This window comes from Butyrivibrio sp. X503, from assembly GCF_003625475.1.
GTDB lineage: Bacteria > Bacillota > Clostridia > Lachnospirales > Lachnospiraceae > Butyrivibrio.
On the sequence record NZ_RAIQ01000007.1, the window covers coordinates 1 to 115,343 of the forward strand.

Genomic DNA, 115,343 nt, shown 5'->3' on the forward strand with positions numbered 1-115,343 from the left:
AGTTGATCCGGTCAAAACTAAGCTTGGCTTTTGTTCTGTCCGTTAATTTACTAAATCTTTGTTCTGAATTATTCTCTGAATGAGCCGGTCTTGCGAAATACTTCGTATTTCCCAAGCTTTTGCATTCGCAAAATGAAATCTGAAATAATCAGTTCTACGCAAGCAAGCTTGCTCGTCCTGCTTATTTCATCTTTCGCCCTGCTCATTGCTTTTTGGAATTTTTCAGGGTTGCATTACTGTTTATTTGTCAAGGTACTGTGTTTTGCTGTCCTCAGCGACAGCTTATTTAGAATATCATAGGGTTATATCTGTGTCAATAACTTTTTTTATTATTTTATAAAAGTTTTCCGAATGTACTCAAACACGCTTAAACACACGGTTTTAAACGTATCTATCACTTCGATTTTTGTAACGAATTGAACCAGGTAAATAATTAAAAAAGCCTCTGCTGCGCCGAATACCGCTCCAAGAAGTCTGTTAAAACCGCTTAAAACGGGAACCTCCTTGACTTTCGAAAATGCATCTCCGATAGCTGTCATCAGTCTATAGATAAGGAATGCTACGACAAGATATCCTATCTTTGGTATGACTGTTCCGAAATTGGCATTAAGCACGTCTCCCGCAATTTTCGTTATGTAGTATATTGACACAAATGCCGCCAAAACAGAAACAAGGCCCGCTGCTTCCGCAAACAGGCCGTTTTTGGCGCCATATGACATTCTCCACAAGAAGAGGCAAACAACAACCGTTGTTAACACCACCTGTGCAATATCAAAGTTCATGGCTGTCTCCTTATTTAAGAATCAAAGTATCCGCACTTGTCTTGGTGACAAGAATAAACTTGTTCATCGTCGCCGTAGGAACAACTGTCCTTACGGGAGATTCAAATACTCCCTGATATTTGATATGTCCGTTCATATCCTTGAGAATGAATTCATCTTCATTATATATAACGATCTGTTTATTGGTGAAGATAATCTCTGAATAATCAATATCAAAATATGTAGTAAGCACAAGATTACCGGACGCATTATAAACCTGAAGTCTATACGCTCCGTCTTGCGTATTGTTGGCATAAACAAGACCAACATATGATTCATTGAAATATACGGAGCGAACTTCATCGTCTCCCGTAAAATTTTCAACCTGAATCACAGGCTTCTCCGAACCCGTATAGAACATCATTCTGTCATCCGATACAGCAAAAGCCTTATCCGTAGTCATGAATTGCACATATGGCACAACAACTCCGGGATAATCATAAGCACTTGCAAAGTTATCAATAGAATTCTGTCCGACCGATCCGAAATTAAAGAAGGATACACTCGTCGTAACCGAACCATCTTTAGGATAAAGATAAGACACACACACAAGCTCTCCGTTTGGAGAAATGCTTATGCTTATAGGATATCCGCTATCCTTCATCGTGGTCTTAAAATTGGCAAGAGGATTGCCTTGTGCATCGTAAAGATATATCCATGTTACATCCGTTCCGTCAAGAACAGCTGCAACGACGCCTTGAGAAGATACACAAAAATCTCTTATGGGAAGATTTGTATCCACCTCTCCCAATGCTCCGCTTACATTATTTACATAGATATTGTGTCCGTTATAATCGCCTATAGCTATGGCGTCACCGCAAGTTCTGGCTATCGGGCTCTGCATCTCATATGTTTGATTCCACAAAGCCTGTCCGCCGGAATCCAGGCAGCTCACACCATCCTTACTGTATTGAACGATATAGCCGTTAAGGCTGACTATCTTGGCATCACTGCCGTTGGTAATAGGTGCTCCTTTTGTATAAGTAGCCTCTGAATACTCCTTATCCCTCCAGCTCACATAGATTACAACCGTAAGAAGTGCAATGGTTGTCACTATGATTATCGTTCGGAAAAAGACAATAAGCTTGTGGCTTCTTATTCTTTCCTTATAGGAAGTTCCTCTTTCGGAAGTATCCCGAGCATCGCCTCTATTTATTTTTTCAGCATATGAGCTAAAATCGCGTACTTCCGCCAAATTTCGCCTCCGAAAACACCATGTTTTTTAATCAGACAAACTGATAAATTGTTGTTGTATCGTATTCTTTACCGGGTCCGAATACAGGATCGGGGAAACCGGCCTCGTTGATAGAATTGGGATAGAACTGAGTCTCAAGACACACTCCATCTCTGGCCTTGTATTCGATTCCGCCCTTAGCATCCTTAGCAGAAAGGAAATTACCCGCATAGAGCTGAACACCCGGAAGATCCGTAAAGCACTTCATTGCAATGCCTGTCTTGGGTGATGAAAGAGTTGCAAACTCTCTCATTGTTCCGTCTGCTTCATCGATAACGTAGTTATGATCGTATCCTCCAACTGCCTTAAGCTGTGCATTGTCAGCTGCTATGTCCTGTCCGATAGTCTTCTCCTGTGTGAAATCGAAAGGAGTTCCCTTAACAGATGCGATCTCACCTGTAGGAATAGCCGCCGAATCAATTACAGGAGTGTAATTTGAAGCATTAAGCAAAAGAGTATGATCAAGAATAGAACCTGATGCCTGTCCTCCGAGATTGAAATATGAATGATTAGTCATATTAACAAGAGTATCAGCATCACTTGTAGCATGATAATGAAGAGAAAGTGCATTATCATCGGAAAGTGTATATGTAATACTGAATACACGATTTCCGGAGAAGCCAAGATCTCCCTCGGCCGAATTAAGTGTAAACTTTACAAAGTTATCTCCCTCTTCCGCATCCCATACTCTCTTGTGGAATCCGTTGTCCATGTCTGTGTGAAGGTTGTTTGGTCCGTCATTAACGGGAAGAGTAAACTCTTTTCCATTAATAGTATATTTGGCATTTGCAATTCTGTTTGCAGTAGGTCCTACAGCTGCGCCAAGGAAACAACTATTGTCAAAATATCCTTTTACATCATCGAATCCAAGCACAACATCAACCTTGTTACCACTCTTATCTTTTACAAAAATATTTTTGATGATACATCCGTAGTTGATCACAACAACCTCAGCATCATTACTGTTTGTGATGTGATATGCGTAAATAGCCTCGTTTTTGGTAGTCTCCCCAACAAGTTCTTTTCTTACTGCCATATTATATTCCTCCATATGATAAAAAATAATGTCTCAAAGTTCTGTTCTGCCTTCCAATGCCCTAAGCAATGTAACCTCATCGATATACTCAAGGTCTCCTCCGACAGGAACTCCGCTTGCTATTCTGGTAACCTTAATTCCCGTTGGCTTTATCAGCTTACTGATATACATTGCAGTCGTTTCACCTTCCAGACTTGAATTGGTGGCAACAATAACCTCCTTAATATCCTCAGTCTGAAGTCTCTGCATGAGCTCAGTGAGCCTGATGTCTCCGGGTCCTATCCCCAACATCGGTGATATGGCTCCATGAAGAACATGATAAACCCCGTCATATTTGCCCGTCTTCTCATATGCTGCTAAATCCCTAGCATTTTCTACAACCATGATCGTGCTGTGGTCTCTTGAGGTGTTGCTGCAGATAGGACAAACATCGTCATCCGTAAGAGTGCAACACACCTTACAATAATGCACATTCTCCCTAGCACTCGTAATAGAATCTGCCAGTTTGGCAACTCTGTCTTTGGGCAGGTTGATTATGTAAAAAGCCAGCCGCTGTGCCGACTTCCCTCCAATTCCCGGAAGAGCCGCCAGCTCATCTATCAGCCGGTTAATATGTCCGCTGTAAAGATCCATTAGAAAGGAAATCCTCCGCCTAAGCCGCCTGTCATCTTTCCGATCATTGCTCCGCTCGCCTCGTCGGCCTGTTTCATTGCCTCATTAACTGCCGCAACGATCATATCCTGCAACATCTCAACATCATCGGGATCAACCGCATCAGGTGAAATAACAACGCCCTTAAGAGTTTTGTTTCCGAGAACGGTTGCTTCAACCGCTCCGCCGCCTGCCTTCGCAGTAAACTCCTTAGTCTCAAGCTCCTTCTGGCTCTCCTCCATCTGTCGCTGCATTCTCTGCGCCTGCTTCATAAGATTGTTCATGTTTCCCGGCATTCCGCCTCCGGGAAATCCTCCGCGTCTTCCCATTTTTTAACTCTCCTTTTCTTCATCTTCAGTAACAATATCAAAATTGATTGCCTGTAAATTTACATAATTCTCTTCAAAAGACTGCTGCTGTTCCAAGAATCTTGTTTCAAACTCAACATGCTTGCCGATCGCTTGATCAAATACGTCCTGCAGATCTTCCGAAGACTGGCCTGCGGCGTATTTATCAGCAAGCTGTTTGTTATCAAAAACAATTTGTAAACAATCATTGTTTCCAAGGCTCAGCCTCGCCCTCTGCATATATGTCTTCATAGGATTGTCCATCCTCGCGAGGATTCTGGGCCATTCCTTTACAAGCTTTTGTATATCTTCAGGCACCGCTCTGTCAAGGACCTTCTTGACCTTAGGCTGTACCTGCGGTGCAACAGATGCTCCTCCCGAAACAGATACAGCAACCTGTCCCGATCTTATTCCCTCCAAGATCTTACTGTTTTCCTCATCGTGCTGTTCCAAGACTCTCAGCCTGTCCTCAAGAGAATCTTCATTGTCATCCATCTGAGGCTTGCACATTTTGATAAGCGTGATTTCTATTAATATACGCTTCTGTGTCGCGTATCTAAGCTGCGACGATAATTCCGAAAAAATACGAATATATCTGATTATGGTGTCTGTCTTAGCGCCTTCCGCCTGCTGCTTGAGATCTTTAAGATTGTCCGAAGAGACATCAACGACATCTTCCATCTGATCCGAAGCCTGAACAAGCATAAGGTTTCTAAGGTACCAAACAAAGTCGTTTACAAACTGTGCCAGTTCTCTTCCCTGAATAACAACATCAGAAAGAACGGTAAGTGCCGAATTGGCGTCCTGTTCATACAATGCGGAAAAGAGTTTGCTAAACACCTCAGTGTCAACGGCTCCGAGCACATTCAAAACCTTATCATACGTGAGCTCTTGCCCGTAATTAAAAGCAACGCACTGATCTAGAAGACTCAATGAATCTCTCATTGATCCGTCAGCCGTCTTAGCAATATATCTGAGTGCCTTTTCTTCAACCTGTATACCTTCGGCGTCGACAACCTCACGAAGCCTTCCCTCTATGGTATCAATAGTTATCCTGTGGAAGTCGTATCTTTGGCATCTGGAAAGAATTGTTATCGGAATCTTCTGTACTTCCGTCGTTGCCAAAATAAACATTACATATTCCGGCGGCTCCTCCAGCGTCTTTAAAAGCGCATTAAAAGCACCGGCGGATAACATATGTACCTCGTCGATGATATAAACCTTACGTTTTCCTTTTGTAGGGGAATACGACACCTCATCGATGATCTCACGGATATTGTCTACACCGTTGTTGGATGCGGCATCTATCTCGATAACATTCATACTGTTGCCTGCTGCGATTGCCTTGCACATCTCGCACTCACCGCAAGGGCTACCGTCCACGGGATGCTCACAGTTGACTGCTCTTGCAAGAATCTTGGCAACAGAAGTCTTACCTGTCCCGCGGGTTCCGCAGAACAGGTAAGCATGTCCGACTCTGTCAGATTTTATTTGATTCTTTAAAGTGGTTATTATGTGGTCCTGACCCTTAACATCCTCAAAAACAGGTGGTCTGAACTTTCTATATAACGCTACATAACTCATCTGAAAAACTACTCCGCCACCAAAACCTTATTATATGTATGCATCAGTCCCCAAAGCATACACCAAGCATCTTGGCTTCTTTTATAATACTTGCATCGGGAGAAACATATTTAAGCTTACCCGCGATCTCGCTAAGCGGCACTTTTACAATTTCTCTGTTCTTATAGGCAACCATATAGCCATATTCCTTTTTAAGGACAAGGCGTCCTGCCTCTGCTCCGAGTCTTGATGCAAAGACTCTGTCGTACGGATCAGGTGCTCCGCCCCTCTGCATGTGGCCGGGAACGGTAACTCTTACCTCGTGACCTGTACGCTTCTGGATTGCTTCCGCAATCTCGTAGGAAACCGAAGGATATTTACGCTTCTCCACCTTTTCCTTGTATTCTTTCTTGGAAAGCTTAGCGTCTTTCTTGGAAATAGCACCTTCAGCAACAGCTATGATCGTAAATCTGCTGCCCCTCTTGTCTCTTCCTTCGATTGCTTCGCAAACTTTATCAATATCATAAGGAATCTCAGGAATAAGGATAACATCTGCGCCGCCTGCGATTCCCGCATTAAGCGTAAGCCATCCGACCTTATGTCCCATTACTTCAATAATAAATACTCGTCCGTGAGAATCCGCGGTAGTATGTATGTTGTCGATTACTCCCGTAGCGACATCAACCGCACTCTGGAAACCAAATGTCATATCCGTTCCCCAAAGATCGTTATCTATGGTCTTGGGAAGTGACACGATGTTAAGTCCCTCCTGTGAAAGCAGATTAGCCGTCTTCTGAGAACCGTTACCACCAAGAACAACCAGACAGTCAAGCTTAAGCTTGTAGTAATTCTGCTTCATTGCTTCAACCTTATCAAGGCCGTTCTCGTCAGGATCCTTGATCGTCTTAAAAGGAGTTCTCGAACTTCCGAGTATAGTTCCGCCCTTGGTAAGGATTCCGGAAAAATCACGAGATGTCAGCATGCGGAAATCACTGTAGATAAGTCCTCTGTAGCCATTCAAAAAGCCGTAGAATTCAACTTCTTCACCGCTATTCGCGATACATTTTACAACCCCGCGCATAGCTGCATTTAACGCCTGACAGTCACCACCACTTGTCAGCATACCAATTCTCATCATGTGAAAAGTCCTCCTTTGGATTCCTTTTTTGGTTAAACGCATACTACTTGTAATTATACAAAATATTGAGTTTAATGCCAAGTAATACGCATTGACGAGCACCATATAAAAAAGTATAATAAAAAACGCTTTGGAAAATCCAAAGCGCCTGGAGTTGTACCCAAGTGGTTGAAGGGTCCGGATTCGAAATCCGGTAGGTCGGTTTTGCCGGCGCAGGGGTTCAAATCCCCTCAACTCCGTTTCTATGAGAAGTACATATATAGTGTCAACAATTCTGCTTTATATGCCTGAAAGAGCATATCTGCACATGCCATTCCCATGGCAAATATCGCCATGATTATCATCAGAAAGATCGCACCCTTATCATAAACAACATTCTCCGAGCCCAAATTGGATATCAATAGTTCGATCCCAAGTCCTACAAGCAAAAGCGGCCACATGTGAAATATGAATTCATAGCTTATTCCGCCAACAAAAATATGACATACAAAAGCAATTCCGAATGCGATCAAGGATAATCCTGCGGTGATCGCCCCAACTCTGTGAGATCTAACGTTCTTATCCATTTATTCCTCCTTAGCAGCTTCTGCTATCATGTTTACAGATTCAGCGCCACCGGCATCTTCCGCTTCAAGTTCCTTTTTCTTTCCCCTTATCAAACGGATTCCCAACACGATCAGGATTATTGCAATGACAACCTCCGGAAGATCATTAACAAGAGAATACAGATCATCCCACAGTTCATCCGGAATAAGTCTGAAAGCGATCCTTGAAACATATGACCACATCATGGAAAGTCCGCATATGATCAGCACGAAAGGCATATACTTGCGCACCATTCCATCAGGAAGCTTTACTTTATCTCCAAGGTCAAACTCTTCCCATATATATCTATCCTTCATCACTGCAAGCTTCTCAGGACTTGTTGAAAACACGTTCCAAGCATGGAAAAAAGCAAAAAACCATACCAAAAAGATAAATGATATGAACACGCCCTGGAAAATATAAGGAAAAACCGTGTACAACGCAAAAAGAGCCGCAAAACATCCCATGATACTAAATCCGTTCTTCATAAGTCCCATGTACATCTCAACCGCACCTGGTATAAACGAAAACATAAAAGTAAAAAACTTATTCTTTTTCTTGATCTCCATTATTTTAATCCTCCCTTTTATTCGGATAATCCTTCAAACTTTGACTGTATTATTGATTGCATTTCTTTGAGCCTGTCTTTTTCAGAGTTTTCTGATAAGACCTCTTCCCTTGAACTTATAACTTCTCCGGAAAACAGCTCCTCTTTACTTATCGAAGCCTCCTGCGCGATCACTTCTTTCTTGGTAGGAACGCCTGCTCCTGTATCCTTGAAATAAGGCAAAAGAACCATCAAAATGATCGCAGCTGCTATAGATACCGAAACCTTCATACAATAAGCGTAATAGCTTATCTTTTTTGACTTTTTCTTATCGCATCTCTTATCAACATAAGAAAGCACCGCTTCATCAATGCTGTAAGGAGCGACCGTTTCGCCTTCCGTTTCTATCTCATTTATAAGCTTATTCAGTTCTTCATCTGAAAGATATTCATTGTAAGTACTCATGCAAGCAGGTCCTCCTTTCTTATGTTTTTCCTTAGCATCTCTCTTGCCCTGTAGATCTTTGTTTGTGTCGTCTTGAGCGGGATCCCCAGTTTCTCCGAGATCTCGGCCGCCTTCAAGCCTTTGATAAAGTACATATTTGCTATATGGGCGTACCCGTTTGGAAGATCATTACACTTTTCTTCCACCCGGCTTAAGACATCTCTTTTGGCAACCTCTGCTTCCGGGCCATCTCCTGATGTCGCAGCCACAAGCATAGCCGTGTCTTCCGTTGGCGCCGTTCGCCTCTCTGCAGCCTTTAGATAGTCAATACATTTATTACTTGCTATCCTGCACAGCCAGGCTTTTTCCGAGGCCCCATCAAACTCCGAAAGATGCTCATATGCCGAAATAAAAGCTTCCTGAGTGATATCTTCCGCGGCGAAATAATCACCGGTCATCTTTATGCACAAAGAGAAAACCAGATTCTTGTACTTCGCCATGAGCTCTATTAACTTTTCCTTGGAATCGATTTTCCCCACCTTCTTTTTTCTGTGACATGTCCTACATATAATATAACGAAGCAGCAATAAAAAAATCTTCACTTTTTTCAAAATTATTTTTGAGCCTTGCAATTCCACATGGTAACGTGATAAAGTATTAAATGTCGATATATCTATTTTAATCCACTATTTTAGAAGAATGAGAGAGGACTTATGAAAAAGAGAATACTTGCAACATTACTGCTTACAACCATGTTGGGACTTACAGCCTGCGGCTCCAAAGCTCCCGAAAGCGACGTAGACTACATTAAGGGAAAGGGAACATTGATCGTTGGCATTACAGATTTTGCTCCCATGGATTATAAGGATGATTCAGGCGAATGGATCGGTTTCGATGCTGATCTTGCCAAAAAGGTCGGCGATTCTTTGGGGGTTAACGTAGAATTCGTTGAGATTGACTGGGACAACAAGATCCTTGAGCTCAAAAACAAATCCGTTGACGTTATATGGAACGGAATGACTCTTACCGACGAAGTTAAGAATTCTATGGAATGCACCAATCCTTACCTCAACAATGCACAGGTTGTTGTCGTTTCTTCTGATATTGCCGATCAGTACAAGGATGCGGCTTCACTTTCCGGTTTGTCTTTCGCGGTAGAATCAGGATCTGCAGGAGAAGCTGCAGCTAAGGATAACGGATATAACTACACATCTCTTACATCTCAAGCCGACGCCGTTATGGAAGTAGATGCAGGAACATCTCAAGCTTGCATCATCGACCTTCTCATGGCAGGTGCTATGATTGGCGAAGGCACAAGCTATCCCAAGCTTACACACACAGTTGAACTGACCAAAGAGGAATACGGTATCGGTTGCCGTAAGGGTTCAGATCTTGCCGCATACATAAACGACAAGCTTTCCGAGTACTACAAGGACGGCACAACACAGTCCATCGCAACAACATACGGTGTTCAGGACGCCGTTATCGCCCCATAATATAAGACAGGAGTAGGTTTGAGCTGATGTTTTTTACCGTTACTTCATCCCTTCTGGTAGGATTTTTAGAGACCCTGAAACTATTCTTCCTTACACAGGTCTTTGCCCTGCCACTGGGACTTCTCATTTGCTTTGGCTCTATGAGCAAAGCAAAAATAATTAGATATCCTATTAGATTCATTATCTGGGTCGTACGCGGAACGCCGCTGATGCTCCAGCTTCTGATCATCTATTACGGCCCCGGGATCTTCCTCGGTGTAAATGTCTGGGGTTCAGAGACCTCGGGTAGGTTTATCGCTGCCCTCGTAGCCTTTGTGTTCAACTATGCCTGCTACTTCTCAGAGATTTACAGAGGCGGCATACAGTCGATTCCCGTGGGACAATATGAAGCCGGCAGGGTTCTGGGGATGACAGATAAACAGATCTTTTTCAAGGTCATATTGCTTCAGCTTGTAAAGAGGATCGTTCCGCCCATCTCCAACGAGATAATCACCCTGGTAAAAGACACTTCACTTGCCAGAGTTATCGCCGTCTACGAGATAATTTGGAACGGACAGGCCTTTATCAAGAGCAACGGAATCATCTGGCCCTTGTTCTATACAGGTGCATTCTACCTGATATTCAGCGGCCTTTTAACCGTACTGTTTGACCGAATAGAAAAGAAACTGAGCTATTTCAGATAATGAAAGACCGGTGCACATTATGCCAATTTTAGAAGTTAAGAATATAAAAAAGACATTTGAAAATACTGAAGTTTTAAAGGGAATAAGCTTTGATCTGGAAGAAGGACAGACCATGTCGATCATCGGTTCCTCGGGAAGCGGTAAGACCACACTTCTCCGCATCTTGAACTTTCTTGAGACTCCGGATGAAGGAACCATATCCGTCAGAGGACAGCAGATCTTTGACGGAGCAAGTCCTGTCACAAATCCCGAGCAACTCAGGAAGAACAGGCTCCACTTCGGACTTGTTTTCCAGCAGTTCAATCTTTTCCCTCAGTATACTGCCCTTGAGAACGTCACTCTTGCCCCGCTTATGGAGGCCGACGCTTCCCAAAAGGACAAGATCATAGAACACGGAAAAGAGCTTTTGGCACAGATGGGACTATCTGACAGAATGGATAATTACCCACACCAGCTCTCAGGCGGTCAGCAACAAAGAGTAGCGATTGCAAGAGCCTTGGCTCTGGAGCCTGATATTCTGTGCTTTGACGAGCCCACTTCAGCCCTTGACCCCGAGCTTACCGGAGAAGTCCTTAAGGTTATCAGGGAGCTCGCAAGCCGCCACACAACTATGATCATCGTAACTCACGAGATGAGCTTTGCTAGAGACGTAGCGGACATCGCACTCTTCATGGACAACGGCATCATCCTTGAACAGGGTCCTGCCAAAGAGCTTATAAGCAATCCCAAAGAAGAGCGGACCAAGCAGTTTCTTTCAAGCCTTAATTCTTGAGATGCCAATAAGACAATCACAGGTTTGTACAACATATAACGCCCCGGCTTATGCCGAGGCGTTTTCTTTATCATATCGGGTTCATCCTTTATAATCTATTGTCTGTCCTATGGTCTTCTCGTAAGGCGTCTGAACTGTGTCTGCCCTCAAGTTGAAATTGTAATCATCTATCTTCTTTACGAGCTCTTCCACCGAGCTTGCCATGAGGATAACATAATCTTCCTCATCTTCAGCGACACTCTCCGCAGCTTTTTCCTGAAGCTTTTCAGCCTGCTCTTTCTTGGCTTCCTTCTTGGCCTCAGCTTTCTCTTCAGCCTTCTTCTCAGCTCTTTTCTCTGCGAGCTTCTCAGTCATCTCCTGTGAGGACTTGCGCATTACCGCAAAGAAAGATGCTGTTCCGTTATCTTCAACCTGCATTCCGATGGTCTTTACATTGCTCTTGTTCTCCATGATGGACTTAAGCTCGGGCATCTTGCTCTGAGCATTGGCAATAAGACCTTCATATTTGGCGCGGTATTCTTCATCCGTCGCCATTCTCTCTATCTTTTCCTCATCGATAAGGACAACCATCCTGTTGGCGTTTCCGAAAGAGCTTGCGTTCTGCTTAGCATAGTCTTTCATATCCTTACTTACGAGAACAAAATCCATTCCGGAAAATTTCTTTTTAAGCTCTTCGTAGTACTTGGCGCCCTCTTCAGAGAGCTTTGCCTTACCGATGGTCTTTCCGTAATTTCCGGTAGACTTCTCAGTCTTTGCTGCCTGCGCAGCGTCATACGTTCCGGCTATTCCTGCCGATACTTCAGATATATTACTCATGGTTCCCTCCATTTCTCAAGATTACTCTTGCAAGTGCATTTCCCTTCGGCTTCCCGAAAAAACGCACATGGCTTCCCTGCCTTTTCGTTTCTAAATAATATATCGGCAATTATCAGAAAAAAATAAGAATTGAAGCACAATTTTTTGCACCTCAATTCTTATAATGTTTAATCTTATTATTTCCACATATCAAGTGAAAAATACATAAGCGCCGCCCAAGTATATACAGAATAAAAATGCCCTCTGCTGTCAACGCCGTCCTTAAGTATCTTCTTCGCTTCGTCTTTGGTTATAAGAGAGAACCCGTCAAAGCATTCCTGCCCTTCGGCTCCGTCCTGCGTAAGGAGCGACAGATCATGATCGTTAAGCACAACGCTCACAAGAGCATTGCTCTCATCCGTCATTCCCGGAGTACTGAAAAGAAGCGGATTTATAACCTTAAGCTCATCCTTATTCTCATCGACAACAATACCCGTCTCCTCGTGTATCTCCCTTATCGCGGTAGTAAGGATCGGTTCCTTCGCATTCGCGTCTTCAGGATCCAGAAGTCCGGCGGGCACACTCAAAAGAAATCTTCCCGTAGGATATCTGTATTCATATGACAAAAGAAGCTTCGGCTCTTCGCCTGTTTTATTGCAAATAACCACACAGCTGACCGCATCGGGAAGCATCGATTTAAACTCTTCCTCTGACTTGGTCGCAACAAGATTGTCCTGCGATCTTCTGGTAGCATCATAATAATGCTTTCCCTCTGTGTGCTTTAAATCAAATACTCGTAAGAACTTTTTGTCAGTGACTAGTTCTACGCATTCTTTTGTAATCTTGGGCCCCTGCATATTATCTCCGTTTATTACTTTACTGTAACCTTTGTGATATGAGGGTTAACTCCCTGATACCAGTAAAGGAATCCTTCAAGATCTACTGTCTGTCCGATCTCAAGACCTTCTACAGCCTTGTATACGTCTGAATCCTTGTCGCAAAGGTAAGACTCAACTGTGAAATTGTATGTCTTTCCGTCAATTGAAACATTGAAGTAAAGATCATCACCCTGCTCACCTGAGCCATCCCACTTGTAAAGATAAGCAACCTCGTTGCCGTTTGCATCAGTTGAAGCTTCAACCGTCATGCCCTTAAATGCAACGAACTTGTTCTGATTTTCAATAAGCTCATCTGTTCCGAGAAGTGCTGTAACATCCTCTGCAGGAGCAACATAGCTTCCTTCCTCGATCTCGAATGTTGCGTCTGAAATCTCGACTTCGCCTTCCCACTCTGACTTGTAACCTGTAACCTTGATCTTGGTTCCGGGAGTAAGCTTAGCGTAATCCTCCTCGGAGCAAGCCATCTCATAAAGGAAATAAGCGCCATCCTGATCCTGTGTATAAACAGTTGCCTTATCTTCCCACCATGACTGCTTGGCCTGAACATAAGTCTCAACAACAACTTCACTGTCAATTTCGGCTGCAGCATACTCTGCGTATGTCATAACGCCTTCTGACTTAACATCCTCAAAAGTTTCCGTTACTACAGATGCTGCTTCGCTTGCAGCCTCTACTGCCTCAGAAGCGGCTTCACCGGCGGTCTCTGCTGTCTGCTCTGCCTTCTTGGGCGTGCATCCGATCATTGAAACAGCCAGACCCATTGCCAAAACAAGTGCCAACGTTTTTTTCATAATATTCCTCCCTGTTCGTGCATGCGCTCATCTGTGTTGCGTCACGCCGTGTCTTTCAAACAATGAAATTATACTAGATTATATAAAAAATAAAAATACCTATTTATGCAAAACAATTTCCGATTATCTTAATTCTTTTTTCGGGACATTATTCTTTCACGAAGAGCATATCCGCCTATAAGAACCCACGCAAACACTATCGAAGCCAAAAGAACTATCGAAGCCGTCGGAAGCTTGCCAAGCTCCGCCTTGCCTCCTATGCTCTGCGCTCCCGCCCCCTGATCCAAGTGATACAAAGAACGCACATCTTTATAGAGCCCATCTATATAAGCATCATCCACCGTCTTTTTACGCCTTACCGACTTGACCACATTCTCTATAAGCTGCCCCGATGCATCTCTTACAGAAGCCGATCCGTTAAACACAGGAGTAACAAAAGTATTCTTTGTGTTTGCCATCAAAAGCTCCGCAGCTTCTATCTTTACCTTATAATGCTCATTGTTGTCGCTTCCTTTTTTTCCAAGGTACTCTTTGTAGGCTGCATCATTCTGCGCCTTGCTTGTAACCGGAACATAGCCTTCCGTCTTTGAATAAGCTATCTGCACATCATTGGTCAAAAGATATTGCGCAAAGATCCACGAGGCCAGAACAACCTGCGGGTCCTTTTTATTAAACACGCATATCGACGGTCCCTGTGAGATCATGCATGGATTCTCGGGATCATATTGAGGTATCGTCATTACTCTGGTGTCAAAATCAACCATCTTCTCTTTTGCTATATCAACCAAAGGCGCATCCGATCCCATCCAGGAAGCTCCCGCTGTTGAATCTATCGCAAAGATACATTGCCCCGCATTTAAGAAATTGGCAGGATAGCCCGAGATCTTAAAGGTAGAAAAAGAACCTGTTTTAACATGCTCCGCTATTACTTTCAAAATCTCTTTTGTATCATCATTAAAAAGAAGCACGTTTCCGTCAGCATCTGAATAATCCGCGCCCTTCTGCTTAAGACTCTGGATCATCATATTATCCGTTGACTTATAGATAAACGGGATCATGACCTGCTGTCCGTTTACCTTGAATGTTCCGTCGGCGTTCTTTTCCATTGCAGCCTCCGACACTTCCCACACAAAATCCCAGGTGAGCGTATCGGGAAGCTCATATCCAAGCTTCTTCACATAAGTCTCGTTGACGTAACACGCCTCAGTCGATCTCATGTAAGGAATTGCATAATGTCTGTCCCCTATCGCGCACTCCGAAAGGAATTCCGGAACAATATCTTCTTTCGCAGGAGAATCAAACTTAAGCTCAGATCCTCCAAGCCCGTATTTCTCATCATCAAAAAGATTGTCGAGAGACAAAACGGTATTGTTTCCCGTAAGATAAGTTGCAATGTGATCGGGATATGTTATACACACATTCGGCGTAGTTCCCGTAGAGATATTGGTAATAACATCGTTGTATATCTTGCCGTAATCGGTATAAAATCTGACATTTACTTTGATATTGGGATACAGCTTCTCAAAATCAGCTATCGCTTTAGTATAAATCCTGGTCTGAGTGACGTTAGTGTCGTTCTTGGCCCAGAAAGTAAGCTCAATCTTTTGAGATTCATCAAACTCACTCGGAATATCAAATTCTGCAGACTCTCTTGCGCCGTGGCAGCCCGTAAGAAGTGCAGCCATGCACAGCATCAATACAAGTTTTTTCAAATTCCTCATTGCCAATTCTCCATTTGTCAGCCTTTTGTTCCGCCTCTTGCGACACCTGCCATGATCTTATGTCTGAAGATCAAAAACAGCACAACGAGCGGAACCGAGATAACAACTACTGCCGCCATCATCGCAGGAACATTCTCTCTTCCGAAACCGTTCTCTCTGATCTCCTGAATACCGTTGGAAACCAGAAAATAGTTGGAATCATCTGTTATAAGTCTAGGCCACACGTACGAATTCCAACACTCAATAACCTTGAGGATCGTTATCGTAACGATCGTAGGTTTGGATATGGGAAGCATAACCTTCCACAAATATCTGAAATCAGAGGTTCCGTCAACCTTTGCTGCTTTATACAGTTCCTCCGGAATCTGTTCAAAATTTTCCTTCAAAAGATATATGTAAAAGACAGAAGTCACAGAAGGAAGAATAAGTCCCATAAAAGTATTTCTAAGGCCCAAATTTGTGATAGTCACAAAATTCGTGATAATAACAAGCTCATTGGGGATCATCATAAGAGAAAGAAACATCGAAAACACAATATCTTTTCCCTTAAAATCGAGCCTTGCAAACGCAAATGCAGAGAGGATGACCACGATCATCATTACAGCCGTCGTCACCACCGTAAATATAAGCGTGTTAAGAAAGTATCTCGCGAGCGGAACCGCGGTAAACGCCGTTATGTAATTGTCTATCGTAGGCGTCAGGGTAAAAAACTTGGGGACATACTCAGAATTGTATGATCCATAGCTTTTTACAGAGCTTAGTATCATCCAATAAAAAGGGAACAAAACGATTATTCCCCACAGAGAAAGAAACAGATATGTCCCTACTGTTCTTGCTCTGCTACGTATCCCAGCCCTTAATTCAATTTGCCTGTTTTCCTTTTCGTTCATGCGAACCTCTTATAAAAATCAGTTGTAATAAACTGTTTTCTTACTGATCATCAGATTTATGGTAGTGATCGTAAAAACTATAGTAAAAAGAATAAGCGCCGCAGCTGAAGCATATGACGGATAACCTCCGCTGTTTCCGTAGAGCATGTCATACACATAGCCGACTATAGTGTTCATTCCCGCCGCGTTCAGATCCGTTCCGAAAAGCGCAACCTCGTCGCTGTATGCCTTGAACGCTCCGATGAATCCGGTTATCACCAGGTAAAACACCATCGGCGATATCATTGGAAGCGTTATCTTATAAAACACTCTCCACTTAGGTGTGGCGTCAATCTGCGCCGCTTTATAGTACATGGGATTAACGGATGCAAGCGCCGATGTAAGGATCAGTATCTTGAACGGCATTACTATCCAGATAGTATAAAAGCACATAACAAACATCTTTGCCCAATACGGTCCGCCGATAAAGTCAACGGATGGCCCGCCAAAAACTTGTATAAGCAAAGATATAAGCCCATCCGAGTATGCTGTTTTTTTGAAAAGGATCATGAAAACCAGACCAACAGCCAATGTATTGGTGACATACGGAAGAAAATAAACCGTCTGGAAAAAATCTCTAAGAGGCTTGATGGAACTAAGCTCCATTGAGATCAAAAGAGCAATCCCCGTAGATAAGGGAACTGTGATTATTACAATAATAAATGTGTTCTTAAGTGCCTGAATAAAATACGGGTCATGAAGAACATAAGAATAGTTGTATAAGCCCGTACCAAAAAATCTTCCCGATGCAAAGTTAAATCCTTCCTCAAAGGAATAAACAAGTACATCGACAAGCGGATACACCATAAATATCAAAAGAAATAGCAATGCCGGAAGAAGACACAGCCATGCGGTCAGATTCTTTTTCATAGCTTAATCCTCTCCTGCGTATTCTTGTCAAACAAACGCACTTTATGCGGTTTTAAAGAAAACGAAACCGTTCCGTCCTCGTGGTCAACCGCCTCTTCGGATGGAATGATTGCTCTGATGTTTTCTCCCAGGAATTTATCGTGCATAGCAACAACACTGGTATCTCTGCCCATCACTTCTCTGTTTATAAACTTGCAGGTAAGAGCACCGTTTTTGTCCACAATAAAGCCTTCAGGTCTTATCGCAACATAAACCTCCCTATCGCTGACACCCGTAGCATCAAGAACGGCCTTATCATCTATATAGACCTTGCCGCCTTCTATTTTTCCTTCAAATACATTGATCTGCGGAGTTCCAAGGAACTTGGCGACAAACAGATTAACCGGTTCATCGTAAATTTCCTGCGGCTTACCCATCTGCTGAAGCACACCGTCCTTCATAACCACGATAGTATCGGAAATGCTCATGGCTTCCTCCTGATCATGGGTTACAAAGACTGTTGTTATGCCTGTCTCAACCTGAATTCTTTTAAGCTCTTCTCTAGTCTGAAGACGAAGTCTTGCATCCAGATTCGACAACGGTTCATCAAGTAAAAGAACTCTCGGCACCTTAACAAGCACTCTTGCTATAGCAACTCTCTGCTGCTGACCTCCCGACATCTCAGAAGGTCTTCTGTCAAGAAGCTCTGTTATCTGTACAAGAGCCGCCGCCTCCTGCACTCTTTTCTCCATCTCATCTTTGGAGAGCTTGTCTTTTCCTCTTAAATTCTCAAGCGGAAATCTTATATTCTCGCGCACCGTAAGATGCGGATAAAGCGCATAGTTCTGGAATACCAGTCCCACTCCCCTGTTTTCGGGAGGAAGATTTGTAACATCGATATCGTCAAAAAAAATCTGTCCCTCGGTAGGCTTCTCAAGACCGCAGATGAGATTGAGCGCAGTGCTCTTGCCGCAGCCCGAAGGTCCCAAAAGGCCTATAAGCTTGCCGCCCTCTATCTCGAAGTCAAAGTCGTTAACCGCGATAACATCCTCTTTTATCTTCTTATTCCTGTTGGGGAACCTTTTTGTTAAATGCTTTAAAACTATTTTCATGTCTTCTCTCTTTCGCGCATGCGCGGCATTTGTTTTACTTGTCATTTATTTTATTGAGCGATATACGTATTGCTTCGCACTTTGTGCTCTCGCAATACTACGTACATTCGAAATCCGTACTATCGTACTTCTTTCTCATGTACGTTCAGTCCTTTCATAAATCAAATGCCCTGCGCATGCGCGGCATTTGATTTACTTGTCATTTATTTATTGAGCGATATACGTATTGCTCCGCACTTCGTGCTCTCGCAATACTACGTACATTCGAAATCCGTACTATCGTACTTCTTTCTCATGTACGTTCAGTCCTTTCATAAATCAAATGCCCTGCGCATGCGCGGCATTTGATTTACTCAGTCCTTATATCGCTCACATCTGATGTCTTACAACTTTGTATTCGTCGTCGTCCTGGTAGTAGGGGCACTCCTTGGCACCGCCACTCATAAACCTTGCATAGTCGTCCTCATCCATATTGACCATGCAGGTATAGCATTCCCAATCTTCGTCATAAACATAATTGGCACATGAATCACAGATCATACAAAATCCTCTCTCATCGGATTAAAGATGTCCAAAAGCACTCCCTTTTCAAGGCAGACACAGCCATGCACGACATCATTTGTCTTAAGCATCGTATCTCCCGCTCTTACAACCTTTTTGACACCGTCAATCTCAAATTCAAACGCTCCGCTCACTATGTAAGTTATCTGCGTGTGCGGATGATGGTGAAGCGCGCCGATCGCACCCTTTTCAAAAGAGTTCTCGACACACATAAGGTCCTTACTGTAAGCAAGAACACGTCTCGTCACTCCGCCGCCCATGTCCTTGGCTTCAACATCCTTATAAAACACCCATCTGTCATCTATCATAATAAATCCTCCGGGCTCAAAAATTCATCGCCTCAACAAAAGTATCATCAAAATCATCCTTATTTGCAAGGATTAGTTCAGTCGCAGACTCTTTTATCTTGGTCAAAAGAGCTGTCTCCTCCGAAACTCTGTCGTCTCCCGAAAGAGAAGCCGCAAGATATTTAAGTGCTCCCTTTAGTGCCGTGTTGCCTGCACCTACGCAGTTTCCTTCAACCGTATCGGGGAACAGCTTAAGAGGTCTTATAGCATCATAATCTATGTTTGTTCCAAAGCCTCCCGAAATACAAACCCTGTCAGGTGTTTCTCCCGAAAGAAGCTGTCTTATACCTGAATTTACAGCCGCTTTTGCGAGCTGAACATTTCTTATATCTTCCTGCTTTAAGCTGACCTTCTTATCTTCTGTGATAGGAAAGCCCTCATCAAAAAATTCATCTGAAAGAAGCCCGTCCGAAGAGATCACTCCCACTCTTACAAGCTCTGAAACGGCTTCCATCACTCCTGTTCCGCACAGACCTATAGGAGCTTTACCGCCTATCGTCTCATAGCTTACTTTGTGACCTGCTTTATTTATCTTGATATGCGAAATCGCGCCGGGAATCGAGGGAACTCCGCAGGAAATTGTTCCGCCTTCAAATACGGGTCCGGCCGCCGTTGAGCATATCTTAAGCTTACTTCCGTCATAAAAAGCCATCTCGCCGTTGGTACCAAGGTCGAGGAGAAGGCTCTTTTCCCCCTCCTTAATTAAATCCATGAAGTAGACGCCCGATAGAATATCCGCGCCTACAAACGCGGTAAATCCCGGCATGATCACCGTCTTTATTCCATATATATCGCAGTACTCGATGTCGAGATCCGTAGTCTCGTACGGATACCTTCCAAGACTCTCAACACTTATATTTCTAAACAAGTGAAGCATCGTCGTATTTCCCGTTATAACAAGATACGACACCTTATTTTCAGCCTTGTTTCTAAGCTTATCCACCAGCTCTTTTACATCTAAAGTTACTATCTCGTTTAGCCTATTAAGCCCATCATTGTCCGAAGCATAAGCAATCCTCGATATCACATCGTCGCCGTATTGCCTCTGATGATTGACGCAAGACGTACTATCAATAACAGCACTTTCACCGCTGTCATTCACTCCAAGAAGCGCTGCCGCTATCGTGGTTGTTCCGATATCCACGGCAATCCCGTATTTATCAAATACTCTCTCCGAAGCATTATTATCAACGCTTTCCGCCACCATATCATCTTCGAAGGTGTATTCACCAATGCTTACTTCGCAGTCAGATTCAAGAACGCACCTGCACAGAAGCCTATAGCCATCCGAAAGCTCTTTTTCCCGGAGATACGCCAAGTCTGCCGCCGTAGGTCTCGGCGCTCCGCTTTCAAATTTAACCTTGCATTTTCCGCATCTTCCGGTTCCCCCGCATGGAAAAAGAAAAGATATTCCCTCCGCACCAAAAACATCCTTTAAGAGCTTGCCCTTAAAGGTCTGTGCATCATATATCCTGCCTTTACTTTTTATCCTGATCCTTATCTTTTTCACCGCATCTCCGATTAGTTAGAAACTTACTAAACATAATGATATCACAAAGGCTATATTTTTTTGCTCCGTTATGGTTTTTTAAATACAAATGTGCGAAAATAGATAATATCGGTGAAACACCGACCTAAACCTCGAAAAACAATGGTTATGAAAGGAGATAGTTATGGGGCTTATACATGCAGCAATGGCAGCAGGCGGAAGCGTGCTTGCAGATCAATGGAGGGAATATTTTTACTGTCCTGCACTTTCAAATGACGTACTTCTTGTAAAAGGCGAGAAGAAGGCAGGCAGAGGATCAAATAAGAAAGGCAGTGAGAATGTCATTTCAGACGGTTCTATCATCGCAGTGAACGAAGGTCAGTGTATGATACTTGTCGATCAGGGTCAGATCACTGAAATCTGCGCCGAGGCCGGAGAATTCGTATATGACACATCAAGCGAGCCTTCTATCTTCTATGGCGACCTTGGAGAAGCAGTCGTTAACAGCTTCAAGCAGTTCGGCAAAAGACTCGGCTTTGGCGGAGACGCTCCCAAGGACCAGAGAGTATATTTCATCAATACAAAAGAAATTCTAGGAAACAAATACGGTACTGTTAATCCCATACCTTTCCGCGTAGTAGATACAAACATCGGTCTTGATATGGACGTTAGCATCAAGTGCCACGGCGAATACAGCTACCGCGTGGTAGATCCCGTGCTGTTCTACAAGAACATCTGCGGAAATGTATCCGGAGAATTCAGAAAAGACCAGATAGACTCACAGCTGAAGAGCGAGCTGCTTACCGCTCTTCAGCCTGCATTTGCAAAAATCTCAGAGATGGGCATCCGTTACAGCGCTCTTCCCGGACACACAACAGAAATTGCCAATGCTTTAAATGAAGTTCTCTCAGACAAGTGGGACGACTTCTACGGAATCAAGATCTCAAGCTTTGGTGTAAGCTCTGTTGTAGCTGACGAAGAAGATGAAAAGACTATCAAAGAGCTTCAGAAAGCCGGCGCACTTCGCAATCCCAACATGGCAGCGGCAACACTTGCAAGCGCTCAGGCTCAGGCTATGCAGGATGCAGCCAAGAACACATCCGCAGGTCCCATGATGGCCTTTGCCGGAGTGAACATGGCTCAACAGGCCGGTGGAATGAACGCAAATCAGCTCTTTAACATGGGCGCCGCTCAGGCTGCTCCACAGCAGGCAACAGGAACATGGACATGCTCATGCGGTAATGTTAACACAGGTAACTTCTGCCCTAATTGCGGCAGTGCCAGACCTGCAAACTGATCATAGAGGATATTATGGCTTTACAAGAATATGAATGCCCCGCCTGTGGCGGGGCAATGGAATTTAATCCACATACCCAAAAGCTTAAATGCCCATTTTGTGATTCCGAATTTGATGTAAAAGACTATGTTGCTAACCACAACTCCTCTTCACAAGGGGAGGTTGCAGATGAATCCGCTCAAGACGCAGCAAGTAATCCTACTTCCGAAACAATGTATGTTTACTCCTGCGGTTCCTGCGGAGGTGAGATCCTTGCAACGGAATCTCTCGGTTCGACCAAATGTCCTTTCTGTAACAACAACATCGTTGTAAAAGAGAAGTTTACAGGCGAATTTAAACCCGATTACATCATACCGTTTCAAAAGACCAAGGATGACGCCATAGCTACATACACCAACTACGTAAAGACCAAAAAGCTGGTTCCCAAAGTCTTTCTTGAAAAGAATCACATTGATGAGATAAAGGGTGTATACGTACCCTTCTGGTTATTTAATGCTAAGGAAAGTTTTTCCGGAGAATACGAAGCTACCAAAGTAAGAACGTGGAGCGACGCAACCTACAACTATAGAGAGATCAAATACTACAACGTATCACGTGCAGGAACCGAATCTTTCGAAAGGGTTCCCGTAGACGGATCCAAAGAAATGCCCGACGATCTTATGGAATCACTCGAGCCTTTTGATCATTCCAAGATGGTTCCTTTTAACATGGGCTATCTGGCCGGATTTTTTGCCAACAAATACAACGTAGAAGCTAAAGAATGCCAGCCTCATGCACTAAACAGGATGGATGTGACCACAGCTGCCGATTTCAGAGGTACCATCTCAGGCTATTCTTCAATAAGAACAATACACGAGAACTGCGGAACGGTTGATTCTTCCTACAAATATGCACTCTACCCCGTGTACCTGTTAAGTACCACATGGAATAACAAGAGCTTTATCTTTGCCATGAACGGGCAGAACGGCAAATTTATAGGCAATCTGCCTTTCAGCCTCAAACAGGCACTTAAGTATTACATTCCAATCACACTTGGTGTCGCTGTTGCAGCTTTTATTTTTATGTACTTTGCATGCTGAATTTAACGGATAATTACCAATATGAAAAAAAACAGATTACTTAAATATATAACAATCGCATTTTCCGTGGTTTTTTTAAGTCTGATTCTTCAAGTACCTGCACAAGCCACTTCGACCGATCTCTGGGACAGCTATAACATTCCCTCGACAAGGCAGAAGCCCAGGCTGCTGGATAATGCAGATCTTTTATCTCCTTCCGAGGAAAAAGATATTTTGCAAAAGCTTGATTCCTTAAGCGAAACCCGAAAAAGCAACATATGTATTTTGACTACGCCTTCTCACACAGGTCCGATAGAAGCTTTTTCCGATGACTATTTTGATTACAACGGCTTTGGTGCGGACTATAATGACAGCGGCGTTCTTTTCATGCTCAGCATGGAAGACAGGGAGTGGGCGATAAGCACATCGGGTGATGCCATCTATGCCTTTACCGATTATGGGCAGGAAGAGATGATGGAGCAAATATTCCCTTCTCTTAAAAGCGGCTCATACTATGATGCTTTCTGCAAATACATAGAAGTCTCCGATCGTTACCTCGACCTTTATTCTAAAGGTACTCCGTACGATATCGGCTATAAGCCTCCAAAAACAATAGATGACTATATCAGATTTATCATCATCAGCTTGCTCATCGGACTCGGTGTCGCAGTCATCCCCGTGGGATTTATGGCCGCAGAATTAAAAACAGTGATAAGAAAGCCGTCCGCAAACGATTACAGATCGCATGACGGTCTTATTGTCAGCAGGCACAACGATGTATATATGAGAAGTCACGTGACACGTCATATGAGAAATACCGACAGTGGCGGCGGAAGCGGTTACAGGAGCAGTCATCACAGCGGCGGAAGTTCAATCCACCACTCAAGCTCCGGTCACTCGCACGGAGGAAGCCACGGACATTTCTAATTATCATTTCTTTATTATCTAAATACTGTCAAAGCATTCTCTTTTGAGCTATACTATTTATGTAGCATAGGAGGAGCGTCTTTGAAAATAAGAACAAGGATGCAGGCAGCTGTGTTATCGATACTTGCTATCGCTATAACGGCTGCCGCAGTTATCTTCTTAGGCGGAGATAAATACAACACCCCAAACAGACATCCCGTAGTTCAGCTTGAAGAAGGCTGGACTGTTCATCGTGGGGATTCCACCTATTCTGTCGACAAACTCTCAACCACAAGCTTTGACATGATGAACAAGTACGACACCATCACTTTGGAAAACACTCTTCCCCATCTGGATCTTAAGCCGGCGACCATACATTTTCGCTCTTTTCTTTCCACAGTTGATGTCTACGTGGATGGAAAAAAGATCTATTCTTACGGAAAAGACTACGCCGAAAAAGAAAAAATGATCCCCAAAGTTCAAAACTATGTTCCTCTTCCCGATAATTACGCCGGAAAAGAAATCAGAATAGTTTTCAAATCTTATGAGAATAACGCGTTCTCAGGCTTTACCCCCATTACTTTGGGTGACTGCGAAGATATATCGATGTTTCTTTTGCAAAAACACAGACTTCCTCTCGTTGTCGGTGTTTTCATGATCGTATTCGGTATCCTGACGCTGATCTTGGCTCCTTATATTATTTTCTACAGCTTCCATGATTACAGTATTATATTCAGTGCCTTTGTAACTCTTATCCTGGGCATCTACGTTTTGTGCTTTAACGATCTCTTTTCCCAGATCTCAGACAAGCTTGGTATCTTTTCATTTATCGAATATCTCGCCTTGTTTATGATCCCGGGGACAATACTTGCTTTTGTCCTTGCCGCCAATCAGCTTGATCAAAAGTACCTCGGCTATATTATCCTTATATTCAACGCCATGTTCGTTTTCGGCACGGCGCTCATGCACATTTTAAACATCTGTCACATCTGTGCATTCGTATCCTGGCTTCACATCCTCTCTATTATCGAGGGTGTCCTTGTAATATCTATACTCATAGTCAATACAGTCAAAAAATACATCTCAAACAAAGAAGATCTTCGCAAAAGATTTATGTCCACAAATGTTCTCCTGTTCGGACTTATAGTTACTCTTTTGTTCTCCATTATAGACATCGTAAAATACAATGTTTTCAAGTATTTAGGCTTGGAAGATATAAATACGGATATAGATTTTATGACCGTCGGTGCTCTTCTCTTTTCCATCTGCCTTCTTCTTAATTACTTCTATCACTGCATAGAATACATAAGCGAAGAGACGGTGAAAAAGCAGCTCGAGGGTCTTGCGTACACAGATGCTCTTACGGGACTCTTTAACAGGACCAAGTGCGAGCTGACGCTTGCAGGCCTCAAAGGAAAATATACGATAATCAGTTTTGACCTTGATTATCTCAAATACACCAACGACAACTACGGTCATGCTGCGGGAGATGAGCTGCTCAACGGCTTTGCGGATCTACTCAGACAGAGCTTTTTTGACGCCGCTATCATCGGAAGAATGGGCGGAGATGAATTCATCGTAATACTTCCATATGTTGATGACAACAGAACAGAAAACGGACTGGCTCTTCTCACTGACCTTATGATAGATAAAAACGAAAACGAGCCTGTTCTTCGTTATTCAGCATCGTGGGGTTATGCAAGCAGCGAATCTCTCAAACCCAAGCTTACAGGAAACGCGCAATCAGTATATCTTCTTGCCGATAAGCGCATGTATACCATGAAAAAAGTTCATCACAACGAATCTCTGGGTCGCCTGTACGACGATCTTATGAAGAATGCAGCTCTGAAAGGAGGTGTGTGATATGCTGACCAAAAAGCGCGTTATCGCAACACTTCTTTCAATCTTCATAATGATAATTATCTTTTCAATCTGTCACCATGCCTTCGCGATACATCCTGACTATCCGATAGAGCTCATGGATGAAGGCTGGGACGTTACCATTAACACAGAAAATTATAAGAACATAAAAATGTCTGAAGTATTCACCGTCATGGATTCAAAGCTTAAACACGGTGATGTTATCTTCATGTCCAAAACTCTTCCCGATCTTGGTGAAATACCATTTCCCGCCATTTCATTCAGGAGCAGATATACCACGCTCGAATGCTTTATCGACGGCGAACTGATATACAAATACGGTCTTACTATGTACCGCGAAGATAAATTCATCGGTAAGATGATCCACTTTATTACGCTTCCTAACGATTACGCCGGAAAGCGCATAACTCTTAAAATGCTCGCAGAAGAAAACGATGCATTTACCGTTCTGGAAGGTCCCTCACTTGGTTCAACACCGGAACTCAGGATGAACTTTATCAATTCGCATTTGTTTATAATTGCAGCCGGAATGGCGCTCTTTGTCTTTGGTATCGTGTTCCTTATGCTGAGTCTTTTGTTTGTAACGGCTATACACGACATTGCCGTCCAGCTCTACTCATCACTTATGTGTATCAACCTTGGAACATGGCTTCTTAGTTACTACAACGTCCTGTCACTTTTTGTTTATGCTCCGCTCGAAACACAGATCGAATATTTTACTTTGTATCTTATTGTCCCGTTCTGCTACATAATCCTTTACTACATACAAAAACCGGAAAAGAAAAAGCTGTTTTTCGCATTCTTTATAATCAGCAGCCTGATCCCGTTCTTCCAGTTCGTTTTGCACTTTAGTTTCAACATACACCTTAGGACAACTCTCCCCATGTATCATGTAGACTGTGTTGTGGGCTTTATTGTCGTGATCTACTATACGATCATCAGTATACGAAAGAAAAACATCTCCTCCGCGGGTATGATACAGATGGCAGGTCTCTTTATCTTTACGATTGCCGAATTCATACATCTGATCGTATATATCCTGGGTCCGCAAAGAGCTCAGATAACATCACTTTCAGCAAAAGTCACCATTGCCGGCGGTTGCCTTTTCTTCGTAATCTGCCAGATTGCTTATTATCTTTTGTACATTACCAAGACTTTCGCCCAAAGGCAGGAGTACGCTTCGCTGTCACGTCTTGCCTATGCGGACGGACTTACAAATCTATCCAACAGAGCCAAGTCGGATAAAGCTCTTTTGGATCTTAATAAAACAAAAACCGACTATTGTATTATCAGTATCGATCTAAACGGACTTAAGCCCATTAACGACAAATACGGTCACCTCTCGGGTGATAAGTACATAAAAGACTTTGCAAAGGTTCTTACAAATACTTTTGAAGAGCTTGGTCTTTGTGCCAGAATAGGCGGAGATGAATTCCTCGTCATCATTGAGGATGCCTCGGATCTTGATATTGAAGCTCTGATCGGAAGGATGAACAGTGCTCTCAATGTTATGAACGCTCTTTATCCCGAATATCACAGAAGCGTAGCCTCAGGCTACGCTTACAAGCATGAATGTCCGGATAAAGATTCTCACGAAGTATATCTTCTCGCGGATCAACGTATGTATGAAAACAAACGGCGTATGCACGAAGAACTTGGCATCGCCGCAAGGATATAACTATCCAAGTTAATTACTGTTCTTCTTGGTAAATTTAGCATTTCGGAGCGTACAGTACATCTCTCCGTCTTCATCGTATGTATCAAAAACACCCTCTACCGTGATCTCATCACTGTCCTTCGGAAAATCATCGGGATATTTATAATCATCCGTCGGTTCAAATTCTATTCCCTGGGCACAGCACGCAGCAGCATCGGGTACAAAGCAGGCGAAATAACGCTTGTCTTTAGATTCGACATACATTTCTGAAAAAAGGCCTTCCAGCTTAACTTTCTTTCCGACAAAATTCTCAGGATAAAACACCATATTGAAAACCACTGAATAAGTCATGGTTGAAGACTGACCTGTAAGATCTATCGTGTCTCCGAAATCATCCATATATTCTGCGGTATGCATAGAAGTCGCCGCAGAGGAAACGGATGTATCGGGATTATTATTGGGCTCAGAAGCAGAATCGTCTGCATACGGTCCGAATTCTTCCTCTTTTGCCATCTGTTCTTCCAGAACATCATTAACACTCTTACTACCACCAAGATTACGAGAACCGGTTCCGGCAACTTCTCCGCAACCGCTTAAACTCATCACGGCAACAAGTATAATTATCGCAGCTCTTTTTCTCATCATGCACCTCCTTTAATTACACTTATCACATAAATAACAACAAAAGCCAGGACATCTGCGGCAACTATCGTTGACCCTACCGGTGTTCCCGCAAGAACAGAGAAAACCATTCCGGAAAAAGCGCATACGACAGACAATATCACAGAAAAGATCGTAACGCTCATAAAGCTTCTAAACAGTCTCATCGCAGAGATCGCAGGAAAAATGACAAGTGCCGATATAAGGAGTGAACCGACAAGATTCATCGAAACAACGATAATAGCAGCTATCATTATCGCTATCATCAGATTATAACCATCTGCCTTTACTCCCGTAGCTCTTGAAAAATCCTCATCAAAAGTAACCGCAAAGATCTTGTTGTACAGGATAACAAACATAACGACAACAACTGTGGAAAGAATCGCACAGATTATTACTTCACCCTTTGTGAGTGTCAGTATCGACATCGATCCGAACAAAGTACTGCACACGTCACCCGATATGTTGGATGATGTGGAAAATACGTTCATAAGAAGATAACCGAAAGCAAGTGCCCCGACTGACAGCATCGCTATGGCAGCATCTCCTTTTATCATGGCTTTCTGCCCGTTTCTAAGCAGTAATATCGCACATATAACCGTTACCGGAAGAATGAGCAAAGTCTGATTAGTAAGCTTAAGCACGCTCGCAACAGCCATCGCGCCGAACGCAACATGTGACAATCCGTCACCTATATATGAAAAACGCTTAAGCACCAAAGTAACACCCAGGAGTGAGGATGAAAGGGCGATAAGCACACCGACTATAAACGAATATCTTACAAACGAATAGCTGTAATAAAACATCAGCTTATCCATCATGCCAAGTCACCTCCTTCTTTGCTAAGGAAAAATCTTCCCTCATCACTGTTTACGTACTCTTCTTTTGTTCCGAAGAAAATCTCTTTTCCTATATGCAGAACATGGCTTGAATACTTAGCTGCCGCATGAATATCGTGTGAGATCATGATTATTGTGATACCGCTGTCGTTAAGCTCTTTAATAAGCTCATACATCTCTGCGGTAACCTTAGGATCAAGCCCCGAAACAGGTTCATCCAGTAAAAGAACCTTTCTTGTAGCACAAAGAGCTCTCGCCAAAAGAACTCTCTGCTGCTGTCCTCCGGAAAGCTCTCTGTAGCATCTTTTCCTAAACTCCAAGATGCCCATATGTTTCATATTTTCCAACGCGATCTGTTTTTCTTCTTTGGTATAAAAAGGTCTGAGTCCCATGTGTGACTGGCATCCCGAAAGGACAATCTCCCACACCGAAGCGGGAAAATCTCTTTGAACCATTGTCTGCTGCGGAAGATAACCGATCTCATCCGCCTTTAAGCCATCACCTACGGTAATCTTTCCACCCATCGGATCCTGAAGATGCAAAAGAGTCTTCATTAGCGTACTCTTACCGGAGCCGTTTTCACCCACTATGCAGAGGTAATCACCTGCGTTAACTTCAAAATTGATCCCCTCTGCAACGATCATCCTATCATATCCGAGAGTCAGATCTTTTATGGAAATTAGTGCCATTTGGTCATCCTCCTAATATCTGATGAAGCACTACCATGCACAAAAGCATGATTATGTTGATAACAGTAAATTTAAATATATAAGCTCCCTTTTTATCGGGATACTCATTGGCAAAATTCTTATAAGATATAAGACTCGCCATGGACGCTATAAGCGTACCAAGTCCTCCTACGTTCACGCCTACTATGATCTCTTTTACATCGGACGCAAACCCGATAAGAAGGAAAGTCGCGGGAACATTGCTTATAACCTGACTTGCGATTATAGAGACAAAAAATTCCCTGCCCCCGACAACACCTTTAAGTAGCTCGGAAATACGTTGTATTCTTCCAAGATTTCCTGTAAAGATAAAGAATCCTATAAATGTAAGAAGCAAGATATAATCCGCTCTGAACAAGATCTTATAATCCATGCCGAGAACGACAATAAAGATTGCCGAAACGGATATATACCACGGAAGATATCCAAGAACAGTCATAAGTGCCAATACAAAAAGCACGGCGTAAATAACGATCTGTCTCTTTGAACCGAATTTACCGACTGTTCCGACTTCTTCACTGAGCACAATAGGTTCATTTCCTCTTGGCAAAAGAAGAATTCCGATTGCTATAAGTATAAAAGCAAGTATGGTATACGGAAGTGTCACGGATAAAAATCCCGGTAAGCTCAAGCCTGCTACTCCGTACAAATAAAGATTCTGAGGGTTCCCCAGCGGAGTAAGCATACTTCCGAGGTTCGCCGCCACAGTCTGTAAGATAACAACCCATATCGTAAGATCTTCTCTCTTACAGCTACTTAGCATCATAAGTGCAAACGGAACAAAAGTTATCAGCGCCACGTCATTGGTAATAAACATGCTGCTTATAAAACAAAGAAAAACGAGAGTCACCGACAGTTGTCTTCCGTTTTTAACCTTGGAAAGAAGTGCTGTCGCAATCTTCTCAAATACCGTATTTTCCTTAAGTCCCTGAATGACTACCATCAGCCCCCACAATATACCCAGAGACCTAAAATCAATATAACCGATATACTCTTTTCCGGGTTTTATTATGAACGCCGAGATAACGGCAAGAATGAATGCAACGCATAACACCGGATCTATCGTGATCTTACGCTTTTCTTTTCCCATTTTTCCCACAGATTCTTTCTATACTCTTTTTCTACATAAATCATAAATGATTTTCCGTGACATATTATATGCCGACATATTGAAAAGGTCAAAAGAATTTGCTAATAATTTGCAATTTTACCACAAAATGCAAATTATGTCTCATTACAGCAAAAAACCCGCAGCATAGCTGCGGGTAAAAACTTTTTATCAGATATCAACCTTTGTTGTTCCGCCAAGGAAAGTCGGAAGTGATTTGCCTTCTCTCTTCCACTGAGCATACTCAGCAGTTGCGGCAAACATCACGTCTCCCGATGAATTAAGTGCTGTTTCTACAGAATCCTGAACAACACCTATGATAAAGCCAACCGCTACAACCTGCATCGCTACATCGGGATTAACTCCAAAGAGCGAACATGCCATAGGGATAAGAAGAAGCGATCCGCCGGCAACGCCCGATGCTCCGCAAGCTGCAAGCGTTGAGATGATAGCAAGTATAAGCGCGGTTGCAAATGACACATGAATTCCTACAGTGTTAGCTGCGGCAAGAGCCATAACAGCGATGGTGATCGCAGCTCCGTCCATGTTGATGGTTGCGCCGAGAGGAATAGAAACAGCATACAGTTCTTTATCCATTCCGAGCTTCTCGCAAAGTTCCATATTAACAGGTATGTTGGCAGCGGAGCTTCTTGTAAAGAACGCTGTTACTCCAGATTCTCTGAGGCATCTGAACACAAGCGGATAAGGATTAACCTTAAGTGTGATCGCTGCAAGAAGAGGATCGATAACAAGTGCCACAACAAGCATACATCCTACAAGAAGTGCAAGAAGCTTGCCGTAATCGGTAAATATCGCAAGACCGTTGGTCGAAACGTTCTCGTAAACAAGACCCATGATTCCGAAAGGTGCAAGATTGATTATCCACTTAACCGCAGTAGATACCATATTTGAGAAGTCCTCAAGTACCTTCTTGGTGCTGTCGCTTGCGACCTTCTTTGCAGCAAGTCCCAATATAACCGCCCAAAACAAAATACCTATATATCTACCCTCAAGAAGTGCTCCGACAGGGTTAGCCACCATATTTACGAGCAAATCTGAAAGCACCTGTCCCACTCCTGTAGGAACGGCCTCAGTCTGATAAGCCTCTGCGAGCATTATCGTCTGAGGAAAAACAAAACTTCCCACAACCGCTACCACAGAAGCAAGCAGCGTGCTTACCATATACAAAACAATTACAGATACAAATCTTCTGTCGAGCTTATCGTTTCCCTGCGCGAGCGCGGAAATAACAAGCACAAATACAAGTACGGGAGCAACCGCCTTAAGTGCTCCTACAAATATCTTTCCAAACAGCGTGATAACTGCCAGATCCTTGAATAATAACCCCAAAATTGTTCCAAGAACAAGACCGCACAAAATGCGGATGATCAAACTTACACTATTATAAGCCTTTACTATTTTCATACCTTCTCCTTTCAAGTCTGATATAGCATAATTTTATCACTTCAACCCGATAACGTAAAACAGAATCATACCACAGACACGATAAATCCGAACAAAGGTGACAACGCTATCATCACGATCGAGAAGGAAAAAGAATTAACGGATACAAGTGTCGCCCTCTGATCTGAAGGTATCATTGTATTTAGTACCACATCAGACCTTACGCAGAGCAGCGTATCGGAAAATGAACCGATAAATCCGCCAATCACCATCAGGATACTGTTCCCGGTCAGTATTGATGCTACGGAAAGTGTCACGCCAAACGCCCCTATCATTGCAATATGCTTAAACCTTCTGCCTGCCATCAGCTTTGCGGCAAACGCGCCAAGCACCGCTCCCATTCCCATTATAAAAAGAGCCGGTCCCAGCATGAGCTCCGGAAGTCCTGCAATAGGAAGCTTTGCCTGTAAAAAGAAAAGAATGAGCGTCGCCGATGATCCGACAAACGCATTCAAAACTATGATCTGCCTTGCCCTCTTATTTTCTTTTATAAAAGCAACGCTCTCTTTTGCGACTTCAACAAATCTCTTTTTAATACTCGCTTCTTTTGAAAGCTCGGTAGAAATTTCTTTTAACGAAAGAGCTATACCTATGCTCAGGATCCCCATAAACACATCAACCGCGTAAGCTCTTTTATATCCGAGCATGAGCGCCACGCCCGCCATAAGCGTTGCTATGGAACTTGTAATCTTATATATCACCATATCGGCCGAAGCAAATCTGTCGTATTCACTCTCGATATCCGCTTCTTTGAGACTGTCATACGCAAGTGCTTCTCGTGTTCCCGACGCAAGATTATAGCTTAGCGCCCCCGGGATCATTGCAAGCGCCACCATCCAAAACGAATCCGATACGATCAAAATGATTCCGGAAAGTACCGACATGATCCTTCCGACTACCATGACCTTCTTTCTTCCGAACACATCGGCAATGGCTCCCGACGGAACTTCAAAGAACATACTCGCAACATGAAATATACTCTCCGCAAGTCCGATCTCAACCATGGAAAAGCCTCTTGCCGCAAGCAGCGCCACCCATGATGCTCCCGCGATCATAAGCGCGCTTGTTCCGTCCAATAACAATAATTTTTTTATCTGTTTTCTCGCATTATTTTTATTCATAAAAAAACTCCTTATCTTTTTAGTTCAAAAAATAAGGAGATAACTACGCTTTATAGATATTTTCTATCCCAAAAATCATCTAAAAAAGAGCGCACTATCCCCGTAAACCGCCAAAAAGTTACCTTTCATCAGATGAATATTGGTTGTTTTCCAGGTCATTCATGTGCTCCTTTCTTCGGAAAGTATGATATCATTAATTTATAGATTTAGCCAGAGAGGGGGGCGCTATGTACGCAGAAAAACTTGCAGTTATTTTCCCGGGTATCGGTTACACTCACGATAAGCCTCTTTTGTATTATGCAAAAGAAATGGCTAGAGAGCATGGGTATAAAGTTATAGAGATAACTTACAAACTGCCCTACAAATCGCACGAGGTTAAGGGCAAGGAAGAAGTTATGCATTCTGTTTTCGAGATAGCGTTAAAACAGACCATCGATCAGCTTAAGGATGTAGAATTCGATAGATATGAGGAAGTTCTTTTTATCGGAAAGAGCATCGGAACAACTCTTGCCGGCTATTACGCATGGAAGAACGAGATCAACGCAATTCACATCGTTCTGACTCCCGTTGCTGAAACCTTTAAATTCCTTGAAGGCGTTAAAGCGATTGTTTTTCACGGAACTGCGGATGCATGGTGTGACACCGAACTCGCAAGAAAACAATGCTGCGAGCTAAATCTTCCGCTTCACGAAATACAGGGAGCAAACCACTCTCTCGAAACAAAAGAGACAATAAAGGATATCAAAAATCTCAAGGGAGTCTTTAAACAGATAGAAGTCTTTCTGTTTTGATCTTTATCAGGAAAGTGCAAGCATTATTCTGCTCTCTCTAAGTGTTTTGGACTGCTCATAGTCGTATTCTATCGTGTTGATATTGGCATTTGGATACATCTGCCGAAGCTTTTTTAGAATACCTCTCTCCGCCACGTGACTTACCAGACAGCCGAACGGATGCACTATCAGTATCTTGTCATATCCCTTTTGAAGCATGTCTGTCACTTCCGCAAGAACAAGCCAGCCGTCACCTATATTGTAGTACTCGCTAAGGAGTTCATTTGCCGTCTTTTTCATTTCATAAAACGATCCGTCCGCTACAAATCCGTTTTGTTCCAAAAGCTCTTTTATCTTATTCTGCATCTTGATCATCCGATCCATAAAAAACTTATATGCCTTTAATGCAGCTTTTGGCACCATATTAAGCTCTGCGGATTTCATCTCGGTATAAACGACATAAATGCAATAGTTCAAAAAACCTTCCATTCTGTAATCCATGTCGTGGTCTTTAAGAAAATCCTCAAGATGTCTGTTTCCTATAGGCGAACATTTTATATAGATCTCTCCCGCCACACCGACCTTGGTAAGCGGCTTCTCATCCTTGGTATAGCAAGGTATATTTTTAAAATCAGAAATAATTTCCTGATAAATATTGTTCTTTAATAAAAGATTTTTCCCTATGGAGATATTTTCCGAAAGCTTATCTATCCAATTTCGATAAAGCAGATCTGTCGCGCCCTTATTCTTCTCATAAGGCCTTATCTGCTGGTAAAGACTCATAAGAAGATCGCCGTAGCACACCGCAGCGATCGCACCAAAAAGCATTTTTAAATTGATCTTAAATCCCGGATGACTCTCCGCTCCTCTAAAATTCAAAGAAAGAACGGGAATCTTGTACCCGCTCTTTTTTACACATTGAATAATAAGATCGTAGTAATTACCTGCTCTGCATGCGCCTCCTGCCTGAGGCTCAAGGATGGCGGTCCTGTCAAGATCGACATTTCCCGAAGCGATATGTGCCATGAGATTGCCGATAATGTCTATCGCGCATGTACAATAGGCAGAGTTGATAAACCTAAATGCATTCTCGGGCACTCTTTCATACTCTGGTACAACCGCCAGGTTATAGCCACCATATTTAAACGCCGCGATAAGAAGCTCATTGTGATAATGAAGCATATCCGGCATGTATATGGTATGTGTCTTTTTCATTTTTGAAGTAAAAAGCGTGTTGTCCCTGTTCACTTACAATTCCTTGTTCTTAAATTCAATCGGGAAGATCTATCTTCTTGCCGTCTCTGTGCATCGAAAACTTGTCCATAGGATACTTCTTGAGGTTCTCAAGAACCTTTCTGTCATCTGCCTTGGCAAGGAGGTTCTCTCTTGCCTTGGTGATCTCAATCTCGGTCTTATGCTTGGAAGGTCCGCCCACACAACCTCCGGGACATACCATGCCCTCGATAAAGTCATCGGGGAATCTTCCTGCCTTAAGAAGCAAAAGAGCTTTCTTACACTCGTTGCCTCCCGCAACCTGATGGAGCTTAAGATTGCTCACATCTTCTCCTCTTTCTTTCATGCATTCAATAACCGCATTGGCAACGCCGCCGCTTGTTGCAAAACGTTTGCCCCAGATGGAAGACTCCTGATACTCATCTGTAACAGGTTCAAAATCTATATCTTTTGATCTCATAAGAGCTCGTAGCTCACCGTATGTCACAACAAAATCAGCGTTATCCGGAACACTCTCATCCTGCGCTTCCGACTTCTTGGCAATACAAGGTCCTACAAATACAGTCACGCAACCGGGTCGAGTTGCCTTAAGATATCTTGAGATCGCACACATAGGTGAAACCGTTGAAGACATATTGTTCTCAAACTGCTCGGGGAAGTGCTTCTTAAGCATGTTGATAAATGCAGGGCAGCAAGACGTTGTCATCTTCTTACCTTCAGCATATGCTTCTGCCCACTCTTTTGACTCATAAGCAGCTGTCATATCTCCGCCGAGACCGACCTCGACCATATCCGCAAAGCCAAGCTTGATTAGCGCTTGCTTAACGGAAGCCATGGAAATATCTTCTCCGAACTGGCCTTCTGTAGCGGGCGCACACATAGCGATAACTTCTTTTCCGGACTTAATGGCTTCTATGATCTGAACAAGGAATGTCTTTGATCCGATAGCTCCGAAAGGACAATTGTGAATGCAGTGACCGCACTGGATACACTTGCTCTCATCAATCTTACAATAGCCGTTCTCATCATAAGTGATTGCGCCTACAGGACATGCCTTATGGCATGGACGCTCAAGATGAACTATTGCTCCGTAAGGACATGCATTTGCGCACATTCCGCACTCTTTGCACTTGGTAGAATCAATGTGCATCCTGACATCGCCGGGATGGATTGCATCAAATTTACATGAGTTAAGACAAGCCTTTCCCATACAGAAACGACAGTTATCCGTTACGGAAAAAGCATGAATAGGACATTCGTCACATGCAGGATCGATTACCTGAACAATGTTTTTGGATCCTTCGTTGTATGAGGTGCTCTGTCCGCACGCCAGGCGAATTCTCTGTCTGACGATCTCACGCTCTTTGAAAACGCAGCATCTGTAAACAGGCTTTGGTCCCGGAGCAAGTTCATAAACAAGCCTATCCTTGTGCTCCTCATCAAGCTCACCTTGCCACGCAAGCTTGCAGACTTCTACCATTATCCTGTGTTTAAACGCAACCAGTCCCTTGTCATTTGTAATCATAATATTCTCCCACCTAAAAATATTAATAGTTACATTTATGATCCCTTGCCGGATCTTACTCTCACTCTTTTATTCTGTTTCTTGCCTCGTCCATGGAGATGCATTTGGCGTATCTCGGATCCCACATGAACTCATTGTAATAGCGATAGCAGGTTGCCCTATCCATGAAATCGCTGTCAAATGTTGAATTGGTATATTCCGGAACCAGAACTTCAAAGCCGTTATCAAAGCCGGTTCTTATCGTCGCATCAATGCAAAAATTAGTTTGAAGACCCACAATCATTATGGTCTTCTCACCTTTTTCTTTTAAGTAATCCAAAAGACCTGTCGAAGGATGAAGCGCGCTGTTTACAGCCTTTGTATATATCTTTTCTCCTTCTTTAGGTGCAAATTCATCATATATCTCATAGTCCGGGTCGCCTTTGCTAAAACCGGATCCGGGACCGTCGTCATGCTGAACATAAATAACTTCTTTTTTATTGTCTCTTGCGAGCTGAATGAGTTCTTTAATATTCGACTTTAATTTTTCAAATTCATAAAGTCTGTCATCAGTGATTCCTTTTTGAGTATCGATTACAAGTAAAACCATGTTGTCTCCTTTTCAGAACTCTTTTACAAGCCCCACATGAAGCTGCTCAAGCTTATCTCCAAGCTCCTCTTTCATGATACCATAAGCCTTGCCCATAGTGCAGTGTCCTGTGCAAATATATTCAATCCCGGTCTCGCTGATATTCTTAGCAACTTCTTCAACTTCTTTTTTACTCTTGTTATACAGATGGAAGCCTCCGATAAGGCCGTAGATATGCTTATCAGGGAAAGTACTCTTAATCTCATTAATGATATTTACAGCGCCACCGTGAGAACAGCTGTTAAGTATAACAAGGCCTTTTTCGGTCTCTATTACAAGGCTCTGCTCATGCGAGAAATCGTCAGGCTTTAATCTTCCGCCGACCTTGGTATACATCTTTTCTCTTTTCCCTATAAGATCAAGGCACGACGATTTGTGAGGTATAAGATAAACGCCGTCGCAGAGCTTATAATCACCCGATACGAACTCTATTCTGTCTCCGTAGTCCCTGATAACATTCTTTGGGATTCCGATATATCTTCTGAATATCAGATAATCTATCGCATAACAATTTTCCGCCGTGGTTTCCCTAAGATAAAACTTAGCTTTCTTGTTATCTTCAAAAAATCTGGGCATGCCGTTAGCATGATCGTAGTGCGCGTGGCTAAGAACCGCGTAGTCTATATCTTTGATGTCGAATCCGAGCTTTTGAAGATTCTCGGCAAAAAGATCGGACCCGCCGGCGTCAAGAAGAATCTTTTTATCATTGTGCTCGATCAGGATCGAAAGTCCCCATTCGCCCTTTAATTCCTGTCCTGCTTTGTTATCAACTATTACTGTAAGTTTTGTCATCATGTTCCCCTTTACCTGATATATCTTATTTCTTGATAGTCCAATAGCAATTATAACCGTAGTTGTCATTGCCACCAATTAATAATCTGTCGGTCTTCTCAAAACCGTATTCTGAGAACGCCTTTGCACGCTCAACGGCGTACAGCGGAACTTTGGATATTATCTCGTCGCAGTCAAAAAGTTCATATGCAGGCGGGATAATAATCTCCAAGATGCTCTTTAATTCTTCCGCCTTTTCATACTTACTTCCGACATCTAGTCTGATAAGTCCGACATGTCCGAAGCTTCCGTCAGGTTCTCTGTGGAACATCTCTATCGTTCCGATTGCTTTGTTTGAAGCTTTATCGACGATCGTCCATCTCACAAAATACTTTTGTTCATAGGAATAGAGCCAGAAATCTACCGCTTTATCCATCAGCTCTTTTGTATTGTAAAAGAAATTGTCACCGTGGCAATTGTCACTGTTAAAAAAAGGAAGCGCATTCTTATCTCCGTAAACTTCAAGAAGATCGTCCGAATCTTCCTTCTTCACAAAGCGAAGAAGATATTTGTCATTTTCAAGTACCGGGCAAGTCTCATAAACGTTATTCATTCTGTCCTCCTGTTTAAGCATTCTTTTTATTTCATAAGTCCGCCGTGGAATACACATTCGTAGACTTTTTTATCATCAAGATAAATCTCTTCGAATCCCTGAAACCATGCAAAATCTCCGGTCACCCTGCATCTGTATGTGAACTCTCCCGACTTATACATCTCGGGGCCTCGGTATGGCATGTTTTTATCTGCATGCAAAAGAGCTTCCTTAAGGAAATCTCCGCTGAATCTGTCATCGAGTACTCTTCCCATGTAATTCATGGCATAAACCGCGATATCTTTTTCCCAGATCGCCTCTTCTCCGGCAAACTTCTCGCCGCCGACATAAGTATCGTGATACTTGTAATCTCCGCTCTCATAACCAAAATCGTGAGAAGTATATCTTGTCGACTCAACCTCATTGATCTTGGCAGCGTATGTGTTTTTATTGGCTTCAAGCCTGAATGCGATCAGCTCTTCAAGATCTGTCGGCTGCGTGGAAGATATATTGACTGCGCAGTCCCTGTCCTTGACGAGGTAATCAACGCTCACATTCATAAGGTCGCTTATCTGTATAAGATTAGCTATATCGGGATATGCTTGTCCAGCCTCCCACTTGGCAACCGCCTGTCTGGACACTCCAAGCTTCTCAGCCAGCTCTTCCTGCGTAAGCGCATTATTCTTTCTAAGTATTTGTAATTTATCGGGAAATATCATATTTATCACCTCCAAGAGGTATCATATATAAGAATCATTCTCAGTAACATTACCCGGAGGTTGCATTTTTGCTACTTTCTTTATACATTTATAATATCACAGGGAGGACGACATCATGGAATACAAAATTGCTACACCCGAAGATATTGACCTTTTGACCACTTCAAGGATCGAGGTCCTTCGCGCAGCCAACAAACTCGAGGCTTCCGTAGACATGTCAGAAGTCGAGGCTTCTTCCAGAGAATATTACAAAAGAGCCTTAGAAGACGGAACTCACACTGCCATCCTTGTCATGGACGGCGATTCTTTTGTCGGTGCAGGCGGAGTCAGCTACTATGAAGTAATGCCTACATACCACAATCCAAGCGGAAAGAAGGCGTACATCATGAACATGTACACCAATCCTGCTTATCGCAGACAGGGCATCGCTATCAAGACTTTGGATATGCTGGTACAAGATGCCAAGAAACGCGGTATCACCCAGATATCACTCGAAGCAACGGATATGGGCAGACCCTTATATGAAAAATACGGATTTATAGATATGGATGCAGAAATGGAGCTTGTTGATGCCGATTAACCCGGCACAACAGCTCCATATTTTATTTCGTTATTTACTCGTTTTTATAATCTTCCACGCGTCAATCAGCTTTTCCATATTCCACGCCGCGTTCGCGGGACTTGTTGATGGCAGGCAGATGGCAGATCTTTCAATAATCTTTTCCGTATATTTCTTATAATACTTTTCCGCAGTCTTTCCGTTTACGTAAATCGCTTCAACATTGGAATTATCCAGAATGGTTTTTAGATCATTCGGTGTTACGTTCTTTATGCTCGAATCGGACGATCCCGTTATATCGCATGAATGAATAACATCCCAGAGCGCTATCTTATTTCTTTTTAAAAGAGCCTTCTTCTCCGGAATTGTATTCGGAACTTCCTCATCGAAAACCGCAGCGATAACTTTCCAAAATCTGTTCTGCGGATGTCCGTAGAAAAACTGTGCCTCCCTCGATTTCACAGAAGGGAAACTTCCAAGTATAAGCACTCTTGAATTCTTGTCATAAAGAGGCGGTATCGGATGAACGATCATCTTAATGCAAGCTCCTTGTAGATTTTCTCTATTACAGGCGATTTATATTCGATGTATTTTTCAATATCTTCAGGGTATTTTTTTGCAGCTTCAAGTTTTATATTGCTGTATTCTATGACCGCACTCGGATTCTCTCTAAGATAATCTCTGAACATCAAATGCCGTTTCAGTTCCTCGGAATCTTCGGGACATACATATAAGTGATGCGTCTGCAAATGCTCTTTTCCCTCATATGCAAAAGCTTCTCTTCCCTCTATCCCAAGATTACCTTCATGAATATATCCTATTCCACTGAGAGCTTTGATTACTGCTTGCAAGTCATCCAACTTAACCACAACATCAATATCTATAATGGGTTTCGCCGCAAGTCCTTCAACAGAAGTACTTCCGACATGCTCGATAGATACCGCCAGATTTCCAAGCGCCGCTTCCAGTTCATTTTTTATTTCTATAAAATTATGCTTCCACTTCTCATCATATGGAAGAACTACTACATAGTTTGTTCTCATTTCTTTTTACCAGTTATAATTACATGATTACTCATACCAAGAATAGATTTTTCTTTACATACAGAAAGGTGATATTCAAGCCAAGTATTGAACTTCTCTTCGCTCCATGTATCTGCAACATCTGCTAGCATAGGTAATATCCCATCCTGTGCGAAGTGCGATATTATTTCCACATTATTCTTTGCAAACAGTTCTTCCATCTCATCTGCCGACGAATAATAAGTATCAGTCCAAAAGCACTTGGGATCATCACTGTGAAGTTCTCCTGTATCTCTTATCTGAGACAGAAGCCTTCCATCAATATACTTTTCATCAGCGGTCACGATCATCTGATTGAGGTAGAATTTCGGGACATATGCCACTACAAGCAGTCCATCTTTTCGCAATACTCTGAGTGATTCCTCGATACATTTATTTCGCATGTTCTCTTCTGTTAAATGATAAAAAGGCCCCATGTTGAGAACCACATCAAAAGAATCATCGGAAAACATGCTCATATCAGTTGCGTCAAGAACAGCAGTTGTCATCTTGTATGGCTTATTTGCAAGCTGTTCATTTATGATATCAATATGGCGCGGCGTGAGGTCTGTCGCTGTAACGTTATACCCTTTATCGGCAAGATAAAAAGCATACGCACCTGTTCCCGCAGCGCAGTCCAATATTTCTTTTGAGGAATCGCCAATGATATCATCAAACATTCTTACCGTTGTAAGAAATTCTATCTTTCTTGCGTTATTGGTCGTTAAGCGATCTTCCTCGCGATAATTTTCATAGTAATCAACAACATTGTTCATGGTGGTACTCCTGTTTCATAAGCGCTTATTTATTCCTCATATTATCACATATCTATTTCGCATTTGAAATATTCATTTTCTTCCGAAGAAAAACGTACCGCGTACTTATACTTTTTTGCAACCTGCTTTACAACGCGGATTCCAAGACCGTGTTCGGGAAGGTACGAATTCTTAATTTTGGCATTCAACAACTTTATCTTTTGCTCACTTGCACCTTGCCCGTTATCACTTACGACAAGTTTTGCCTTGCCTTTGCCTCGATCTGATAACGTAACCGTTATCTCACAACCCTTTTCGTTATGAACGATAGAGTTGGTAATAATATTCTCAAGCATGCGTCTGATAAGCATGACATCCGCCTGAATACTGTAATTCTCGAGCTTCTCATCTACCTGAAGATCAAACGAATAATCTTCATAGGTATTTATATAGTCGCACAAAATCTCTCTTAGAAGTGATGTGAGATTGATCTTTTCATTATTCCATTTGCCTGTTCCGGCTTCGAGTTTGTTCTCGGTATTAAGATTGCCTATCAGATCTCTGATCTTGAAGCACTGCTTTTCCTCCACGCTTCCTTTTTCCACAGATCCCATGACTATACTAAGAGGAGTTCTTATGTCATGCGAAACTCCTGCGATCCACTCTGTCCGCGCTTTCTCTCTGTTGATCATCCACTTGCGAGTGATCAAAAAAGGTAATAGCAAAAGAATCAGCACATTAGCAAAGAACATATATGGTCCGAATTTAATCATGCCGTCCATGGTATTCGCATTTATTTCCAGACAGTATTTCCATCTGCTTCCTTTAGGATGTCCGATCACAAGAATCCCATCATCTCTTGTCCATGTATAAGTGGGATAGTCATTCAAATACCACCGCGTAAAAGAAGCCACATCTTTTATCCCATAAGAATCCGGAATATCCGAAGGCATATTGTGATTCCATATAACGCTTCCCAAATCATCTATGATCATGGCAAAAGAACCGGTTTTATCAAGCAGTTCATACACCGATCCGTCAACCTGATACTCACCGTCTGCGCATATGATCTTCTCAGATACTTTTTCTATATGAGACGTATTGAGATAATTCTCTTGCTTTTGAACGCATATAAAAAACAAAACAAAAATGTCGATCACGATCAATGACGCCAAAACCAGCATCATGGAAAGTAGATATCCGGATATTTTTTTCATTACTTCCTACCTCTGATATTCAGCCTGTATCCCAGCCCTCGAACCGTCTGCAAATACTCAGGCTTCGACGGATCTTCTTCAACTTTTTCACGCAGTCTCCTTACATGAACTATAAGCGAGTTCTCAAGTCCATAACTACCGTCCGGCCAAAGCGTATCCATAAGGGCGTTCAGCGAAACAATTTTCCCTTGATTGTCATATAGTTTGGAAAAAAGCTGAAACTCTTTTGCGGTAAGTTCTACTTCGCCATCGGGTCTTTTTACGATTCCCGACGATAGATCCACTCTCACCGTGCCAAGCTCAACGACCGTATTCTCCGTCAAATGATACGTCCTTCTAAGAACCGCTTTTATACGCAAAAGAAGTTCTTCGGGAGTATAAGGTTTTGTCACATAGTCATCGGCACCAAGCCCTAGTCCCTTTAATCTGCTTGTTTCTTCATCTCTTGCAGAAAGAAAAATAACAGGAATATTTATCCCTCTCTTTTTCCACGACTCATATAGAGAAAGCCCGCTTACACCGGGCATCATTATGTCCAGAACGACCAGATCTGCCTGCTCTTTTTCCATGATCTTATCTGCTTCTTCTCCGTTTAATGCATACAGTACATTATTAAATCCATTCTCAGATAAGAGCTTTTTATTGATTTCTAAAATCTGTTTCTCATCATCCACCAAAAGGATTCTGCAATCTGATAACACCATAATTTCTTCCTCTTTCCGATTTAAATATAAGTATACACATATCACTTTCGAAATGAAATAACCGCGCTTACCGCGTAAGGTAAATGTAATGTAGCCGTCATGTTCAGGTAATCTTCCCTTTTTATACTAAGCTTATCAAATATACGGAGGACATACTGATGAAAAAATATGTAATTGAAACCTACGATCTTTGCAAAAAGAGCGGTCGCAAATACAGAATAAAAGATGTCAATTTAGCAGTTCCGAAAGGATGTATCTATGGTTTTCTCGGTCCCAACGGTGCGGGAAAGACTACCACAATGAAACTTCTTCTCGGACTTATACAACCTGACGGCGGAAGCATGGAAGTTCTCGGAAAAAAGATGTCTCCCAAGAACAGATTTGAAATTAATACAAAAACCGGAAGTCTTATTGAAAGCCCGGGATTCTACGGACATCTCACCGGTCAGGAAAATCTTGAGATAATTGCTCGCTACAAAAAACTCGGTGCATGCGATATAAAAGAAGCTCTTAAAACAGTCGGTCTGTATGAGAGAAAAGACGACAAAGTAAAAAACTATTCGCTCGGAATGAAGCAGCGACTCGGTATCGCGATGGCGCTGATGGGAAGACCTGAACTGATCATCTTGGACGAACCCACAAACGGTCTTGATCCCGCAGGTATAAATGAGATCAGAAATCTTGTAAAAAGTATTCCGGAAAGATACGACTCAACGGTCATCATTTCAAGCCATCTTCTTTCCGAAGTTGAGCAGATCGCTGACTACGTAGGGATCATCAACAAAGGACATATGATCTATCAGGGTCTTTTATCTGAACTTGAGATCGGTGATGCTTCTCTTGAAGAAGTATTCCTCGAAATGACAAAAGGAGCTTAAAAATGGATATTATCGGAAATCTTTTTATAGAACTGAAAAAGCATAAGCGTCGCTTCAATCTGCTGTTATTTCCTTTGATAATTGTTTTGGAGATAGCATTTATAATGGGAAATTATGGTGGTCAGAGGGGTTCTGCCGATGGATGGATGATTCTTTTTTATATTATTCCCATCATAAACTGTTTATTTTTCCCGGTTACGATAGCGGGCTTTGCTTCCAGATTAATGGATATTGAACATAAGGGAGAAATGCTTAAGTGCTTGTATACCTTCACCACACCGCAAAGAATCTTTTTTACAAAATACTTTTATGGTGCAATATCCACACTCATACTTGTTGTAATGCAATGCGGATCGGTCATTCTCTGTTGCAAGATTCTTGATTTTGACAGCACTTTCCCGGTTAAATATCTTTTTATCCATGGAATGACCACGTACATAACCTGCATGACGTTACTTAGCCTCCACCTTATGCTGGCATATTTTTACAGAAATCAGGCAGTTAGTATTTCAGTTGGAATACTGGGAAGCTTTACAGCCTTTTTCTCTTTGTTCCTTCCCTCAACAATTATACAAAAGCTCCTTCCTTGGGAGTCGTTCGTGACAAGCGGATTTATCACAATGGATTGGGACAGGGACACAAGAGATATCTCATACACTCTCTGTAATCCCGACTATACACCTGTGATCATCTGTATTGGCTGGATAATTCTTTTTACATGCATCACTCTTATTTTGCTCAAGAGATCAGGTGTAGAGGAAACAGAAAAAGCAAATAATAATCGAAAGACCAAGAGGGTTCTTCTCCACAAGCGTCCGGTTGAGATTTTGAAATTAAAGGGTTCTCCTGCATGGATTGCCTTTTTCATTGTTCCCGCAATATCTGCAGCGATAGGAACCGTAAATTATCTCGGTAATATCAGTATCTTAAAAGACGGTTGGTACTCACTGTGGACTCAGCATACTTTGTTTTTATGCTATTTCTTCATGCCCGTTATCATCGGAATTTTTACGGGATGTATCTGGAGAGTTGAACACACAGGAACAAATATGAATCTTATGATGACTCATCAAAGACCTGCGATGATAGTACTCGGCAAATATGCAGCAACATGTTTCATTACATCTGTTTCGCTTATCTGGGTCGTAGCCTTATATCTTATTTCCGGCTCGATCATACATATGGACGGAACTCTTCCGTCCGGAATCATTCAATGGTTAATCATGGGAATCCTAAGTTCCTGGGTTATATGTGCTTTCCAGGTTCTTGTTTCCTTGGTTATAAGGAATTTTATTCTCCCCGTGATAGTTGCTTTCCTTGGCGGTTTCGCCGGCTTGTCATGTATAGCAAAGGGCGCCCCTTACCTCACCCCATTTTCTTTGTTTGACATTGCCATGAACCAAAAGGAATTAGGAACTATAGATATAAGATCATTCACCCTTTCATCCATCATCTTTATAACTGCTTTTATCATGATCGCTATCATGTATCTTAGCTGTACCGATGTAAGATCCAATGAATGATCTTACATAAGAAAAAGAACAGCAGAGCATTTATCACATGCTTTGCTGTTCTTTATTTACTCTATCAATTTAGGAAAGACCCAAATGCTTTTCAACAAGAGCTACCGTTTCATCAACACTTCTGCTACTATCTCTTTCGACCCAGAAATACTTGCTGTTCTTAATGTCATTGTATTTCTCAATATTGAGTTCATACAATGTCTGCTTGCAAGTCTTCTTAGCTTTTTCATAGTCAGTCGCACTATGGATATAATCACTGAAGTCTTGATGGTCCGGGCGGTCGCAATAGGTTTCTACAAGATCTGTCGGATCGGATATCATGAATGCAGCCTTTGAATGATCCGATAGCTTTTCTATCTGATCAATAGACAAATGGCAATCACAGATGATCGGTCCGTTCTGCGAAAGCTTAATCAGATCAAGAATTATAAAATCCAACTGTTCGTCCATCATTGCCTCAAGCCAGGCTCTATAATCTTCTACGCTTCTTCCGAAGAATTCATCAGCATCCTTGAACGTTTTGTTCATGTTTGGCTGATGCTCAGCATCCGAGATGGACTGATGGAACGCAAACTGCTCATCAATATCATAAACCGGAATATTGTGCTTCTTCCCTAAAGCTTTTGAAACTGTGCTCTTTCCGCCACAAGGTGTTCCTGTAATAAAATACACATTACGTAAATACTCTTTGAGTATGTTATCTTGAAATATCATTTTGATTCTCCTTTATTATTAAGTTTTGTCTACAGAAATTCCTTTGTAGCATGAAACCAATAATAAAGTTTCATGCTATCAGATATTTCTTAATTTTCTAAACATCACCACGATAATGTTCTCCTTTCATAAAATAGTCTTGGCGTCTGCCTCTGTCATTCTAACACGGCTCAAGTACATAAAACAAGTGTCCGCATATATACTCCTTATAGCTTTCTGGCCTTAATACAAAATGAAAGCGGAAGCATTTTTGCTTTTCTCATCTTGGGCTCTGCATCTTCCGGTGCATTCAAAGCCTCTTTGTCACTTTCTTCCACGAGCTGCTCGATCACAAATCCCGCTTTGGCAAGAGCGTTGATATACGTGGATATCTTGCGATTGCACAATACGATCTCACTGTCATGCACCGGCATTTTAAAATAGGATTCGTCAAAATAGCTTTTTGTCATCTCGAGCTTATCATCATGCAATACTACTTTTCTTTCCTTAGTATCCCATGCCATGCAATAGTTCAAGGTATGATGCCAGCTAAAGATAAAAGTTCCGTCCTTTTTAAGATACGATGCGATCTTATCAAAAGTCCCCTGCAGATCAGTCGTCCATCCGATTCCGTAGATAGAATAAACGTAGTCAAAATAGTCCTTTGGAACAACAAGCTTGTCTTCCATCTTGGCGCATATCAAATTAGCGGAATACCCGTTTTCTTTCAAAAGCTTTTCTGCAGTATCAAGCTGCTTTTGCGACAGATCGACTCCCCATAATTCTCCTGCTCCTCTCTGAGCATTATAGAGTAAAGAGTGTCCGCTTCCGCAGCATATCTCAAGCATCTTCTTACCGCTTAGATCACCAAACAAATGCAGTTCGTCTTCTGTCGGAAAGTAAACGCCGTATTGTGGAAGCGCTGTCGTACCAAACCAAAGATCTGCATGTTCGTTCCAGTAATTCTTATTGATCTCAATTATCTCTTCGTCTCTCATTTGCTTTTTGCTTTCAATCCATTATTGCGAATATCATCAAGTTCCTCAACGTTAAGGCAACCGCTTTTATATAATCTTAGATATTCCTTGGAAACATCCGAATCAAAAATAAGAACATCATCGGAATTGATAGTTACGTCTACACCGCTTCGATAGAGCTCCGCAATGGGATGCGTCTTTAAATTTTCCACTCTTCCCAGAAGATAATTACTGGAAGGTGTGATATTTAATCTAATGTGATTGTCTATGAGAAACCTTATAACAGAAGGATCTTCTACCGCCGCTATGCCATGTTGTACCTCATCAAGTTCAAGGCACTCTACTGCGCGGCGTACATCCTCCGCTGTTCCCCACTCTCCAACATGCGCTTTAAGTCTAAGTCCTTCTTCTCTAGCACGTCGATAGATGGTCTTAAAATTCTCTATAGGCTGCGCCAGCTCGTCGCCGTATAGATCAATAGAATAAAAAGCTTTGCATCCCCAAAAATTCGAAAGGCAATCTTCCAAGTATGCAATATCGCAATGTCTGGACATGCCAATCTGTAATCTCAGCTCGATATCAGGCGAGATCTCTTGATGCGCTGTCTCAAATGCCGATACGAGTTCATCTATATCGTTATGAAAAAACTCGTTTAGCCCCCAGACATCTTCACCTATTTCAAGAATAGTCACGCCATCTTCCTTGGCCTGAACAAATGCAGCCTTTATAAGCATCTTCCGCCCTTCGGTGGAATTAAAATAATCTCCTATGTTTTGGGAATTCCATGTATGCATCTCATCCATGGACTGAAGCGGCTTTGTGATCGGCTCAATATCTTTTGCCGAATGCTCTAACAAGAACTTTCTGCTTCCACCAAGCACAAAATGATTGTGCAGATCAGCCTTTGGGCATTTTTTGATAGCATCAAGATCCTCTTGTTTCAGAGCATCTATAAATAACGTCTTTCCTTCATTTATCATTTATCTTTTATTCCCCGCAACTTTCGTCAAAAATTATATGATCCCTCTTCGCTCCGCTTCCTCCATTAATTTGGGCTGGATCAGAGGGTATGTCCAATTATCAGGTAACCTGTCCGTGATCTCAATTCGCTCAATTTCACTGTGAAGTTCCGACTCAAAAGAGTGGATATCTGCATAGCAAAGCAATCCAAAGGTTTCTTTACCATCGAAATTATCCGGTGCAGTAACTGAATAAACACAGACCGGCTTAAGCTCATGATCGATAGCGCCTGTCTCCTCGTACAATTCCCTCTTAGCGGTGTCTATGATCGCTTCTCCGACTTCTCTGTGACCTCCCGGTATCTCCAGTGTGTCTCTTTCCTTATGCTTACAGAAAACCCATTTACCATCTGTCTTCGCGATGATAACTGCAAATTTCAGTAAGCTGTCATCTACCTCATCATAAAACTTTACTTCAACCATTTTATAGTTCTCCTTATTCCCATATGTTCCACTGAATTAAATTCTAGCAAATGCGCCTGACTCAAACAACAAAAAATCAAGCCGCTGCGCTGCACCTCTGCAGCACGCGGCTTGACATATAATTTATTATTCCAGTTCGCAAATACAACTTTGCTTTGCAGAAGTTACTGCTTTTCAGATTCAATCTTCTTTAAAGTATCATCTAATATCTCTTTGAATGTATCTACTGTACTTTTTGAAGTTTGTATTGTCATTTTATTGTCACGGGTGACAAGATGATTCTAACATTGTCTCGCTCATGCGTCACCCACGTTTTCAAAAAAGCTTACCGCATTTTCATCCATTTCTTTCACAGTACTGAAGTATTTGAAACTATTATCAGCTTCCTGCCTGTCAAAGACGAAATTGCCATGTTCTGCCACCCATTTTGACACATCATAGAACAGCCGGCACATAGATTCCACGACGCTCCACATGTCGTTAACATCGGCGCCGCAATAAGTGTCCAGATACTTCTGCCACTCTTCCTCAGAGAGCCATTTCTTCATATATTTTCCGGATTTACCAACACTGACAGAAAAATCGGTCAGCTCTCCTATTTTCCAGGAAAGCATCTTTTCAAGTTGCTTTCTGACCACGAAGTTCAACATATCCTGTGCGTATGTCACTTCTTTTCTCCAAAGGCCCTTTGCGACATTGTTAAGGCACCACCAGAATTCGTTGCAGACGGCCGCATACTGTTCCTTTGACGGCCGATGGACTAAATAAGTTTCTTCCGATGCCTCGGGAATCGGCGGAAGAATTCCATCTTTATCAAGCAAAATCTTGCACAAGCTGTCTTCCGTAACATTTTCCTTTGCATGTGGGATCGATTTCACAGTAAGATCCAGCCGGTTCCCATCCGTGAAGATCATAAGCCAGCCATAGGAGTTTTCTTTATCACTCGGATAATCCGGATGTTCGTCCGGGTACTGCATAAACAGAATATCCCCGAATCGCCTGATCCACTCCTTGTCCCGAATAAAGGATCCGGTTTCTTTTACGACATAAACAATGTCATAATCCTGAAAAATATCCTTTGGTGCAATGGGATTGGTTCGTGATCCATTCATATAAACGGCACGGATCCTGGCATCTTCCTTCGCTGTACGCAGGATCAGTTCCATCATCTCTTTCTCTGTGCGCATTTATCATTTACCCCCACATTATTGATTAAGAGTCTCAGACATTTCTTTCAGCCCTTTCTTGCAATCGCAGTAAACTCTCCCGGGAGTTTCTCATTCTCCCATGAAGGATGCTCATCAAAACGCTCCAAAGTAAATCCATTCCCTATAATGGAATTGATGATCTCGCTGATGGTGTACTTCCTATAATGGCATTTCGGAATCTGCCTACGTATTTCCTCATCATAAAACCTTGCATGCGCCATCTCACCTTCAAAGATACCTGTTGAGAAATAACTCATGGTTGGTTGCTGGAGACCTAAAATATCAGAGATTTTGGTAAATGGATGGAAGTCGCTACAAATCACCTTTCCACCGGGCTTAAGCAGTCCGTTCATCATGTTCATAAAAGCATCTATATCATGAAAATAGTGAAGGATTCCACCTTCCATGAATACGACATCAAAGAAACCGGCATACTTGTCCATATCGATTTCCATGATATCGCAAACTTCATAGCCTATGTTTACACCTGCAGCTTCAGCTGTTTCCACGGCATATTTCTTATTGGCTTCGGAAATGTCAAAAACGGTAACCTCCGCCCCAAGCAAAGCCAGCGGTATTGCTTTCTTTCCGCAGGATCCGCATATATTGGCAACCTTGATACCATCAAAAGAATCAAAGTAGTTTACATACTGTTTCAGCATTTTCTTGGGATTTTCTTTATCCTTTAATGCCCTTTCTTCCGGTGTCCCTGCAGTTCTCACCCAGAAATCGTAAGCATCGAACTCCCAAGCTTTCTTATGTTGTTTACTGTAATCTTCCAAAACCGTTATCCTCCCGGCATTTTATATGGACATTTATCCCTCAAGTTGAATTGCGCCATAACCTGCTAAACTAGATATTCTTTAATCATAGCCTTTATTATATTAGAACTGATGGCATGTTGAGAAGTCTCAAATGTCATGATCATATTTTTCCCCAGAAAATATCCACTTTGCTCATATGCCTCTATCTTAACTATATTCTTGTTTGCATAAGCTATGTTATCCATCATTCCAAAATGTTCCCAGATATATTCCTTTCTAGTTCTGATATTAAGGCATGTAAAATCTGGTCTTACTGCTCCCATGCCCTTAAGTGCAAGTGGGTATTCATATCTGTATGGAATGTCACTTTGTTCCAGCATATTGGCTATTATCAGCTCAGATTTTGATCTTACCCTTATTCCATTGTTTGAAAAAAACTCTGTAACACTTTCATTAATTCCCATAGGCTCGTAGATTTCTTTTTTCCAATTCTCAACATATATTTCCAGAGGTTCAATGATTGGTGTAACAAGCTTTTTCCTTGCATCTGCCATGCCCATATACACATTTTCAAGTGACTTTATATCATAGAGCTTTAAAAACTCCCAAATATTATTTCTGATTTTTACTAGTTTCTTTTTAAGTAGCATTTCATAATCTCGCTGTGCCACCTTCTTCAGCTTGTCCATTTCTTCGATTCTCGCATACTTCCGCTTTTGTGCGAGCTTGTCTACCCAGTAATACTGGTCTTTCCCGTTACTCTTACTTATTGCAATACCACAATTGCTCAAGCTTTTTACCCTTAACGCATTCTTATCAATTTGGGTTATTAGAGCATCTATCTCCTGTATTTGTTTTTCCAATTTTTCCTTGTAATCCTGCATCAACAAACTCCTTTTTTCAGATCTACGTGACTCTACTTTATCTTTTGACTATTATCACGTAGTGCTGCACTGATATTCAGGCATTCTACGTGATACACTCTTGTTAACCAGCCCTTCCTAACGTAAATTTTCCAGATATCTACTTATTTCTACGTGGACCACAAGAATCAAGAGCAACATCTCACGTAGATGCCATAAATATCATGCATGTCACTACGCGAATAGTAGCTCAAAAAAGCCACTGCTCACGTAAGCCGTCTTTTGCCCCTTCTTTATCTATTATTTTGGGATTTACCAAGCTGTCCCAGAAAGAACAGCCATTTCAAAACAAACTTTGAAAAGAACTATCTTGAAATACAAGTGACAATATATAACAACACAGAAAAAAAGTAAAGAGATTTCTAACCGTATGGATTTCCATACGGTTATGCCTTAAGGATTAGACTCTGACGAATCCAGCCAGTATAACAACAGAGCCCTAGAAGTCGCGTATATGCGCTTCCAGGGCCTAATACAATAACACTCGTTAATTATTCCATCTCCCTAACTTAACCTGTACCTTAAACATTTTTGTTAGGGTTCTCTGTTACGATTTGATTTCATTTGGTTTCAGCTGTCCATATCACACGGACTGTATCAGCTAATGTTATCAAATTGTTATCACGGGACTGTTATCAAACTATAGTATTATTTCCTTCATTGTTAATTCTATACCTTTTTCACCTTAAAATCCATCAAATACGGTGCTACGCTTTCAAAGTCAATGTCATTCTTTTCTGTTACAACCACATTTTGCTTATTACACATATTTTCTATATCAGTTATGCAAATCACGCCTCTGATACATAGAAAGCGTGAAATGACATGACACTGCAGCAATGATAATGGTAAGAAGAATGTAGAATATGTTAAACCCTTTTTCCACCAATGCCGCTCCCGGAAAATAGAGGAAGGGCGTTAGAAAGCCTAAAAAATCAACGGTTCCAACATATTCGATGATCACCATGAGTACATAAGAGGTTAAGACGAAGAGTACCGATATTGAAAGCGCCCTCTTATTGCTTTTGCATCTTGCCGCAAGCAGCATGCCCACCGACAAAAACAACACTTGTATTAAAAACATAGCCAGCATGGTAATCCCGATTGCGCCTAAAATGCTTTCCCCTTTCGCTTGGGTAGCCAGCATCCCGATGTTAGCAATGATTGCGGTCAAGGTCATAGCCGCAACATTCAGGACAGCCGCTATGATTTTACCTTTAATGATGGTTTTACGGGGATACGGCTTTGTAAAAATAAACTCTGCTGTTCTGTTTCGTTCTTCCTTGGCGATTATAGTTGTTCCCAAAACCGCCGCATGGGTAAAAGCCACAAGGGAACACCACATATACATGCCGAGATAGTATCCCAGCGGGGAATTTATGGGGATTGTTTCCATTCCGACCATTCCATAGGCAATCAACATGATACGGGGTATTGTTTCAAGCAGAGCCATAATAGCATCTCCCGACTCTACCACCACCGGATATTCTCCTGCGGCGATCGCAACCAGACCAAGCATTGCTACCACCCAAATCAAAAAACCTTTTCTGTTATCCTTTAACTCTCTAAATATAATTGCTGTCATTGACTTTCCCCCTTTACAGAACCATTTTCATGTCTTTTCTTACAAAAATCGTATAACCTGAAATCAAAAATGTCGTGAGCAGGGCAAGGTACAAAATCAAGTATCCTGTTTCATAGCCGCCCGATGCCTGAATGATGTTGACGTTAAAATATTTGAAGGGCGAAAATAATCTTGCTACCTGGCTTTGTACTACGCTGGAATACATACCGATGAGATAAAATCCAAAGGAAATACCCAACGCAAGGGGCAGGGTGGAGCCAATCCTTGATAACAACACCCCTATTGCCATGCCCAACAGCAGAAAGAATAGCTGCAGGAGAGGAAATAGCAAATAGAGCTGAAAGAATATTGTAAATGAAAAGCTCTGACCTGGTATTGCTCTAACCGCCCACAACGATGCTGCAAAATAGCAGATGGCGGTAATAAGCAGACAGCAGCACGCCGCCGCCAGCTTAGACAGATAAACGCGCTTTCTTGTGTAAGGCTTGGTCATTAAGAAATCAGCGGTATTCTGCATATGTTCCTTGGTGATGATGGAAAGTCCTAAATTTATTGCCTGGATTGCTCCTGCCAACAGCGCAAAGCTACCATAGACACCATAGATGCCCATGCCGGTGAAAAATGTTTCGGGGTTTACCCCCATCGCCTCTAAAAAAGCATTGCCTTCCAGCAGAGCTATAGAGGACGGATCTTCCGTAAACGCGGCAGACACAGATAGCAGCGCAAGGATTGCGGCGGAAATCCCAATAGACCAAGCAATTACAGAACCTTTGTATTGTTTCATTTCAAATCGAAAGATACCCATTTGCTTCCCTCCTTTACTGGTAGTAATGCATGAAGATTTCTTCAAGAGACGGCTCTTCAATCAAAATATCAGTTGCTTTTAACGGTTGAATGGCATCGATCAAGCGGTTGACGCTGCCTTTATAGATAAAACTAATTTCACCACCATTTTTCTCATACTTTGTAATCCCATCCAAGGATAAAGAACGGTCTGAAATATTACTTTCCACACTAAGATGGACTTTTTTGTAAGCATCAGCCCGCAGCTCATGGATGTTTTGCAGGCTGATTACTTTTCCTTCTTTGAGGATAGCGATTCGGTTGCACATCTTTTGCACTTCACTGAGAATGTGAGAAGAAAACAGGATGGTAACACCTTTATTGTTTTCCTCTCGAAGTATATCAAAAAAAGTCTGCTGCATCAGAGGATCAAGTCCGCTGGTCGGCTCATCCAAAATAACAAGTCTGGGAGAATGGAGCAACCCCGCGACAATTCCAACTTTTTTCTTGTTTCCGAAGGACAGATCACGAATTTTTCGGCTGGTATCAAGCTTCAATCTTTCGCTGAGTTCTGCAATTCGTTTAGAACAATCCTTTCTGTACAGCGTCGCAGCGTAATTTAATAAATCCTTGACCGTCATGCCTTCATAAAAAAATGTTTCTGACGGAAGGTAGCCCACATCCTGTGCAATGGAAGGCGCTTCTTTAATACAATCCTTTCCAAAGATTTTGGCACTTCCCGAAGTGGGGTAAATCAACGCCAGCAGAGTACGGATGGTGGTGGATTTCCCAGCGCCGTTTGGCCCTATAAAGCCGAAAATTTCGCCCTCTTCAACCGAAAAAGTCACATCCTCGATGCCTCTTTGCTTGCCGTAGAACTTTGAGAGATTATCAATCTCAATTATATTTTTACTCATAATCAAACCTACCTTTCTTTAAATTATTGATACAACAGCTTACGAAGCAATTGGAGATATCCCTCAAATTCTTTCATGCACTGGTCATAATGAGACTTGTAATTCTCAATATCACCTCCGCAGGCCAGCAAGCTATTCATAAAACCGTCCATCGTCCATAAGATAATTTTTTGTGCCTTTTCAGCATCGATGTCCGACCTAAGCAATGACCTGTCAGCGTTTTTCACAATCCGATCCAACAATATGCCGGCGGTCAAATCAGGTACATCTTTGGGCAACCCCTCCGGAAAAACCTCTTTTAATGAAAAAGCCGCTTTAACCAAAAAGTCCATGACATACGGCTGTTCAAAGCTTAAATCTAGTTCCATTTTTGACGCTTGCCAGATGTTTTGAAGGAAGTCGTTTTTTTCCAAAACAATCTCTTCAAACTTTGTGTTGACAATGTTTAAGGTATATTTCAGAAGAAACAGGAACACCCCCTTTTTAGTACCGAAATAGTGAAACAGCAATCCTTTTGATATTCCGGCACGCTTGACGATCTCGTCCATATTGGCATACGCATAGCCTTTGGAAAACTCTTTCAGGGCTTCCATGATAAGGCGTTCACGCTTTTCTTCCTCCATCGTCATAATTTTATGATCTGCAATTTCATATTCGCCGATAAATTCAGTATTATTACTCTTACGAGCCATTATTACTCACCTCCATTTCTATCCTATTGACTTTTAAGTCAATAAAAGTATAACAAGTATTGACTTAAAAGTCAGTAGAAAATGTGGAGAAAATAGGTAAATAGTGTTTAATGTGTGACAAGGAGTGAAAAATATCAACAATCCTTTGTGTTAATGCCTTATCTTTCGGAGAAAAATTTTTAGAGCCCTTTGAAATATCCGTATAGGATTTTAATATTAACCCAATATACAAAAATAAAATCCTTCCAAAAAAAGGAAGGTTTTAAACATTTAGTCAAGTCAAATAAATAATCATACAAAAAAGCCGTAGCAAATGTATTGAATACATTCACTACGGCTCATTTTATGATCTGATTTAAACTTTGCTATTTACTCTAAAATAACACCAAATTTTCAAAGTGTATTGTCTTTTTATTGTCACTACACTTCCATACACCTCTCAAAGCCTTGTAAATACTAGCTTTGCAAGAATGCTGGTATTACTCAAGCTCTACCGTTCCCGGCGGCTTGGATGTGAGGTCATACATTACGCGGTTAACGCCTTTAACCTCATTTATGATCCTGCTCATAACTTTCTGGAGGACATCAAAAGGAAGCTCTGATGCCTCGGCGGTCATGAAGTCTACTGTCTCTACTGCGCGAAGAACAATTGCGTAGTCGTAGGTACGCTCGTCACCCATAACTCCGACGGAGCGCATATTTGATAGTGCTGCAAAATACTGATCAGGGAGCTTGGAAAGTCCTGCTGCAGCAATCTCTTCTCTGTAGATGAAATCAGCGTCCTGAACGATTCTGACCTTCTCGGCTGTAACTTCTCCGATGATACGGATTCCAAGTCCGGGGCCGGGGAAGGGCTGACGGAATACAAGATACTCGGGAAGTCCGAGCTCAAGTCCTGCCTTACGAACCTCGTCCTTGAACAATGTCTTTAAGGGCTCGATGATCTCCTTGAAATCTACGAAATCAGGAAGTCCGCCAACATTGTGATGTGACTTGATTACTGCTGACTCGCCGCCAAGTCCCGATTCAACAACGTCGGGATATATTGTTCCCTGTGCAAGGAAGTCAACTGCGCCAATCTTCTTGGCCTCTTCCTCAAACACACGGATAAACTCTTCTCCGATGATCTTACGCTTGCGCTCGGGCTCTTCTACTCCCGCAAGCTTAGCATAATATCTCTCAGCCGCATTTACGCGGATAAAGTTAATATCAAAGTTGCCTTTCTCGCCGAATACGCCTTCAACCTCGTCGCCTTCGTTCTTACGAAGAAGTCCGTGATCTACAAATACGCATGTGAGCTGCTTACCGATCGCCTTAGCAAGTAAAGCGGCAAGAACCGATGAATCAACACCACCTGAGAGAGCAAGTAAAACCTTGCCGTCTCCGACTTTTGCCTTGATTTCTTTAATAGTGTTCTCAACGAAGGAATCCATTCTCCATGTACCTGCAGTCTGGCAGATACCTCTTACGAAGTTATGGAGAATCTCTTTTCCTCTTACTGTATGTAATACTTCGGGATGGAACTGAATTGCGTACAGCTTCTTATCTTCACAAGCTGCTGCGGCAACAGGACAGTCCGCGGTATGAGCAATAATGTCAAATCCGGGTGCGACCTTACTGATGTAATCAAAATGGCTCATCCATACGATAGTGTCATCTTCAACTCCTGCAAAAAGAGCATCCTTGGAGCCATCTATAAATGTCTGTGTCTTACCGTATTCTCTTACCGGTGCCTTCTCAACCTTTCCACCAAGTACGTGCATCATAAGCTGTGCACCGTAGCAAAGACCAAGCACGGGAATACCAAGTTCAAAAAGCTCCTTGGTGTATGTGGGTGCGCCCTCTTCATAACAAGAATTGGGGCCTCCGGTTAAGATGATTCCCTTGGGTGCCATTGCCTTGATCTGCTCAATCGGAGTGCGATATGAATAGATCTCACAATAGACATTGCATTCTCTGACGCGGCGAGCTACCAGCTGATTGTACTGTCCGCCGAAATCAAGAACTATAACCTTTTCTTCTGCAGTCATTGATTCCTCCCGAAAAACTATTCGTCTATATATTAATTCTGTACGATTATACACTACTGTATAATTCCAAACAACATATTACACAGATATCTTGTTAAAAGATATCTCGAATACCCTTACAGATATCTTCTGACACATATAATCGGTCTGTACATCGCAGAACTGTACTTAATACCCGTCTTCTGCGTACTTGCGTGAACTATCTGTCCACCGCCTATATAGATTCCAACGTGTCCGCCATAGTAGATAACATCACCGGGCTGTGCCTCGCTATACGATACTTCTCTACCGTATGCGCTCTGCTCCCACGATGTTCTGGGAACCGATATTCCAAATGCCTTATAAACAGAATATACAAATCCTGAACAATCCGCTCCGTCCGTAAGACTCGTTCCACCGGAAACATAAGGATTGCCCACAAACTGACACGCATAATTGGCAACATTGGAGCCCGAAGCACTTCCCGCCGGAGCATAGCTCTTGGAGCCACCCGAACCGCCTGAATTACCTGAGCCTCCTGATCCACCGGATCCTCCCGAACCCGATCCGCCGGAATCGCCCGAAGCGTAGCTGTTTCTTTCGGCTTCTTCTGCATCGCGCGCTGCCTGTGTGGCCTTTCTTGCTTCATCAACTTCTTTTTGCTTGGATTCTATCTGCTTCTGAAGGCTTGCCATACCTGACTGCTGGCTCTTTATCTGCGCCGTGTAAACTGCAGCGTCCTGCTTAGCCTTGGCAAGCTTAACCTCATAGTCCGCATAGGTAGCCTTGTACTTCGCAAGAAGCTCTTCCATATATGTCTGCTCTTCTTCAAGCTCAAACTGCGAAGTCTCAAGCTCTCCCTTCTCAACCTCGAGCTGCTCCTTGATGGTCTTGGCTGTTTCCTTGGCTTCTACATATTCCGAAAGCTTGGTCCTGTCATATTCATAAAGCTCTTCAACATACTGAGCTTTGTTAAGCGCATCCGCATAACTGGTAGCAGTCAAAAGAATCTGCACATACGATAAGTTTCCTTTCTCGTACATAAACTTGATTCTCTGAACCATCGCTTGATAAAGAGTCTCTTCTTTCTGCTTGGCGTCCTCATACTCTTTTTGTTTTACATCAATCTCAGCCTGCTTCTTGGCAATATCCTCTTTTATCATCTCTATATCAGCCATGATAGCAACTAACTCAGAGTTGGTCTCATCTATAGCTTCCTGAGTTTCGCCCTGTGCCTCTGAGATCGAACCGATCCTACTGTTGGCACCGTCAAGCCCCTTCTGACTCTCTTTCTTTTGCTTCTCCAGCTCTTTCTTTTGATTCTTAAGCTCCTGCTCTTCCTTTTCAAGCTTGTCCTGTTTTTCCTGTAAATCAGAACTGGTGGTAGCCCGGACAGGGGTCACCACCAGCATACTAAGGACTAAGGAAAGAATTATTGCAAAAAAAGTATTTCTTTTTTTCATTTCATCCTCCTTGTCCTTTATTATTCAAAACTCTATATATCTATAATAACATGTTGACGCGGCAAAAGAAATTTCGCCAATCCGTCAATTACAGATCGCAATTTCCTACAGTTCTCGGGAAGGACTCAACGTCTCTGATGTTGCCCATACCTGTGAGGTACATTACGCAACGCTCAAATCCAAGTCCGAATCCTGCGTGGCGAACGCTTCCGTACTTTCTCAGATCAAGATAGAACTGATACTCATCCTTCTTCATTCCAAGCTCGTCCATACGCTTCTCAAGGATTGCAAGATCGTCTTCTCTCTGGCTTCCGCCGATGATCTCTCCGATTCCGGGAACAAGACAATCCGCTGCCGCAACAGTCTTTCCGTCGGGATTGAGCTTCATGTAGAACGCCTTGATCTCCTTGGGATAATCAGTTACGAATACAGGCTTTTTGAATACTTCCTCTGTAAGGAATCTCTCGTGCTCGGTCTGAAGATCGCAGCCCCAAGATACCTTGTAGTCGAACTTATCATTGTTCTTGGAAAGGATATCAATTGCCTCTGTATATGTGATACGTCCGAATTCGTTGTTTACTACGTTGTTGAGTCTGTCGATCAGACCCTTATCGATAAATTCGTTGAAGAACGCCATCTCCTCAGGGCAATGCTCAAGAACATAATTGATAACATACTTAAGCATAGCTTCAGCTGTGTCGCAATCATCCTTAAGATCCGCAAAGCACATCTCAGGCTCGATCATCCAGAACTCAGCTGCATGCCTTGTTGTGTTGGAGTTCTCTGCACGGAATGTGGGTCCGAATGTATAAACGTTCTTAAATGCAAAAGCATAAGTCTCTACGTTAAGCTGTCCGCTAACTGTAAGGTTAACGGGCTTTCCAAAGAAGTCCTTGGAGAAATCAACTCCTCCGTCCTCGGTCTTCGGAACATTGTTAAGGTCAAGTGTTGTTACCTGGAACATCTCTCCTGCACCTTCACAGTCACTTCCTGTGATAAGGGGAGTGTGAACATATACAAAGTTTCTCTCCTGGAAGAAGGAGTGAATAGCATATGCGGCAACAGAACGTACCTTGAATACTGCCTCAAAAGTGTTGGTTCTTGCACGAAGATGAGGAATTGTTCTAAGGAACTCAAGAGTATGTCTCTTCTTCTGAAGAGGATAATCCGAAGTAGAAGCTCCCTCGATCTCAACTGCTTCTGCCTGCATTTCGAAAGGCTGCTTTGCTCCGGGAGTAGCAACAATTGTTCCTGTAGCGATAACCGCTGCTCCTACATTCAACTTGCTGATCTCAGCAAAGTTGGAAAGTGCATCCGAATATACGATCTGCAAGGGCTTAAAATAAGTTCCGTCGTTAAGAACAATAAATCCTATAGCCTTTGAATCACGAATACTTCTGATCCAACCACCTACTGTAACCTTCTGCCCTGCGTATTTATCCTGTTCTACAAATAATGCTCTGATATCTGTAAGTTGTTCCATAGCATCCTCCCTAATCAAATCATTTCTCAACAGGCTCCACCACATTGGCGTTGTCTTTTAAGAATCCCATAACTTTCTCTGCCATAAGGCCTTCTCTGCAAACCTCAATATCAACTTTCTCTTTGAATTCCTCATATGTGCTGTAAGCGTTATTGGAACCGTCACCGTATGACTCTTTGAGATAATTATCAATATCTTCGTCTGTAACTTCCAAGCCCTCTTTCTTGGCAATTGCTGCGAGCATGATAAACTTATTGGCGTTGTCTTTTACCAGATTCTTGATGAAATCTTCAGGTGAACCTGTGGCGCCTTGGTTCTGCATCATCATGTTTACAAGATCTTCTGCTGTAGCCTGCTGTCCTGTATACATAAAGTAAGTATTGACATAGCTGTTTATCACATCTCTCTCTTCAATGAAAAATCTGTTATAAAGCTTCTCGGGAATATCCTTAAATGTGCTGTTATCAAAAACATTAGTAAGGATTGCTTCTCTGAGCTGATCGTCATATTCGGAATCTGCTGTCTTCTGAAGGTTCTCTCTTACGTTCTTTTTAAGACTCTCAAGATCAGTAACACCGGTCATTGCAAGGCTCTTAGCCCACTCATCGGTGATATCGGTTGATTTCTGAGAAATCTTATTTACTGTGACCTTGAAGATAACTTCCTTACCTGCGAGATTGGCTGCTGCATAATCTTCAGGGAATGTAAGATTGATATCTTTGCTCTCTCCGACTCCCATTCCGATAACTCCGTCCTCAAATCCGGGGATAAAAGATCCTGAGCCGATCTCAAGGTCATATCCCTGAGCCGTTCCGCCTTCAAAAACCTCTTCTGTATCAGCGTATCTACCCTCAAAATCAATGTTTGCAACATCGCCGCTCTCAACCGCTCTGTCTGTAATCTCAGTCATAAGCGGTGAACTGAGTGCAAGATTGTTGATATATTCCTCAACCTGCTCATCTGTTACGGTTGCGGGAGCAATTTCTATCGTAATACCCTTGTACTCACCGAGTTCTACATACTCCTCAGGATTGATATCATTAAGTGTGATAGTCTCAAGCTTGTCTATATCCTTGAAAATAGCCATCGTTGAAGCAACATCGTCCTCGGATGAAGCCGATGATGCCGAAGCACTTTCTGCCTCAGTCGCATTATTTTTCTTTGCACCGTTACATGCAGACAAAGAAGAAGCCATCAAAACGCCGGCTAAAACCAATGCAATTTTCTTATTCATAATCTACTCCTTATTAATGCAATATCTTAAAAACAATATTTTTTATACTACCACACCTTGCAAAATGATTAAAGTATTTATTTGCCTAACGCCACAAAGAATGCTACAATACTTCTTGCTACAATTTGTGTTTTGGAGGATTGAAAATTGAGTACAGCACTTATCGTTACTATCGTAATTGCGGTTATTTTGGTTGCGCTCATTGTTGCGCTTATAATAGTCGGTAAAAAAGCCGAAAAAAGACAGGCAGAGCAGCAGGTTCAGCTCGACGCCATGAAGCAGACCGTTGCTATGCTTATTATTGATAAAAAGAGAATGAAGCTTAACGAATCCGGTCTTCCTCAGTCGGTTATCGAGCAGACCCCCAAGCTTCTTAGAAGATCCAAGCTTCCCATCCTTAAAGTCAGGGTCGGAAACAGGGTTATGAGCCTTATCTGCGACGAGAAGATTTACGAATCCGTTCCCGTCAAAAAAGAAGTTAAGGCTACCGTCAGTGGTATCTATGTAACTGAGGTTAAGGGTCTTCACGGCAAAACCGTTGTTACCGAGAAAAAGAAAGGCTTCTTCAAAGGCCTTCTCGCAAAGGCACAGGAAAAAGCCGGCGCCAAGATGGTTAAATAATTATTTGAATCTAAGAAGGGATGTCATACCAAGTTTGGTACGACATCCCTTTTTTTATTTCCGTTTTTTGGTTTCTATGGTTATCACCGAATCTGAAACAATCTCATCCCCCATCTTAATCGCGTACTCGGCGACAGCCTTGATCTCCCCAACATCTCCCTCTTCAAATGCAAGGCTCTTCGTGATCACGTTCATAAACATCTTGCCGTAAGGGGTGTTATACTCGGTCTCGTGGTCCTTACCTTCACTAAATACAAGGCCTGTACTCATCGATCCGCCTCTTTGAACTTCGAGCATCTTCTTGTCAGGCGAGATAATTGCCTTGTTATGGAAAACAAACCTGTGTCCGTCCGCTTCCTGCACTTCTTTATATTCGATGATCCCTGTTCCGTCTGAAGTGACCTCGTAAACTCCCTCTGATACAGTATTTATCTTTTCTTCCGGCTCTCCCTGTCTGTTGTGGATGCCGGTCACATTTACTTCTACTTTTTTCTTCATAAAAATCATCCAATTCTACTATATATTCAGCCTCGAGCACTTATTACTTATTCTGCCCGGGATTTATCGGCGTTGTTACAAACAGCTGCGGAGCAAGCCCGCTCTCTTCGACAGCCTTATAAGCTCCTTCCGCCGTTTCCTTATCATCAAAAATACCAAAGACTGTCGGGCCGCTTCCAGTCATAAATGCTCTGATCGCGCCGTTATCTTCCATGATCTTCTCCAATTTACCTATAACTTCGTGTTCTCCTGCCGTTACAGGCTCAAGAACGTTGCCTATAAGATCACAGATCTTATGAACATCCCCGGCTTCTATAGCGCTTTTTACACCGTCTATATCAGGATGAACATCTATTCCTTTTTTATCCAGTTCCTTATACACCCAAGGGGTTGAAACGCCGATCTCAGGCTTGGCAACTACGATATGACAGCTTGGCATATCCTTGATCACCGTAAGCTCCTCACCTATTCCCTCGGCAAGAGCCGTTCCTCCGATTATACAGTAGGGAATATCCGCTCCGAGCTTAACCGCGAGCTCACAAAGCTCATTATTACTGAGGCCAAGCCCCCAGAGCTCGTTAAGAGCAAGATACGCCGCTGCAGCGTCGGTGCTTCCGCCCGCCATTCCGGCTGCTACGGGGATTCTTTTAATAAGCTCTATATTTACTCCTTTATTTATCCCATATTTTTCCTTGAGCTGATAAGCAACTTTGCAGATCAGATTATCTTTTCCAAGAGGAAGATTACTTCCGGGAGCGGTAAGAATTACTTCGCCGCTTTCATTTTCTTCAAAGGTAAGCGTGTCATAAATATCAACGTTTTGCATTATCATACGCACGATATGGTATCCGTCATTACGTGTACCCACAACATCCAGTCCCAGATTTATTTTTGCATAAGCTTTTCTTTCTGTTTTCATCACTATTTACCTCATTTTTCAGCTGTCAAAAAGCCTTTTTTCGCTTCCCGACAAGGTTATTATAGCAGATAAGAAAGTTTATAAAAATTTATTATTTTATCGCTAAATTATTTGATAAAATAGCCGATAAGACAGATAGGTAAACTATAGTTTCGTTTCAGCGCGGTATTTAGTATCCTGTCGCGGAAAAGGAGTTCACTATGGGCGTAAACGGACTTACCGAGGTTACTAACAACATCGCAACCACCTATGCTTCAACGATCAATCCTTCCTCCGTTGAGGAGAAGAAGAAAGACAATGAAGTACAGGAGAAAGCCCAAGCTGCGGCTGTGTATGAGAAGTCTGATGAAAAACAAGCATCCTCTTCCCAGAACACAGACAGAACCAAGATCATTAAACAGATGCAAGCCGATGTTGCAGCACGCCAGCAGCAGTTGCTGGATATTGTCCAGAAGATGATGGGCAAACAGGCAAAGGCATACGGCATTGCAAACAATGAAAATGATGAGGATTCTATTTGGAAATTCCTTGCAAAAGGTGATTTCACCGTAGATGCGGCTACCAAGGCTCAGGCTGAGGCAGACATCGCCGAGGACGGATATTGGGGCGTACAACAGACCTCCGAGCGTATCCTCGACTTTGCCAAAACTCTTGCCGGAGACGATCCGGAGAAGCTTGAAAAAATGAGAGCTGCTTTTGAAAAGGGTTATGCGCAGGCGGAAAAGACATGGGGAGGCGAGCTTCCCGAAATCTCAAAGCGCACCTTTGACGCAGTAATGAAAGGATTTGACGAGCTTACCGGAAAAACAGAGACAGAATAATCGTTGCTAGTAACAAAAGGAAGAGCCTGAAAAGACTCTTCCTTTTACGTTGCGCAAATATAAAAATTTCAATATCTTGATCTTTCAGTAAAGGATCAAACAATACCTCTTATCTCATTAATATCCTGTACATTACATTTCTTCATGTACTCTTCTATTCCCTCTACAACCTTTTCCGTTGTATAAGGATCATGGAAATTCATTGCTCCGACTGCAATTGCTGTCGCTCCCGCCATTATAAACTCTATCGCATCCTCGGCATTTGCTATTCCGCCCATTCCGATTATAGGAATATTAACGGCGTGAGCCGCCTCATATACCATCCTTACGGCGACGGGTTTGATCGCGGGACCCGACATTCCGCCTGTCTTGTTTGCTAGAGCGAACTGCCTCTTATAAATATCAATCTTCATTCCCGTGATCGTATTTATAAGCGAAATTGCATCGGCACCTGCTGCCTCGGCAGCTTTTGCCATCTCGGCAATGCTTGTTACATTGGGGCTGAGCTTCATGATAATGGGCTGCTTAGCCTTTTCTTTTATCCTCTTTGTGATGTCATAAAGAGCATCCTTGTTCTGACCGAAAGCAATAGCTCCCTCTTTAACATTGGGGCATGAAACGTTGATCTCAAGCATGTCTACCTTCTGATCGCCGAGTCTTTCAACAACCTCTAGATAGTCCTCAACCGACTTACCGCATACGTTGACAATGACTTTGGTGTCATATTTGGACAAAAAACTCAGATCTCTGTCAATAAACACATCGATTCCCGGATTCTGAAGACCGATCGCATTGAGCATTCCGCCGTATACTTCGGCAACTCTCGGTGTCGGATTTCCGGGCCATGGCACATTGGCAACGCCCTTGGTCACAACAGCGCCTAGCTTATTAAGGTCTACAAATTCCGAATACTCCATTCCCGATCCGAATGTTCCGGAAGCCGTCATAACGGGATTTTTAAATTCTACACCTGCTATCTTAACTTTTGTATTCATATATCACATCTCCAAATCGTCAGCATCAAATACGGGACCGTCGGTACAAATCCTTGCGTTATGAACGCGCGAGTGGTCATCAATCTCTTTTGTCTTGGTTATGCATCCAAGGCACGCGCCCACTCCGCAGGCCATTCTCTCTTCAAGAGAAAGATACGCCTTGGCTCCGATCTCTCCGGCATAAGCCTTGATCGCTCTTAGCATCGGCATCGGTCCGCAGGCGAAAATAACATCGCACTTAATGTCATTGGCTTTTAGAGCATCTATAACATTTCCATTTGTTCCGACACTGCCGTCTTCTGTTGCAATATACATATCTGAATACTTTTCAAATTCATCGGAAAGGAATGTCTCGCTGTTTCTGTATCCCATAACAGCGCTTACTTTGGCATCCGTAAGTCGCTTGGCCGTCTCAAGAAGCGGCGGAACACCGATTCCTCCGCCCATGACAACAACATTTTTTCCATTTGCCTTATCAAGAGGAAATCCGTTGCCGAGAGGTCCAAGTATCATAATATAATCATCTGGCCGGTAAAGTGAAAACTCCGCCGTTCCGCTTCCGACAACTCTATACACAAGTCGTATCGCCGATCTTTCGGCATCAACCTCGCATACGCTTATCGGTCTGGGTAAAAGAGTTGCTTTATTTACGGGGTATACACCCACAAACTGCCCCGGAACAACGTCTTTTGCAAAAGGTGTCTCAAGCCACAGCTCGTATATGCCATCGGCAAGAAGCCCGCAGCTAAGTACCTTTGCTTCTTTTTTCATCTTGTTAGCCATCAGATTTCTCCTTAATATCTTAATTGCAAGAATGCATTATTTCTCTTCGACGAATCCATTACTTATAAGGTCATCAATCGCTTCCTCATCGTAACTTGAAAACTCACCTAAAGGATCATTGCCGGTATTGTCAAAGCCGGTGTGATCGTCATAGTACTTTTTGTACTCTCTCCACTTATACTGGATCGCGCTGTCCAAATAATCTTCCTCAAACGTTCTAACGTATACGGTAGCTTTCTTGGTAGGCGCAGCAGGCTCAACAAACGGTGTGAATTCAGTGAACTCATAGCCATGCTTATCTATGATCTCTTTCCACTTATCGTATGTGATCTTCTCCGCATTGTCTGCTGTAGGATCACTGTCGGAGCGATAGTATACCACATCATCTCCCGGCAGGTCATATCTGATCCCTTCTACAACTTCAAGCTTATCCTTATTGAAATTATTAAATGTAGCAACAGCAATTGTTGTATCTGAATTCAGATTTCCTTCTTCTTTGATGATAGTTCCGTCTGTTCCGAAATAATATCTGTCATAGCCTTCGCACTTTATTACGTGCTCAGGATTACCGTCTTTAAGAGTAAAAATATCGTAGATAACTGAATTATATCTTCCTCTAGCCTGAAGATTGGTATCAACAATATAATTAGTCGATCCGAGAATAAGCTCATCTGTACCATCGCCGTCAAGATCCTTTTTAAGATAACCGTATCTCACATCAGTATCCATTTCCATCTCACCGGCCTTTATCTGAGTGCTTGCAGAAACATCCAATGCGCTGATGTCGCCCTTTTCTACAGCTTCTTTTATCTCAGATATAAGTGAGTCATAACTTCCAGAACCGTTTCCTGCCTTATCTTCCTTTGCGACATCTTCTGATGCAGCATTGTCGCTGCCTGCATCACTGCCCTCAACATCGATAGTCGGATCTTCGTTTGCTGCGACGTTACCGTCTGTCTTATCATCAATAGATGAAAGTCCTGACTGGCATCCTGTCAAAACTACGCACAGCATCATCATTGCCACTAATTTTCTTTTCATCTTTCCTCTCCTTTTTAGCATTTTTATATAAAGCTCTTATCACGCCTTATAAACTATTTCCCCACCGCATATCGTGTAATAGATCTTTCCCGGAAGTGTCTCTCCAAGGAACGGTGTATTGGTCGCCTTGGATACGCTCTTGTCAAACGTCCACATCTCATCCTTGGAAAAGATGACAAGATCTCCCCTTCCGCCTTCCTTTACTTCTCCGGCATCCAGCCCATAGATCTTGGCAGGATTGATCGTCATCTTCTTAAGTAATCCCAAAAGACTCATATATCCTTTATCAACAATCTCTCTTATTCCAAGCGAAAGAGATGTCTCAAGTCCTGTTATACCGCTCGGTGCGGCTGTGATCTGTCTTTCTTTTTCTTCCTTGGAATGGGGAGCATGATCTGTTGCAATTGTCTCTATAGTGCCGTCTTTAAGACCTTGAATTATGGCCTGCCTGTCACTTTCAAGTCGCAGGGGCGGATTCATCTTGGCAAGCGTTCCATGCTCAAGAACTGCTTCCTCCGTAAGCGTAAAGTGGTGAGGTGTTGCCTCAGCGTATACTAACACACCTCTCTTTTTGGCCTCTCTTATAAGTTCTACGGACTCCGCAGCACTTATATGCTGAACAGTGATCTTGGCTCCGGTTCTCTCCGCGATCTCGATATCTCTTTTGACCATAACTATCTCTGCATCTCTGGGTGACCCCTTAATGCCCAGCTTCTTGGCAACAACTCCGGCATTAATTCCATTATCAGAAATATACGCAGGATCTTCCTCGTGAAGACTTATAACCTTGTCATACTTGCAAGCCTTCTCACATGCCCTTTCCATGAGTTTTGCATCCGTTATGGGTTTGCCATCATCAGTAAAAAGAACTGCTCCCGCTTCTATTAGTTTACTCATATCGGTAAGCTCTTTTCCCTCCATGTCCTTAGTAACATTGCCGCAAGTATAAACATTTATTCCGGTTTCCTTACCTTTATCAAGAACATACTTAAGCGTATCCACATTGTCCATATGAGGATTGGTATTTCCCATCATGACTACTGTGGTAAAGCCGCCTCTTTTGGCCGCCTCTGCTCCGGTATAGATATCTTCCTTGTAAGTTGCCCCCGGATCTCTGAAATGAACATGTGCATCGACAAGGCCTGCCGTTACGATCAGACCCGAAGCATCTATAACTTCATTTCTGCCATCATTCAAAAGATCGGCTACATGATCACTTCCGGGATCAGCTATTGTAGTTATCTTCCCATTGTCGATCACTATGTCTTTTACTCCGGAAACTTCTGATCCGGGATCTATCAAAAATCCGTTTCTAATAATTAACATGCACTGTCTCCAATATTTATCTAATGAATCATACAAGATTCAACCAACACTTTTTTCTCCTGCCCCATTATACGACAATTTAATAGATAATGGCATTAAAATATGTGGTAAAATAGCTTTTGGAAAATAATATCAGGAAAAGAGGTCTAAATGATTCGCTTAGTTTTAACGCTTTTATTTATTGTTATATTTCTTATTTTCAGCATTCCGATCCAGCTTGTTTTGCTGATTATAAAGAAATTTAATCCACAGCTTGTAAAGACAGCCTCACTTGCAATTGTAGGTTGGGCTTTTAGATGCATCATATTTATCTGCGGTATCAAGCAGACTGTTATCGGTGAAGAAAACGTACCTAAGGACAAAGCTGTTCTCTATGTAGGTAACCACAGAAGCTACTTCGACATTGTTCTTACCTATCCCAGAGTTCCCGGCCCTACAGGCTTTATCTCCAAGGATGTCATTAAAAAGGTTCCGATCCTCGGTTTCTGGATGGTATTCCTTGATTGCCTGTTCCTTGACAGAAAAGATTTAAGAAAAGGTCTTGAGATGGTTCTTTCCGCGATCGATAAGGTTAAAAACGGCATCTCAATCTTTATCTTCCCTGAAGGAACGAGAAATACAACGGATGCTCCGCTCCTTGACTTCCACAAAGGAAGCTTTAAGATCGCGCAGAAGTCCGGATGTCCCATTGTACCTGTTGTAATCAATCACTCAAGAGACATCTTCGAAAATCATATGCCATTCCTAAAGGCTACTTCCGTTACGATCGAGTATTGTCCTCCAATCTATTTAAATGAGCTGGAAAAAGAGGATCAGAAGAATATCGACGTTTATGTAAAGAACATAATCGAAAAGACTTATGTTAAAAACGAAAAGTAATAACTGCAATTAAGCAAATAATAATTAATCATTTAAGCGGACATGTAACTGGTTTACATGTCCGCCTTTATTATATCTTTCTGAAGCTTACCGGATCACATCTTGCTACCCTTTGATCCGCCGCCAAGCTTAACTCCTTCAAGTACATTGGTCTCGAATGAGTAAACAACCTTGTGATTTTCTCTGTCTGCCTTAAGCGCGAGATCGATCATATTATCAAGAAGATGCTCGTACTTCATTCCAAGTGGCTCCCAGAGATAGAATGCAAGAGATCCCGGAATTGTGTTTATCTCGTTGAGGTAAACATTATTGTTATCCATATCGATCATGAAATCTATTCTTGATACACCGCTGCAGCCAAGACACTTAAATGCGTCGACAGCCATTGTTCTGATCTTGTCTCTCATCTCATCGGATATATCGGCAGGGATCTTTCTCTTAAGAGAAGCCATTCCTTCACTGCCTGATGACTTGGCTCCCTTCGCACTTCCCTTTGCTCCGCCGATATACTTATCTTCAAAAGAAAGAATCTCATCCGAGTTGATAGGTTCCTCACACTCCGAAGCTTCAGCCTCTTCGTAGTCACCAAGAACCGAGCAGTTGATCTCCTTGAGGTTCTCTATTGCGGGCTCAACAAGAATCTTTTTTGAAAACTCAAATCCGAGCTCAAGCGCCTCAACAAGTCCCTCTCTGTCAGACGCCTTCTTGATTCCGATACTTGATCCGAGATTGATGGGCTTTATGATAACGGGATATTTAAACGCTGCTTCTATCTTAGCTATAAGTGCATCAACGTCCTCGTAGTCAACCCATGTGTAGCACTTACAATCAAGAACGGGAATATTGTTGTCCTTAAGCACCGTCTTCATAACATACTTGTTCATTCCGACTGCGGATGAAAGAACATCACATCCGACAACGGGAAGTCCCATCGTTGCAAGATAGCCCTGAAGATTTCCATCCTCAACGTTTGTTCCGTGAACAATAGGGAAAGCAACATCAACAGTTGTAATGACATTGTTTCCGAACTTTTTCATGGGGTATCTAACGAGAGAAACCTTATCATTTTCTTTTACCCAGATAACCTGTGTGCTCTTTTTAAGAAGATCGGAAATATGTGTGTATTCCTCGATGTTTCCGATACTCTCGCCCACATAAAAATCGTTGTTCTTGGTCATATAAACAGGGATAATATCATACTTATCCTTGTTCATGCTTCCTATTGCCTGGATTGCAGAGATAATAGAAATCTCATGTTCTGTACTTTTTCCGCCGAATAAAACCGCTACTTTAAGTTTCATAGTATGTCCTCTTTCGTCTCAAATCACCATTATCATGTATAGTTATCAGGAAGATCGTTCTCCAAAAGGATTACCTTTTCTTTTCCCGCTTCAAGCTCATACATAAGCTTTGTTGCTTCATTAAGAGAATTCTTTACAAAGAGCTTGTCTGAAGAAAAACCTGCTTCCTCAGCTCCCTTCTTGATAGCCTTTGTATTTGCTTCTCCGACAAGAATGATATAATCGCACACCTTGGCAGCCTGCTCGCCAAAAGCCTTGTTGTACTCATCTTCTTTTTCTCCAAGTTCAACCATTCCGGGAGTGACAAGGATCTTCACCTTGCCTTCGAAGAGATCAAGAGTCTCAAGCGCAACCTTGGCTCCGTTTGGATTGGAATTATATGCGTCATCCAATATTGACACCGCGCCATGCTTAACAAGCTCAAGTCTATGCGGAACAGACTGAATACGTCTTACGCCCATCTTAAGCTTGTTCATCGGAACACCCATCTTGTATGCCGCAGCGATAGCTCCCATGATGTTCTCTACGTTGTGGCGTCCTACAAGCTTGGTGTTAAACTCGCCGCTCTCTCCGTCGGGAGCAGTGACCGTAAATGTCGTTCCGGAACTTGTCACCTTGATATCCGTAGCTCTGAAGTCATTTCCCTCAGACAAGCCATAGGTTATGGCATCTTTATATTTCATGTTGGCTCTTATTATCTCATTATCGCCGTTAACGAACTTAAGATGCTCACCGACTTTATCGGCCGCCTTTTCTTCTACGGCGTCCAAAAGCTCATATTTGGTGCTTACTATATTCTCAAGAGAATGGAACGTCTCAAGATGCTGATATCCTATTGATGTGAGGATTCCGTCATCGGGATGAACGATATCCGTTATCTCTTTTATATCATGAAGATGTCTTGCGCCCATCTCACAAACAAAGATCTCATGTGTGGGCTGCATCTTTTCTCTTATAGTCCTTACGATTCCCATCGGCGTGTTAAAGCTCTCGGGTGTCATAAGCACTCTGTATTTCTCAGACAAAAGAGTGGTCAGGTAATACTTAACGCTTGTCTTACCAAAGCTTCCGGTGATACCGATTATCCTAAGGCCTTCGTGTTCCTTAAGGATGCGCTTTGCATCATCTATAAACCAATTGGAGATTCTCTTCTCAACAGGCTTGTTTATAAAGTTTGCAAGCGCCACTACAAGCGAAAGAAGTACGATGTAAACACCGAGTAATATCAGAAGTACGGTCTTTCCTGCGGAAGACTTTGCGCATACTCCCCCGATGATAAGGAATAAAGCAAATATAAGACCATAAGTTACAAACAGTCTCTTAACCCTATCCGTTACTACAAACTTTTTCTTTGCGGGCTTTGGAATATACGGCATCAATGCAGCGTATATCGGCCCGTGATTGGTGATCGCATTCCTTAAAGATCTAAAATATCCCTGAAACTGATAGCTTGAAAGCTGCAACATGTGCGTGTAATATCTCAGTCCCAGTACTGCTGCCGCTATATATAAAACGGCGAGCAAAACAATGATCGCTATATTCATCATCTATCCTCAATTCTACTTACATCTTGATTCCCAAAAAGCTTCCCAAAATCTTGTTATATGCGTACAAGTTATCAAGGAACGAATAGTGGCCCGCTCCGTTAATTACAGCTAGCCCTGCATTCGGCATGAGCTCTTCCATCTTCTTTCCGTCTGAAAGAGGTGTAGCCGTGTCCGCATCTCCCCAGATAAGAAGAACGGGCTGTGTAACAGCCGGCATGTAAGGCGTCATGTCTTCGTTAACCGCCATTACAAGGCTCTTTCTCATAACAGGTGAAGCCGCCGCATAATCGGCGCTTCCGAACTTTTTCTGAAGCTTATCCATCGCGCCCGGCCATATCTTTATTAGGCCACTCTTTGTAATAAGGTTTTTGTAAAACTTATATCTGCTGCTTCTCTTTTTCTGAGCGGCAGTCTTAACGGGAATAACTCCCGCTGAATCCGTAAGTATGATCTTGGGAATGGTAAAATCAGTCTTTATCCTACCCTCGTTGATGCCGGAAGCAAGCTTGATTATTATCCTTCCGCCCATCGAATGACCAAGGAATATTATCTCCTTTTCGTTTGGATAAAGCTCTTTTATGAAATCAAGAACAAAGGAAACGTACGCATCGACATTCATCGGCTCCGCAGGTTCATCACTTTTTCCAAATCCGGGCATATCCATCGCAACAACGTGATATCCCTTCTTGGCAAAGTTCACAACTCCGTTAAAAAGCTCAATGTTGGAACCCCAACCGTGAAGCATAACAAGTAGTGTTCCGCTGCCTTCATCTATGTAATTGATATTATGATTGCCTATTTTTACATTCATATCATCACCACTATAGCACCGCGTCAAAGTGCAATCAATCCGCATCTATGCCTTGCACTTTGCAAATTGTGCTCTACTGTCTGAGGACGCTGAGCATAAATACGAAAAGCGCATCTTTCTGCGGATCGTTCATAATTCCGCTCTTGGCTTCATTTGCAAGGAAAGTCCTCTCAGTCTCTTCCGTCACAAAGTTCATAGCGTCCGGATTCATTCCCATAAGATAATGCACATGATTTTCTATAATAGTTGTGTATTCATGATTATATATTATGTGATCTGTCACTGACAAACATCGCATATCATACAGCATTTTTAAAAGATCTTCCTCTCCCGTCTTGGTAACAAGATAGGAGGACTGCGAAGCCTCAGCGGCTATATTCTCAGCTTTTTTCATAAGAAGCTTCATGAGCGCGCTGCATCTGTCCACATCAACGTTCTGGCTTGTGGAAAGATAAGTTACGCTTCCGAGGAAAATATCTTCATCATCAAAAAAGAGCTCGTCAAAATCATTCCTTGTAAAATAAAGATTCAGAACGTCCTCGTAGTTCTTTCCTCCCGTTGCTCTGTAAAGCTGTGCTGCTGCCTTAAACGCCGCCGTGCTGTCGTCACTCTTATGATTGTTAAAATAACACGTCCAGGCCCTGTCTGCCGCCTTAAGACACGTTGTGGCATATTCCGGATCATACTGCTGATAGATATAACTAAACCTTGCCATAGTTGAAGCAAAGCCAATTGTGGCATCCATCGAGATCGAAGTCACATAGACGGGATATGTAAAAAGCTCTCCGCCCTTTGAACTGTCCGTAACTGCGGCGCCGTATACACCACCCGTTTTGGAATCCTGCATCTTAAGAAGCCAGTCTGCTTCATATTTCACTTCATCCAAAATATCCGGAATGTTATTTCCGCTCTCGGGAATCCCCGTAGTATCAGAAAAAGCATCGCCGTTCATCTCATAAGCCAGAAGGAAATTCTCTGCTATCATGCAGCCAAGCACCGTGTCTCTGTCCGCCATCTCATTCATGTGCCAACCGCCCGTCACATCAATCTCCGTCTGCATATTTTCCTGAAGATGTGCAAGCGCCGTGTGGCACGCACTGTGTGCATTTTCGCCTGCGTATTCTTCCGAAAGCGAAGTTCCGCATCTGTTTATGTAGAACTTCTTGCAAGCACTCGTAAACACATCTTCAAATACATCGCCTGAAACCTTGAAAGAATAAGACTCTCCTATAATATCCGCATAGAGATAATATCTGCCTTCATTTTTTACATCCGTAAAATAACCGATCGCCGTGTATTCCGACAGCGCAGCATCATAGCCTGCTTTTACAAGCTTACCTTCATAAACGGGCTTACCCGTGTTGTCATCATAGACATAGAAGCTCTCCGGAAGGTCTTTTCCCTTAAAAACAGCTACCTTCTCATCCTCTGGTCTAAAGCCGTTCTGATCCACTAAGATATTCGGAATCTGAACCGGAACCTCATAATCCGCCACTTCTCCGGATCCCTGGATAAAAGGTAAGTTCTCCTGGATATCCACCTGCTTTTCAGCAGAAGAAGCGCCGCAGCCTGCGACGCTTCCCAAAACGGACAATACAATGCCCATCACTATTATTCTGTTTTTCCCTCTCATAACAGAAAACATATCGATCTATTGTCCCTTTATTTAACACGATTGAAGTTAATAAGACATCCGTCGAGAATGATCTGTCTCTCGTCGTCTGTGAGGTTACCGAGCTTTAAGGTGAACTCTTTCATCTTGCCGTCTGCTACTGCATACGCCTTAATTGTCTCGCTCTTATTTATAACCGCATTCCTGATTCCCGGGAAGAAGATATAGTCTTTGTTCTTGAAAGGAAGCTCACCCTCATCAATGATGAAAGGAAGCATTCCCCAGTTAATAAGGTTGGAACGATATCTCTTTGTTGCATACTCATTGGCGATGTTAGCCCATCCGCCAAGAACCTTCTGACAAGAAGCAGCCTGCTCTCTGGCTGATCCGTCACCGGGCTTAACAGCAAAGATCGTTGAACCAAATCCTACATTGGAGTTGTTTACATCAGCAAAGTCCTTGCCGATAACTGCCATTACATCTCCAAGCTCGTTAACTGCTTCGATAGGATCTTTTCCGTCTACAAGTGCATCCTGAGCTGCTCTTACTTCCTTTGCAAGTCCTACGTAAGCAGGATCCTTTCTTGAAAGTGTAAACTCAGCAAGTCCGAGAGGATTGGATCTGTATGATGAAGTCTCACCTGAAGGAATGAGCTCATCAGTTGTTGTGACAGGATCGTGAATCTCTGATACAACCTTGAGAACAAGGTTCTCAGGAAGAGCAGACATCTTAGGCCAGTCCTTAATGTTGGGACCGAGCTGAAGCTCAACTGAAGGATCTGCAACACCGTGAGAATCAAATACACGGTTCTTGTAAATCTCGCTGTCAAAGTGATATGTATATTTATTGAATTCACCGTCAAAAGCAGTAGCGGGAGTAAGAACGCCCTTGTTAGCTGCTGTTGCCGCGATAGATCTTGCATCCATAAGTGCAACGGAAGCAACCTGACCGTTCTGAACCTTAGAACCTTCACGGTTAGGGAAGTTTCTGGTTGAATGTCTGATACTGAATGCGTTGTTGGAAGGAGTATCTCCTGCGCCGAAGCAAGGTCCGCAGAATGCAGTCTTAAGGATCGCACCTGACTCAAGGATTGCTGCTGCCGCGCCGTTCTTAACAACTTCCATAAATATAGGTGTAGAAGCAGGATATACACTGAGTGTAAATCTGTCGTTTCCAATGAAGTGTCCCTTGAGAATATCAGCTGCTGCACAGATATTCTCAAATCCACCGCCGGCACAACCTGCGATGATACCCTGATCAACCATGAACTTGCCGTTCTTGATCTTATTCTGAAGTGAGAACTCTACGCTGTCACCAAAGCTAACCTTAGCTCTCTTCTCAACATCTGCAAGAATGTCAGCAGCGTTTCTGTTAACCTCATCAATCTCATATACATTGCTGGGATGGAAAGGCATAGCGATCATAGGATTGAGGCTGTCAAGATCTACCTTCACAAGTCCATCATAGTAAGCCACATCACCGGGCTTAAGTTCCTTGTACTCGCCGATCCTTCCGTGAATATCATAAAACTCTTTTACTGTCTCGTCTGTCTGCCAAATGGATGAAAGACATGTTGTCTCTGTAGTCATTACATCCACACCGATCCTGAAATCTGCGCTGAGATTCTTAACACCGGGGCCTACAAACTCCATAACTTTATTCTTTACATAGCCGCTTGCAAATACTTTACCGATAATGGCAAGTGCAACGTCCTGAGGGCCTACGCCCTTCTTGGGTGTTCCCTCAAGATAAATGGCAACTACACCGGGCATATCAACATCGTATGTCTGTCCAAGAAGCTGCTTAACAAGCTCGGGACCACCCTCACCGATTGCCATGGTTCCGAGAGCACCGTATCTTGTATGAGAATCGGATCCAAGGATCATGCTTCCTGCAGATGCAAGCATCTCTCTTGCGTACTGGTGAATAACCGCCTGATGAGGAGGTACATAGATTCCGCCGTATTTCTGAGCAGCCGTAAGACCAAATACGTGATCGTCTTCATTGATAGTACCGCCTACCGCACAAAGTGAATTGTGACAGTTTGTAAGTACATAGGGAATAGGGAACTTCTCAAGTCCTGACGCTCTTGCTGTCTGGATGATTCCTACATAAGTGATGTCATGAGAAGTAAGCTTATCAAACTTAACGCATAACTTATCCATATTTCCGGATGTATTGTGTGCCTTTAAGATTCCGTAAGCTATAGTATTCTCTTTTGCAGTTTCTTTAGTTGCATTAACACCCTTGGATGCGAGAACCTGCTGTGCCTGTGCATCATCGGGTACTATTGTGTTACCGTTTAAAAGATAACAGCCTGTGTCGAATGTTGTTACCATTGCCATTCCTCCTGCCTAGTAATTCGAAGCGCTATACATGTATACAATTTCACAGGCGCTATTTTATCATAGATTGACCTTTGTTGGTAGGATATTTTTTAATCAGAATCCAAAATCTTCTGAAGTTCTGCCGTAATTTCCTCTATCCCCGCGGCTTTAAGCTCTTCTCTGAAAAGCCTCACTTCTTCCTCGGGCGAAGCTTCATATTGACCGTATGCGATCAGAGGAACATATTTGTCGCAAACCTTCAACACGCCCTGTATCTTTTCATTTATCTCGGGCTTGGAAAAAGACACTCTGTCCCACGGATAGTCCTTGGCTATGACATCATAGTTACTTACAAGCGCCTCGTAATCATCCCATGCAAAAGAAGAATTCTTAATCTCGAATTCATCTCTTCTTCCCCACCAGAAATTGGTCACTATTCCGTCGCGCTCATCATTGTAACCGCTCGGCTTTTCTAGCATTCCGTCTTTATTTATGATGTACTGAACGCCCTCGATTCCGTAATTCATAAGCCTGTAGCACTCTTCATCGTTTCGAAGGATGTCGTAAACCATGAGCGCTCTCTCGGGATTCTTGGACTTGGAGCTGATTCCCACAGCGCCGTGAAGAATACTTGTTCTTATAAGATTTCCGTTCTCTTCTCCAAAGTAAAAGAACTTGGTCCTCGCTTCGGGTTTAACTATTTCCATGTTGGGTTTTATTATCGTATAAAAATTCTGCGTGTGATGCTGAATGACAGCCGTTTCTCCCGCATAAAACTCATCATCGTTCTTTCCGGCATAGTTAAGATCTTCTCTCCAAACACCGATCCGGTCCCACTCTTTCATCAGTCTTGCAAAACTAACAAAAGACTCTCCTTCGTAATAAGGAGAAACTATTTTTCCGGGATTGGTGGAATAAGCTCCCCACACGCCGTAGGTTCCAAGCTCATATATCGGAACATACTGCCTAACCGACATAAGATAACCAAGCGCATGAATCGTCTTCTTTCCGTCGGCATCCCATGGAACCATTCTTGGCCTTGTTGTCCTTACATATTTAAAATAAGAGTCAAGATCGTTCCAGCTCTTTATCTCACCGATACCGGCTTCTCTTGCTATATCCTCTCTGTAAATAAATCCGTGATTTGTCCACTGTGTATATTCATTTTCGGGAATGAGATATATCTTGCCGTTATATGAACAACACTCCCAATCCCTGTCAGAAACATTGGCATAAGTTCTGGGGCAGTATGTCTTCAAAAGTTCTTTGGAAAGCGGCAAGAAATTGCCGTTAAGGACATTGGGCCAGGCATCGAGCCAGTCACTGCCTGTACCAACAAGATCAATGCTGTCTCCGTCCATAGAAAGAGCACTGTTGTAATTGCTTAAATAATCATCCCAAGCAACATAGTAAATATCAAGCTTGGCATTCGCTTTTTTTAAAAGAATCTTGTTAAGCTCATCTATTACCTGCTCGGTCATTCCGTTAGTAGGCTTATCGCCTATGGTAAGATAGGTGATCGTAACAGGTTTACCTGATATGTCTATCCCCTCATAGCACTCATCAAGGTCATATTTCTTATGTGATGCACATGATAAGCACATAAGAAGCATTGCTGTCATTATGATTATTGCCGTAATTTTCTTTCTCACCAAAGCTTCCCCTCATTCTTTGCTTAAGTAGTCTTTTTCTCTTTTTCAGCTTTATTTCTGATACGCAGTTCAGCGAAAAATTTCTTTAGCAATTCACTGCATTCTTCTTGCAATATCCCTTTTTTAACCGATACCTGATGATTGAAATCGGGATTGTTCAAGATGTCCATGACAGACCCCGCACATCCCGCTTTAGGATTAACTGCGGCCATGATCACTTCGGGAATCCTCGCCTGAACTATCGCCCCCGAACACATCTGACAAGGTTCAAGTGTCACATACAGCTTGCACTCTTCGAGTCTCCAGTCTCCCATGAATTTAACCGCCTTCTTTATCGCAGAAATCTCCGCATGAGCAAGCGGCGTTTTGTCGGTATTTCTTCTGTTATAGCCTCTTCCTATTATTTTCCCGTCGTAAACTATAACGCAACCTATGGGAACTTCGCCCAGATTGTATGCTTTCTTGGCCTGCGCAAGCGCTGCTTTCATGTACTTTATATCAAGCTGCTCTTCCGGCGTAAGCTTGTTTTCTTTTTCCGCTTTTGAGCGAGCTTTTATCTTATTTGTCTTACTTTTTTCCTGCTTCATACCTTTTCATACCAAAATGGTAGTAATTCTTTTTTATTTTTGCTATCATATTATAACACTATATTCGATAGAGGTTTATAAATGAAGATATCGACCAAAGGAAGATATGCTCTGAGAGTAATGATAGATCTTGCCACCAACAACAACGGCGAATACATCACACTCAAGGATATCGCTCAGCGGCAAAACATAACAATTAAATATCTTGAGCAGATCGTATCGGGTCTTAAAAAAGCCGGCTATCTCGAAAGCATGCGCGGAGGCAGCGGCGGTCACAGACTTGCCAAGGATCCTTCGCAGTATAACGTCGGCGAAATTTTAAGAGTCATGGAAGGCACTCTTAATCCCGTCTCCTGCTCTGCCGGTGAGGACGGTCTGAAATGTCCTCTTTCCGCATCATGCCACACCATTGAATTCTGGAAAGGCCTTGATGATGCCATCAACAAATATGTCGACAGTTTTACTCTTGCAGACCTGCTTGAACAAAAATGATAGCATCATGATCCGCGGTAATAATTGACATTCCATTCAAAAAAAAGTATAGTAATAAAGCGGTTTTGTGAAGGGTGCATGTAGCAGTCCTTTGTGCAAGATCGGGTCTTATGCAATGAAAATCTGCGAACCGTGTCAGGTCGGGAACGAAGCAGCACTAAGCAGAACCTTTCATGTGTTGTAAGGGTGCCTGGTCCTGCCGAAGTCAACGTGCATGTATCCCTCACAGGACCGCTTTTAATTTATTTTCTTTTTTCCAGATATTTCATATAACCAAGGACCATAAGCGCAATCTTAAATGTAAGTGCATCATCAAACTTTCTCACATCAAGTCCCGAACTCTTTTCCAATTTTTCTATTCTGTAAACCAGAGTATTTCTGTGAACAAAAAGCTGTCTTGAAGTCTCTGACACATTGAGATTGTTTTCAAAGAAACGGTTTATGGTAGCAAGCGTCTCATCATCGAGATCGTCATATATATTCTTGTCTCCGAAAATCTCATCAATAAAAATCTTGCAAAGACTCTCCGGAAGCTGATAAATAAGTCTTCCAATTCCAAGTGTGTTGTAGGCATTTACTCTGTTTTCAGCGTAGAATATCTTGCCCACTTCGAGCGCCATCTTGGCTTCTTTGTATGATTTACTTAGATCTCTTATCTCTTTTACGATCGTTCCGTAAGAAACCCTTACATTCAACATCGCTTCGGTGTTCATCATGTCCACGATGGTTGTGGCAACTTCATTTACATCATTGTAATCCTGACCTTCCTCGAGTGACTTGACCAAAATGACACTGTTCTCATCAACAGCGGTTACATAATCGCCTGAGTGAGGAGCATACATGCTCGAAAGGAGCTCCTGCATATTGCTGTCCTGCACACGCTTTCCTTCCACAAGGATTATTACTCGCGGAACGGACACCTCGATCTTAAGCTTCTTAGCTCTGTTGTAAACATCAATAAGAAGCATGTTGTCGAGAAGAAGATTCTGGAAAAAATTATTCCTGTCATATCTTTCTTTGTAGGCAAGGACAAGTGCCTGAAGCTGGCTGACCGCAATCTTTCCCACCATATAAGCATGTTCGCTGTCACCGATGGCAAGAAGAATATAGAGCGGATCACCGTCATCAAGAATCTTAAAAAGATGAATATCTCCTATTACCTGTGAGTCAACGGGAGAATTGGCAAAGCTTGTTATTATGGATGCATCCAAAAAATCTTTATCGCCTGTCGATGCAACGACCGAACCCGCAAGATCAAGCACACAAAGATCGACCTTGGTAATGCTGCTTAATTCTTCTATACTCCCTTTAATTATCTGAGATGATATCATCTGCCTGCTCCTTCCTAACAACCAAAAGATTTGCTATGCAACTCTAGTATAGCATATTATAGCGTCAAAAAGAGCCGCGCATCTGCGCGGCTCCTTAAACAATCTCTTATTAGTTTGTGATTGTCTGCTCTGTCTCTTTGTCGAAGATGTGGATCTTCTCAACATCGAAAGCAAACTTAACCTTATCACCGGGTCTCGCTGTTGTACGAGAATCAACTCTTGCTGTGATAGGGAACTGAGCAAGATCAAAGTACAGATAAACTTCTGCACCAAGAAGCTCGTATACGTTGATTGTTGACTCAAATACAGCCTTAGATGTGCTAACAACCATCTCTGAATCATCAACGTCCTCAGGACGGATACCGAATGTAACAGTCTTTCCTGCATAACCGCCATCGATAAGCTTCTTAGCCTTTGCAGGAGGAAGCTCGATCTGCTGATCTGCAATGCTGAGGCTTGCCTTGTCACCTTCAACTACAACTTCAGCATCAAGGAAGTTCATCTGAGGTGATCCCATGAATCCTGCAACGAAGAGGTTGCAAGGCTTATCGTAAAGGTTCTGAGGTGTGTCAACCTGCTGAACTACACCGTCCTTCATAACTACGATTCTTGTACCAAGAGTCATAGCCTCTGTCTGGTCATGTGTAACGTAGATGATTGTTGTGCCAAGTCTCTGGTGAAGCTTAGCGATCTCTGTTCTCATCTGTACACGAAGCTTAGCATCAAGGTTTGAAAGAGGCTCGTCCATAAGGAATACCTTAGGATTACGAACGATAGCACGTCCCATAGCAACACGCTGTCTCTGTCCACCTGAAAGAGCCTTAGGTCTACGATCAAGAAGTTTCTCAAGGTCAAGGATCTTAGCAGCTTCTCTAACCATCTTGTCGATGTCCTGCTTAGGAACCTTTCTGAGCTTAAGACCAAATGCCATGTTATCATATACAGTCATGTGGGGATACAGAGCGTAGTTCTGGAATACCATCGCGATATCTCTGTCCTTAGGCTCTACATCGTTAACAACTCTGTCACCGATCTTAAGTGTACCTGAAGAGATATCCTCAAGTCCTGCGATCATACGAAGTGTTGTTGACTTTCCACATCCTGAAGGTCCAACGAAAATAATAAACTCTTTATCCTGAATCTCAAGGTTGAAATCTTTAACTGCATGGAAGCCGTTAGGATAAATTTTATCAATGTGCTCAAGTGATAAACTAGCCATATCTTTTAATTCCTCCTGTGTATATCTTTAATACTAGAATAAAGTATATCTGTCCGCCACTTTGTTGACTATTCACTAATTCAACAAATATTTTTGGTTTCATTAGCCAATGTGCTCACAGAAAAAAATTTCTTTTTATTTTTTTGTGATGTTGCCGAAGAATAAAAAAAATCTATATGCAACTTGTATATCGGTATTTCGTTCACTCTTCATCGAGCTTTTTTATTGCGTTACTAAGCTCTTCCTCTTCGGTAAGTTCTTCTTCCTCAGGCTCGAAGCGCTTAAAGGTAACGCTGTACAACATGGCATTCACATATGAAGGTCCCGCAACGCCGATAAGAATGAGAATCGGAAGTACCTTAAGATCAAAGAAATAAAGCAAAAGTGCAGGCATAAGTGAGATAACCGTCATCGCAACAGATCTCGGAAGTGCAATGATCGCCATGAGGAACGAATTCTTTATTGTTGTTCTGGTCTTATTTTCAAATCTTGATAAGATCGGGAATACATAAAGCGATGCAACATAGAGAATAACTGCCATTCCAAGCACCACATAACAAAGGACTCCGCCTCTTGCTCTTAAGATAAAGAAATCAAGAACCAGCATTCCGCCTACGAAAAATTTAATTACCTGAAGAATCAATCCCTGTTTGAAATTCTCTTTAAAAGACTTAAAGTAGGACTTTGTGATATAGCTGTCTTCATCCCTTACCATCTTAAGGAGCACATAGTGCATAGCCGTACATGCGGGTCCCAGGATTGACGAACAGATAATTCCAAATATCCATGCCCAGAGTATTCCGTTTAAAAAGATACTGTAATCAAACTCTGCTCCTTCTGTCATAAGAGGACCTATAGCGGGTCCCAAGAAAAAGAGCTGCTCAATAATAAGCGGTATCGCAAAGATAAGTGTCAAAATATTGAGCCACATTACATCGGCAAGTCTCGTAAGTGCTCTCATAACCGGACTGTCGATATCAAAAAATCTTCCCATAGTTATTAATCCTCAATTCCATTGGTGTAAATCTAATGCCGTCTGCCTCCGTTTCTCCTCTTATATCCTTAAAGCCGATTGTGTGATAAAAATCAACGGCGTAGGGAGAAGCATTGACTGTAAGCGTATCGATTCCTTCTTCGGTTGCGGCGTATCTCGCCACAAATTTAATAAGGGCAGTGCCAATTCCGTTGCCATGGCATTCCCCATCAACAAACAAAAGTGATATGTGTTTTTTCTCCCTCAGTGACAACATGCCGAGGTACTTCTCGTCCATAACTGCGACGAAAAGCTGATAGTGTCCTGCAAGAAACATCTGATGAAGTGTCTCGTCAGTCACAAAGTTTCGGAAATTATCAATTCCTTCGCGTGAATAATCAGGGGCGTCGAATCTTGCAAAGGTATTCCACGCAAGCTTCATCGCCCCATCCCAATCTGAATTATATGCGCATCTTACGATTACTTTAGAAGTATCAACCTGCACCATTAATCACCTTACGGATCCATGCATACTGATCTTCATAGACCTTTTCTCTTCCGATCTCCTGCTGAAGCTCATGGCGCATTCCGTCATAAAGCTTAAGCTCAACATCCTTGATCTGAAGCTGAGTCTTATAAATTCCGCAGAGCTTTTCGGGTGCTTCACCGTATCCGCCCACCGGATCTTCTTTTCCGGATGTTATGAGAATAGGAAGATTCTTGGGGATGTCTTCCATCTTGTCGGTATCCTGAATCCTCTTAAGAAGCTCTGCCATGGTCTTGAAACCATTCATGGTAAAAACAAAGTTACATGCGGGATCCTGCTCATATTTTTGAACGCTCTCTTCATTGTGAGAAAGCCAATCAAATTTGCTCTTGGCGCCGGGAATGTTCTTTAAGTATCCCTTAAATGCCATTCCGTTTATAAGCGACGAACGATACTTGTCACCCATGAAAAGAGAGATAACTTTGATAAGGAACGTCATAAGATTGATAGTTCCCTGAGGCGCAAAAGCCGTACCCTGAATAACGGCACCCTTGATACCTGTTCCGTATCTGGTTATATACTCTCTTGCAATAAACGAACCAAAGCTGTGACCCAAGATAAATACCGGAACTCCCGGATAATCTTCCTGTGTCATCTTCTTAAGTCTGTGTGCATCACGCACAAGGACTGTAGCCGGATCTTTTTTGCAAAAATAGCCGTAGGTACCCTTTTTCTCAGTAACAGAACCGCCATGTCCGAGATGATCGTTACCCATAACAAGAATGCCCTTTTCTGCCATAAAACGAGCAAACTCATCATAACGATCAATGTACTCCTGCATCCCGTGGATAATCTGCAAAATAGCAACAGGTTGTCCTTCGGGAATCCATCTGATTGCGTGAAGCATGGTCTGTCTGTCTCTGGATTTGTAAGTCAGTTCCTCTTTGCGCACCATTAGAAATCCCTCCCAATATACTATTGTTTTCTGCCTATATATATTTTACTACATATAATGCTCAGAATTAACAGATTTCTGCTCCGGACGGCATCTCTTTTTCAGGAGTCATAAGAGCGAGGTTACCCTCTGCGTCTTCTGCGCAAAGAAGCATTCCTTCCGACATAACTCCCGCAAGCTTGGCGGGCTTTAAGTTAACCAAAACCATTACCTTCTTGCCAACCATCTCTTCCGGAGAATAGTACTTTCTTATTCCTGAAACAATCTGTCTGATCTGGCTTCCTATCTTAACCTGTGAGCAAAGAAGCTTCTTGGAATTTTCAACCGCTTCGCACTTGATGATCTCGCCGACCTGGAACTGCATTGCTCCGAACTGATCAAAAGTGATCTCATCTTTGGCGGGAATATCTATTCCGGCGTCCTCAGAGTCTTTCTCTGCCTTTACGGGAGCGGGCGCAAGTCCTGCTTTTGCAAGGTTCTCAGCTGCCTTTCTCTGAGACTCTTCAAATTCTTCCTTCTGTTTCTTAGTGATCTCAGCAGCTTTTTCAAGAACTTCCTTGAGGTCCTTACGGGCAAAGAGCATCTCGGGAGCTTCCGCTACCTTGTTGCCGCTCTGATACATTCCGAATGTTCCGAGAGTATCGAAATCTCTCTTAGGTGCAGAAAGCTGCTCGATTATCTTCTGAGCCGTCTCAGGCATGAACGGATCAAGAAGAGCCGCTCCGATAGAGATAGACTCTACAAGATTGTAAAGAACAGTAGAAAGTCTGTCCTTCTTGGCCTCGTCCTTACCAAGGATCCATGGCTCGGTCTCATCGATATATTTGTTGCATCTCTTGAATAAAGTGAAGATCTCAGTAAGAGCATCTGCAACTCTGAGCTCATCCATCTTCTTCTCTACTTTGTCATAACAGCCGGTAACAACAGCCTTGAGGTCATCGTCGACAGCCTCTGTTACTCCCTTGTCGGCAACAACACCGCCAAGATATTTGTTGGTCATTGCGATTGTTCTGTTTACAAGGTTACCGAGTGTATTTGCAAGGTCGGAGTTAAATCTCTCAACCAAAAGCTCCCATGTAATAACTCCGTCATTATCAAAAGGCATTTCGTGAAGAACGAAATATCTCACGGGATCTACGCCAAATAAGCTTACAAGGTCATCGGCATAGATAACGTTTCCTTTTGACTTACTCATCTTCTCGCCGCCCTGAAGGAGCCAAGGATGTCCGAAGACCTGCTTGGGAAGGGGCTCACCGAGAGCCATAAGGAAAATAGGCCAATATATGGTATGGAAACGGATGATGTCTTTACCGATAAGGTGAAGGTCTGCAGGCCACCACTTCTTGTAATCCTCGGAGCTGTTGCCGTCTGCATCGTAGCCGATACCTGTTATATAGTTGGTAAGAGCATCAAGCCAAACATATACGACATGCTTGTCATCAAAATCAACGGGGATGCCCCATTTAAATGATGTTCTTGAAACGCACAGATCCTGAAGTCCGGGAAGAAGGAAGTTGTTCATCATCTCATTCTTTCTTGCCACAGGCTGAATGAACTCGGGATGTGTGTTGATATGCTCGATAAGTCTGTCGGCATACTTACTCATCTTAAAGAAATATGCCTCTTCCTCTGCGGGGTGTACAGGGCCTCCACACTCGGGGCACTTGCCGTCAACAAGCTGAGACTCCGTGTAGAAAGCCTCACACTCCGTACAGTACATTCCCTTATATGATCCCTTATAGATATCACCCTGGTCATAGAATTTCTTAAAGATCTTCTGAACCTGCTTAACATGATCGTCGTCAGTTGTACGGATGAATCTGTCATATGAAGTATCCATGAGATTCCAAAGACCCTTAATGGTATCTGAAACCTGATCTACAAACTCCTTGGGAGTAGCACATCCGGCCTCGATCGCTCTGGTCTCAATCTTCTGTCCGTGCTCATCGGATCCTGTCTGGAAATGAACATCAAATCCGTCGCATCTTTTATATCTTGCAATAGCATCGGCAAGCACTATCTCATAACTGTTTCCGATATGAGGCTTACCTGATGTGTACGCGATAGCTGTTGTAATATAATATTTTCCTTTATTCTGCATCTATATCATCCCTCCCGGTATCACCAGCATAAAAGCTCATAACCTGTCTCGGTAACAAGAAGTTCAACTTCCCACTGAGCTGAAGGCTTGAGGTCTGCTGTGTACACTGTCCAATCATTTTCTTCGTCTATAAATATTTCTTGTTTTCCCATATTTACCATAGGCTCTATGGTAAATACCATGCCGGGCACCATGAGCATTCCGGTTCCGGGCTTACTAACATAACTTACAAAAGGCTCTTCATGGAAGTCATTGCCGCATCCGTGTCCGCCTATCTCTCTGACTACGGTATAGCCATTCTTAAGTGCATGTTGGTGAACCGCATGTCCCATATCTCCGATAGGTGTCCATGGCTTAACTGCCTTAAGTCCTTCTTCAAGGCACTCTTTTGTAACATCTACGAGTCTCTTTTTCTCGGGCGAAACTTCTCCTATGCAAAACATTCGTGAAGAATCTGAATAATAACCGTTTAAAATGGTGGAACAATCTACATTTATGATATCTCCGTCTTTAAGGATGATATCCTCTGACGGGATTCCATGACACACTTCTTCATTGATAGATGTGCACACACTCTTGGGAAATCCTTCGTAGTTAAGATCTGCGGGGATTCCACCCATCTTGGTAGTTGTGTTATAGACTATGTCATCTATTTCCTGAGTGCTCATTCCGGCATGTATCTTCTCTGCTATCTCATCGAGAACCGCCATATTTATAACCGCACTCTTCTTGATTCCTTCAATATCCTCTGCTGTCTTCAAAAGACTTCTGTCGGGTACTATAAACCCTTGACGCTCAAAATTAATGATCTTGTCGTCAAACGCAGCATGGCATGTCTTATATTTCTTGCCACTGCCGCACCAACAAAGATCGTTTCTCTCCAATCTCTTATACATTGCTGACCTTCTTATTTTTTTCGATAATTTAACAAATATAGTATGCCTTTTCGAATTCCAAATGTCAACCGACACGCGGTATTTACTGGGATTGTGAAAAAAAGAAAGCCCATGTGCCAAGCACATGAGCTTTCTATCGCCGCGTTTGTTATTATACGCCGAGGATACGTCTGAATTCGGCAACGTTCTCGGAAGGATTTCCCTTGAACACTCCGGATCCCGATACAATAACGTTGGCGCCCGCATCAAGCACTTCTTTAACATTGCTTGTATAAACGCCTCCGTCGACCTCAACATCAACATTAAGATTTCTGTCAGTTATGATCTTTCTGACTTCTCTTATCTTATCGAAACTGTTTGGAATCAGTTTCTGTCCTCCAAACCCGGGTTCAACGGTCATTACTAGAACCATCTCAACAACATTCAGGTAAGGTTCGATATCTGATACCGGGGTTCCCGGCTTGATCGCAATACCTGCTTTTTTGCCGCAGTCGTGAATCTCATCGATCACCGCCTGCGGATCCTCTGCTGCTTCATAATGAAAAGTGATTATATCAGCTCCACATTCCGCAAATTCTTTGATGTAACGAATGGGATCGACGATCATAAGATGTACGTCAAACACCATTTTCGTTACGGGTCTGATTGTTTTTACAACAGGCATACCCATAGAAATAGATGGTACAAACACACCATCCATAATATCAATGTGTAAGTATTTTGCACCGGCATTGTCGACTTCAGCGATCTGATCTCCAAGCCTTGCAAAATCAGCTGATAATATTGAAGGACAAATTTTATTCATATTTTTTATTTAAGAAATTCCTTTACTGAGGCATATACGCCGTCTCCGTCGAGTCCATACTTGTGAACAAGTTCACCTGCGGTACCTGACTCGCCGAACTTATCCTGCATTCCGATCTTCTTCACAGGTGTAGGTGCAAGCTCTGAAAGAGCATCGCATACTGCACTTCCGAGTCCGCCGATAACGGAATGCTCCTCAACAGTTACTACCTTGCCTGTCTTCTTTGCGGAAGCCACAACAAGATCTTTGTCCAAAGGCTTGATAGTGCAGATGTTGATTACCTCAGCTGAGATTCCGTCAGCTGCAAGCTTCTCAGCTGCGCTGATCGCAGAATCAACACAGATTCCGGTAGCGATGATAGTTACATCCTTACCCTCTCTGATAACCGATCCCTTACCGATCTCAAACTTGTAATCGGGTCTGTCATTGATAACGCTGCAAGCTGCACGTCCGAATCTGATATAAACGGGTCCTTCGTGCTCGATTGCTGCGCGTACGCAAGCCTTTGCTTCGATATCATCCGCAGGGCACATTACAACCATTCCGGGGATAACGCTCATAAGTGCGAAATCCTCATTACACTGATGGCTTGCTCCGTCCTCACCAACGGTGATACCTGCGTGAGTTCCACCGATCTTAACATTAAGATGAGGATAACCCACAGAGTTACGAACCTGCTCAAACGCACGTCCTGCTGCAAACATTGCAAAAGAACTAACGAAAGGAATCTTACCTGTAGTAGCAAGACCTGCTGCGATTCCCATCATATTACACTCGGCAATACCGCAATCTATATGTCTCTCAGGAAACTTTTTCTGGAATACCGCTGTCTTGGTTGAAGCTGCAAGATCCGCATCGAGAACCACGAGGTTAGGATACTCAGCACCAAGCTCTGCAAGCGCATTACCATAACTTTCTCTTGTTGCTATCTTCTTTACATCGCTCATAGTGACGCACCTATCCTTTCCAGCTCTTCCATAGCCTGCTTGAACTCATCATCGTTAGGAGCCTTACCATGCCATCCGGCCTGATTCTCCATGAAGGAAACGCCCTTACCTTTAACAGTGTGAGCAATAATTGCTGTAGGCATGCCCTTAGTCTCTTTTGCTTCCTTGAAGGCAGCTTTGATCTCGTCAAAGTTATGTCCGTCTATGTTGATAACATGGAAATTGAAGGACTCAAACTTCTTGTCGATAGGATAAGGTGAACATACCGTATCAATAGGTCCGTCAATCTGAAGATTGTTGTTGTCAACAATAACAACAAGATTGTCAAGCTTACGGAAGCCTGCAAACATAGCTGCCTCCCATACCTGTCCTTCCTGGATCTCACCGTCACCAAGAAGTGTGTAAACTCTGTAATCCTTGTTGTCCATCTTGCCGGACAAAGCCATTCCGCAAGCTGCGGAGATTCCCTGTCCAAGTGATCCGCTTGACATATCAAGTCCGGGGAGATACTGCATGCTGGGATGTCCCTGGAGTCTTGAACCAAGTTTACGAAGTGTTGTAAGCTCTTCCTTAGGGAAATAGCCTCTCTCTGCCATTACTGAATAAAGGCCGGGAGCGCAATGTCCTTTTGAAAGAACGAATCGATCTCTGTTCGGATCTTTAACATTCTTGGGATCAATGTTCATTTCCTCAAAGTAAAGATATGTGAAAATATCTGTAGAGGATAATGATCCGCCCGGATGTCCTGCTCCGGCTGCATGAAGAGCAGTGATGATGCTTTTTCTGACTTCATTAGCCGTCTTTTGTAGTTCCTGATTGGTCATAGCCATAATGAATGATTCCTTTCCGTATATTCAAAGACAAAATGCACTTACAATTTAACACAAGCTATATTCATAGTCCATAAGGCACTTTGTCTAAGTTTTAAATATAAAAACTATTACTTCTGACCGTAATACGCATTAGCGCCGTGTTTTCTGTAATAATGCTTATCCTGAAGCTCTGTGGGAGCAGCCTCAACATTGGGGTTGATAACCTCACACCTGTACGCCATCTTGGCAACTTCTTCCGTTACAACCGCGTTGTGAACAGCTTCCATTGCATCCTTGCCCCATGTGAATACGCCGTGGTTCTTGCAAAGAACTCCCGGAACATCAACAGGGTTCTTGCTCATGCGCTCAAACTCAGTGGCAATAAGCACACCGGTATTGGCCTCATAAGCCTCATCAATCTCAGCCTTGGTAAGACATCTTACACAAGGGATCTCTCCATGGAAGTAATCCGCATGAGTTGTTCCGTAGCAGGGAATGGATCTGCCTGCCTGAGCCCAGCTTGTCGCATATGATGAATGTGTGTGAACAACACCGCCGATATCTGCAAATGCCTTGTAAAGCTCAACGTGTGTAGGTGTGTCTGATGAAGGATTAAGTTTTCCCTCAACCTTCTCGCCGTTAAGATTCATAACAACCATGTCATCGGGTGTCATTGTATCATATTCAACTCCGCTCGGCTTAATTACAAACAAGCCGCTTTCTCTGTCTATCTCACTTACATTACCCCATGTAAAAGTAACAAGATTATATTTGGGCAAAAGAATATTCGCCTCATATACTTTTTTCTTTAACTCCTCAAGCATATTGAATCTCCTTCTTACTTTAAAGAATCAACTGCAGCTCTCTCGATCGCAAGACCTGCATTGTAATTCTTCATAAACTCATCAAATCCCTTTACATCTGCGCTGTCGGGATTACATGTCTCTACTTTACCTCCGACAAATACTTTGTCGTTAAGATATTTCTCAAGTGTCTCGCCGTCAGCCTTCTTCATCATGTAGCCCGCAAGAATTGCCTGACCCCAAGGTCCGCCTTCTCCTGCTGTCTCCATAAGCTTGATAGGTGTATCAAGTGCCGCTGCCATAACTCTGTCGCCAACACCTCTGATCTTGAAGAATCCGCCCTGACCAAAGAAGAAATCAGCTTTTACATTCTCCTGCTTGGTAAGGATGTCATTTCCGATCTTAAGAGCTCCGAGTGCTGTATAAAGATGTGCCCTCATGAAGTTTGAAAGGTTGAATTTGTCATCGGGTCTTCTTGCAAAAAGAGGTCTTCCCTCATCAAAGCCCGTGATACTTTCGCCTGAGAAATAATTATAAGAAAGAAGTCCGCCGCAATCCGCGTCTCCCTCCATCGCCTTGCGATAAAGAGTTCCGTAGAGAGTATCGTCGTCTACTTCTTTTCCGATATCTTTTGCAAATTCTCTGAAAAGAGAAACCCATGCATTAAGATCTGAAGTACAGTTGTTGCAGTGAACCATGGCAACCTGTTCGCCTGAAGGTGTTGTAACAAGATCAAGCTCTGGATATGCCTTGGAAAGATCGTGTTCAAGAACAACCATTGAGAATACTGAAGTTCCCGCAGAAATATTACCTGTTCTTACGCCGACGGAATTGGTCGCAACCATTCCGGTTCCCGCATCTCCCTCGGGAGGACATACAGGGATGCCGGCCTTAAGTGTTCCTGTGGGATCCAAAAGCTTGGCGCCTTCTTCGGTAAGCTTACCTGCATCTTCACCTGCTGCAAGAACCTTGGGAAGAATATCTCTTATCTTGAAGCCGAAATTCTTATCTGCGATAAGCTCATCAAACTTATCAAGCATACCTGCATTGAAATCGCATGTTGAAGAGTCGATAGGGAACATGCCTGATGCATCACCTACGCCGAGAACCTTCTCGCCTGTGAGCTTCCAGTGCACGTATCCTGCAAGTGTTGTAAAGAAATCAACATTAGGTACATGCTCTTCTTTATTAAGGATTGCCTGATAAAGGTGCGCAATGCTCCATCTCTGAGGAATATGATATCCGAACTTATCCGTAAGAATATCAGATGCCTCTCCTGTAATAGTGTTTCTCCATGTTCTGAAAGGAACAAGGAGTTCACCGTTCTTATCAAATGCCATGTATCCGTGCATCATAGCAGAAAAGCCCATTGCCCCGACACATGTAAGTTTTTCATCATACTGCTTGGCCACATCGTTAGCAAGCTTGGAATAGCAATCTCTAAGACCTTCCCAAACGTCGTCAAGAGTGTATGTCCACACACCGTTCTCAAGACGATTCTCCCAGTTGTGACCACCCGAAGCTATCGGGTTATAATTTTCATCTGTAAGCACCGCTTTGATCCTGGTTGATCCAAACTCGATGCCCAGAAAAGTTTTTCCTTGTTGGATAGCTGCTTTAATATCGCTCATACTACATACCCCGTTTTTCTATAAAATACCTTCTTACGCTAACCCATTACTTCTAGAATAAAAGAACAGGTATTGCTGCATTACTCCATTATAAGGCTTGTACTTATCAAAGTTAAAGCCTTCCGGATATTTTAATTCCAAAACTCTGTTGATCCAAACGTCTTTTGGGAAAGCATCCAGTCTGTGATATCCGAAAAGAATCTCACAATTGGCCACCTTGACTCCAACCCCAAAGAGTTTCAGAAGCCTTTCCATAAGATCATCATCCGAAAGATCCTGCCACTTATAAAGTTCTGCTTCTCCACTCAGAACATCATTCGCAGCTTTCTTTACGTACTTGTCTCTATACCCGAGCCCGCAGGAAGAAAGCTCTTTATCAGATAACTTTGCCATCTCACCCGGCTTCGGAAAAGCATATATATTATCGCCATTGGCGTTTTTTTCAGTCTTTATTTCACGACCCACAACCGCGCACAGCTTCTCGATCGAAGCCTTGATCGCAGGAATGTTTTTTCTCTGAGAGATGATAAAAGAGATCAGCATCTCCCAAGGGTCCTGTTTCAGAATGCGAATGCCCTTGCCGTACTCGGCAGCTTCAAAAAGGTATTCGTCGTTCTTATCTATCATACCTCTAATTTTCTTATATGAAACATCAAGGTCAAAATAAGATCTCCAAAATTCTTCGTAGTCTTTTTTACTACAGTCAAAATCAAACTCGTTATCGGAAATCTGTTTTATAAAAAGATGCTTGTCCAGCGCGGTCACGCTGTAACCGTCTCCGCTTTTGTTAAAGCGAAAGCACTGTCCGCTGTCGGCTATCTTTTCAAGATCAAAATCATCGTCTATCTTTATCTTCATTTACTCTTATCCATACTGTCCAGGTAACCCCTGTCCCACAACATTATGTTAAGCTTCTGCGCAAGGTCGACGGCGGGCTGAGTAAAATACTGATTGGTCATGACAACTCCGACCATCCTGCCGTAATAATCTCTGCCTGCATAAACCTCTTGAACCGCTTTGACTCCGATAGGCTTATCATAACACTTACACTGAACGGCGTATGTTATCCCGTCCTTCTCTGCAAGAATGTCCGCACCGAAATCGCCGCTTCCCTTGGTCACGACAGCCTCGACAAAACCGTTGTCTCTAAGAAGGTCCGCGCAGTAATATTCGAAATCATGCCCTTCCATTTCATCCATCGGAAGAGGCCTCATTCTAACCTTTTTTAAAAAATGGGCAACGGCAGCGGCGATCACAACGATCGCTGCCACCACTACCACATAGATTATCCATTCTTTGGACATATGATTCTCCGTTTAGATCAGAGCTTAAGGTCTCCCTCTTTAACCCATCCGAGTTTAACAACTCCTGCATGGATGATAAGAGATAATACAGCGGGGAGAACAAAACATATAAGTACGAGTCCTATCCAGTCAAAAGGTGTGATCGCTGTCTTTGTTCCTGCTGCAATGTCATTAATCCATCCTGTATAAACACCGATCTGACCTACAAGTCCGCAGGTACCCATACCCGATGAAATAGCTATACCATTCATCTTGAGTTTGAAAATACAGGTTGCGATAGGTCCCGTGATCGCAGAAGCAAGTGTAGGTGCGATCCAAATCCTTGGATTCTTAATAATGTTACCCATCTGAAGCATAGATGTTCCGATTCCCTGTGAAACAAGTCCGCCCCACTTATTCTCTTTGAAAGAGATAACGGCAAATCCGATCATCTGTGCACAGCATCCCGCAACTGCTGCTCCGCCTGCAAGGCCTGTAAGCCCAAGTGTCATACAGATAGCAGCCGATGAAATAGGAAGCGTAAGAGCCATTCCTATTAGTACCGAAACCAAAATCCCCATAAAGAAAGGCTGAAGTTCAGTAGCCCACATGATAATGTTACCCAATGCCTCCGCAGCTTTTCCGATCGGAGGTGCGATAGCCCACGAAAGCAACACACCCACACCTATGGTAACAAGGGGGGTTACAATTATATCAACCTTGGTCTCCTTGGAAACAGCTTTACCGAACTCTGCAGCAACGATAGCTATAACAAACACTGCAAGAGTACCACCTACCTTTCCGCCAAATATATTAGCGGAATATCCTACGGTTAACATTGAGAAAAGGACAAGCGGCGGACACTTAAGCGCATATCCTATTGCCACCGCCATTGCCGGGCCACTCATTGCGGTAGTAAAAGCGGAAATCTTGTATTCAGCACCATCCACCATTATCTCCCGTCCCAAAAACGGAATATTAAACTGTGTTCCGATAGTATTGATAATGGTTCCTATAAGAAGTGAACAAAAAAGTCCCTGCGCCATTGCACTAAGTGCATCAATACCGTAACGTTTTAAGGAAATCTCAATATCTTTCCTCTTCAAAAATTCCTTCAATTTTTTCATCTCCTCCAATCGTTCTATTATTTAGAACTATCGAAACATATTCTACCATAGACGCCCCGATTTTTTAATCTTAAATTCTAACAGTTGCCTGTATATACAAATTCAAGGTTCTCTCTTGCCAACTCGGCAAGGCGATAGACCTTTTGTACATCCGTCGCATCGCGGTCAGTCATTTTAAATCTGGGGAAAAATCTGGAGATATGAAGAGGAATTTTTTTACCTGTAATGTTTTCTAAATCTCTTACCCACTTGGATAATTCTCTGATCTCTTCTTCGCTGTCGTTTTCACCGGGAATAATTAGAGTAGTAAGCTCTACGTGGCAATTCTTTGCCGCTTCTTCTATAAAAGTCATCGTCTGCTTTCTGTTTCCGCCGATAACTCTTTTATAATAATCATCCGTAAAGCCTTTCAGATCGATGTTCATTGCATCGATATAAGGCGCAAGCTCATCAAGGACAGAGAGTTCTGCCGTTCCCGCCGTCACCATAACGGTTTTTAGATCGTACTCTTTGGCAAGCTTTGCCGTATCAAGAACAAATTCATATCCCACAAGCGGCTCGTTGTAGGTAAATGCTATACCGATATTTCCTTTAGCTCTTGTTTCAAGCGCAATTTCAACCAACTCTTTTGGGGTTATAATTTCCGCATCCTTCGCATACTTTCTTGAATCTTCCGACCATGAGATCTCATTATTCTGGCAAAAAGGGCAACGAAGATTGCAGCCAAAACTACCTACGGATAATATGTAGCTTCCGGGAAAAAAATTATTCAAAGGCTTTTTCTCTATAGGGTCAAGCGCAAGACTTGATAATTTTCCATAGTTATACGCCACGACCTTGCCGTCTCTTACAGTCCTTGCGCCGCAAAAGCCAAACTCGCCTTCATTTATCTCGCAGTGTCTGAAACACACGTGACAATTTGCCATATATCCTCCTACCGTCTATCCGTGACAAAGCGCTTTGATTCAAGCGATCAGTAGTGCCTCACAACTTCAAATCGCTGCAATGTATAAGGTTCATCCTCACGGATTCCGCCCTTTTGCCTTGCTATATCTATCTGCTGCTCTATCGTGTCGACGCCGTCGAGATTTGGAAGAAGAAGTCCCCTCTTGTAACCGTGGCTCACTATAACGCCGTAACGCTTAACATCAAGTTCATCCGGCGAATCTATGTCTTCTGTATCTCCAAGAACATCAACGCTTATATCAAGGAATTTAAGTTCGTCTTCTGTTATCGGGTCAAACCTCGGATCTCTGCTGCAAGCACTTATTCCGTTTTGAATTATCTCTTTTGCGATATTATCCTGAGTTGCTGCAATTGTGCCTATGCATCCGCGGAGCTGCCCAAGCTTATGAATGGAAACAAAAGTGCCTGCGCTTCTTGAAAGCATGTCAGAAGGAAGATCATCCGGCACATCAAGCTCAACATGGTACTTAACCCAAGACTCAACGCTCGCCCTTGCAAGCCTTACATACTCATCACTTGAATCCGCTTTCTCCTTGCATTCATTTATAATTCTTTTTTCAAAGTCTCTTAGAAAATGTCTGTTGTCATCTTCCTTCTCAGGATAAAAAGTGCAGATTCCGTAGCCAACGCCCGTAACATTCTGATGTGAGAGCTTGGTGGCTTTAACCCCAAGTCCGTCAAACGCTCCCGCCATTATCACAAAAGATCTGTGACCGCACTCCGCTGCTTTTTGACAAAAGTTTTCATCAAATTCAAGAAGCTTACCGAAATCAGCATTTCCGCACACTTCCATGATCCGTTCGTCATACTCGGGACCTTCTTTAGCAAAACCGTATGGTCCGTAGCTCTGAAGCTTATGCGAAAGATCTCCGCTTGCTATAAAGACAACATTTTTTCCGGATTCATTAACCGCCTCCGCTATTAGCTTTCCGAATCTGTAGTGATCGGTAAGCGGAAGTCCCGAAAGACCTATCCTTACTATCTTTCCGCCGGTATATTTCTTTCTTACAAACCAAAGCGGAACCATGGTTCCGTGATCCAAAGCCGGATCTCTTTCACCCATTGTTCCCGCAGGAAAGTCTATGCTGTCAGCCTTCATGCGGATCAGGTCAGCAAGCTCATAGTCATAATCCTCGTTAAACTTAACTTCAGGTGCCCCAAACGCACCAAAATCTCCCGTCGCATCGCGTCCGGGAGATATATGGAAATAGTCCGCATACATCACAGAATGCGGACTTGTGATTATTATTGTGTCCGGCTTAAGCGCCGCCACTTCATCGGCTACTTTTTCATAAGCCTTCGTTGTCTCGATGATCTGATCCTCTCCGCCTCTTCCGACTTGCGGAACGATAAGCGGCGGATGCGGTACCATAAATGCAGCTTGAATCGGCATGTTCTTTCCTCCTTTAGCATCACTCGTCTTCTGTATACCCACTGCCTTTCCCCTTACATTAAGGCAGAACTATCATGATACGCGTTCCCAGCTCCGTTCTGGAAAGTACTTCGAAATGACCTCCGTGCCTGTCTACTATCCACTTGGCTATGGAAAGACCAAGGCCCGTTCCGTCGTATGTTCTTGCTTTATCGGCGCGGTAGAATCGCTCAAACATGTGCTCCACATCAGCCTGCGACATACCGATACCCATGTCCTGAACCATGAGATACGGGCGATCGTCTTCGGTCATTCCGACTCCAAGTATGATCTCATCTCCGGGATTGGTATACTTGGCAGCGTTGTCCACAAGTATTCTGACTGCCTGTTTTAAAAGCATTCGGTCGGCGTCTACCACAACATCCTCTTCGCTCTTACGGAACCTATAGGGATGCGTTTCATCTATCATAAAGGACTCTTCGTATATTTCCTGCATAAGATTACCGAGCGACACAGGCTCTTTTGACAATACAGTCTTTCCGCTGTCGCCTCTTGCAAGAAAAAGAAGCTGCTCTACAAGACGGTTCATGTGATCCGCTTCATGAGAAATAGCGGAAATGGATTCATCAAGTACTTTTTCATCGGAGGTTCCCCAACGCTCCAACATCTGAGCGTAGCCCTGAATTACGGCGATTGGTGTCCTAAGCTCATGTGATGCATCGTTTACAAAGCGCGCCTGTTGCCTGTATGAATCTTTTAATCTTTCTATCAAATGATTGACAGACTGCTCTACTCCCAAAAGCTCTTCGTCGTGAAGATAAACGTACTGATTCTCGTCGGGTGCTACGTGCTCTATGGCATCCTCGATCAGTCTGTATTTATCTTCGGAAAAAGCAAGTCTGTTGAGCTCATCGGCTTTCTCGGCAACCTCTCGGATGGGAGACAGCGTTTTGTGAGCTCTTGAAGACACCGCCGGGAGGGAAATCAGAACTCCCAACAGCTGCAATAAATAAAGTGCACCTACCAGCATTGCTATTCTGGCAAACACATCAAAAAAACCGACGGTCATAAGTACTTTGCCGTCCATGGATCTGACCCTGTACGCGAGATCCGTTATCAAGCCGTTCTCAACGATAAAATCTCTATGTCTTTTAAATGCGAAGCTTCCTATAACTTCGAGTTCTTTCATATACGCCCAGAAAATATTAAGAAGTACAAAGATAAGAAAGTCCATCTTAAAGTACAACCCAAGCTTGGTTCTTGAGATCATCCACACAATACGGTGCGCAATGGACTTCATATTTTTCGACGGGCGGTTATTATTGTTGTTCGGATTTGATGACATAACCTACTCCCCTTACGGTGGTGATCATATTTACATCATAGACGTCGTCAATCTTGGAGCGCAGATATCTGATGTACACGTCGATCATGTTGGTCTCTCCCACATAATCATAGCCGCATACTTTCTCAAGAAGTGTGTCTCTGGAAAGAACGATGTCTTTGTTTTTGAGTAGCATTTCAAGCATCAAAAACTCACGATTGGTCAAAGTGATGCCATGGCCATCGTAAGTAACTTCTCGTTTCTTTTCATCCAGTCTTAATTTCTGCCAGGTGTAGATACCCTCGGAATTTTGCTCGGTATCATTAGTATTTAAAGCTCCCGCGGAATTCTTGCCATGGAGTTTAAGCGCAACTCTGATCCTGGCAAGGAGCTCTTCGATGGCAAAGGGCTTGGTGATATAATCCACTGCCCCGCCATCGAGTCCCGATACTTTATCCATCACCGCATCTCTTGCGGTCAATAATATTGTAGGTGTCGGCTTATCCTGCATCAGGCGTCGCAAAACCTCAAGTCCGTTGAGCCCCGGCAACATGATGTCCAAAAGAATGAGATCGTAATCTCCTTCTATTGCCATCTTAAGTCCTTCTCTTCCGTCAAATGCTTTGCTGACTTCATATCCTTCGTGCTGCAATTCCAGCTCAACGAATCTTGCCAGTTTTTCTTCATCTTCTACAATCAGTAAATGCGCTGCCATGCATTACTCCTCACGGAAACTGTCTTTTACCTGCTCGGCTGTTTCCTTTGCTTTATCTACTACATCATTGGCCTTCTTGAGGTCATCTTTTCCGTAAAATCTGTAATTCCAGTCAAAGAACAACGAAACAACTATAAGAACGATTACTGCCCACCAGCCAAAGATGAGCGCAAGGATCGCAAGCCAAAGAGGAATGTTTATAACGTGCTCACTCTTACGTGTGATCTCAATATAATTGTTTGAAAGAAAATCGATGGCTCTTTTAAGGAACTCTTTTATCTTCTTTCCGACGTCACCACCACGAGCTTTCGCTTTGGCAACAGGAACCATCTCATATGATGCATCCGTAGTATATTCCGTGGAGTGTACTTGCTGCTCGGGGCCTTTGACCTTGCCTTGCTTCTCAAGTATTATCATTGCATCAAGTAAATCTCCGTTTGCTTCGCCGAGTGCTGCTTTTGCTTCTTCATAGCTTACATCTGCTCTTGCTCTTAACTTTTCGATCTTTTCAAATTCATCCATTTTGTGTTCCCTTTCTCCTCATTAGGAAAGATTGTTTTTGTTTACAATGACAACTATATAGTCCGTAAATTAAACAATCTTTGGAGTAAGATTAAAAATAGATTAATAACAGTATACTTGATATTATTCCGAGTTACACCTATAATACAGAAGAAATTAAAAGTGCAGAGTAGACTGTAAAGCGTCAAGTGCTAAGTGAACAGGGAGTTGTCATTTAGACGAAGGTTTTATCCGCGGTTTTATGGTCGCATCCCGCTACCGTTGTCGGAGCACTTATTGATATCGGAGGCTATCTTGTAAAACCCACAGGTCCCTTTTTCCCCGGATTTACCATTAGCGGAATAGTAAGCGGCCTTATCTTCGGAGCAATTCTTTATAAAAAAGAGTTCCGTACCGTAAGAATACTCGTTGCTTTACTTATCCATACTCTTGTTGTCGGAATTATCATGAATACATTCTGGCTTGACTTCATGTACATCAAAAAAGGCTTTTTTATCACACTTATGGCGAGACTTCCTAAAGAACTGGCCATGATACCGATCAACTACATCTTATTATCAATTTTCTTATTTGCAATATCCAGGATCAAAGATTATGCAGAAGTATAACTATAAAGAGGCAATTTCTTTTTTTGAGGAATTGCCTCATTTTGAACCACCCAAAGACTGTGCCAATCCAAAGAAAGATTTCTTTTCATTGGACGCCGAGCTTTCTCTTCTTGAGAGGCTCGGCAACCCCCAAAACTACCTAAACTATGTTCATGTTGCGGGCACCAACGGAAAAGGATCGACAGTTTCCTATATCACATCAATTCTTATGGAAGCCGGAAAAACCGTCGGAACGTTTGCTTCTCCTTTTTTATTTAGGTATAACGAGCTCTTTAAGGTAAATAACGTTGATATCACGGATGAGGATTTTGCAGAAATCTTTTCTATGGTAAAGCCTGCATATGACGAGCTTGCCTCTGAAGGTATTTACCCAAGTGAATACGAGATTCTGACCGTAATGTCTTTTCTTTATTTCAGGGAAAAGAACTGCAATATCGTTGTCATGGAAGTAAGTCTCGGCGGACGCCTTGATACGACCAACGTAATCCCGGCTCCGCTTGCCACTGTGATAACTCCGATAAGCTACGATCACATGTCGATCCTCGGAAACACACTTACCGAGATCGCTACCGAGAAAGCCGGAATAATAAAGACAGGTACAATTGTCGTTTCTCCTATTCAAGATCGCGAAGTTAAAGAAGTTCTTGAAAAGACATGCTCTGAAAAAGCCGTTCGTCTGGTGTATTTTGATTCTCCCAAAGTGATCGAGAGAAGTTTGCAGGGACAGGTATTTGAATTTAACGGAGTTAATTACAGAACAAAACTCCTCGGGACCTACCAGATTGATAATGCCACGCAGGCAATATGCACTTGCATTAAGCTAAGAGACAAAGGCTTTAAGATCTCCGATGAGGCTATTGCACAGGGAATAGCTAAGGCCGAGTGGTTCGGACGCTTTACGGTCGTAAGAGAAAATCCGTATGTCATCATCGACGGTGGACACAACAGGCAGGGCGCCGCGGTCCTAAGGCAATCTTTGGAAGAATATTTTCCGGGTAAAAAGATAACGTTTATACTCGGACTTCTTGCGGATAAAGAAGTTGACATTATCCTGGATGAGCTTATGCCTATAGCCGATAAATGCTACGTCACCGCGGTTCCGAATAAAAGAACCATGGAGCCTGAAAATCTTGCAAAAATGATTGGCGCACGTGGCGTCGAAGCGATTATAATAGAAAAAAAGATTCCGTACGACCGGATACTTATGGAAAGTGAAGTTATCTGCATTGCAGGATCTTTGTATCTGATAAAAGAAATTGGAAATTTTTAAGTATAAGATAATCTCCGAGAGGATTCCTTATGAAGATTAAATGTGATTATTGCGGAAATACTTACGAAGATACTTTACATGCATGTCCTGACTGCAGCGCCCCAAATCCATCACACAAGAATGAAAAGGACCCCAAGACCATTGAAGAATTAAAGAAGTGGTACAAAGACAGGAAGCTTCCTTCTCCTGAAGTAACCCGCTTTTTTATTGGCGTGGATTATAAGAAGCCCAAGGCATTTGGAATCTATAAGGATGATAGCGGAGATTTTGTTGTCTACAAAAACAAAGCAGACGGTTCAAGAGCCGTCCGCTATAAAGGTGCCGATGAAGAATACGCTGTAAATGAGCTTCTTCAAAGACTTAAAGATGAGATCGTTCATCAGAAAAACTGTTCCGGAAGAAAAAAATCAGCTTCCGTAACACGTTCTGTGACTTCAAGCACTTCAAGCACGACTAAAAACAACCGCTCTCTCCCCTTAATGGAAATAATTTCCATATCAATAGCCGCGTTCTGCATCCTGTTTGGTATCGCCTTGATCATGAGCTTCCCCGATCACAACGGATACTACAGATATGGTCATGGCGTATATTACAATTACGATGATCATTGGTTTTACTACGACACCGACAATTGGGTAGAGATCAGCCAAAACGATCCCATCCCAAGAGAAATATCGTCAAACTATGACGACTACTACATTTCCAGGAACTGGGATCAATCAATGGATACCACCAACTGGAATGATACATCTTTTTATGACAGATACCACGTCTCGTCGGATAATGACTCTGATTCTGACTATGACTGGGGCAACAACGACACATGGGATTCAGATAATACCGACTGGGGTTCGGATTGGTGATGCTATGCCCTCATAGAGTCTTGGCAATTGCCTTACACCACTGAAGCTCTATGATAATCTGTCACGTCAGAACCAAGCTTTTGGTAAAGCGCTTCGACAGAAGCTCTGTCGGACAGTGTCTTAAGCTCTGCATCAGTCATTCCGATAAGTTCAAGGAACTCAACCTTGCCGTTAGGTGTCGAAATGGTTTCAACCGTCGGATCCTTGATCGTTATAAATCCGGTAAGATTGGATTTTCTGTAAGCGTCAATGCCTTCTTGCTGTCCGGTATAGACAAATTCAAAAGGCCTAAATAATTCTCCGTTTTGGAAAGTCATTCTGGCTATCATCTGCATGATACCGCAAATGCACTTTAATTCGCCCTCTTCATCTTCATACTTATCCTTCTTGAGCTTAAATGTCAGCTCGTAGCCGTAGCCGCTGATATCAGGATTCTTGCATTCCTTTTCATATATCTCGGTCAGACCAAAAGAAACAAAGTGCCAATAATCTCCGCCGTCATAAACACTGATTCCATCAAGCGGATCATTTCCTCCCACAATCCATTTTACAATTGTTCCATAATGCTTGGGATTGTTCTGTCCGGGATAAACTCTCAGAAATTCTTTCTCAATTGCACCCCAACCTACTGCTTCAACTTCTTCAGCTTTAGGAGCTGAAGGCTGCTCAACCTTTGGTTCTTCTTTTTTTAGAAACTTATCAAATATCCCCATTTCTTATTCCTCCTAAACCTTTTCCATATCATCCCTGCATACTTGCAGAATCTATTCCGTTTTCCAGGCTTCCATCTACAACAACGGAGTGGTCAAAGAACAATCCGCCATCGTAATAGAACACCGAAAAGTTACCTTTGTTATCCATAGCCATGCTTTCAATCGAAAGTTTTTTAGCAAAATCAGCCTTAGTTACTTCTGTAAAGTTTATGGGATTACCATCATCATCAATTTCACAATCGCTGGACTGCCACTCATTTGCAAGATCCGTTAATTCCTTAGCTGCAAATTCACGCAAGCGTTTATCCCATTCAGCCAAATCTTTGTAAAAAGCATCCATATGCGTTAGTACTTCGTCAGCGCTCTCCTGATCCCTTTCCACTCTAAGAAATAACTTAGCCTTCTCTCCGAGCCAGTCGATTTCACCTTCAAAGTCATGAAGATCTTTTTTCAAAGATAGTTCTCCATATTTCTCGGTTTTGATGACAACCGGTGTCTTGTATTTCTCAATAAGTCCGTCAAGAAACTCATCCGGAACTTTTGCAGAAAGCATTTCCAATCCAAAAAGGCCACCCATCCTTACGGTATTGTTGACCCAGGGCTCAGATGATTCTATAAGCTTTGGCGCAAGAGCTCTTATCTTATAAACCATCAACTTATTAAACTCTTCAAAATATGCGCTTCTTTCCTTTTCCTCTTCAGTCGGCGCAAATCTTAGGTTAGACATTATGTCACTCTTTTTTCCTGTTTTAAGATTTATATATCCCAGGATAGGAAACGAAGCCGTAAAACATTCCTTCACTCCACTGCCACATGCGCTACCGCCACCAATGGCTACAAGGTACTCTTCAGACTTAGATTCAAAGTTGTCCTTTTCCCAATCCGGTATCTTGCCTGTTCCAATAGAACATGGCAGTAGTTTCACTTCACTACGGAACGAATCAATATTCTGAATATTTCCGGTATTATAGAACTCGAGCAAAGTCTGAGTCATCTCTTCTATATTTGACTTCTTTTCCATGAGTTTTTTATTTTTGCCATAACCAAGCCCCACTTCAAGGTCAAGTTCATGCATATTATCCCACGCAGCTTGGACGAAGCTCACTTTGCTGATTGGTTTTTCTATTGCCAGTGTCACAAATTCCTCATAATTATCTTTAAGTTTATCAATGTAAAGCTGAACCTGATCCCAGGATGCTCCTTTTATCTCCCCGTCAAAATTATTTCCGACACTGTAGATCTTTTTATCTTTTTTCTTGCCGAACCAAAACATATTCTATCCTCCCACCAAGCCTGTTACACCTTTAATTATGGTTACTGTATAGATATGCGCCGACAGCGGCAACACAAGGTACTGTTCCGATGATTCCGACTGATCCCGCTATAGCTCGTATGATCTCGATGGCTACAAAATCCGTGTTAACGAGTTGGATAAAAGATACTCCGTATGAATAAATTAAGAGCATCATATTGAGTGCACCACCGGCATAAGCTAGGATCAATGTATTTGCCATTGTTCCCATGGCGTCTTTTCCGATGTTCATTCCGGATCTAAAGAGTTCTTTAAATCCTGCCTTGTTATTGGCAAGATGAATCTCTTCTATAGCCGATGAAATAGTCATGGCTATATCCATCACAGCGCCCATCGCTGCGATCAATATTCCGCTGATAAAAAGTCCTGACATCTTCAGCGCACTTGTCGACTTTACAAGAAGAAGTGCCTCTGCTTCGTCCATCTGAAAAGTTGTTACTCCGCCAAGTTTTGCGGAAACCGTTCCAAGAATTGCTGCTATCAGCACACCTGCAAGTGACCCCAGTGCAGCCGAGACTGTCTTTTTACATACGCCTCCTATAAGAAGGAAGCATACAGCGGATGTCACAAAGATGATCGCTATAGTCACAGGAATGGCAGAAAATCCTTTGTATATAAGCGGAAGAAGCACAAAGAAGATTGCGAGCACGGTATATACAAGTCCCGCAAATGCCTTCAGTCCCTGCTTGCCTCCCATGAGTAACATCACGGCAAAAAATACTATCACAAGTCCTATCGTTAACGGAATGCGATTGTAATTGTATATGCTTACGGAATAGGTATGTTCTGCTGATGTATCAATTCTGACGCTTACAGTATCGCCTTTTTTAACATCCACATTGTAGAGCGAACTATAATAATTGGTAACTGTACAGACGTCACCTTTATAGCGGCCTGTAAGGATCTTTATCTTAATCTCGGTGCTACCCTTCTTTTGATTTTCTACAGTTTTATCTACGACAGTATTATCCTCAATTACAGAAAGAACTCTGGCAGTCTCATATTCGGTGCCGGAGTTCTCTGTAATAGTGTATCTTGGCCTATCGGTATTGGCATAGATTACTACGCCAATACTCAAGGCCATAAATACAAGGACTGATACTATCTTAATGATCAGTTCTTTTCTCATTTTTTATTTTCCAAATATTTTTAGTAGCTTAACGAGTAATCCTGCAAGCTTACTTCCCGATGCTGCCGATGCAGCCAAGGAAGTTCCCACAGTTACTTTAACTACAACTATAGTTACTACGGCAACACTTATTATACCAAATCCTACTGCCACAGGCACTACAGGAATATGCGGCTTGGGCTTTTCGGGAGTGGTTACCTGCTCACCGATCTGCTCATCGTCACCTGCCTGAACCTGCACGCCCTGTCCGGGATTCTGATTGTCACCGTTTCCGCTGTTATCGCCTTCCGATGCTTGCGAATTTCCTCCTTCGCCGGCGTTGTCCTGCTGTGCATTACCGCCGCCGTTTGAATGAGATGAATCTGTACCGGTTGAACCGGGCTGACCTGTTGTTATCTGTTCACCGGTTCCGGAGCTGCTTGCGGTTGCAGCTTCAATACTGCTCGCGCCGCTTGATGCTGCGGTTGCCGCTCCTGTATTGGGAGCTGTGCTTGATGATGTATTACTTGTATCCGATCCGTTTGAATCAGAACCGGATACGCCGTTATCATGTGATGATCCTGAATTGGTCGATCCGTTATCTGAGGAATCTTGTCCTGATGAATTTCCACCACCTTGGTTTCCGGAAGCAGACTCTTTTGCAAGGAAAATATCATCGCAGTTACGTACTCTGAATACAGGTACGGAGACATCCGATTTTCCTTCGGGATGCTTGTAAAGAACACCTGCTGCCGTTACATTGGCCCCTTTCTTTACAAAATCACTGAGAGTGTTCTTACCTGTAGTTCCGGATTTAATATATCCGTCGATGAAGATTGCAGCCTCTTTTCCTGTTGAATCCTTGAGCCAGAATTCTGCAACCGTTCCGTCGGAATTGTAATCCACTTTAGTAACTTTTCCTGTTGTCTGAAGCAGCTGTCCGCCAAGATTGTCATAATCCATTGCTGTCTTGGTATCAACCACCTTGGGCTGCCATACATAAGGAGCGTCATCAAGTACTTTGGCCGAAAGAACCTTAAGCTCTATATCCCCTTGATACTGAGCAAGGAAACCTACTATACGCATCTTGGTACCGATCTTAAGTCCGGGAGTAGCGTAAGGGAATATATCCATTCCGCCGGTCTCGTCCTGAATATAGATGGTATCAAAGAACGTTGTATCCGGATTATCTGTTCCTGATGTAACATATCCTTCTACCGCAAATATGTCGTTCATTTTGCCTTTTCTTGCCTCGGCGATTGTAGTTGTCTCAAGCTGAACTTCAGCGCCGTCAAGGATGTTATTTACGATAGTATGGTTCGCATAAGGGAGTGAATCATTGTTATCCATCTCGGCTTTTACTTCAAAGTCTGAAAGGAATACGCCTCCGGCTACGATGATCTGTCCTCCCGCCTTTGTCTTCTGACGGGCTATAAAGGTTACGTCACCCATATTATCAAGTGGATTATTAGCATCATATTTTTCTCCGTTAGGGCCCTTACAATCCATTGACAAGGTGGTTTCAAAGCCCTTTACAAGCCACTCCGCTGCATCCACAAATCCGGTTGCCGTAGCACTTGAAATATCAACAGAGCATCCCGAATACTGGCTGTATACCTGACCTTCTCTGATTCCCGCAAGCAGGTCGGAATCTAGATTAAAGTTCTTGGGATACATCCTGTACTGCTGTCCGCCATTATTTGTATCATCCCAAACTTCATCCGAACCCATTCGGATAGTCGAGCCTATCGCTTCAAGAAGTTTGTTCTGCTCTGTCGCCGTCTGTCCGTTTGTAGAATCCTGATAATCCGCAAGACCGCAAACAATTACGGAACCGCCGTTTGACACATAATCTTTTACCAGACTTAAGAATTCATCGCTGTAATGCGAAGGAGCATAATCACCGGCGTTCGCTGTACCTGCTTTCTTTGCCGGAGCAGCGAGAACTAGCAATTTGCAATCTTTGAGCATCTCGCTTGTGATCTCATCCATTACTACCTTCGCGCGAATATTCTTCTTAGCGCACAGATTAATAAATGCACTTACATTTCCGCCGTAGTATCCTGCAACATAATCGTTGTAATGACTTCCGTCTATGATCACGTTTGCAACCATCTTATCAAGCGTATAGTTTACCGTGAACTTATCCTTATAAGTTTTCTCGACACCGTTTAACGTTGCATGAGCCGTTACCTCATATGTCACCTGTCCGGCCTCGTTGTAAACAAATTCTGTTTTATAAGACGCTGTTCCGTTGGAAGCAACCTCTGTAACTTTAGCCTCCTCACCCGAAACCTTAGCTACGGGTGTCTTTTTATTGTCTACATCACTTACTTCAATCTCAATGTCGTTGATAGTAAGATCTGTCTTTTCGTTATTATAAAAATCAACGTTGATATCAAGAGGCTCTCCCGCTACTGGAAGAACCGTATCGGTATAAACATCATTGATACCGCATGCCTCTACATCACCAACCCATACAGGTGCTGTTACTGCGATATCCTTATCACCTTCGGTAATCTTGATAAGGTAATATGAATATGCAGAAGACGCTGTAAACTTAACAGTTGCTTCCGCCATGTTAACATCAACAGAACTGATTACCTGTCCGCCGTTAACGATAAGCTCAACCTTACCGATTGCCTTATCCGTAGGCTCCTTGATGTCAGCCTTGATCTCTACCATGTCTCCAACAGCATCTTTATCGAGGATCGATCCCATTACATTTCCGTCCAATGTGTAGTAAATGGAAAGATCGTTGTCCTCTGTTGCATAGATACGATAATTTCTCATCGCATCATAAATAGCTTCTTCCGTATTTTCATCTGCGAGCATTACTGTACGCGCCGTGTTGGCATCACCCCAAAGTCCTTTGTGGTTATCCTGGTTATTGGTGGGCGCCACATGCCAGCCCTTATCAAGAGCACGAATGTAGTACTCGTATGAAGGGAAGTAGCCGGAAGATCCGATCGCACCTTCACCGTTACCAACCTCGATCATTGTGATAAGGTTGTCGTTTTCTTCAGTGTAGTAAGCAAAATCCTGGAAATCACCGAAGGTTGTTCCCGGGTGATTGAACTGGCTGATAGAATCAGGCGCAGTCCTAAGCGCAGCATAATAATTCTCAAGAGCTGTTGAGTATGTTGTAAACGCTTCCTGTGTACGGCTCTGGAATCCTTCCGTGTTAAAGGTATTCATGTGTCCGAGACCGTTTGACCAAGTCATCTCGTATCCGTATGCACATGTAAAGTCCTCGGTTGATTTCTCCTTCGCAAGATTGTGAGCATATGTCCACTCATCAGTATCTTTGGTATCGACGTTTTTGGTAATCTTGGAGTCTTTCTCATTATCGATCGAATTGGAGTGATCGGTAATGATTATGTAATCAAGATTATCAACGTTTTTGGCATGATCGTAAGCATCTTCCAAAGATCCGGCACCGTCTGAAATATTGGTGTGCGCATGGATCTGTCCAAAGTAAATATTCTCTCGCTCGTTCTTTCTCTTAGTAAACTTAAGAGTAGAGATCGCACTGTCGAGACATCCCTCTTTTACTGCCTTAACCTGAATCTGAGCCGGAAGCTCTTTTAACTCGAAAGGCTCTGTGTATTCTTTCCAATCTTTATAATTATCTTCTTCCTCTGTGACAATAAGTTCGTCCTGATTCTCAGTGTTTTCGGGATTCTCAGTATTTTCCGCATCTTCAGGATTTTCTGTTTTTTGTGCGTTCTGCTCTTTCGCAGGTTTCTCATTGTCTTTTTCAATCTCGGCTTTTGTTCTGTATCTGTATAGGATCGTTGCGCCTTCAGTCTTGGTCTTTAATGTAATCTTCTGAGTCTGCGCGATCGCTCCTCCGTTGGGAGTTGCCTTAACAGTTGCAACCTGTGACTGCGTGTATTTATAAACGCAGTTTACACTGTTCTGAAGCCCATCCTTGGTCGCATGCGCACGAATTATAGCAGGTAACTCAGTGAGTGTGATCTGCTTGTCGGCGTCATATTTGACTTCATCAGCTCCGTTTAGTGAATAATATATTTCCGCATCTTCTGTCTTGGTAGAAAGAGCTACCTTTGTACCCTCAGCTACTTCTCCGCTTGTGGGATCCGCAATGACATGACCACATATATCGCCTGAAACAACAGGATGTCCCATTACCTGAACCGTATCGATTCTGTTCGTTCCGCCGGTTCCCGCGGCTTTACCATTCTTGGCAGCATTTTCGGTACATGGCACAATTCTTACGTAAACATTCTCTTTGTTGTTTGCACCATCAGGAATTTTAAAACTAAACTCTACAAAATATTCCGGCGCCAAAGAAGTCTTGGCGATACCGTCGGATATCTTTCCGTCACCTGCTCTCTCGCTCTGCTTACCGTTACGGTCATAGACAGGATACTTATAGGAATAAGTACCATCACTTAAATCCTTAAAGCTTCCGTCTTCTCCCGTTGTAGAATACTGAAGCTGATATTCTCCTGTCGCAGTTTCGGATGAACGCATACGGAAGCTAAGGTTCATATCCGCATATCCCAGAGTCGGGAATTCCAACTGAATAAATCCGGCGCCTTTTACCAATCCCTTTGAGCCCATGTAATAGTTCGTTGAACCCGTTTGGTTTGATGTAGCTTTTGTATAAGGCAGAACCTTCTCCCCATTTATTACTACGCTATACTTAGCCTTGGTGTCACGCATATCATTGGTTTCGTATAGGTCACCGTTGATAACTTTTGTTTCTTCTATTCCTGCAGCATCATAGTCGGCGTTACCTGCCCACTGTGCAACCAAAAGCTCGGTATCGGGATCACTCTCAAATAACTTCTCGCCTTCTTTCAGGGCATAGAAGTTGAAAACGTACTCAGGTTTATTTGCTATACCATAAGTTGTAAATCCGCTGTAATATTCAAGCGCAAGGTCATAACTTCCGTTCTTGGCATTTACATTAATAAGATTGAAGTTACCTTCCTTCTTATCATCGGCATCTTTTAACTTCCAAATGCTGTTTGCTGTAGCTTCCTCTAAAAGAGTAAGTCCGCAATATTTCTTGTTCTGGCCGTTAACTGTCTTTTCTTCAAATGTAGCAGTAAGATACTTATCATCCTTCGTCTTAAAAGTGTACTTGCCGTCTTCATCTACAGAAACTTCGAGAACAAGAGCGTTACTGTCCTTTATATCAACGCTTCCGTCTTCCGAAGGCTCAATAGCCACACCTGCATATTTGCCGTTAGTGGCATCGGATGACATAAACTTATTATCTCTGGGATAATAAACAACAATCTCATCCCCGTCGTAAAGCTCTCTTGTAAGAAGCTTGGCTATAGTGTTTTCGTCGTCTTCCTGTGTATCTTCTCCATCTATATAATCGGGAATAGTATAGGCAGAGAGTGTATAAGGAGCCTTGTCTGAATCATCAGTATAACTATAAGCAGTAAAGAATTTATTATAGTACTCTATATATTGAGGCTTATCTACATTTGTTTTTTTATCATGATATTCTGCTTTAACACTCTTTATAAGAAAAGAACCGTCTTCCAAATCTTCAAATTTCCAAAGATCCAACCCGCTATCAGACTTATTTTTTTCAAAAGTAAGTGAATTACCTGTAGCTCCTGTCGTAAGATAACATGTTGATGTCTCTTCGCCTTCTTCATTTAAAAGCTCGGTCGTAATATAAAACTGATCTTCGTTATCGGACTTTTCAAGCTTTAATGTAGCAAGCTTTGCTTCACTGTCTTTGTAAACAAGATATCCGTCTTCATTGATCTCAACATCAACCTTATCAAGTTTCTTATTATTGTTTCCGGAGCCGGGCAAAGAAGACATTGATTCTTTATCATCATGAACGAGAACAAACTCCTGTCCGTCAATAAGAGAAGACAAGTCTTTGATCTTCACACCTTTTTTGAGTGTGTATTCAAAAGAAACCTTCTCACTCTTCTCGCCGGTTTCCTCTTCGCCTATTTGAGCATAAGCATGGATAGTGAGATCTTTGTTTACCTTGATGGGCTCTTCATATGGAGAGTAATTCTCCGTATCGTTTGTATTGTAATAAATCGTAGCATCTTCTGTAGCACAAGTAAGAGTGATCTCCGTATCGTAATCTACTTCTTCACCACTCTTTACAGATGCCTCGGGAGCAAGCACACCTGCACCGTCTGTGAGTTTATAGAATTTAAGCGTCTGGTTCTTTATATTATTAGGGAAAGCTCCGCTACTGTCCTTTGCATATGCTCTGAAATCACTCTTATCCTCATATACGCCAAGATATCTTACGTCTCCCTTTGAATCTTTAGCACAAAGATATCCGTCTTCAATAATCCACTTTGCGCCTACAAGTTCACCATCAATATTCTTAACTCTAACTCCGTTATTGTCAGCATTTGTATATAGGTGATTTTCGCCGGAGGTGATAGTGTAGTAAGTCTCAGTTACTGTATCATCGCTTTCCTCCTCAGAGTCTTTTTCTTCAAGCTCAGTTGCCGGTTCTCCTTGAAGATTCTGAAGGGACATACCAGCATTTCCGTTTGCCGGTGTTGTCACGCCCTTTTCATCGGTTTCTGCGCCGGGTTTTTTGCCGTCACCTTCCGAACCCTTTATTCCTTCTCCGGCCCCGGAGTTTGCTCCAAGCTGAGAATTACCGTTCTCGGTATTCTCACTTTTTTTATCTCCGCTCTTATCATCTGCAGGCGTTTTGTCGTCTCCCACATTCTCGTCGGAATTCTTTTTGTCATACTCGCCTTCGGATGTTTCACCCGTTTGTTTTTTATCGTCATCGCCGGAATCACCGATGCTCGGATCATCTGCATTTTCCTCTGTAGAAGAAGATAAAGAACTGTTTGTAGGTTCGTCCGAATTGGGCGCAGTACCATTCTCATCATCTTTTACAGTCTTTGTTTCAACAGTGTTCTTGGTGATGGTCCATGCGTAATCACTGTTATCAATATCTCCTTCGAAAGTTAATACTCCCTTATCTTCTTTAGCAGATACTGCTTTCGGGCCACTGTTAGTTGCCTCCGCGTTCGGAAGCACATAGGTCTTCTCACCCTTAGTCATAGTAATAGCTATGGAATCATTCTCAGAAATATCTTCGAAATTAATCGATGTCCATATTTGATTGGTCTTTGTCGATTCCTCTTTTGCAAAAGTTACAAGAGAAAAATCACACACACCAACAGATAGTGTCATCAAAAAAGACAACACTAAAGAAAGCGTTCTTCGACTCGCTTTTCTCATCCCTATTTCCTCCACCTTTATAAATTCCCCTGTTTATAAATCCCCTCGAACGAGCTGCGTCTTCAACTAAAAAATGACCTATAATCATTCATCAATAATAAAATGAATGCGCTTATAGGTCATTTCTCAATCAAGTCAAATCGCATATAAAAAGGTTATCATTTATATGCTTTTGCGTCAAATAACTAATATGAAAAATCCGATCACTGCCATCGGCATGCCAAAGGCCAAAAACCATATAGGAAAACTTTTCCCCAGCCTCCTTTCAAAATCCGACTCAGATTCTTTAGGCCATTGTGGATCGTAGTACACCGTCATACGCGTGCCTATTTCCGGAAGCTCATTGTAACCGGCGGAAATCGACGAATCACAGGTATACTCTTGTCCATCTACATAATATTTGATAAGCGGGGAGTACCTTACATGTCCATCTGAATCCTCAGATTCGGTTACTCCTTCGACATAGCCCTCACAAGAAGCGGTGTATCTTGTATTCTTATCGTTGTTCATACCATCGAACAATACACCAATGTAGCTAAAGAGTACTCCTCCTGCAGTTAATCCTACTCCGACAGGATTGATATCCATTGTCTGATGATAGTAATTAAGCGCCAAAAAACCAAACAGCAATACCAGTCCAATCTCTATAGGCGCTAATAATTTAAGCGCATTCAATGTTTTCTTCGATTCACGAACCCTCGCCTCATCGGAGTTCTCTTTGATGATCCTTCGTTCGCTCATTGCGATCATGATCATTGCATATCCAAACATTCCAAGAACAATAAACACAATAGCAAAGGGCAGCATATCAAATATAGTCCTACCGTTCACTCTCTTTCCTCCAAAGCAAAATTTTTTCCGGATAACATTTATTTTATCCAGATAGGCGCCGTTACCGCGATCTGTCCGTCTTCTCTTATAAGTTTTAAGAAATAATATTTTTGTCTGTTCCAGACTTTTATATTTTTCTCGATCAGATAATCATCGCAAGAAACTGTATCTATTACTTTACCACCTTCTCCGTACACTTGCACCTCTGTTATCTTACAAGCATCATCGCACGAAGCCTTCACATTGATAACAAGATCGTCTTGCCACTCTATCATCGAACCCTGAATATT

Annotated in this window: 110 protein-coding genes, 1 tRNA gene, 1 other RNA gene, 1 pseudogene and 1 riboswitch (1 of these 114 running past the window's edge); of the genes and pseudogenes, 21 read left to right on the plus strand and 92 right to left on the minus strand. The window is 42.7% G+C overall.

The features are described 5' to 3' along the window. Positions 1-329: 329 nt before the first annotated feature. From D6853_RS12260 to D6853_RS12290, 7 genes are read right to left on the minus strand one after another with little or no spacing between them, the layout of a single operon-like run. A complete protein-coding gene (locus D6853_RS12260) occupies positions 330-782 on the minus strand; it encodes a CvpA family protein (RefSeq protein WP_120658300.1) in 453 nt (150 codons plus the stop codon). 10 nt (positions 783-792) lie between these two features. Further along, complete coding sequence (locus tag D6853_RS12265; protein ID WP_120658301.1) at positions 793-2,016, minus strand: DUF5711 family protein; 1,224 nt, start codon at positions 2,014-2,016, stop codon at positions 793-795. Between the two features lie 31 nt (positions 2,017-2,047). Next, positions 2,048-3,091 (minus strand): aldose epimerase family protein, encoded by a 1,044-nt coding sequence (locus tag D6853_RS12270; RefSeq protein WP_120658302.1) that lies wholly within the window; start codon positions 3,089-3,091, stop codon positions 2,048-2,050. 33 nt (positions 3,092-3,124) lie between these two features. Beyond that, a complete protein-coding gene (gene recR / locus D6853_RS12275) occupies positions 3,125-3,724 on the minus strand; it encodes a recombination mediator RecR (protein ID WP_120658303.1) in 600 nt (199 codons plus the stop codon). Beyond that, positions 3,724-4,071, minus strand: coding sequence for a YbaB/EbfC family nucleoid-associated protein (locus D6853_RS12280; protein ID WP_120658304.1), 348 nt, complete (start codon positions 4,069-4,071; stop codon positions 3,724-3,726). Before D6853_RS12280 ends, recR begins: the two co-directional genes overlap by 1 nt. A 3-nt stretch (positions 4,072-4,074) precedes the next feature. Continuing rightward, positions 4,075-5,673, minus strand: coding sequence for a DNA polymerase III subunit gamma/tau (gene dnaX, locus D6853_RS12285; RefSeq protein WP_120658305.1), 1,599 nt, complete (start codon positions 5,671-5,673; stop codon positions 4,075-4,077). A 43-nt stretch (positions 5,674-5,716) separates the two neighbouring features. Beyond that, positions 5,717-6,790, minus strand: a complete 1,074-nt coding sequence (locus D6853_RS12290) for a 6-phosphofructokinase (RefSeq protein ID WP_120658306.1) — start codon at positions 6,788-6,790, stop codon at positions 5,717-5,719. Between the two features lie 150 nt (positions 6,791-6,940). Here D6853_RS12290 and D6853_RS12295 point away from each other — a divergent pair. Further along, positions 6,941-7,029 (plus strand) — tRNA-Ser (locus D6853_RS12295). A 3-nt stretch (positions 7,030-7,032) separates the two neighbouring features. Here D6853_RS12295 and D6853_RS12300 read toward each other — a convergent pair. The 4 genes from D6853_RS12300 to D6853_RS12315 are packed head-to-tail and all read right to left on the minus strand — an operon-like array spanning position 7,033 to position 8,905. Continuing rightward, entirely contained in the window at positions 7,033-7,356 is a 324-nt protein-coding gene (locus D6853_RS12300; RefSeq protein WP_120658307.1) for a LiaF transmembrane domain-containing protein, read from the minus strand. Next, positions 7,357-7,944: a hypothetical protein gene (locus D6853_RS12305; protein WP_120658308.1), complete on the minus strand. Its 588-nt coding sequence runs from the start codon at positions 7,942-7,944 to the stop codon at positions 7,357-7,359. 17 nt (positions 7,945-7,961) lie between these two features. Next, positions 7,962-8,387, minus strand: a complete 426-nt coding sequence (locus D6853_RS12310; protein WP_120658309.1) for a hypothetical protein — start codon at positions 8,385-8,387, stop codon at positions 7,962-7,964. Continuing rightward, on the minus strand, positions 8,384-8,905 hold the full coding sequence (locus D6853_RS12315; RefSeq protein ID WP_243108351.1) for an RNA polymerase sigma factor: 522 nt from the start codon (positions 8,903-8,905) through the stop codon (positions 8,384-8,386). Before D6853_RS12315 ends, D6853_RS12310 begins: the two co-directional genes overlap by 4 nt. Before the next feature lie 174 nt (positions 8,906-9,079). Between D6853_RS12315 and D6853_RS12320 the strand changes: the two genes are divergently transcribed. From D6853_RS12320 to D6853_RS12330, 3 genes are read left to right on the plus strand one after another with little or no spacing between them, the layout of a single operon-like run. Then, complete coding sequence (locus D6853_RS12320) at positions 9,080-9,862, plus strand: transporter substrate-binding domain-containing protein (RefSeq protein WP_120658311.1); 783 nt, start codon at positions 9,080-9,082, stop codon at positions 9,860-9,862. A gap of 26 nt (positions 9,863-9,888) precedes the next feature. Beyond that, on the plus strand, positions 9,889-10,545 hold the full coding sequence (locus D6853_RS12325; RefSeq protein ID WP_120658312.1) for an amino acid ABC transporter permease: 657 nt from the start codon (positions 9,889-9,891) through the stop codon (positions 10,543-10,545). Between the two features lie 19 nt (positions 10,546-10,564). Continuing rightward, complete coding sequence (locus D6853_RS12330) at positions 10,565-11,317, plus strand: amino acid ABC transporter ATP-binding protein (protein WP_120658313.1); 753 nt, start codon at positions 10,565-10,567, stop codon at positions 11,315-11,317. An 81-nt stretch (positions 11,318-11,398) separates the two neighbouring features. On the opposite strand, the gene D6853_RS12335 is transcribed toward D6853_RS12330, so the two are convergent. The 10 genes from D6853_RS12335 to D6853_RS12375 form a co-directional block, all read right to left on the minus strand. Then, on the minus strand, positions 11,399-12,133 hold the full coding sequence (locus D6853_RS12335) for a DUF6033 family protein (protein ID WP_243108352.1): 735 nt from the start codon (positions 12,131-12,133) through the stop codon (positions 11,399-11,401). 176 nt (positions 12,134-12,309) lie between these two features. Then, positions 12,310-12,969, minus strand: a complete 660-nt coding sequence (locus D6853_RS12340) for an NUDIX hydrolase (RefSeq protein WP_120658315.1) — start codon at positions 12,967-12,969, stop codon at positions 12,310-12,312. 14 nt (positions 12,970-12,983) lie between these two features. Further along, positions 12,984-13,802: a hypothetical protein gene (locus tag D6853_RS12345; protein WP_120658316.1), complete on the minus strand. Its 819-nt coding sequence runs from the start codon at positions 13,800-13,802 to the stop codon at positions 12,984-12,986. A 128-nt stretch (positions 13,803-13,930) separates the two neighbouring features. Further along, positions 13,931-15,523 (minus strand): ABC transporter substrate-binding protein, encoded by a 1,593-nt coding sequence (locus tag D6853_RS12350; protein WP_120658317.1) that lies wholly within the window; start codon positions 15,521-15,523, stop codon positions 13,931-13,933. Positions 15,524-15,540: 17 nt separating this feature from the next. Beyond that, positions 15,541-16,413 (minus strand): carbohydrate ABC transporter permease, encoded by an 873-nt coding sequence (locus D6853_RS12355; protein ID WP_120658318.1) that lies wholly within the window; start codon positions 16,411-16,413, stop codon positions 15,541-15,543. Positions 16,414-16,431: 18 nt separating this feature from the next. After that, positions 16,432-17,322 (minus strand): carbohydrate ABC transporter permease, encoded by an 891-nt coding sequence (locus D6853_RS12360; protein ID WP_120658319.1) that lies wholly within the window; start codon positions 17,320-17,322, stop codon positions 16,432-16,434. After that, entirely contained in the window at positions 17,319-18,413 is a 1,095-nt protein-coding gene (locus D6853_RS12365) for an ABC transporter ATP-binding protein (RefSeq protein WP_120658320.1), read from the minus strand. Before D6853_RS12365 ends, D6853_RS12360 begins: the two co-directional genes overlap by 4 nt. A gap of 369 nt (positions 18,414-18,782) precedes the next feature. Further along, entirely contained in the window at positions 18,783-18,953 is a 171-nt protein-coding gene (locus D6853_RS15415) for a DUF6472 family protein (protein WP_199713036.1), read from the minus strand. After that, a complete protein-coding gene (locus D6853_RS12370; protein ID WP_120658321.1) occupies positions 18,950-19,282 on the minus strand; it encodes a cupin domain-containing protein in 333 nt (110 codons plus the stop codon). The genes D6853_RS15415 and D6853_RS12370 overlap by 4 nt, the downstream gene beginning before the upstream one ends. Positions 19,283-19,298: 16 nt before the next feature. Continuing rightward, positions 19,299-20,831 (minus strand): ASKHA domain-containing protein, encoded by a 1,533-nt coding sequence (locus tag D6853_RS12375; RefSeq protein WP_120658322.1) that lies wholly within the window; start codon positions 20,829-20,831, stop codon positions 19,299-19,301. Between the two features lie 163 nt (positions 20,832-20,994). Here D6853_RS12375 and D6853_RS12380 point away from each other — a divergent pair, with 163 nt between their 5' ends. The 5 genes from D6853_RS12380 (at position 20,995) to D6853_RS12400 (ending at position 27,630) form a co-directional block, all read left to right on the plus strand. After that, on the plus strand, positions 20,995-22,107 hold the full coding sequence (locus tag D6853_RS12380) for an SPFH domain-containing protein (protein WP_120658323.1): 1,113 nt from the start codon (positions 20,995-20,997) through the stop codon (positions 22,105-22,107). 14 nt (positions 22,108-22,121) lie between these two features. After that, a complete protein-coding gene (locus D6853_RS12385) occupies positions 22,122-23,186 on the plus strand; it encodes a hypothetical protein (RefSeq protein WP_120658324.1) in 1,065 nt (354 codons plus the stop codon). Positions 23,187-23,207: 21 nt separating this feature from the next. Then, positions 23,208-24,092 carry a TPM domain-containing protein gene (locus D6853_RS12390; RefSeq protein WP_120658325.1) on the plus strand — a complete coding sequence of 295 codons (885 nt, stop codon included), beginning with the start codon at positions 23,208-23,210 and terminating at the stop codon, positions 24,090-24,092. Positions 24,093-24,173: 81 nt separating this feature from the next. Then, positions 24,174-25,934 (plus strand): GGDEF domain-containing protein, encoded by a 1,761-nt coding sequence (locus D6853_RS12395; protein ID WP_120658326.1) that lies wholly within the window; start codon positions 24,174-24,176, stop codon positions 25,932-25,934. Between the two features lies 1 nt (position 25,935). Continuing rightward, positions 25,936-27,630 (plus strand): GGDEF domain-containing protein, encoded by a 1,695-nt coding sequence (locus tag D6853_RS12400; RefSeq protein ID WP_120658327.1) that lies wholly within the window; start codon positions 25,936-25,938, stop codon positions 27,628-27,630. Positions 27,631-27,639: 9 nt separating this feature from the next. On the opposite strand, the gene D6853_RS12405 is transcribed toward D6853_RS12400, so the two are convergent. From D6853_RS12405 to D6853_RS12430, 6 genes are all read right to left on the minus strand, one after another. Then, a complete protein-coding gene (locus D6853_RS12405; protein WP_120658328.1) occupies positions 27,640-28,251 on the minus strand; it encodes a hypothetical protein in 612 nt (203 codons plus the stop codon). Continuing rightward, a complete protein-coding gene (locus D6853_RS12410) occupies positions 28,251-29,090 on the minus strand; it encodes a metal ABC transporter permease (RefSeq protein WP_120658329.1) in 840 nt (279 codons plus the stop codon). Before D6853_RS12410 ends, D6853_RS12405 begins: the two co-directional genes overlap by 1 nt. Beyond that, positions 29,087-29,797: a metal ABC transporter ATP-binding protein gene (locus D6853_RS12415; protein WP_120658330.1), complete on the minus strand. Its 711-nt coding sequence runs from the start codon at positions 29,795-29,797 to the stop codon at positions 29,087-29,089. The genes D6853_RS12410 and D6853_RS12415 overlap by 4 nt, the downstream gene beginning before the upstream one ends. 4 nt (positions 29,798-29,801) lie before the next feature. After that, on the minus strand, positions 29,802-30,926 hold the full coding sequence (locus D6853_RS12420; protein ID WP_120658331.1) for an SLC13 family permease: 1,125 nt from the start codon (positions 30,924-30,926) through the stop codon (positions 29,802-29,804). A gap of 189 nt (positions 30,927-31,115) precedes the next feature. Further along, on the minus strand, positions 31,116-32,369 hold the full coding sequence (gene sstT, locus D6853_RS12425; RefSeq protein WP_120658332.1) for a serine/threonine transporter SstT: 1,254 nt from the start codon (positions 32,367-32,369) through the stop codon (positions 31,116-31,118). A 65-nt stretch (positions 32,370-32,434) separates the two neighbouring features. Beyond that, a complete protein-coding gene (locus D6853_RS12430; RefSeq protein ID WP_120658333.1) occupies positions 32,435-33,529 on the minus strand; it encodes an MFS transporter in 1,095 nt (364 codons plus the stop codon). Between the two features lie 227 nt (positions 33,530-33,756). Between D6853_RS12430 and D6853_RS12435 the strand changes: the two genes are divergently transcribed. Next, on the plus strand, positions 33,757-34,320 hold the full coding sequence (locus D6853_RS12435) for an alpha/beta hydrolase (RefSeq protein WP_120658334.1): 564 nt from the start codon (positions 33,757-33,759) through the stop codon (positions 34,318-34,320). A gap of 6 nt (positions 34,321-34,326) precedes the next feature. On the opposite strand, the gene D6853_RS12440 is transcribed toward D6853_RS12435, so the two are convergent. The 6 genes from D6853_RS12440 to D6853_RS12465 form a co-directional block, all read right to left on the minus strand. After that, positions 34,327-35,547, minus strand: a complete 1,221-nt coding sequence (locus tag D6853_RS12440) for a hypothetical protein (RefSeq protein WP_120658335.1) — start codon at positions 35,545-35,547, stop codon at positions 34,327-34,329. A gap of 22 nt (positions 35,548-35,569) precedes the next feature. Further along, positions 35,570-37,057, minus strand: coding sequence for a 4Fe-4S dicluster domain-containing protein (locus tag D6853_RS12445; protein WP_120658336.1), 1,488 nt, complete (start codon positions 37,055-37,057; stop codon positions 35,570-35,572). 61 nt (positions 37,058-37,118) lie between these two features. Further along, entirely contained in the window at positions 37,119-37,646 is a 528-nt protein-coding gene (locus D6853_RS12450) for a cysteine hydrolase family protein (protein ID WP_120658337.1), read from the minus strand. 12 nt (positions 37,647-37,658) lie between these two features. After that, positions 37,659-38,477: an MBL fold metallo-hydrolase gene (locus D6853_RS12455; RefSeq protein ID WP_120658338.1), complete on the minus strand. Its 819-nt coding sequence runs from the start codon at positions 38,475-38,477 to the stop codon at positions 37,659-37,661. 25 nt (positions 38,478-38,502) lie between these two features. After that, positions 38,503-39,069 (minus strand): GNAT family N-acetyltransferase, encoded by a 567-nt coding sequence (locus tag D6853_RS12460; protein WP_120658339.1) that lies wholly within the window; start codon positions 39,067-39,069, stop codon positions 38,503-38,505. 26 nt (positions 39,070-39,095) lie between these two features. Beyond that, positions 39,096-39,767 carry a DUF5680 domain-containing protein gene (locus tag D6853_RS12465; RefSeq protein WP_120658340.1) on the minus strand — a complete coding sequence of 224 codons (672 nt, stop codon included), beginning with the start codon at positions 39,765-39,767 and terminating at the stop codon, positions 39,096-39,098. A gap of 115 nt (positions 39,768-39,882) precedes the next feature. Here D6853_RS12465 and D6853_RS12470 point away from each other — a divergent pair, with 115 nt between their 5' ends. Further along, positions 39,883-40,347 (plus strand): GNAT family N-acetyltransferase, encoded by a 465-nt coding sequence (locus tag D6853_RS12470; RefSeq protein WP_120658341.1) that lies wholly within the window; start codon positions 39,883-39,885, stop codon positions 40,345-40,347. Between the two features lie 30 nt (positions 40,348-40,377). Here D6853_RS12470 and D6853_RS12475 read toward each other — a convergent pair whose 3' ends face one another. Genes D6853_RS12475 through D6853_RS12495 form a run of 5 tightly spaced genes read right to left on the minus strand, consistent with a single transcriptional unit; the run spans position 40,378 to position 44,063 of the window. Further along, complete coding sequence (locus D6853_RS12475) at positions 40,378-40,860, minus strand: DNA-deoxyinosine glycosylase (protein WP_120658342.1); 483 nt, start codon at positions 40,858-40,860, stop codon at positions 40,378-40,380. Further along, positions 40,857-41,369, minus strand: coding sequence for a GrpB family protein (locus D6853_RS12480; RefSeq protein WP_120658343.1), 513 nt, complete (start codon positions 41,367-41,369; stop codon positions 40,857-40,859). The genes D6853_RS12475 and D6853_RS12480 overlap by 4 nt, the downstream gene beginning before the upstream one ends. Next, positions 41,366-42,163: a class I SAM-dependent methyltransferase gene (locus D6853_RS12485; RefSeq protein ID WP_120658344.1), complete on the minus strand. Its 798-nt coding sequence runs from the start codon at positions 42,161-42,163 to the stop codon at positions 41,366-41,368. Before D6853_RS12485 ends, D6853_RS12480 begins: the two co-directional genes overlap by 4 nt. Positions 42,164-42,207: 44 nt before the next feature. After that, a complete protein-coding gene (locus D6853_RS12490) occupies positions 42,208-43,359 on the minus strand; it encodes a sensor histidine kinase (RefSeq protein WP_120658345.1) in 1,152 nt (383 codons plus the stop codon). Beyond that, positions 43,359-44,063, minus strand: coding sequence for a response regulator transcription factor (locus D6853_RS12495; RefSeq protein ID WP_120658346.1), 705 nt, complete (start codon positions 44,061-44,063; stop codon positions 43,359-43,361). The genes D6853_RS12490 and D6853_RS12495 overlap by 1 nt, the downstream gene beginning before the upstream one ends. A 158-nt stretch (positions 44,064-44,221) precedes the next feature. Between D6853_RS12495 and D6853_RS12500 the strand changes: the two genes are divergently transcribed. Both D6853_RS12500 and D6853_RS12505 read left to right on the plus strand, forming a co-directional pair. Continuing rightward, on the plus strand, positions 44,222-44,941 hold the full coding sequence (locus tag D6853_RS12500; RefSeq protein WP_120658347.1) for an ABC transporter ATP-binding protein: 720 nt from the start codon (positions 44,222-44,224) through the stop codon (positions 44,939-44,941). A 2-nt stretch (positions 44,942-44,943) separates the two neighbouring features. Continuing rightward, positions 44,944-46,464, plus strand: coding sequence for an ABC transporter permease (locus D6853_RS12505; protein WP_120658348.1), 1,521 nt, complete (start codon positions 44,944-44,946; stop codon positions 46,462-46,464). Between the two features lie 69 nt (positions 46,465-46,533). On the opposite strand, the gene D6853_RS12510 is transcribed toward D6853_RS12505, so the two are convergent. From D6853_RS12510 to tig, 15 genes are all read right to left on the minus strand, one after another. Then, the gene (locus tag D6853_RS12510) at positions 46,534-47,178 is read right to left on the minus strand and encodes an AAA family ATPase (protein ID WP_120658349.1); all 645 of its coding nucleotides are present in this window, start codon (positions 47,176-47,178) and stop codon (positions 46,534-46,536) included. A 206-nt stretch (positions 47,179-47,384) separates the two neighbouring features. Then, positions 47,385-48,155, minus strand: coding sequence for a class I SAM-dependent methyltransferase (locus tag D6853_RS12515; protein WP_120658350.1), 771 nt, complete (start codon positions 48,153-48,155; stop codon positions 47,385-47,387). Then, positions 48,152-49,114 carry an adenosine deaminase gene (locus D6853_RS12520; protein ID WP_120658351.1) on the minus strand — a complete coding sequence of 321 codons (963 nt, stop codon included), beginning with the start codon at positions 49,112-49,114 and terminating at the stop codon, positions 48,152-48,154. The genes D6853_RS12515 and D6853_RS12520 overlap by 4 nt, the downstream gene beginning before the upstream one ends. A gap of 33 nt (positions 49,115-49,147) precedes the next feature. Continuing rightward, positions 49,148-49,576 carry an NUDIX hydrolase gene (locus D6853_RS15505; protein ID WP_120658352.1) on the minus strand — a complete coding sequence of 143 codons (429 nt, stop codon included), beginning with the start codon at positions 49,574-49,576 and terminating at the stop codon, positions 49,148-49,150. Between the two features lie 296 nt (positions 49,577-49,872). Beyond that, complete coding sequence (locus D6853_RS12530; protein ID WP_120658353.1) at positions 49,873-50,763, minus strand: aminoglycoside 6-adenylyltransferase; 891 nt, start codon at positions 50,761-50,763, stop codon at positions 49,873-49,875. A gap of 47 nt (positions 50,764-50,810) precedes the next feature. Next, positions 50,811-51,566 (minus strand): class I SAM-dependent methyltransferase, encoded by a 756-nt coding sequence (locus tag D6853_RS12535; protein WP_120658354.1) that lies wholly within the window; start codon positions 51,564-51,566, stop codon positions 50,811-50,813. Between the two features lie 65 nt (positions 51,567-51,631). Beyond that, a complete protein-coding gene (locus D6853_RS12540; protein WP_120658355.1) occupies positions 51,632-52,432 on the minus strand; it encodes a hypothetical protein in 801 nt (266 codons plus the stop codon). Positions 52,433-53,249: 817 nt separating this feature from the next. Beyond that, entirely contained in the window at positions 53,250-54,056 is an 807-nt protein-coding gene (locus tag D6853_RS12545) for an ABC transporter permease subunit (protein ID WP_120658356.1), read from the minus strand. 13 nt (positions 54,057-54,069) lie between these two features. After that, positions 54,070-54,861 carry an ABC transporter permease subunit gene (locus tag D6853_RS12550; RefSeq protein ID WP_120658357.1) on the minus strand — a complete coding sequence of 264 codons (792 nt, stop codon included), beginning with the start codon at positions 54,859-54,861 and terminating at the stop codon, positions 54,070-54,072. A gap of 13 nt (positions 54,862-54,874) precedes the next feature. Beyond that, positions 54,875-55,756, minus strand: a complete 882-nt coding sequence (locus D6853_RS12555) for an ABC transporter ATP-binding protein (protein WP_120658358.1) — start codon at positions 55,754-55,756, stop codon at positions 54,875-54,877. Positions 55,757-55,779: 23 nt separating this feature from the next. Beyond that, positions 55,780-56,448 carry a TetR/AcrR family transcriptional regulator gene (locus D6853_RS12560; protein WP_120658359.1) on the minus strand — a complete coding sequence of 223 codons (669 nt, stop codon included), beginning with the start codon at positions 56,446-56,448 and terminating at the stop codon, positions 55,780-55,782. Positions 56,449-56,927: 479 nt separating this feature from the next. After that, positions 56,928-58,478 carry a glutamine-hydrolyzing GMP synthase gene (gene guaA, locus D6853_RS12565; RefSeq protein WP_120658360.1) on the minus strand — a complete coding sequence of 517 codons (1,551 nt, stop codon included), beginning with the start codon at positions 58,476-58,478 and terminating at the stop codon, positions 56,928-56,930. A 116-nt stretch (positions 58,479-58,594) separates the two neighbouring features. Continuing rightward, positions 58,595-59,920, minus strand: a complete 1,326-nt coding sequence (locus D6853_RS12570; protein WP_120658361.1) for a C40 family peptidase — start codon at positions 59,918-59,920, stop codon at positions 58,595-58,597. 88 nt (positions 59,921-60,008) lie between these two features. Beyond that, a complete protein-coding gene (gene asnS / locus D6853_RS12575; protein ID WP_120658362.1) occupies positions 60,009-61,403 on the minus strand; it encodes an asparagine--tRNA ligase in 1,395 nt (464 codons plus the stop codon). 19 nt (positions 61,404-61,422) lie between these two features. Then, on the minus strand, positions 61,423-62,637 hold the full coding sequence (gene tig / locus D6853_RS12580) for a trigger factor (RefSeq protein WP_120658363.1): 1,215 nt from the start codon (positions 62,635-62,637) through the stop codon (positions 61,423-61,425). 147 nt (positions 62,638-62,784) lie between these two features. Here tig and D6853_RS12585 point away from each other — a divergent pair, with 147 nt between their 5' ends. Continuing rightward, positions 62,785-63,258, plus strand: a complete 474-nt coding sequence (locus D6853_RS12585; RefSeq protein WP_120658364.1) for a hypothetical protein — start codon at positions 62,785-62,787, stop codon at positions 63,256-63,258. Positions 63,259-63,312: 54 nt separating this feature from the next. Here D6853_RS12585 and D6853_RS12590 read toward each other — a convergent pair whose 3' ends face one another. Continuing rightward, positions 63,313-63,756, minus strand: a complete 444-nt coding sequence (locus D6853_RS12590; protein WP_158588749.1) for a DUF1934 domain-containing protein — start codon at positions 63,754-63,756, stop codon at positions 63,313-63,315. Between the two features lie 43 nt (positions 63,757-63,799). Next, on the minus strand, positions 63,800-64,675 hold the full coding sequence (gene ispE / locus D6853_RS12595; RefSeq protein ID WP_120658366.1) for a 4-(cytidine 5'-diphospho)-2-C-methyl-D-erythritol kinase: 876 nt from the start codon (positions 64,673-64,675) through the stop codon (positions 63,800-63,802). A gap of 200 nt (positions 64,676-64,875) precedes the next feature. Between ispE and D6853_RS12600 the strand changes: the two genes are divergently transcribed. Beyond that, entirely contained in the window at positions 64,876-65,496 is a 621-nt protein-coding gene (locus tag D6853_RS12600; protein WP_120658367.1) for a hypothetical protein, read from the plus strand. A 95-nt stretch (positions 65,497-65,591) separates the two neighbouring features. Here D6853_RS12600 and D6853_RS12605 read toward each other — a convergent pair whose 3' ends face one another. From D6853_RS12605 to D6853_RS12620, 4 genes are read right to left on the minus strand one after another with little or no spacing between them, the layout of a single operon-like run. Then, complete coding sequence (locus D6853_RS12605; protein ID WP_120658368.1) at positions 65,592-66,491, minus strand: dihydroorotate dehydrogenase; 900 nt, start codon at positions 66,489-66,491, stop codon at positions 65,592-65,594. A gap of 3 nt (positions 66,492-66,494) precedes the next feature. Continuing rightward, the gene (locus tag D6853_RS12610) at positions 66,495-67,274 is read right to left on the minus strand and encodes a dihydroorotate dehydrogenase electron transfer subunit (RefSeq protein ID WP_120658369.1); all 780 of its coding nucleotides are present in this window, start codon (positions 67,272-67,274) and stop codon (positions 66,495-66,497) included. A gap of 36 nt (positions 67,275-67,310) precedes the next feature. Further along, positions 67,311-68,315, minus strand: coding sequence for a hypothetical protein (locus tag D6853_RS12615; protein ID WP_120658370.1), 1,005 nt, complete (start codon positions 68,313-68,315; stop codon positions 67,311-67,313). A gap of 39 nt (positions 68,316-68,354) precedes the next feature. After that, a complete protein-coding gene (locus tag D6853_RS12620; protein ID WP_120658371.1) occupies positions 68,355-69,641 on the minus strand; it encodes a dihydroorotase in 1,287 nt (428 codons plus the stop codon). 150 nt (positions 69,642-69,791) lie between these two features. On the opposite strand from D6853_RS12620, the gene D6853_RS12625 reads away from it, so the two are divergent. Further along, positions 69,792-70,520: a lysophospholipid acyltransferase family protein gene (locus D6853_RS12625; RefSeq protein ID WP_120658372.1), complete on the plus strand. Its 729-nt coding sequence runs from the start codon at positions 69,792-69,794 to the stop codon at positions 70,518-70,520. 95 nt (positions 70,521-70,615) lie between these two features. Here the strand turns inward: D6853_RS12625 and D6853_RS12630 are convergent, their stop codons facing one another. The 7 genes from D6853_RS12630 to tadA all read right to left on the minus strand — a co-directional run bounded on the left by D6853_RS12630 (position 70,616) and on the right by tadA (position 80,258). Continuing rightward, positions 70,616-71,821 carry a D-alanine--D-alanine ligase family protein gene (locus tag D6853_RS12630; protein ID WP_120658373.1) on the minus strand — a complete coding sequence of 402 codons (1,206 nt, stop codon included), beginning with the start codon at positions 71,819-71,821 and terminating at the stop codon, positions 70,616-70,618. 32 nt (positions 71,822-71,853) lie between these two features. Beyond that, the gene (locus tag D6853_RS12635; RefSeq protein WP_243108353.1) at positions 71,854-73,368 is read right to left on the minus strand and encodes a Mur ligase family protein; all 1,515 of its coding nucleotides are present in this window, start codon (positions 73,366-73,368) and stop codon (positions 71,854-71,856) included. A gap of 16 nt (positions 73,369-73,384) precedes the next feature. Next, positions 73,385-74,179 (minus strand): alpha/beta fold hydrolase, encoded by a 795-nt coding sequence (locus tag D6853_RS12640; RefSeq protein ID WP_120658374.1) that lies wholly within the window; start codon positions 74,177-74,179, stop codon positions 73,385-73,387. Between the two features lie 73 nt (positions 74,180-74,252). Next, on the minus strand, positions 74,253-75,824 hold the full coding sequence (locus D6853_RS12645) for a glycoside hydrolase family 9 protein (protein WP_120658375.1): 1,572 nt from the start codon (positions 75,822-75,824) through the stop codon (positions 74,253-74,255). A gap of 17 nt (positions 75,825-75,841) precedes the next feature. After that, positions 75,842-78,130, minus strand: a complete 2,289-nt coding sequence (locus tag D6853_RS12650; RefSeq protein ID WP_120658376.1) for a hydratase — start codon at positions 78,128-78,130, stop codon at positions 75,842-75,844. A 98-nt stretch (positions 78,131-78,228) separates the two neighbouring features. Beyond that, the gene (locus D6853_RS12655; protein WP_120658377.1) at positions 78,229-79,770 is read right to left on the minus strand and encodes a DUF3502 domain-containing protein; all 1,542 of its coding nucleotides are present in this window, start codon (positions 79,768-79,770) and stop codon (positions 78,229-78,231) included. A gap of 23 nt (positions 79,771-79,793) precedes the next feature. Beyond that, positions 79,794-80,258, minus strand: coding sequence for a tRNA adenosine(34) deaminase TadA (tadA, locus tag D6853_RS12660; RefSeq protein WP_243108355.1), 465 nt, complete (start codon positions 80,256-80,258; stop codon positions 79,794-79,796). Between the two features lie 180 nt (positions 80,259-80,438). Here tadA and D6853_RS12665 point away from each other — a divergent pair, with 180 nt between their 5' ends. Further along, positions 80,439-80,849, plus strand: a complete 411-nt coding sequence (locus tag D6853_RS12665) for an RrF2 family transcriptional regulator (protein ID WP_120658379.1) — start codon at positions 80,439-80,441, stop codon at positions 80,847-80,849. A 99-nt stretch (positions 80,850-80,948) separates the two neighbouring features. Next, positions 80,949-81,048: signal recognition particle sRNA small type (gene ffs / locus D6853_RS12670), an RNA gene on the plus strand. 43 nt (positions 81,049-81,091) lie between these two features. Here ffs and D6853_RS12675 read toward each other — a convergent pair. The 20 genes from D6853_RS12675 to D6853_RS12770 form a co-directional block, all read right to left on the minus strand. After that, positions 81,092-82,180 carry a PucR family transcriptional regulator gene (locus tag D6853_RS12675; RefSeq protein WP_120658380.1) on the minus strand — a complete coding sequence of 363 codons (1,089 nt, stop codon included), beginning with the start codon at positions 82,178-82,180 and terminating at the stop codon, positions 81,092-81,094. A 109-nt stretch (positions 82,181-82,289) separates the two neighbouring features. Beyond that, positions 82,290-83,399 (minus strand): ABC transporter ATP-binding protein, encoded by a 1,110-nt coding sequence (locus D6853_RS12680; RefSeq protein ID WP_120658381.1) that lies wholly within the window; start codon positions 83,397-83,399, stop codon positions 82,290-82,292. A 202-nt stretch (positions 83,400-83,601) separates the two neighbouring features. Continuing rightward, positions 83,602-84,393 (minus strand): YesL family protein, encoded by a 792-nt coding sequence (locus tag D6853_RS12685; RefSeq protein ID WP_120658382.1) that lies wholly within the window; start codon positions 84,391-84,393, stop codon positions 83,602-83,604. Next, positions 84,377-84,880: a GNAT family N-acetyltransferase gene (locus D6853_RS12690; RefSeq protein WP_243108354.1), complete on the minus strand. Its 504-nt coding sequence runs from the start codon at positions 84,878-84,880 to the stop codon at positions 84,377-84,379. Before D6853_RS12690 ends, D6853_RS12685 begins: the two co-directional genes overlap by 17 nt. Beyond that, positions 84,867-85,814: an alpha/beta fold hydrolase gene (locus D6853_RS12695; RefSeq protein WP_120658383.1), complete on the minus strand. Its 948-nt coding sequence runs from the start codon at positions 85,812-85,814 to the stop codon at positions 84,867-84,869. The genes D6853_RS12690 and D6853_RS12695 overlap by 14 nt, the downstream gene beginning before the upstream one ends. A 67-nt stretch (positions 85,815-85,881) precedes the next feature. Next, complete coding sequence (gene metG / locus D6853_RS12700) at positions 85,882-87,915, minus strand: methionine--tRNA ligase (protein WP_120658384.1); 2,034 nt, start codon at positions 87,913-87,915, stop codon at positions 85,882-85,884. 20 nt (positions 87,916-87,935) lie between these two features. Beyond that, positions 87,936-88,811, minus strand: a complete 876-nt coding sequence (locus tag D6853_RS12705; protein ID WP_120658385.1) for a methionyl aminopeptidase — start codon at positions 88,809-88,811, stop codon at positions 87,936-87,938. A 151-nt stretch (positions 88,812-88,962) separates the two neighbouring features. Beyond that, on the minus strand, positions 88,963-89,616 hold the full coding sequence (gene rpe / locus D6853_RS12710) for a ribulose-phosphate 3-epimerase (RefSeq protein ID WP_120658386.1): 654 nt from the start codon (positions 89,614-89,616) through the stop codon (positions 88,963-88,965). A 5-nt stretch (positions 89,617-89,621) separates the two neighbouring features. Continuing rightward, a complete protein-coding gene (locus tag D6853_RS12715; RefSeq protein WP_120658387.1) occupies positions 89,622-90,563 on the minus strand; it encodes a transketolase family protein in 942 nt (313 codons plus the stop codon). After that, positions 90,560-91,387, minus strand: coding sequence for a transketolase (locus D6853_RS12720; protein ID WP_120658424.1), 828 nt, complete (start codon positions 91,385-91,387; stop codon positions 90,560-90,562). The genes D6853_RS12715 and D6853_RS12720 overlap by 4 nt, the downstream gene beginning before the upstream one ends. A 116-nt stretch (positions 91,388-91,503) precedes the next feature. Then, positions 91,504-92,199, minus strand: coding sequence for an L-ribulose-5-phosphate 4-epimerase (locus D6853_RS12725; protein ID WP_120658388.1), 696 nt, complete (start codon positions 92,197-92,199; stop codon positions 91,504-91,506). Positions 92,200-92,213: 14 nt separating this feature from the next. Beyond that, positions 92,214-93,809, minus strand: a complete 1,596-nt coding sequence (locus D6853_RS12730; RefSeq protein WP_120658389.1) for a xylulokinase — start codon at positions 93,807-93,809, stop codon at positions 92,214-92,216. Positions 93,810-93,842: 33 nt separating this feature from the next. Further along, positions 93,843-94,667 (minus strand): DNA-3-methyladenine glycosylase family protein, encoded by an 825-nt coding sequence (locus tag D6853_RS12735; RefSeq protein WP_120658390.1) that lies wholly within the window; start codon positions 94,665-94,667, stop codon positions 93,843-93,845. Beyond that, positions 94,664-95,113, minus strand: coding sequence for a restriction endonuclease (locus tag D6853_RS12740; RefSeq protein WP_120658391.1), 450 nt, complete (start codon positions 95,111-95,113; stop codon positions 94,664-94,666). Before D6853_RS12740 ends, D6853_RS12735 begins: the two co-directional genes overlap by 4 nt. 17 nt (positions 95,114-95,130) lie before the next feature. Further along, positions 95,131-96,219, minus strand: a complete 1,089-nt coding sequence (locus tag D6853_RS12745; RefSeq protein WP_120658392.1) for a PTS transporter subunit IIC — start codon at positions 96,217-96,219, stop codon at positions 95,131-95,133. 77 nt (positions 96,220-96,296) lie between these two features. Continuing rightward, complete coding sequence (gene amrS, locus D6853_RS12750) at positions 96,297-97,145, minus strand: AmmeMemoRadiSam system radical SAM enzyme (protein WP_120658393.1); 849 nt, start codon at positions 97,143-97,145, stop codon at positions 96,297-96,299. 47 nt (positions 97,146-97,192) lie between these two features. After that, positions 97,193-98,578: an AmmeMemoRadiSam system protein A gene (amrA, locus tag D6853_RS12755; protein ID WP_120658394.1), complete on the minus strand. Its 1,386-nt coding sequence runs from the start codon at positions 98,576-98,578 to the stop codon at positions 97,193-97,195. Between the two features lie 58 nt (positions 98,579-98,636). After that, on the minus strand, positions 98,637-99,902 hold the full coding sequence (locus D6853_RS12760) for a sensor histidine kinase (RefSeq protein ID WP_120658395.1): 1,266 nt from the start codon (positions 99,900-99,902) through the stop codon (positions 98,637-98,639). After that, positions 99,877-100,596, minus strand: coding sequence for a response regulator transcription factor (locus D6853_RS12765; RefSeq protein WP_120658396.1), 720 nt, complete (start codon positions 100,594-100,596; stop codon positions 99,877-99,879). The genes D6853_RS12760 and D6853_RS12765 overlap by 26 nt, the downstream gene beginning before the upstream one ends. 3 nt (positions 100,597-100,599) lie before the next feature. Beyond that, entirely contained in the window at positions 100,600-101,118 is a 519-nt protein-coding gene (locus tag D6853_RS12770) for a hypothetical protein (RefSeq protein ID WP_120658397.1), read from the minus strand. A gap of 163 nt (positions 101,119-101,281) precedes the next feature. Further along, positions 101,282-101,378: riboswitch (THF riboswitch) on the plus strand. Between the two features lie 3 nt (positions 101,379-101,381). Here D6853_RS12770 and D6853_RS12775 point away from each other — a divergent pair. The 3 genes and pseudogenes from D6853_RS12775 to D6853_RS12785 all read left to right on the plus strand — a co-directional run. After that, positions 101,382-101,726 (plus strand): annotated as a pseudogene (locus D6853_RS12775) (folate family ECF transporter S component); the annotation flags it as partial. Next, the gene (locus tag D6853_RS12780; protein WP_120658399.1) at positions 101,713-102,996 is read left to right on the plus strand and encodes a bifunctional folylpolyglutamate synthase/dihydrofolate synthase; all 1,284 of its coding nucleotides are present in this window, start codon (positions 101,713-101,715) and stop codon (positions 102,994-102,996) included. The pseudogene D6853_RS12775 and the gene D6853_RS12780, both read left to right, overlap by 14 nt. Before the next feature lie 29 nt (positions 102,997-103,025). Continuing rightward, positions 103,026-103,859, plus strand: coding sequence for a hypothetical protein (locus D6853_RS12785; RefSeq protein WP_120658400.1), 834 nt, complete (start codon positions 103,026-103,028; stop codon positions 103,857-103,859). A 32-nt stretch (positions 103,860-103,891) separates the two neighbouring features. On the opposite strand, the gene D6853_RS12790 is transcribed toward D6853_RS12785, so the two are convergent. From D6853_RS12790 to D6853_RS12815, 6 genes are all read right to left on the minus strand, one after another. Beyond that, positions 103,892-104,572, minus strand: a complete 681-nt coding sequence (locus tag D6853_RS12790; protein WP_120658401.1) for a suppressor of fused domain protein — start codon at positions 104,570-104,572, stop codon at positions 103,892-103,894. Positions 104,573-104,600: 28 nt separating this feature from the next. Beyond that, positions 104,601-105,845 (minus strand): DUF2262 domain-containing protein, encoded by a 1,245-nt coding sequence (locus D6853_RS12795; protein ID WP_120658402.1) that lies wholly within the window; start codon positions 105,843-105,845, stop codon positions 104,601-104,603. A 31-nt stretch (positions 105,846-105,876) separates the two neighbouring features. Further along, positions 105,877-107,013, minus strand: coding sequence for a YibE/F family protein (locus D6853_RS12800; protein WP_120658403.1), 1,137 nt, complete (start codon positions 107,011-107,013; stop codon positions 105,877-105,879). 3 nt (positions 107,014-107,016) lie between these two features. Continuing rightward, complete coding sequence (locus tag D6853_RS12805; protein ID WP_120658404.1) at positions 107,017-114,222, minus strand: CehA/McbA family metallohydrolase; 7,206 nt, start codon at positions 114,220-114,222, stop codon at positions 107,017-107,019. A gap of 177 nt (positions 114,223-114,399) precedes the next feature. Next, positions 114,400-115,053 carry a DUF3592 domain-containing protein gene (locus tag D6853_RS12810; protein WP_120658405.1) on the minus strand — a complete coding sequence of 218 codons (654 nt, stop codon included), beginning with the start codon at positions 115,051-115,053 and terminating at the stop codon, positions 114,400-114,402. Between the two features lie 38 nt (positions 115,054-115,091). Further along, a protein-coding gene (locus D6853_RS12815) for a discoidin domain-containing protein (RefSeq protein WP_120658406.1) crosses the window boundary here: on the minus strand, positions 115,092-115,343 show its end. The gene runs 1,632 nt beyond the window's last position; the window shows 252 of its 1,884 coding nt (coding positions 1,633-1,884); its start codon lies beyond the right edge, outside the window; the stop codon is at positions 115,092-115,094.

Bases quoted from the DNA above. Each gene is read 5' to 3' on its own strand.
- D6853_RS12550 (WP_120658357.1), bottom strand. From the start codon at position 54,861: ATGGGTATCTTTCGATTTGAAATGAAACAATACAAAGGTTCTGTAATT.
- D6853_RS12365 (WP_120658320.1), bottom strand. From the start codon at position 18,413: ATGAAAATAGTTTTAAAGCATTTAACAAAAAGGTTCCCCAACAGGAAT.
- D6853_RS12540 (WP_120658355.1), bottom strand. From the start codon at position 52,432: ATGCAGGATTACAAGGAAAAATTGGAAAAACAAATACAGGAGATAGAT.
- D6853_RS12360 (WP_120658319.1), bottom strand. From the start codon at position 17,322: ATGAAAAAGAATCTGACCGCATGGCTGTGTCTTCTTCCGGCATTGCTA.
- D6853_RS12720 (WP_120658424.1), bottom strand. From the start codon at position 91,387: ATGACCAATCAGGAACTACAAAAGACGGCTAATGAAGTCAGAAAAAGC.
- D6853_RS12310 (WP_120658309.1), bottom strand. From the start codon at position 8,387: ATGAGTACTTACAATGAATATCTTTCAGATGAAGAACTGAATAAGCTT.
- D6853_RS12770 (WP_120658397.1), bottom strand. From the start codon at position 101,118: ATGGATGAATTTGAAAAGATCGAAAAGTTAAGAGCAAGAGCAGATGTA.
- D6853_RS12545 (WP_120658356.1), bottom strand. From the start codon at position 54,056: ATGACAGCAATTATATTTAGAGAGTTAAAGGATAACAGAAAAGGTTTT.
- D6853_RS12430 (WP_120658333.1), bottom strand. From the start codon at position 33,529: ATGAATAAAAATAATGCGAGAAAACAGATAAAAAAATTATTGTTATTG.
- amrA (WP_120658394.1), bottom strand. From the start codon at position 98,578: ATGCCGATTCAAGCTGCATTTATGGTACCGCATCCGCCGCTTATCGTT.
- D6853_RS12335 (WP_243108352.1), bottom strand. From the start codon at position 12,133: ATGAGTAATATATCTGAAGTATCGGCAGGAATAGCCGGAACGTATGAC.
- D6853_RS12410 (WP_120658329.1), bottom strand. From the start codon at position 29,090: ATGATGGATAAGCTGATGTTTTATTACAGCTATTCGTTTGTAAGATAT.
- D6853_RS12555 (WP_120658358.1), bottom strand. From the start codon at position 55,756: ATGAGTAAAAATATAATTGAGATTGATAATCTCTCAAAGTTCTACGGC.
- D6853_RS12345 (WP_120658316.1), bottom strand. From the start codon at position 13,802: ATGAAAAAAACGTTGGCACTTGTTTTGGCAATGGGTCTGGCTGTTTCA.
- D6853_RS12645 (WP_120658375.1), bottom strand. From the start codon at position 75,824: ATGTTTTCTGTTATGAGAGGGAAAAACAGAATAATAGTGATGGGCATT.
- D6853_RS12300 (WP_120658307.1), bottom strand. From the start codon at position 7,356: ATGGATAAGAACGTTAGATCTCACAGAGTTGGGGCGATCACCGCAGGA.
- amrS (WP_120658393.1), bottom strand. From the start codon at position 97,145: ATGGCAAATTGTCACGTGTGTTTCAGACACTGCGAGATAAATGAAGGC.
- dnaX (WP_120658305.1), bottom strand. From the start codon at position 5,673: ATGAGTTATGTAGCGTTATATAGAAAGTTCAGACCACCTGTTTTTGAG.
- D6853_RS12305 (WP_120658308.1), bottom strand. From the start codon at position 7,944: ATGGAGATCAAGAAAAAGAATAAGTTTTTTACTTTTATGTTTTCGTTT.
- D6853_RS12690 (WP_243108354.1), bottom strand. From the start codon at position 84,880: ATGGTGCAGGTTGATACTTCTAAAGTAATCGTAAGATGCGCATATAAT.
- D6853_RS12435 (WP_120658334.1), top strand. From the start codon at position 33,757: ATGTACGCAGAAAAACTTGCAGTTATTTTCCCGGGTATCGGTTACACT.
- D6853_RS12650 (WP_120658376.1), bottom strand. From the start codon at position 78,130: ATGGTAACAACATTCGACACAGGCTGTTATCTTTTAAACGGTAACACA.
- D6853_RS12665 (WP_120658379.1), top strand. From the start codon at position 80,439: ATGAAGATATCGACCAAAGGAAGATATGCTCTGAGAGTAATGATAGAT.
- ispE (WP_120658366.1), bottom strand. From the start codon at position 64,675: ATGAAAACAGAAAGAAAAGCTTATGCAAAAATAAATCTGGGACTGGAT.
- D6853_RS12800 (WP_120658403.1), bottom strand. From the start codon at position 107,013: ATGAGAAAAGAACTGATCATTAAGATAGTATCAGTCCTTGTATTTATG.
- D6853_RS12730 (WP_120658389.1), bottom strand. From the start codon at position 93,809: ATGAGCGATATTAAAGCAGCTATCCAACAAGGAAAAACTTTTCTGGGC.
- D6853_RS12515 (WP_120658350.1), bottom strand. From the start codon at position 48,155: ATGAGAGACGAAGAGATAATTGAGATCAATAAGAATTACTGGAACGAA.
- D6853_RS12625 (WP_120658372.1), top strand. From the start codon at position 69,792: ATGATTCGCTTAGTTTTAACGCTTTTATTTATTGTTATATTTCTTATT.
- D6853_RS12805 (WP_120658404.1), bottom strand. From the start codon at position 114,222: ATGAGAAAAGCGAGTCGAAGAACGCTTTCTTTAGTGTTGTCTTTTTTG.
- D6853_RS12570 (WP_120658361.1), bottom strand. From the start codon at position 59,920: ATGAAAAAAAGAAATACTTTTTTTGCAATAATTCTTTCCTTAGTCCTT.
- D6853_RS12610 (WP_120658369.1), bottom strand. From the start codon at position 67,274: ATGGCTAACAAGATGAAAAAAGAAGCAAAGGTACTTAGCTGCGGGCTT.
- D6853_RS12785 (WP_120658400.1), top strand. From the start codon at position 103,026: ATGAAGATTAAATGTGATTATTGCGGAAATACTTACGAAGATACTTTA.
- D6853_RS12405 (WP_120658328.1), bottom strand. From the start codon at position 28,251: ATGAGAAAAAGAGCTGCGATAATTATACTTGTTGCCGTGATGAGTTTA.
- asnS (WP_120658362.1), bottom strand. From the start codon at position 61,403: ATGGAACAACTTACAGATATCAGAGCATTATTTGTAGAACAGGATAAA.
- recR (WP_120658303.1), bottom strand. From the start codon at position 3,724: ATGGATCTTTACAGCGGACATATTAACCGGCTGATAGATGAGCTGGCG.
- D6853_RS12320 (WP_120658311.1), top strand. From the start codon at position 9,080: ATGAAAAAGAGAATACTTGCAACATTACTGCTTACAACCATGTTGGGA.
- D6853_RS12270 (WP_120658302.1), bottom strand. From the start codon at position 3,091: ATGGCAGTAAGAAAAGAACTTGTTGGGGAGACTACCAAAAACGAGGCT.
- D6853_RS12530 (WP_120658353.1), bottom strand. From the start codon at position 50,763: ATGCGCACAGAGAAAGAGATGATGGAACTGATCCTGCGTACAGCGAAG.
- D6853_RS12560 (WP_120658359.1), bottom strand. From the start codon at position 56,448: ATGGCTCGTAAGAGTAATAATACTGAATTTATCGGCGAATATGAAATT.
- D6853_RS12330 (WP_120658313.1), top strand. From the start codon at position 10,565: ATGCCAATTTTAGAAGTTAAGAATATAAAAAAGACATTTGAAAATACT.
- D6853_RS12725 (WP_120658388.1), bottom strand. From the start codon at position 92,199: ATGCTTGAGGAGTTAAAGAAAAAAGTATATGAGGCGAATATTCTTTTG.
- metG (WP_120658384.1), bottom strand. From the start codon at position 87,915: ATGCAGAATAAAGGAAAATATTATATTACAACAGCTATCGCGTACACA.
- D6853_RS12450 (WP_120658337.1), bottom strand. From the start codon at position 37,646: ATGGTTTTACTTGTAATCGATACTCAAAAAGGAATCACTGATGACAGA.
- D6853_RS12390 (WP_120658325.1), top strand. From the start codon at position 23,208: ATGAAAAAAAACAGATTACTTAAATATATAACAATCGCATTTTCCGTG.
- D6853_RS12400 (WP_120658327.1), top strand. From the start codon at position 25,936: ATGCTGACCAAAAAGCGCGTTATCGCAACACTTCTTTCAATCTTCATA.
- D6853_RS12680 (WP_120658381.1), bottom strand. From the start codon at position 83,399: ATGGCTAGTTTATCACTTGAGCACATTGATAAAATTTATCCTAACGGC.
- D6853_RS12470 (WP_120658341.1), top strand. From the start codon at position 39,883: ATGGAATACAAAATTGCTACACCCGAAGATATTGACCTTTTGACCACT.
- tadA (WP_243108355.1), bottom strand. From the start codon at position 80,258: ATGAAAGCAGCGCTTGCGCAGGCCAAGAAAGCATACAATCTGGGCGAA.
- D6853_RS12790 (WP_120658401.1), bottom strand. From the start codon at position 104,572: ATGGGGATATTTGATAAGTTTCTAAAAAAAGAAGAACCAAAGGTTGAG.
- D6853_RS12685 (WP_120658382.1), bottom strand. From the start codon at position 84,393: ATGGGAAGATTTTTTGATATCGACAGTCCGGTTATGAGAGCACTTACG.
- D6853_RS12350 (WP_120658317.1), bottom strand. From the start codon at position 15,523: ATGAGGAATTTGAAAAAACTTGTATTGATGCTGTGCATGGCTGCACTT.
- guaA (WP_120658360.1), bottom strand. From the start codon at position 58,478: ATGACTGCAGAAGAAAAGGTTATAGTTCTTGATTTCGGCGGACAGTAC.
- D6853_RS12520 (WP_120658351.1), bottom strand. From the start codon at position 49,114: ATGATAAATGAAGGAAAGACGTTATTTATAGATGCTCTGAAACAAGAG.
- D6853_RS12445 (WP_120658336.1), bottom strand. From the start codon at position 37,057: ATGATTACAAATGACAAGGGACTGGTTGCGTTTAAACACAGGATAATG.
- tig (WP_120658363.1), bottom strand. From the start codon at position 62,637: ATGAATAAGAAAATTGCATTGGTTTTAGCCGGCGTTTTGATGGCTTCT.
- D6853_RS12415 (WP_120658330.1), bottom strand. From the start codon at position 29,797: ATGGCACTAATTTCCATAAAAGATCTGACTCTCGGATATGATAGGATG.
- D6853_RS12355 (WP_120658318.1), bottom strand. From the start codon at position 16,413: ATGAACGAAAAGGAAAACAGGCAAATTGAATTAAGGGCTGGGATACGT.
- D6853_RS12370 (WP_120658321.1), bottom strand. From the start codon at position 19,282: ATGATAGATGACAGATGGGTGTTTTATAAGGATGTTGAAGCCAAGGAC.
- D6853_RS12480 (WP_120658343.1), bottom strand. From the start codon at position 41,369: ATGAGAACAAACTATGTAGTAGTTCTTCCATATGATGAGAAGTGGAAG.
- D6853_RS12495 (WP_120658346.1), bottom strand. From the start codon at position 44,063: ATGGTGTTATCAGATTGCAGAATCCTTTTGGTGGATGATGAGAAACAG.
- D6853_RS12500 (WP_120658347.1), top strand. From the start codon at position 44,222: ATGAAAAAATATGTAATTGAAACCTACGATCTTTGCAAAAAGAGCGGT.
- D6853_RS12780 (WP_120658399.1), top strand. From the start codon at position 101,713: ATGCAGAAGTATAACTATAAAGAGGCAATTTCTTTTTTTGAGGAATTG.
- D6853_RS12605 (WP_120658368.1), bottom strand. From the start codon at position 66,491: ATGAATACAAAAGTTAAGATAGCAGGTGTAGAATTTAAAAATCCCGTT.
- D6853_RS12615 (WP_120658370.1), bottom strand. From the start codon at position 68,315: ATGAAAAGAAAATTAGTGGCAATGATGATGCTGTGCGTAGTTTTGACA.
- D6853_RS12735 (WP_120658390.1), bottom strand. From the start codon at position 94,667: ATGAAGATAAAGATAGACGATGATTTTGATCTTGAAAAGATAGCCGAC.
- D6853_RS12510 (WP_120658349.1), bottom strand. From the start codon at position 47,178: ATGATATTTCAAGATAACATACTCAAAGAGTATTTACGTAATGTGTAT.
- D6853_RS15505 (WP_120658352.1), bottom strand. From the start codon at position 49,576: ATGGTTGAAGTAAAGTTTTATGATGAGGTAGATGACAGCTTACTGAAA.
- D6853_RS12630 (WP_120658373.1), bottom strand. From the start codon at position 71,821: ATGAAACTTAAAGTAGCGGTTTTATTCGGCGGAAAAAGTACAGAACAT.
- D6853_RS12695 (WP_120658383.1), bottom strand. From the start codon at position 85,814: ATGGTGCGCAAAGAGGAACTGACTTACAAATCCAGAGACAGACAGACC.
- D6853_RS12590 (WP_158588749.1), bottom strand. From the start codon at position 63,756: ATGAAGAAAAAAGTAGAAGTAAATGTGACCGGCATCCACAACAGACAG.
- D6853_RS12675 (WP_120658380.1), bottom strand. From the start codon at position 82,180: ATGATATCATCTCAGATAATTAAAGGGAGTATAGAAGAATTAAGCAGC.
- D6853_RS12740 (WP_120658391.1), bottom strand. From the start codon at position 95,113: ATGTCCAAAGAATGGATAATCTATGTGGTAGTGGTGGCAGCGATCGTT.
- D6853_RS12715 (WP_120658387.1), bottom strand. From the start codon at position 90,563: ATGAGCGATGTAAAGAAGATAGCAACAAGAGAAAGTTATGGTAATGCG.
- rpe (WP_120658386.1), bottom strand. From the start codon at position 89,616: ATGAATAAAATTTGTCCTTCAATATTATCAGCTGATTTTGCAAGGCTT.
- D6853_RS12620 (WP_120658371.1), bottom strand. From the start codon at position 69,641: ATGTTAATTATTAGAAACGGATTTTTGATAGATCCCGGATCAGAAGTT.
- D6853_RS12455 (WP_120658338.1), bottom strand. From the start codon at position 38,477: ATGACAAAACTTACAGTAATAGTTGATAACAAAGCAGGACAGGAATTA.
- D6853_RS12760 (WP_120658395.1), bottom strand. From the start codon at position 99,902: ATGTCATCAAATCCGAACAACAATAATAACCGCCCGTCGAAAAATATG.
- D6853_RS12385 (WP_120658324.1), top strand. From the start codon at position 22,122: ATGGCTTTACAAGAATATGAATGCCCCGCCTGTGGCGGGGCAATGGAA.
- D6853_RS12380 (WP_120658323.1), top strand. From the start codon at position 20,995: ATGGGGCTTATACATGCAGCAATGGCAGCAGGCGGAAGCGTGCTTGCA.
- D6853_RS12745 (WP_120658392.1), bottom strand. From the start codon at position 96,219: ATGAAAAAATTGAAGGAATTTTTGAAGAGGAAAGATATTGAGATTTCC.
- D6853_RS12705 (WP_120658385.1), bottom strand. From the start codon at position 88,811: ATGTATAAGAGATTGGAGAGAAACGATCTTTGTTGGTGCGGCAGTGGC.
- D6853_RS12795 (WP_120658402.1), bottom strand. From the start codon at position 105,845: ATGTTTTGGTTCGGCAAGAAAAAAGATAAAAAGATCTACAGTGTCGGA.
- D6853_RS12420 (WP_120658331.1), bottom strand. From the start codon at position 30,926: ATGGGAAAAGAAAAGCGTAAGATCACGATAGATCCGGTGTTATGCGTT.
- D6853_RS12325 (WP_120658312.1), top strand. From the start codon at position 9,889: ATGTTTTTTACCGTTACTTCATCCCTTCTGGTAGGATTTTTAGAGACC.
- D6853_RS12485 (WP_120658344.1), bottom strand. From the start codon at position 42,163: ATGAACAATGTTGTTGATTACTATGAAAATTATCGCGAGGAAGATCGC.
- D6853_RS12475 (WP_120658342.1), bottom strand. From the start codon at position 40,860: ATGATCGTTCATCCGATACCGCCTCTTTATGACAAGAATTCAAGAGTG.
- D6853_RS12465 (WP_120658340.1), bottom strand. From the start codon at position 39,767: ATGATATTTCCCGATAAATTACAAATACTTAGAAAGAATAATGCGCTT.
- D6853_RS12505 (WP_120658348.1), top strand. From the start codon at position 44,944: ATGGATATTATCGGAAATCTTTTTATAGAACTGAAAAAGCATAAGCGT.
- D6853_RS12765 (WP_120658396.1), bottom strand. From the start codon at position 100,596: ATGGCAGCGCATTTACTGATTGTAGAAGATGAAGAAAAACTGGCAAGA.
- D6853_RS12340 (WP_120658315.1), bottom strand. From the start codon at position 12,969: ATGCAGGGGCCCAAGATTACAAAAGAATGCGTAGAACTAGTCACTGAC.
- D6853_RS12290 (WP_120658306.1), bottom strand. From the start codon at position 6,790: ATGATGAGAATTGGTATGCTGACAAGTGGTGGTGACTGTCAGGCGTTA.
- D6853_RS15415 (WP_199713036.1), bottom strand. From the start codon at position 18,953: ATGATCTGTGATTCATGTGCCAATTATGTTTATGACGAAGATTGGGAA.
- D6853_RS12460 (WP_120658339.1), bottom strand. From the start codon at position 39,069: ATGAATAACGTTTATGAGACTTGCCCGGTACTTGAAAATGACAAATAT.
- D6853_RS12260 (WP_120658300.1), bottom strand. From the start codon at position 782: ATGAACTTTGATATTGCACAGGTGGTGTTAACAACGGTTGTTGTTTGC.
- D6853_RS12280 (WP_120658304.1), bottom strand. From the start codon at position 4,071: ATGGGAAGACGCGGAGGATTTCCCGGAGGCGGAATGCCGGGAAACATG.
- D6853_RS12490 (WP_120658345.1), bottom strand. From the start codon at position 43,359: ATGAAAAAAATATCCGGATATCTACTTTCCATGATGCTGGTTTTGGCG.
- sstT (WP_120658332.1), bottom strand. From the start codon at position 32,369: ATGAAAATAGTAAAGGCTTATAATAGTGTAAGTTTGATCATCCGCATT.
- D6853_RS12640 (WP_120658374.1), bottom strand. From the start codon at position 74,179: ATGAATGTAAAAATAGGCAATCATAATATCAATTACATAGATGAAGGC.
- D6853_RS12635 (WP_243108353.1), bottom strand. From the start codon at position 73,368: ATGATGAATATAGCGATCATTGTTTTGCTCGCCGTTTTATATATAGCG.
- D6853_RS12600 (WP_120658367.1), top strand. From the start codon at position 64,876: ATGGGCGTAAACGGACTTACCGAGGTTACTAACAACATCGCAACCACC.